Annotated in this window: 95 protein-coding genes, 2 tRNA genes and 1 pseudogene (2 of these 98 cut by a window edge); 47 read left to right on the forward strand and 51 right to left on the reverse strand. The window is 36.6% G+C overall.

The window, feature by feature from the left end; translation table 11 throughout:
* Together gap and JM84_RS14585 are read left to right on the forward strand one after the other, a co-directional pair.
* Nucleotides 1-557 carry the 3' portion of a type I glyceraldehyde-3-phosphate dehydrogenase gene (gene gap, locus JM84_RS14580; protein WP_013751266.1) on the forward strand. It extends 445 nt beyond the left edge of the window, so only the last 557 of its 1,002 coding nucleotides appear in the window; its start codon lies off the left edge, out of view; the stop codon is at nucleotides 555-557.
* Between the two features lie 32 nt (nucleotides 558-589).
* Nucleotides 590-2,812 (forward strand): response regulator, encoded by a 2,223-nt coding sequence (locus JM84_RS14585; RefSeq protein WP_013751265.1) that lies wholly within the window; start codon nucleotides 590-592, stop codon nucleotides 2,810-2,812.
* 26 nt (nucleotides 2,813-2,838) lie between these two features.
* Here the strand turns inward: JM84_RS14585 and lpxK are convergent, their stop codons facing one another.
* Nucleotides 2,839-3,849, reverse strand: a complete 1,011-nt coding sequence (gene lpxK, locus JM84_RS14590) for a tetraacyldisaccharide 4'-kinase (protein ID WP_013751264.1) — start codon at nucleotides 3,847-3,849, stop codon at nucleotides 2,839-2,841.
* A 33-nt stretch (nucleotides 3,850-3,882) separates the two neighbouring features.
* Between lpxK and JM84_RS14595 the strand changes: the two genes are divergently transcribed.
* The 3 genes from JM84_RS14595 to msrA all read left to right on the forward strand — a co-directional run bounded on the left by JM84_RS14595 (nucleotide 3,883) and on the right by msrA (nucleotide 6,628).
* Nucleotides 3,883-4,977: a Nif3-like dinuclear metal center hexameric protein gene (locus JM84_RS14595; protein ID WP_013751263.1), complete on the forward strand. Its 1,095-nt coding sequence runs from the start codon at nucleotides 3,883-3,885 to the stop codon at nucleotides 4,975-4,977.
* A 3-nt stretch (nucleotides 4,978-4,980) separates the two neighbouring features.
* Entirely contained in the window at nucleotides 4,981-5,760 is a 780-nt protein-coding gene (locus JM84_RS14600) for a zinc ribbon domain-containing protein (RefSeq protein WP_013751262.1), read from the forward strand.
* 211 nt (nucleotides 5,761-5,971) lie between these two features.
* Nucleotides 5,972-6,628: a peptide-methionine (S)-S-oxide reductase MsrA gene (gene msrA / locus JM84_RS14605; RefSeq protein WP_013751261.1), complete on the forward strand. Its 657-nt coding sequence runs from the start codon at nucleotides 5,972-5,974 to the stop codon at nucleotides 6,626-6,628.
* On the opposite strand, the pseudogene JM84_RS14610 reads toward msrA, so the two are convergent.
* A pseudogene (locus tag JM84_RS14610) lies at nucleotides 6,625-7,428 on the reverse strand (class I SAM-dependent methyltransferase). The gene msrA and the pseudogene JM84_RS14610 sit on opposite strands and share 4 nt — an antisense overlap.
* Nucleotides 7,429-7,448: 20 nt before the next feature.
* Between JM84_RS14610 and JM84_RS14615 the strand changes: the two are divergent.
* From JM84_RS14615 to JM84_RS14630, 4 genes are all read left to right on the forward strand, one after another.
* Entirely contained in the window at nucleotides 7,449-8,096 is a 648-nt protein-coding gene (locus JM84_RS14615; protein WP_013751259.1) for a flavin reductase family protein, read from the forward strand.
* Between the two features lie 82 nt (nucleotides 8,097-8,178).
* Nucleotides 8,179-8,997: a 3-deoxy-8-phosphooctulonate synthase gene (gene kdsA, locus JM84_RS14620; protein WP_013751258.1), complete on the forward strand. Its 819-nt coding sequence runs from the start codon at nucleotides 8,179-8,181 to the stop codon at nucleotides 8,995-8,997.
* Nucleotides 8,998-9,131: 134 nt separating this feature from the next.
* Nucleotides 9,132-10,577, forward strand: a complete 1,446-nt coding sequence (gene rpoN / locus JM84_RS14625; RefSeq protein WP_013751257.1) for an RNA polymerase factor sigma-54 — start codon at nucleotides 9,132-9,134, stop codon at nucleotides 10,575-10,577.
* The gene (locus JM84_RS14630) at nucleotides 10,577-11,182 is read left to right on the forward strand and encodes a hypothetical protein (RefSeq protein ID WP_013751256.1); all 606 of its coding nucleotides are present in this window, start codon (nucleotides 10,577-10,579) and stop codon (nucleotides 11,180-11,182) included. Before rpoN ends, JM84_RS14630 begins: the two co-directional genes overlap by 1 nt.
* Nucleotides 11,183-11,232: 50 nt before the next feature.
* On the opposite strand, the gene JM84_RS14635 is transcribed toward JM84_RS14630, so the two are convergent.
* The 12 genes from JM84_RS14635 to JM84_RS14690 form a co-directional block, all read right to left on the reverse strand.
* Nucleotides 11,233-11,934 (reverse strand): porin family protein, encoded by a 702-nt coding sequence (locus JM84_RS14635; RefSeq protein WP_013751255.1) that lies wholly within the window; start codon nucleotides 11,932-11,934, stop codon nucleotides 11,233-11,235.
* Nucleotides 11,935-12,038: 104 nt separating this feature from the next.
* The gene (locus JM84_RS14640) at nucleotides 12,039-12,512 is read right to left on the reverse strand and encodes an ExbD/TolR family protein (protein ID WP_013751254.1); all 474 of its coding nucleotides are present in this window, start codon (nucleotides 12,510-12,512) and stop codon (nucleotides 12,039-12,041) included.
* An 18-nt stretch (nucleotides 12,513-12,530) separates the two neighbouring features.
* Complete coding sequence (locus JM84_RS14645) at nucleotides 12,531-13,145, reverse strand: ExbD/TolR family protein (RefSeq protein WP_013751253.1); 615 nt, start codon at nucleotides 13,143-13,145, stop codon at nucleotides 12,531-12,533.
* Nucleotides 13,146-13,147: 2 nt separating this feature from the next.
* A complete protein-coding gene (locus tag JM84_RS14650) occupies nucleotides 13,148-13,582 on the reverse strand; it encodes a hypothetical protein (RefSeq protein ID WP_013751252.1) in 435 nt (144 codons plus the stop codon).
* Between the two features lie 31 nt (nucleotides 13,583-13,613).
* Nucleotides 13,614-14,408, reverse strand: coding sequence for a MotA/TolQ/ExbB proton channel family protein (locus tag JM84_RS14655; RefSeq protein ID WP_041295665.1), 795 nt, complete (start codon nucleotides 14,406-14,408; stop codon nucleotides 13,614-13,616).
* A gap of 442 nt (nucleotides 14,409-14,850) precedes the next feature.
* Nucleotides 14,851-16,809, reverse strand: a complete 1,959-nt coding sequence (locus tag JM84_RS14660) for an OmpA family protein (protein WP_013751250.1) — start codon at nucleotides 16,807-16,809, stop codon at nucleotides 14,851-14,853.
* A gap of 10 nt (nucleotides 16,810-16,819) precedes the next feature.
* Nucleotides 16,820-17,734, reverse strand: coding sequence for a type IX secretion system membrane protein PorP/SprF (locus JM84_RS14665; protein ID WP_013751249.1), 915 nt, complete (start codon nucleotides 17,732-17,734; stop codon nucleotides 16,820-16,822).
* Between the two features lie 32 nt (nucleotides 17,735-17,766).
* Nucleotides 17,767-33,423 (reverse strand): gliding motility-associated C-terminal domain-containing protein, encoded by a 15,657-nt coding sequence (locus JM84_RS14670; RefSeq protein ID WP_144784954.1) that lies wholly within the window; start codon nucleotides 33,421-33,423, stop codon nucleotides 17,767-17,769.
* 445 nt (nucleotides 33,424-33,868) lie between these two features.
* Nucleotides 33,869-33,953, reverse strand: a tRNA-Ser gene (locus JM84_RS14675).
* 166 nt (nucleotides 33,954-34,119) lie between these two features.
* Nucleotides 34,120-35,142 (reverse strand): asparaginase, encoded by a 1,023-nt coding sequence (locus tag JM84_RS14680; RefSeq protein WP_144784956.1) that lies wholly within the window; start codon nucleotides 35,140-35,142, stop codon nucleotides 34,120-34,122.
* Nucleotides 35,139-36,260 carry a 1-acyl-sn-glycerol-3-phosphate acyltransferase gene (locus JM84_RS14685; protein WP_144784958.1) on the reverse strand — a complete coding sequence of 374 codons (1,122 nt, stop codon included), beginning with the start codon at nucleotides 36,258-36,260 and terminating at the stop codon, nucleotides 35,139-35,141. The genes JM84_RS14680 and JM84_RS14685 overlap by 4 nt, the downstream gene beginning before the upstream one ends.
* Nucleotides 36,261-36,330: 70 nt before the next feature.
* The gene (locus tag JM84_RS14690; protein ID WP_144784960.1) at nucleotides 36,331-37,107 is read right to left on the reverse strand and encodes a TatD family hydrolase; all 777 of its coding nucleotides are present in this window, start codon (nucleotides 37,105-37,107) and stop codon (nucleotides 36,331-36,333) included.
* 121 nt (nucleotides 37,108-37,228) lie between these two features.
* Here JM84_RS14690 and JM84_RS14695 point away from each other — a divergent pair, with 121 nt between their 5' ends.
* The 3 genes from JM84_RS14695 (at nucleotide 37,229) to JM84_RS14705 (ending at nucleotide 40,758) form a co-directional block, all read left to right on the forward strand.
* Nucleotides 37,229-37,666, forward strand: coding sequence for a retropepsin-like aspartic protease (locus JM84_RS14695; protein ID WP_144784962.1), 438 nt, complete (start codon nucleotides 37,229-37,231; stop codon nucleotides 37,664-37,666).
* A 260-nt stretch (nucleotides 37,667-37,926) separates the two neighbouring features.
* On the forward strand, nucleotides 37,927-39,087 hold the full coding sequence (locus tag JM84_RS14700; protein ID WP_144784964.1) for a M12 family metallopeptidase: 1,161 nt from the start codon (nucleotides 37,927-37,929) through the stop codon (nucleotides 39,085-39,087).
* A gap of 150 nt (nucleotides 39,088-39,237) precedes the next feature.
* Entirely contained in the window at nucleotides 39,238-40,758 is a 1,521-nt protein-coding gene (locus JM84_RS14705) for a GH3 auxin-responsive promoter family protein (RefSeq protein ID WP_144785230.1), read from the forward strand.
* A gap of 68 nt (nucleotides 40,759-40,826) precedes the next feature.
* Here JM84_RS14705 and JM84_RS14710 read toward each other — a convergent pair whose 3' ends face one another.
* A complete protein-coding gene (locus JM84_RS14710; protein WP_013751241.1) occupies nucleotides 40,827-41,501 on the reverse strand; it encodes a hypothetical protein in 675 nt (224 codons plus the stop codon).
* A 15-nt stretch (nucleotides 41,502-41,516) separates the two neighbouring features.
* Here JM84_RS14710 and JM84_RS14715 point away from each other — a divergent pair, with 15 nt between their 5' ends.
* On the forward strand, nucleotides 41,517-42,239 hold the full coding sequence (locus JM84_RS14715; RefSeq protein WP_144784966.1) for a DUF6503 family protein: 723 nt from the start codon (nucleotides 41,517-41,519) through the stop codon (nucleotides 42,237-42,239).
* Between the two features lie 3 nt (nucleotides 42,240-42,242).
* On the opposite strand, the gene JM84_RS14720 is transcribed toward JM84_RS14715, so the two are convergent.
* The 3 genes from JM84_RS14720 to rplU form a co-directional block, all read right to left on the reverse strand.
* The gene (locus JM84_RS14720; RefSeq protein WP_013751239.1) at nucleotides 42,243-42,794 is read right to left on the reverse strand and encodes a hypothetical protein; all 552 of its coding nucleotides are present in this window, start codon (nucleotides 42,792-42,794) and stop codon (nucleotides 42,243-42,245) included.
* A gap of 134 nt (nucleotides 42,795-42,928) precedes the next feature.
* Nucleotides 42,929-43,189: a 50S ribosomal protein L27 gene (gene rpmA / locus JM84_RS14725; protein WP_013751238.1), complete on the reverse strand. Its 261-nt coding sequence runs from the start codon at nucleotides 43,187-43,189 to the stop codon at nucleotides 42,929-42,931.
* Between the two features lie 40 nt (nucleotides 43,190-43,229).
* On the reverse strand, nucleotides 43,230-43,892 hold the full coding sequence (gene rplU, locus JM84_RS14730; RefSeq protein ID WP_013751237.1) for a 50S ribosomal protein L21: 663 nt from the start codon (nucleotides 43,890-43,892) through the stop codon (nucleotides 43,230-43,232).
* 348 nt (nucleotides 43,893-44,240) lie between these two features.
* Between rplU and JM84_RS14735 the strand changes: the two genes are divergently transcribed.
* Nucleotides 44,241-44,810 (forward strand): hypothetical protein, encoded by a 570-nt coding sequence (locus tag JM84_RS14735; protein ID WP_013751236.1) that lies wholly within the window; start codon nucleotides 44,241-44,243, stop codon nucleotides 44,808-44,810.
* Nucleotides 44,811-44,878: 68 nt separating this feature from the next.
* Here JM84_RS14735 and JM84_RS14740 read toward each other — a convergent pair whose 3' ends face one another.
* The 10 genes from JM84_RS14740 to JM84_RS14785 all read right to left on the reverse strand — a co-directional run bounded on the left by JM84_RS14740 (nucleotide 44,879) and on the right by JM84_RS14785 (nucleotide 55,034).
* Complete coding sequence (locus JM84_RS14740; protein WP_013751235.1) at nucleotides 44,879-45,367, reverse strand: DUF4199 domain-containing protein; 489 nt, start codon at nucleotides 45,365-45,367, stop codon at nucleotides 44,879-44,881.
* A gap of 84 nt (nucleotides 45,368-45,451) precedes the next feature.
* Complete coding sequence (locus JM84_RS14745) at nucleotides 45,452-45,988, reverse strand: RNA methyltransferase (protein WP_013751234.1); 537 nt, start codon at nucleotides 45,986-45,988, stop codon at nucleotides 45,452-45,454.
* 62 nt (nucleotides 45,989-46,050) lie between these two features.
* A complete protein-coding gene (era, locus tag JM84_RS14750; protein WP_013751233.1) occupies nucleotides 46,051-46,935 on the reverse strand; it encodes a GTPase Era in 885 nt (294 codons plus the stop codon).
* A gap of 138 nt (nucleotides 46,936-47,073) precedes the next feature.
* A complete protein-coding gene (locus JM84_RS14755) occupies nucleotides 47,074-47,535 on the reverse strand; it encodes an RNA methyltransferase (RefSeq protein WP_013751232.1) in 462 nt (153 codons plus the stop codon).
* Between the two features lie 63 nt (nucleotides 47,536-47,598).
* Nucleotides 47,599-47,823 (reverse strand): hypothetical protein, encoded by a 225-nt coding sequence (locus tag JM84_RS14760; protein ID WP_013751231.1) that lies wholly within the window; start codon nucleotides 47,821-47,823, stop codon nucleotides 47,599-47,601.
* A gap of 159 nt (nucleotides 47,824-47,982) precedes the next feature.
* Complete coding sequence (locus JM84_RS14765; protein ID WP_013751230.1) at nucleotides 47,983-48,201, reverse strand: YgjV family protein; 219 nt, start codon at nucleotides 48,199-48,201, stop codon at nucleotides 47,983-47,985.
* Nucleotides 48,202-48,380: 179 nt separating this feature from the next.
* Nucleotides 48,381-49,076 (reverse strand): VIT family protein, encoded by a 696-nt coding sequence (locus JM84_RS14770; protein WP_144784968.1) that lies wholly within the window; start codon nucleotides 49,074-49,076, stop codon nucleotides 48,381-48,383.
* A 2-nt stretch (nucleotides 49,077-49,078) separates the two neighbouring features.
* The gene (locus tag JM84_RS14775) at nucleotides 49,079-50,215 is read right to left on the reverse strand and encodes an efflux RND transporter periplasmic adaptor subunit (protein ID WP_144784970.1); all 1,137 of its coding nucleotides are present in this window, start codon (nucleotides 50,213-50,215) and stop codon (nucleotides 49,079-49,081) included.
* Between the two features lie 10 nt (nucleotides 50,216-50,225).
* Entirely contained in the window at nucleotides 50,226-54,557 is a 4,332-nt protein-coding gene (locus tag JM84_RS14780) for a CusA/CzcA family heavy metal efflux RND transporter (protein WP_144784972.1), read from the reverse strand.
* A 78-nt stretch (nucleotides 54,558-54,635) separates the two neighbouring features.
* Nucleotides 54,636-55,034: a hypothetical protein gene (locus JM84_RS14785; protein ID WP_013751226.1), complete on the reverse strand. Its 399-nt coding sequence runs from the start codon at nucleotides 55,032-55,034 to the stop codon at nucleotides 54,636-54,638.
* 196 nt (nucleotides 55,035-55,230) lie between these two features.
* Here JM84_RS14785 and JM84_RS14790 point away from each other — a divergent pair, with 196 nt between their 5' ends.
* The 18 genes from JM84_RS14790 to JM84_RS14875 all read left to right on the forward strand — a co-directional run bounded on the left by JM84_RS14790 (nucleotide 55,231) and on the right by JM84_RS14875 (nucleotide 70,274).
* Nucleotides 55,231-55,518, forward strand: coding sequence for a DUF983 domain-containing protein (locus JM84_RS14790; RefSeq protein WP_237699361.1), 288 nt, complete (start codon nucleotides 55,231-55,233; stop codon nucleotides 55,516-55,518).
* Nucleotides 55,518-56,150 (forward strand): Crp/Fnr family transcriptional regulator, encoded by a 633-nt coding sequence (locus JM84_RS14795; RefSeq protein ID WP_144784973.1) that lies wholly within the window; start codon nucleotides 55,518-55,520, stop codon nucleotides 56,148-56,150. The genes JM84_RS14790 and JM84_RS14795 overlap by 1 nt, the downstream gene beginning before the upstream one ends.
* A 75-nt stretch (nucleotides 56,151-56,225) precedes the next feature.
* Nucleotides 56,226-57,038 (forward strand): sulfite exporter TauE/SafE family protein, encoded by an 813-nt coding sequence (locus tag JM84_RS14800; RefSeq protein ID WP_144784975.1) that lies wholly within the window; start codon nucleotides 56,226-56,228, stop codon nucleotides 57,036-57,038.
* A 200-nt stretch (nucleotides 57,039-57,238) separates the two neighbouring features.
* The gene (locus tag JM84_RS14805; RefSeq protein ID WP_144784977.1) at nucleotides 57,239-58,651 is read left to right on the forward strand and encodes an MBL fold metallo-hydrolase; all 1,413 of its coding nucleotides are present in this window, start codon (nucleotides 57,239-57,241) and stop codon (nucleotides 58,649-58,651) included.
* A gap of 160 nt (nucleotides 58,652-58,811) precedes the next feature.
* Nucleotides 58,812-60,218, forward strand: a complete 1,407-nt coding sequence (locus JM84_RS14810) for an MBL fold metallo-hydrolase (RefSeq protein WP_013751221.1) — start codon at nucleotides 58,812-58,814, stop codon at nucleotides 60,216-60,218.
* 6 nt (nucleotides 60,219-60,224) lie between these two features.
* A complete protein-coding gene (locus JM84_RS14815; RefSeq protein WP_013751220.1) occupies nucleotides 60,225-60,542 on the forward strand; it encodes a rhodanese-like domain-containing protein in 318 nt (105 codons plus the stop codon).
* Between the two features lie 156 nt (nucleotides 60,543-60,698).
* Complete coding sequence (locus JM84_RS14820) at nucleotides 60,699-61,064, forward strand: rhodanese-like domain-containing protein (protein WP_237699360.1); 366 nt, start codon at nucleotides 60,699-60,701, stop codon at nucleotides 61,062-61,064.
* Nucleotides 61,065-61,202: 138 nt separating this feature from the next.
* The gene (locus tag JM84_RS14825; protein WP_013751218.1) at nucleotides 61,203-61,469 is read left to right on the forward strand and encodes a heavy-metal-associated domain-containing protein; all 267 of its coding nucleotides are present in this window, start codon (nucleotides 61,203-61,205) and stop codon (nucleotides 61,467-61,469) included.
* Nucleotides 61,470-61,472: 3 nt separating this feature from the next.
* On the forward strand, nucleotides 61,473-61,733 hold the full coding sequence (locus JM84_RS14830; RefSeq protein ID WP_013751217.1) for a DUF202 domain-containing protein: 261 nt from the start codon (nucleotides 61,473-61,475) through the stop codon (nucleotides 61,731-61,733).
* A gap of 107 nt (nucleotides 61,734-61,840) precedes the next feature.
* Entirely contained in the window at nucleotides 61,841-62,773 is a 933-nt protein-coding gene (locus tag JM84_RS14835) for a DUF3365 domain-containing protein (protein WP_261375771.1), read from the forward strand.
* Nucleotide 62,774: 1 nt separating this feature from the next.
* Complete coding sequence (locus tag JM84_RS14840) at nucleotides 62,775-63,500, forward strand: DUF2490 domain-containing protein (protein WP_261375772.1); 726 nt, start codon at nucleotides 62,775-62,777, stop codon at nucleotides 63,498-63,500.
* A gap of 3 nt (nucleotides 63,501-63,503) precedes the next feature.
* Complete coding sequence (locus JM84_RS14845; protein WP_144784983.1) at nucleotides 63,504-64,289, forward strand: carbonic anhydrase; 786 nt, start codon at nucleotides 63,504-63,506, stop codon at nucleotides 64,287-64,289.
* A gap of 192 nt (nucleotides 64,290-64,481) precedes the next feature.
* Entirely contained in the window at nucleotides 64,482-65,789 is a 1,308-nt protein-coding gene (locus JM84_RS14850) for an FAD/NAD(P)-binding oxidoreductase (protein WP_144784985.1), read from the forward strand.
* Nucleotides 65,790-65,880: 91 nt separating this feature from the next.
* The gene (epsC, locus tag JM84_RS14855) at nucleotides 65,881-66,666 is read left to right on the forward strand and encodes a serine O-acetyltransferase EpsC (RefSeq protein ID WP_013751212.1); all 786 of its coding nucleotides are present in this window, start codon (nucleotides 65,881-65,883) and stop codon (nucleotides 66,664-66,666) included.
* Nucleotides 66,667-66,673: 7 nt separating this feature from the next.
* A complete protein-coding gene (cysM, locus tag JM84_RS14860) occupies nucleotides 66,674-67,552 on the forward strand; it encodes a cysteine synthase CysM (RefSeq protein ID WP_144784987.1) in 879 nt (292 codons plus the stop codon).
* Between the two features lie 183 nt (nucleotides 67,553-67,735).
* Nucleotides 67,736-68,401, forward strand: a complete 666-nt coding sequence (locus JM84_RS14865; RefSeq protein ID WP_108876973.1) for a peroxiredoxin — start codon at nucleotides 67,736-67,738, stop codon at nucleotides 68,399-68,401.
* Between the two features lie 64 nt (nucleotides 68,402-68,465).
* Entirely contained in the window at nucleotides 68,466-69,794 is a 1,329-nt protein-coding gene (locus tag JM84_RS14870) for an MBL fold metallo-hydrolase (RefSeq protein ID WP_144784989.1), read from the forward strand.
* Nucleotides 69,795-69,800: 6 nt separating this feature from the next.
* Nucleotides 69,801-70,274, forward strand: a complete 474-nt coding sequence (locus tag JM84_RS14875; protein ID WP_144784991.1) for a Dps family protein — start codon at nucleotides 69,801-69,803, stop codon at nucleotides 70,272-70,274.
* Between the two features lie 67 nt (nucleotides 70,275-70,341).
* Here JM84_RS14875 and JM84_RS14880 read toward each other — a convergent pair whose 3' ends face one another.
* Together JM84_RS14880 and JM84_RS14885 are read right to left on the reverse strand one after the other, a co-directional pair.
* Nucleotides 70,342-72,447 (reverse strand): TonB-dependent receptor domain-containing protein, encoded by a 2,106-nt coding sequence (locus JM84_RS14880; RefSeq protein ID WP_261375774.1) that lies wholly within the window; start codon nucleotides 72,445-72,447, stop codon nucleotides 70,342-70,344.
* A gap of 69 nt (nucleotides 72,448-72,516) precedes the next feature.
* Complete coding sequence (locus JM84_RS14885; RefSeq protein WP_144784996.1) at nucleotides 72,517-72,882, reverse strand: hypothetical protein; 366 nt, start codon at nucleotides 72,880-72,882, stop codon at nucleotides 72,517-72,519.
* A gap of 215 nt (nucleotides 72,883-73,097) precedes the next feature.
* Here JM84_RS14885 and JM84_RS14890 point away from each other — a divergent pair, with 215 nt between their 5' ends.
* The 4 genes from JM84_RS14890 (at nucleotide 73,098) to JM84_RS14905 (ending at nucleotide 76,651) form a co-directional block, all read left to right on the forward strand.
* Nucleotides 73,098-74,492 (forward strand): cytochrome ubiquinol oxidase subunit I, encoded by a 1,395-nt coding sequence (locus JM84_RS14890; RefSeq protein ID WP_144784998.1) that lies wholly within the window; start codon nucleotides 73,098-73,100, stop codon nucleotides 74,490-74,492.
* 2 nt (nucleotides 74,493-74,494) lie between these two features.
* The gene (gene cydB / locus JM84_RS14895; RefSeq protein WP_144785000.1) at nucleotides 74,495-75,532 is read left to right on the forward strand and encodes a cytochrome d ubiquinol oxidase subunit II; all 1,038 of its coding nucleotides are present in this window, start codon (nucleotides 74,495-74,497) and stop codon (nucleotides 75,530-75,532) included.
* Nucleotides 75,533-75,676: 144 nt separating this feature from the next.
* Nucleotides 75,677-76,234, forward strand: coding sequence for a YeeE/YedE family protein (locus JM84_RS14900; protein ID WP_144785002.1), 558 nt, complete (start codon nucleotides 75,677-75,679; stop codon nucleotides 76,232-76,234).
* A 3-nt stretch (nucleotides 76,235-76,237) separates the two neighbouring features.
* Nucleotides 76,238-76,651, forward strand: a complete 414-nt coding sequence (locus tag JM84_RS14905; protein WP_144785004.1) for a YeeE/YedE family protein — start codon at nucleotides 76,238-76,240, stop codon at nucleotides 76,649-76,651.
* Nucleotides 76,652-76,726: 75 nt separating this feature from the next.
* On the opposite strand, the gene JM84_RS14910 is transcribed toward JM84_RS14905, so the two are convergent.
* Nucleotides 76,727-77,689: a succinylglutamate desuccinylase/aspartoacylase family protein gene (locus JM84_RS14910; RefSeq protein WP_144785006.1), complete on the reverse strand. Its 963-nt coding sequence runs from the start codon at nucleotides 77,687-77,689 to the stop codon at nucleotides 76,727-76,729.
* Complete coding sequence (gene rimK, locus JM84_RS14915) at nucleotides 77,682-78,554, reverse strand: 30S ribosomal protein S6--L-glutamate ligase (protein WP_144785008.1); 873 nt, start codon at nucleotides 78,552-78,554, stop codon at nucleotides 77,682-77,684. Before rimK ends, JM84_RS14910 begins: the two co-directional genes overlap by 8 nt.
* A gap of 387 nt (nucleotides 78,555-78,941) precedes the next feature.
* On the opposite strand from rimK, the gene JM84_RS14920 reads away from it, so the two are divergent.
* From JM84_RS14920 to JM84_RS14935, 4 genes are read left to right on the forward strand one after another with little or no spacing between them, the layout of a single operon-like run.
* Nucleotides 78,942-79,694, forward strand: coding sequence for a LytR/AlgR family response regulator transcription factor (locus JM84_RS14920; RefSeq protein WP_144785010.1), 753 nt, complete (start codon nucleotides 78,942-78,944; stop codon nucleotides 79,692-79,694).
* Nucleotides 79,666-82,617, forward strand: a complete 2,952-nt coding sequence (locus JM84_RS14925; RefSeq protein WP_144785012.1) for a histidine kinase — start codon at nucleotides 79,666-79,668, stop codon at nucleotides 82,615-82,617. Before JM84_RS14920 ends, JM84_RS14925 begins: the two co-directional genes overlap by 29 nt.
* A 52-nt stretch (nucleotides 82,618-82,669) precedes the next feature.
* Nucleotides 82,670-83,092 (forward strand): hypothetical protein, encoded by a 423-nt coding sequence (locus tag JM84_RS14930; protein ID WP_144785014.1) that lies wholly within the window; start codon nucleotides 82,670-82,672, stop codon nucleotides 83,090-83,092.
* Between the two features lie 14 nt (nucleotides 83,093-83,106).
* Nucleotides 83,107-83,406 (forward strand): hypothetical protein, encoded by a 300-nt coding sequence (locus JM84_RS14935; RefSeq protein ID WP_144785016.1) that lies wholly within the window; start codon nucleotides 83,107-83,109, stop codon nucleotides 83,404-83,406.
* Between the two features lie 122 nt (nucleotides 83,407-83,528).
* Here JM84_RS14935 and JM84_RS14940 read toward each other — a convergent pair whose 3' ends face one another.
* The 9 genes from JM84_RS14940 to JM84_RS14980 all read right to left on the reverse strand — a co-directional run bounded on the left by JM84_RS14940 (nucleotide 83,529) and on the right by JM84_RS14980 (nucleotide 97,964).
* Complete coding sequence (locus JM84_RS14940) at nucleotides 83,529-84,242, reverse strand: recombinase family protein (RefSeq protein WP_144785018.1); 714 nt, start codon at nucleotides 84,240-84,242, stop codon at nucleotides 83,529-83,531.
* Entirely contained in the window at nucleotides 84,242-84,541 is a 300-nt protein-coding gene (locus JM84_RS14945; RefSeq protein WP_144785020.1) for a hypothetical protein, read from the reverse strand. Before JM84_RS14945 ends, JM84_RS14940 begins: the two co-directional genes overlap by 1 nt.
* An 85-nt stretch (nucleotides 84,542-84,626) precedes the next feature.
* Nucleotides 84,627-85,670 carry a hypothetical protein gene (locus JM84_RS14950; RefSeq protein WP_144785022.1) on the reverse strand — a complete coding sequence of 348 codons (1,044 nt, stop codon included), beginning with the start codon at nucleotides 85,668-85,670 and terminating at the stop codon, nucleotides 84,627-84,629.
* 18 nt (nucleotides 85,671-85,688) lie between these two features.
* Complete coding sequence (drmB, locus tag JM84_RS14955) at nucleotides 85,689-87,791, reverse strand: DUF1998 domain-containing protein (RefSeq protein WP_144785024.1); 2,103 nt, start codon at nucleotides 87,789-87,791, stop codon at nucleotides 85,689-85,691.
* Entirely contained in the window at nucleotides 87,791-91,699 is a 3,909-nt protein-coding gene (locus tag JM84_RS14960; protein ID WP_186439136.1) for a helicase-related protein, read from the reverse strand. Before JM84_RS14960 ends, drmB begins: the two co-directional genes overlap by 1 nt.
* A gap of 2 nt (nucleotides 91,700-91,701) precedes the next feature.
* On the reverse strand, nucleotides 91,702-93,468 hold the full coding sequence (locus JM84_RS14965; RefSeq protein ID WP_144785026.1) for a nuclease-related domain-containing DEAD/DEAH box helicase: 1,767 nt from the start codon (nucleotides 93,466-93,468) through the stop codon (nucleotides 91,702-91,704).
* Nucleotides 93,469-96,219 (reverse strand): hypothetical protein, encoded by a 2,751-nt coding sequence (locus JM84_RS14970; RefSeq protein ID WP_144785028.1) that lies wholly within the window; start codon nucleotides 96,217-96,219, stop codon nucleotides 93,469-93,471.
* Nucleotides 96,212-97,768 carry a DNA cytosine methyltransferase gene (locus JM84_RS14975; RefSeq protein WP_144785030.1) on the reverse strand — a complete coding sequence of 519 codons (1,557 nt, stop codon included), beginning with the start codon at nucleotides 97,766-97,768 and terminating at the stop codon, nucleotides 96,212-96,214. The genes JM84_RS14970 and JM84_RS14975 overlap by 8 nt, the downstream gene beginning before the upstream one ends.
* The gene (locus JM84_RS14980; RefSeq protein WP_144785033.1) at nucleotides 97,761-97,964 is read right to left on the reverse strand and encodes a helix-turn-helix transcriptional regulator; all 204 of its coding nucleotides are present in this window, start codon (nucleotides 97,962-97,964) and stop codon (nucleotides 97,761-97,763) included. Before JM84_RS14980 ends, JM84_RS14975 begins: the two co-directional genes overlap by 8 nt.
* Nucleotides 97,965-98,090: 126 nt before the next feature.
* Here JM84_RS14980 and JM84_RS15530 point away from each other — a divergent pair, with 126 nt between their 5' ends.
* The 5 genes from JM84_RS15530 to JM84_RS15535 all read left to right on the forward strand — a co-directional run bounded on the left by JM84_RS15530 (nucleotide 98,091) and on the right by JM84_RS15535 (nucleotide 102,325).
* Complete coding sequence (locus JM84_RS15530) at nucleotides 98,091-98,294, forward strand: DeoR family transcriptional regulator (protein ID WP_144785034.1); 204 nt, start codon at nucleotides 98,091-98,093, stop codon at nucleotides 98,292-98,294.
* Nucleotides 98,295-98,304: 10 nt separating this feature from the next.
* Nucleotides 98,305-98,523 carry a hypothetical protein gene (locus tag JM84_RS14990; protein WP_144785036.1) on the forward strand — a complete coding sequence of 73 codons (219 nt, stop codon included), beginning with the start codon at nucleotides 98,305-98,307 and terminating at the stop codon, nucleotides 98,521-98,523.
* 254 nt (nucleotides 98,524-98,777) lie between these two features.
* Nucleotides 98,778-100,157 carry a hypothetical protein gene (locus JM84_RS14995; RefSeq protein WP_144785038.1) on the forward strand — a complete coding sequence of 460 codons (1,380 nt, stop codon included), beginning with the start codon at nucleotides 98,778-98,780 and terminating at the stop codon, nucleotides 100,155-100,157.
* A gap of 350 nt (nucleotides 100,158-100,507) precedes the next feature.
* Entirely contained in the window at nucleotides 100,508-100,675 is a 168-nt protein-coding gene (locus JM84_RS15420) for a hypothetical protein (RefSeq protein WP_186439137.1), read from the forward strand.
* A gap of 30 nt (nucleotides 100,676-100,705) precedes the next feature.
* Nucleotides 100,706-102,325 (forward strand): recombinase family protein, encoded by a 1,620-nt coding sequence (locus JM84_RS15535; RefSeq protein ID WP_409994610.1) that lies wholly within the window; start codon nucleotides 100,706-100,708, stop codon nucleotides 102,323-102,325.
* Here the strand turns inward: JM84_RS15535 and JM84_RS15005 are convergent.
* Nucleotides 102,285-102,357: transfer RNA gene (locus JM84_RS15005), tRNA-Met, on the reverse strand. The two genes, JM84_RS15535 and JM84_RS15005, sit on opposite strands and share 41 nt — an antisense overlap.
* Nucleotides 102,358-102,520: 163 nt before the next feature.
* On the opposite strand from JM84_RS15005, the gene JM84_RS15010 reads away from it, so the two are divergent.
* On the forward strand, nucleotides 102,521-104,077 hold the full coding sequence (locus JM84_RS15010) for a hypothetical protein (RefSeq protein WP_144785040.1): 1,557 nt from the start codon (nucleotides 102,521-102,523) through the stop codon (nucleotides 104,075-104,077).
* A 4-nt stretch (nucleotides 104,078-104,081) separates the two neighbouring features.
* Here JM84_RS15010 and JM84_RS15015 read toward each other — a convergent pair whose 3' ends face one another.
* From JM84_RS15015 to JM84_RS15045, 7 genes are all read right to left on the reverse strand, one after another.
* Complete coding sequence (locus tag JM84_RS15015) at nucleotides 104,082-104,438, reverse strand: STAS/SEC14 domain-containing protein (protein ID WP_144785042.1); 357 nt, start codon at nucleotides 104,436-104,438, stop codon at nucleotides 104,082-104,084.
* A 69-nt stretch (nucleotides 104,439-104,507) separates the two neighbouring features.
* Complete coding sequence (locus JM84_RS15020) at nucleotides 104,508-104,687, reverse strand: CPXCG motif-containing cysteine-rich protein (protein WP_013751183.1); 180 nt, start codon at nucleotides 104,685-104,687, stop codon at nucleotides 104,508-104,510.
* Nucleotides 104,688-104,738: 51 nt separating this feature from the next.
* Complete coding sequence (locus JM84_RS15025; RefSeq protein WP_144785044.1) at nucleotides 104,739-106,073, reverse strand: TolC family protein; 1,335 nt, start codon at nucleotides 106,071-106,073, stop codon at nucleotides 104,739-104,741.
* Nucleotides 106,073-106,756 (reverse strand): hypothetical protein, encoded by a 684-nt coding sequence (locus JM84_RS15030; protein WP_144785046.1) that lies wholly within the window; start codon nucleotides 106,754-106,756, stop codon nucleotides 106,073-106,075. The genes JM84_RS15025 and JM84_RS15030 overlap by 1 nt, the downstream gene beginning before the upstream one ends.
* Nucleotide 106,757: 1 nt before the next feature.
* On the reverse strand, nucleotides 106,758-110,006 hold the full coding sequence (locus tag JM84_RS15035; RefSeq protein ID WP_144785048.1) for an efflux RND transporter permease subunit: 3,249 nt from the start codon (nucleotides 110,004-110,006) through the stop codon (nucleotides 106,758-106,760).
* Between the two features lies 1 nt (nucleotide 110,007).
* Nucleotides 110,008-111,144, reverse strand: a complete 1,137-nt coding sequence (locus JM84_RS15040; protein WP_144785050.1) for an efflux RND transporter periplasmic adaptor subunit — start codon at nucleotides 111,142-111,144, stop codon at nucleotides 110,008-110,010.
* 336 nt (nucleotides 111,145-111,480) lie between these two features.
* On the reverse strand, nucleotides 111,481-113,391 hold the full coding sequence (locus JM84_RS15045) for an ABC-F family ATP-binding cassette domain-containing protein (protein WP_144785052.1): 1,911 nt from the start codon (nucleotides 113,389-113,391) through the stop codon (nucleotides 111,481-111,483).
* Between the two features lie 82 nt (nucleotides 113,392-113,473).
* Here JM84_RS15045 and JM84_RS15050 point away from each other — a divergent pair, with 82 nt between their 5' ends.
* A complete protein-coding gene (locus JM84_RS15050; RefSeq protein WP_013751178.1) occupies nucleotides 113,474-113,866 on the forward strand; it encodes a DUF983 domain-containing protein in 393 nt (130 codons plus the stop codon).
* A gap of 13 nt (nucleotides 113,867-113,879) precedes the next feature.
* Here the strand turns inward: JM84_RS15050 and JM84_RS15055 are convergent, their stop codons facing one another.
* Complete coding sequence (locus JM84_RS15055) at nucleotides 113,880-114,935, reverse strand: NAD(P)/FAD-dependent oxidoreductase (RefSeq protein ID WP_261375776.1); 1,056 nt, start codon at nucleotides 114,933-114,935, stop codon at nucleotides 113,880-113,882.
* Between the two features lie 132 nt (nucleotides 114,936-115,067).
* Nucleotides 115,068-115,343, reverse strand: partial view of a gliding motility protein GldN gene (gene gldN / locus JM84_RS15060; RefSeq protein ID WP_013751176.1) — the 3' end only. Its footprint extends 615 nt past the window's final position; the window shows 276 of its 891 coding nt (coding positions 616-891); its start codon lies off the right edge, out of view; its stop codon occupies nucleotides 115,068-115,070.

Below are 115,343 nucleotides of genomic sequence, written 5' to 3' on the forward strand. Positions count from 1 at the left end.
CAAACGCATCATGTACTACAAATAATGCTGCACCTATGGTGCAAATTATAGACGAATTGTGTGGTGTGGAGCAAGCCTACATAACTACAATACACTCTTACACAACAGATCAAAGTTTACATGATCAACCGCACCGCGATTTAAGAAGAGCACGGGCGGCAGGACAAAGTATTGTACCTACTACCACTGGAGCAGCCAAAGCCTTAACAAGTATCTTTCCTCATCTCTCTGATGTAATAGGTGGTTGTGGAATACGAGTACCAGTTCCAAATGGATCTCTCACGGATATTACATTCAATGTAAAAAGAGACACCTCAATTATCAAAATTAATGAAGCTATGCGCAAAGCATCATTAGGAAGATTTAAAGGTATTATATCTTATACAGAAGATCCCATAGTATCAATAGACATTGTAGGAAATCCCTACTCATGCACTTTTGATTCACAAATGACATCTGTTATAGGTAAGATGGTGAAAATTATAGGCTGGTATGATAACGAAATGGGATATTCTAGCAGAATAGTTGACTTAATACTACGGATTTCTACAAAATAATATATATTGCAGTTGAATAATCAGAATTTCTTATGAATTTGCTATTAGTACGTTTTCTTATAGCGCTTTTTCTTTCTTATCCTGTGATAAGTATTGCCCAAGAAAGAGAGAATATAGAGGAAACGCTTACCAATGATAAAATAGACTCGCTTCTTAAGCGAGCTGTAATTGCAGTTTCTGATCGCAATTACAATCAAGCCATTGATATACTAAAGTATTCTAGAGACCTTGCAACTGGCATAGGCCACACAAAGCGCATAGGTCTTGCATCTGGAACTCTTGCAAAACTTTATTTCCAACTTAATGATTACGAAAAAGCTCTTGTTGAAAACGAACGCGCAATAGCTTTACAGAAAGAAACTAAAAGCCTCGATCTCTTAGGACAGAGTTACATCACAGCCACTCAACTCGCTCTTATAAAAAAAGATACAACAACCGCTCTAACCTATATTGCAAATGGTATTGTAACTCTAGAAAACAGTAATCGAGACGACCTTAAAGCCCAACTACACACGTTAAAAGGTGACATTTTAAGAGATAGCGAAAGTCACCTAGACGCCATTTCATCTTACAATAAGAGTATTGAATACGCAAAAAATGAAAAAAGTGACTATCTAAAAACTCAAGCCCTGACTAATAAGGCATTAAGCCTTGCTCAATTGAGAAGACTTGAAGAAGCAGATGAGACATTATTAGAAGTTGAATCTTTGTTAAGTTCTAATAATTATCCCAGCATAAATAGTACACTTTTTAAAGTTAAGCACCTTGTTGCGCAAGGACGAGGCAACTACAGAGAGGCTAATGATTATTTAACATCATATTATCAGGCAACAGATCAAAATACACTAAGCACAGTGTCAAGCGTTCCATTACCTACATCAGAGAGCCCAGAACTTGATGAAATGGTAAAACGACTAGAAAAAACTATTGAAATCGAAGAGGATAGAAACTCTAGAGCAATGAGACTTACACTTGTACTCAGTATTGCCCTCTGCTCTATCCTTGCCTTGCTTACCTTATCATTATACAAGAATAACAACCTTAGAGCAAAAGCTAATGAGCTTTTGCAAGCTAAAAACGTAGAGCTTGTAATTGCAAGAGATAATGCAGAAAAAGCGTCCATGGTAAAAGCCCAGTTCTTGTCCACAATAACGCATGAGCTACGAACACCTATGTATGCTGTTACAGGATTAACACACTTACTCCTTTCTGAAAACCCAACAGAAGATCAGAAAAAGCACCTTGACTCTCTCAAATTTTCTGGAGAGTATCTACTTTCCCTTATAAATAACATACTTGACCTCAATAAACTAGAGGCAAATAAAGTAGAGGTAGAAGAAACAGCATTTAACATTAAAAAACGTATTGAAGATGTGTTATTTGCCTTAGGTAAATCTGCTAGAGATAAAGGAAATAAATTACATATTGACTTTGATCCAAATATCCCTACAGAACTTCTGGGAGATCCATTAATGATTTCTCAAGTACTAATCAACCTAGTAGGAAACGCGATAAAATTCACTCGAGATGGTGACGTATGGGTTCGCGTACAGAAGATTAGCCAAGGCGAATCAGACATTAAACTACACTTTGAAATTGAAGATAATGGCGAAGGAATTTCAAAAAAGAAACAAAAGACAATTTTCCAAAACTTCACTCAAGGCTCTGTAGCTATTAATAGAAAATTTGGCGGTACAGGCTTAGGGCTATCTATTGTTAAGAATCTACTAGACCTACTTAATAGCGAGATATTATTAGAAAGCACCTTAGGCAAGGGAACTACTTTTAAATTTGATCTTAATTACAACTTGATCAAGACACTACCAGGTGAAGCAAATGCAAATGAAATCGTGTACGAAATAGATTATAATGCCCTTGAGAATCGTCACATACTTGTAGTAGAAGACAATAAGATTAACCAGATGATTACTCGGAAGATTCTTGAAAAGAACAAAATCACCTGCGAAACAGCTGATAACGGGGAGATTGCTGTTGAAAAAGCACGCACAGAAAAATTTGACCTTATTCTAATGGATATACATATGCCTGGAATAAGTGGCATAGAAGCTACAGAACAAATTCGTTTGTTTGATAAAGACATCCCTATACTAGCACTTACCGCTGTTACGATAGACGAAAACATTGATGAATTCCATGCTGTTGGATTTAATGACATTATCCCTAAACCATATAAGGTAGAAGAGTTTTTCCAAAAAATCTACAACGGACTTAGAAATAGCAAAGTACTTAGCTAAAACGCTCTGTTGAAATTTACTTGCTTTTAAAAACCTGAGACAAAGTTTTTAATCTCTCCAGATAACAACTCTTCACCATCCAGAAATTGCGCCTTTATAGGCAAATAGAACAAGTCCCTCATCTTAAGCAAAGGACGAAGTCTTACATAATCTTTTTCTGTAGTAAGGATACAATCTAATGTTTCAAGCATTTCGATCTCAGAGCTTGTAAAATTATGATGATCTCCATACGCCTCATGAGAAAATGACAACCCTTGACTAGCTAAATACGCCGACAGCGGTTTAGGGTTTGCAATTCCCGTTACTAGCGTAACCTTTTTAACCTTAAGACGGTTTAACGGTACGGGCCCTAGAGCAGAATATACCTTCTCATCATATGAGATTGTTGAAAAATATACTTGCTGAGTTTTATTTACATTTAAAGAATCAACAATAGATAGTTGTTCTTGTGAACTTAAATTCTCTGGACATTTAGTTACAACTACGACCTCTGCCCTACTTGCGCCAGCTCGAGGTTCTCTTAAGTTTCCAGCAGGCAGCAAGAAGTCGTTGCTATACAAATCACTATATGCTGTTAATAGCATATAAAACCCAGCCCCTACCTTTCTATGCTGGTAAGCATCGTCTAAAACTACAACTTCAGGTGGATCAACTTTTGACAACAAGGTTTCGATTCCTGTTTGACGATCTTCACAGACTGCAACTTGGATATTATTAAATTTTTGAGCAAACTGCAATGGCTCATCACCTACCATAGTTGCTTGATTTTCTGGATTAACATCCAGATATCCTTTCGTTTTTCGTCCGTAGCCCCTACTTAGCGTAGCTACTCGGTAATCATCCTGTAAAAGCCGAACTACAAACTCAGTCATTGGGGATTTCCCAGTTCCTCCCACACTTAAATTACCCACACATATCACTGGAACATCATATTTTTTTGACTTAAATATTCCGGTGTCATAGAGCTTATTTCGCGTAAGCGTAACTAAATAATAAATTCCCGCAACGGGAAATAACAAGAGACGTAGTTTTCTCATAAAACGAAGGTATCATTTTTTATCTTTACGCTTATGAAGGTACAAGATGTAAGTAATTTAATTAATGAATGGGCACCACTTGCTTATGCAGAAGATTTTGACAATGTCGGTCTTCTTGTAGGTGACCCTTACCAAGAAGTGAGCAATATTCTTGTCTCACACGATGCACTTGTAAATGTAGTTGATGAGGCAATTGCAAAAAAATGTAATCTCATTGTTTGCTTTCATCCTATAATTTTCTCAGGATTAAAAAGGCTTACATCAAGCAACTATGTACAAAGAGTAGTTCAAAAGGCCATTAAAAATGATGTTGCCATTTTTGCAATTCACACAGCATTAGATAACGTAGAACACGGTGTTAACTTTGGGATGTGCAAAGCCCTCAATCTATCAAATACTAGGATTCTAAGCCCTAAACAACATCATATTTACAAACTCACCACTTATGTTCCCCACGCTTCTGTAAAGAGCGTTACTGATTCATTATTTCAAGCTGGAGCTGGAAGTATAGGCAATTATGAAGAGTGTAGCTTTGAAGTAAAAGGTCAAGGCTCTTTTAAAGGAAATGAAAACTCTACCCCTGTGATAGGGAGTAGAGGCACAAAACATATTGAACCAGAGACACAAATACATCTTACGTTTGAAAAACACCTTAAGTCTAAAATTTTACAAACGCTTTTTGAAAATCATCCTTATGAAGAAGTTGCATATGAGATTACCTCACTAGAAAATACGCTACAAAGTGTAGGCATGGGTATGTTAGGTGAGCTTGATAAAGAAATGAGTGAAATGGATTTTTTAGCTTTCGCGAAAGCGCAATTTAAAACAGGTGGTATACGTCATTCACAATTGTTGGGTAAGCCTGTAAAGAAAATAGCCGTACTAGGAGGCAGCGGAGCCTTTGCCATCAAAAGTGCAAAAGCTCAAGGAGCCGATGTACTAGTTACTTCAGATTTAAAATATCACGACTATTATCAAGCTGAAAGCCGCATCCTTTTGTGCGATGTGGGACATTATGAAAGTGAGCGATATACGAAAAACCTAATATGCGATTATCTTACAGAAAAAATTAGTACTTTTGCAATCATTTTATCTGAGGAAAATACCAATCCTATCAACTATTTTTAACGTATGGCAAAGAAGAAAGAAGCAACAGTAGAAGAAAAACTACGCTCGCTTTACGATTTACAACTTATAGATTCACGTGTGGACGAGATCCGCAATGTACGTGGAGAGCTTCCACTGGAAGTTGAAGACCTTGAAGATGAAGTAGCTGGTCTTAACAAGCGCATCGAGAAGTTAGAAAACGATTTAAAATTGGTAGACGACTCTATCAAGGCTAAAAAAATCCAGATAGATGACTCAAAAGCATCTATTAAAAAATACTCTGAGCAGCAAAAAAACGTACGTAACAACCGTGAGTTTAATGCTTTGAGCAAAGAAGTAGAGTTCCAAGAACTTGAAATTCAACTTGCAGAGAAAAATATCCGTGAGTATAAAGCACAGATTGAGCAAAAAGGAGAAGTTATCACGCAAACTAAGCAACGCCTTGGAGAACGTGAGAATCACCTTAAGCACAAGAAAAACGAGCTAGATGCTATTCTTTCTGAAACAGAGAAAGAAGAACAAGCACTTCTAGCTAAAAGTGCAGAATATGAAACTAACATTGAAGACCGTTTAGTTAAAGCCTACAAGAGAATTCGTTCTAGTGTACGTAACGGCCTTGCTATTGTACCTATAGAGCGTGGAGCATCTGGGGGATCTTACTTTACAATCCCACCACAAGTACAGGTTGAGATTGCTGGACGTAAGAAAATTATCACAGATGAGCATTCTGGTCGTATCTTAATAGATAGCGAACTAGCAAACGAGCAACATGAGAAAATGGTAAAGCTTTTTAAGAAGCTCTAACCACTTTTCCTTACAACATTAAAAAGTCTTCTATTTATAGAGGGCTTTTTTTTGCCTATTAGTTATAATAAGGATATTTTATAATTACAGAATAGGACAATCATAGATTAAATGACGAGTGCTTATAACATATGACCCATTTTGATTAACAAAACCATAACAACAATCTCAACTCTTATGGTGTACTTTTATAGACTTTAAATAAACATTTATGAAATTACTTGCCTCCCTTGCTACACTCATTACTTTTATGGCTTGCAACCATGATCCTAAACCTATGACTGAGCCTACAGCTATGCTTAACCCAGTAGAAACGACGTTTCAAGATGGGATGAGTAGAGCATATTTTGCTAGTGGATGTTTCTGGTGTGTAGAGGCAGTTTTTGAAAGGGTAAAAGGTGTTGACGAGGCAGTAAGTGGCTACAGTGGCGGCAAAGAAGACAATCCAACTTACAAACAAGTGAGCTACGGAAATACAACTCATGCTGAAGCTGTGGAAGTAATTTATGACCCAAAGGTAATCTCTTTTCAACAGCTGGTAGATGTGTTTTTTGGATCACAAGACCCTACTACAAAAAATCGTCAAGGCCCAGATGCTGGACCTCAATATCGTTCTATCGCTTTCTATCAAAACGATAGCGAGAAAAAAATAATAGATGAAACTATTGCTGCCTTAAATGAATCTACATACAATGGTCGCATAAGCACTCAAGTGCTACCGTTTCAAAAATTTTGGATTGCCGAAGACTACCACCAAGATTACGAGAAAAACAATCCAAATAACCCATATATTCAAAATGTTTCTATCCCAAGATATAGACGTTTTGCACAGAAATTTCCAGAACTACTTAAAGAGGATGCGCACTAAACTTTAGTAGCTTTTATCTCAAAAATTAATGGATATAAATGGTCTTTACTTTCGTAAAGGCCATTTTCATTTATAACCAAATCCGGAAGAACATCATAAGGAGAAGCATGGTGCTCTCTTAAAAATTCTACTTTGAGACCGGCATCTATAAGAGCTGTAACCACTTCACCTAAACCGTGATTCCATCCGTACTCCTTACTTATCATCGTCGCATGTGGCTGAGCATAAGTGCCCTGATATTCTTCGTAAATTGGCTCATCTTGGTTGTAGCCATATTTCATTACAGGCCTATCTCCTGTATAATCAAACATCCACACGATGGGGTGAAACTCTACCATATAGAACGTTCCTCCACTCTTTAATCGTTCTGCAATCACAAGCGCCCAAGGTTTTAAATCTGGCAACCACCCTATCACACCATAACTTGTAAAAACAACATCAAACTGCTCTTTAATATGTATTGAAGTATCGAGAACATTTCAACACACAAATTCGGCAGACAAACCTAGTTGTTTGTTTAGCTTTCGCGAAAGCGTAATTGCCTCCTCACTAATATCTACTCCTGTTGCCAGAGCACCCATCCTTGCCCAACTCAACGTATCTTGTCCAAAATGACACTGAAGATGGAGTAAACTTTTACCATTTACATCTCCCAAAGCATCAAGCTCATAGCTATTAAGAGAATTTTTACCATCTAAAAATGATGGCATATCATAGAAGCTACTCTCTGCATGTATAGGGACTTTCTTTTCCCAAGTTTCCTTGTTTGTGCCAAAGTAATCCTGAAACTGCTCTTTCATAATCCGTATTTTTGGAAATAATGAAAAAGATACTACATTTTGACGACGACGCAATTAGCGCAATGGATAAGCGTTACCGTGCGAACTTTATTAATAGTGTTACGGGATATAAAAGCGCCAACCTGATAGGTACTATATCTAAGGATGACCATGAAAATCTAGCTGTTTTTAGTTCTGTCACACACATAGGAAGTAGCCCTGCTATGTTAAGCTTTATCATGAGACCTACTACGGTCCCTAGACATACATATAAAAACATTAAAGAGACGGGAGTTTTTACAGTGAACCACATTAATACTGAAATCATCTCACAATCACACCAAACAGCTGCAGCTTACGAGGAAAACGTTTCAGAGTTTAACGCTACCGGATTACAAACTGAATATTTAAATAACTCGAAAGCACCATTTGTAAAACAAGCACATATTAAAATTGCCTGCGAATACGTAAATGAATACAAAATTGAGGAAAATGGGACTATTTTAATGATAGGAGCTATTAAGGAAATCTTTATACCAGATAACTGCCTAGATGAAGATGGATGGATTGATCTAGAAGCATCTATGGGAGTAACCATAAACGGACTTGACGCTTATGCTTCTCCAAAACTTATAGACAGATTTTCTTATGCAAAACCTGATAAGCAAACCACTTCTATCAAGAAGTAACAATGCTCATCTGTTTTAATACTATCTTTGTAACACCCATTTATTCCTAAGAAAAATCCAGGAAACAATTAAAAACTAAACGATGAAACTTTCTAACATACCTAAAATAAAACATACAGATTCCAATAACTTTTTCCTACTATGTGGCCCATGCGCTATAGAAGGAGAAGATATGGCAAAGCGCATTGCAGAGAAGGTGGTAAAAATTACCGACACTCTAAAAATACCATATGTTTTTAAAGGAAGTTTTAGAAAAGCAAATCGTAGTAGAGTAGATAGTTTTACGGGTATAGGAGATGAAAAAGCTCTTGAGATTCTAGCAAAGGTTTCTGCAGAATTTGATGTACCTACTGTAACAGACATTCACGAAAGTTCTGATGCTGCTCTCGCAGCACAATATGTAGATGTATTACAAATTCCTGCATTTTTAGTAAGACAAACTTCTCTTGTAGTCGCTGCTGCCGAAACAGGAAAAGTAGTAAACCTAAAAAAGGGACAATTCATGTCTCCAGAATCTATGAAGCATGCTGTACAAAAAGTGCATGACACAGGTAATGAAAATGCTTGGATTACAGATCGCGGGACTATGTTTGGTTATCAAGATATGATTGTAGATTTTAGAGGAATTCCTACGATGAGACAGTATGCCCCTACGGTACTTGATGTTACACATTCTTTACAACAACCTAATCAATCAAGTGGAGTTACTGGTGGAAGACCAGATATGATTGAAACTATAGCAAGAGCCGGAATTGTAAATAATGTAGACGGACTGTTTATTGAAACGCACTTTGACCCTGCAAATGCAAAAAGTGATGGCGCAAATATGCTTGACCTTGCATATCTTGAGCAATTATTAAGCAATCTCGTAGCGATTAGAAAAGTCGTAAACACACTTTAAATTTAAGACAAACCCAAACCCTCAAATACGCTTTAAAATCTCAAATATAAGAGAGCATAACTTCTATTAATTAAAAGTTTGCTTAACATATATTTCTCATCACTGTCTACTGCTTTTTCGTAACTTCGTTTTATATGTTAAAACAGCAACTTAATTTTAAACTTTCGCAAAAGCTTTCTCCTCAGCAAATCCAGCTGATGAAGCTTATCCAACTTCCTACGCAGGCGTTTGAACAAAAAATCAAACAAGAGCTGGAAGAAAATCCCGCGCTCGATAGCGGCAAGGAGGAAGTACAAGATGATTTTGAAGAGTTTGACAATACTGATGACTTCGATGAAGCGCCAGAAGTTGAAATTAATGTGGATGATTACCTAAGTGATGATGAAATCCCAGAGTATCGCCTGAGCGCAAATAATTATAGTGCAGATGATGAGGACAAACAAGTCCCTTATGCTTCTGGAACATCATTTAATCAATATCTAAAAACACAACTCAATACCGTAAGAATATCTTCTGAAGAGCGCGAGGTGGCCGAATTTATCATAGGCTCTCTAGATGAAGCAGGATACCTGAGACGTCCGCTAGCAGATCTTATGGACGATCTAGCTTTTACTCAAAACATCTACACATCTGAAGAGGTTATAGAAAAAATGCTTTTTAAAGTGCAAGATCTTGATCCTGCAGGTGTCGGCGCACGTAATTTACAAGAATGTCTGGTGCTACAACTAGATAGAAAACCAGCTACAAAATCTGTATCGCTAGCTGTTGACATTCTTGAAAAGTCTTTTGACCATTTTAGCAAGAAGCATTACAAAAAGCTTATGGCTAAGTTCCACATAACCGAAGAGGAACTTAAAGATGCTATTAATGAGATAGAGCATCTTAATCCAAGACCAGGAGGATCATACTCTAGTAACACAAAAATAGTAGAGCACGTTGTTCCAGACTTCACCATACGCATAGTAGATGGCGAGCTAGAACTCTCACTAAATGGTCGTAACGCCCCAGAACTTAAGGTCTCTCGAGATTATAGTAACATGCTTAAAGGTTACAAAGAATCTAAGGAGCGCACCAAAGCACAGAAAGATGCGGTAATGTTCATTAAGCAAAAACTTGATGCAGCCAAATGGTTTATAGAAGCCATTATACAGCGACAGCAAACACTTTTTGTCACTATGAGTAGCATCATGCATTATCAAGAAAAATACTTCTTGACTGGCGATGAGCGCAACCTAAGGCCTATGATATTGAAAGATATCGCTACAGAAATTGGAATGGATGTATCCACCGTTTCTCGAGTAGCAAATAGTAAATATGTAGACACACCTTACGGAACAAAACTTATTAAAGAGTTCTTTTCTGAGAGCATGACAAATGATCAAGGTGAAGAAGTATCTACACGTGAGATCAAAAAAATCTTAGAAATGGTTATCGAGGAAGAAGATAAGCGCAAGCCTCTTACAGATGATAAACTTGCGGGCATTTTAAAAGAAAAAGGATACCCTATAGCACGTAGAACGGTAGCTAAATATCGCGAACAACTAGATCTTCCAGTAGCGAGATTACGTAAACAGATTTAATGAAATTTTTAATACGTAGCTTTTCCTATATTTTTCACCCTCTATTTATGCCGCTGAGTGGTGTTTTGTATTACTTCTACATTTCACCTAGATATTTTAATAATGAGTTCATGTACTCTAAAGTTTTTGCGGCGGCTATAATGACCACTGTAATACCCATTTTAAGCTTCTACATGCTTAAAAACCTACAACTCGTCTCAAGTATACACCTCAAGGATGTAAGGGAGCGCAAATGGCCGCTACTTATGCAGATGGTATTCATCTTTCTATTAATAAGATTAATATTTGACGGTTATGAGATTCCCGCACTTTATTTTTTCTTTGTCGGAATTTTAGGAGCTAGTTCTGGAGCATTCTTACTATCTCTTTTTAAGTTTAAAGCAAGTCTTCACATGATAGGACTCTCGGGAGTTTTATTCTTTATTATAGGACTCAGTCTTCACTATGGCTCAAACATGCTTCCCTGGATTGCAGTCGGGATTTTTGCTTGTGGCGCAACAGCTACATCGAGACTCGATGCAAAAGCCCACACTCCTATTGAACTTATTTTAGGATTTATAATAGGTGCCGCTTCGCAGTTTCTAGTTTACCCCTATTGGCTATAATAATAATAGTAGTAGTAGTAGTAGTGTCACGCTTTCGCGAAAGCGTACACTTATAAGAAGTAAAAAATTAATCCCAAACGAATCACCTGAAGGTTGACGTTATCGCCATCTATTTGCGCGCCGTCATTAAATAGGGTGCTTAAACCATAATACCCTTGAAAATTAAAAGCTCCGTAGCCAAAAGAGAATGATGGTCCGTACTGAAAGTTATTTATCTCAGGTAAATCTGTACGAACAACATCAGAACTCGCATCTTGAAAAGTAGATTTGAACCTGAATAAATAACCTAATTTTACTCCAGTATGTATACGCCAAAAACTGTACTTGGTCGTTGTAGATGTGCGCCATCTATATTCAAGTGGAAACTCAAGAGTATATGTAGTAAATCTATTTACATCTTCGTTTATCTGATCATCAAGGATTTCATAATTTGTCACATTACCCGCGACTTCGTCGCGTATAAATAAGTTTTGATTATACGTATCTAGCGCAAGACCTATTCCCACACCAATAGCTTTATTCCGGCGCTTATTGATTGGAAAATCCCTAATAATTCCAGCCTGTATTCCGGCACTAAGACCATTTTGACTAAAGTCTGCTGGCTTATTACTTAATAAATTAAATGTAACACCTACATAGACTTGATCTTCTCTATACAAGGAATCAACCTCCTCCTCATACGAAATAGCTTCCTCTTGAGCCATAAGACCAATAGTGAGAAATAAAATGGTTAAAAATAGGTAGTATTTCAAGTGGAAGAATTTGTAACAAATATAAGAGAAATGACAATGAGTATTGAAAATAAAAAAACGCCTTGAGTTACCTCAAGACGTTTTTTTACTAATTTAATATAGGACTATTGCGTTACAGCATCATCCGTTTGTGTGGTAATATAAATTACCTTAAGCATGTTTGCTTGTCTAAGCTCCTGCTTTACGTCATATACCAAACCTGAATTAGTTTCCTTATCTACTTTAAAGGCAACCATTACACGGTCTTTAAGCTCATCTCTAAGCTTTTCACGCTCTTCGAGTATTGCTGGTTGTACTTCGTTTATGTTTACAAACTTGTCTCCAATTTGTATTTTCCCTTCTGTACCAAGGTTCTTATATCCCTCTCCTGGAGTACCAGCAAAGATGTATACACTTCGATCCTTTTTAAGCTTCTCAGTTTGATCTGCTGAAGGTAAAATTTGAGCTACTTTAACGTCATTTTTACGTAACACCGTAGCTACCATAAAGAAGAATAATAACATAAATACAATATCTGGTAAGGAAGCAGTATTAACCGCTGGTAATTCCTTAGCACCGCCTTTTCTAAATTTTGACATATTGTTATTGTTTTTATATTAGTTATTAGGGTCTACTTCAGAAAGCTTCTGAGGATACATGTTCTTGATAATATCAAGTTTTTTCTCAGTTGCATCTTCGTTACCCTTAAAAACACCTTCATCTATCGCTTTACTTACTTCGGTGTACTTCCACCCGTATAAACGTTGCGATTCTCTATCACGTAAGAAATTATATGCTCCTACTAGCTCATTTTGAACTGTAATAAAAGACTCGTAAGATGACTCACGAAGACTCTTTACAGTAACAATAGCCTTATCAGGATAATCCGATGAACTCGGATTACGTTCTCCCTGACAATAGTCACAATACCCTTCTTGTCCTTTTGGTACTCCCCCATTATCTAGGAAAGCAATGGCTGCTGCTTGAAGATCTTTCATCTCCATAGGCTCATTTTCAACCAAAAGCTGTTCTTCATTGTTTACAATAACAACAAAAAGGTTCTTTTCTTTTATGATAGGAGGCTCCACATTCTCAGGTTGCTCTGGCGGTAACGCTCTTACTAGACCTCTATCTTTTTCAATGGTAGTAGTTACCAAGAAGAAGATAAGTAGTAAGAATGCGATGTCTGCCATAGACCCTGCATTAATTTCTGGTGCATTTCTCCTAGCCATAATTATTTATTTACAAGTTTCTTAGCTCCAGAAATAACCATTAATACAATTGCGACAGCCGCAAGAATAAAGAATGCATTAATACCAGCGCTTACCCATTGTGAACCACTAGCAGATAGAATTTCTCCGTCTTTCATTGCAACTTCTTCTGCTCCGCTTGCAGCGAAGTAAGATATAGCAACTACTAACAAGAATGCTCCAGCACCTATTAGTGTATTCTTTGCGTTACCCGAAAATAGACCTTTGATAACAAAAATCGCTACGAGTATTACTGCGATACCTATAACTATCCATGCAAGGAGAATCATGATATCAACAAGGTTCTGTGAGTCACCACCTACGATGGCTTCATTGTTTGCCCATACCATACCAGCAACAACAAGTGCTACGATACCTACGATACCAACAATGAGTTTTAAAATTTTATGTAATCCCATAATATGTATGAATTTTTAAGATTACTATATATTACTTCTTGTAACGTACAAGCATGTCCATCAATGTGATTGATGCATCTTCCATATCGTTTACGATACTGTCAATTTTTGCAATAATATAGTTATAGAATATTTGAAGAATAATAGCCACAATCAGTCCAAATACTGTTGTAAGAAGTGCTACTTTAATACCTCCTGCTACAAGAGCTGGATTCATATCACCCGCTGCTTCAATTCTATCAAAGGCTTGAATCATACCGATTACCGTACCCATGAAACCAAGCATTGGTGCAAGAGCGATAAATAATGAAATCCAAGATACGTTCTTTTCAAGTTGTCCCATTTGAACACCACCATAAGCTACAACAGCTTTTTCAGCAGCTTCTACTCCTTCATCTACACGGTCAAGACCTTGGTAGTAGATAGAAGCAACAGGCCCCTTAGTGTTACGACATACTTCTTTTGCAGCTTCAACACCACCACTATTTAATGCATCTTCAACATCTTGAGCTAACTTCTTAGTGTTAGTAGATGCTAGGTTAAGATATATAATACGCTCAATAGCAATTGCAAGTCCTAAAATAAGACATAAAAGTACAATCCCCATGAATCCAGGACCTCCTTCAATGAATCGTTTTTTCAAATCTTGCGTAAAAGAAAGCTCTTCTGCTACGGCTTCATCTTGAAAAGATGCACCAGAATCTACATTCGCAACGATTTGTTGGATTTGTACTGGAAGGGTTGTTTGTGCGTTACTGGCGTTTGCTGTGAATGTGCTTAACACTACTACAGCGGCAATTGCCATGATAGAGAATAATTTTTTCATTGCTCTTGATCTTAAAGTTTAAATTAGTAAAGGGTTAAATATAGTAATTAATTAGATTAACTGTAACAAATATAGAAAAGCATCGTCTTATTTTAATTACAATTATTTTAGTATGTAATCTCTAAAGTAGCGTGCTTTCGCTAAAATTCGCATGAAATACTTCTAATTCTATCACAAAATAATTACTTCACGTTATTGTGAAATCTTTTGAGAAAGCAAGTATATGAAAGTATGCTGTAATTTCTTACTACCTTGATACTTTTTTAATAGAAACACCTCATTATTGTGAAAAAATAAATAGTCTTTTCTATATCTTGAGTTTTTTACTAAGAAAAAACACCTGTAAAATTGGAAAATACTAGTTCTTGACAAAGCAAAAAAAAGCTCTCAATTTTATTTGAGAGCTTTTCTTTAAAATAACTAATAGTATGTTGCTGAATACTTACATTTTCTCTATAATAAACTCTGACCTTCTATTAATTTGATGCTGCACTTCATCGCATTGCACTCCATTAGAACAATCATTAAGCAATTGCGTTTCTCCAAAGCCTTGAGCAGACAATATTCTCTCCTTTGCTATTCCTTGTCTTATTAAGTAATTTTTGGTTGATATAGCCCTTCTTTGCGAGAGCTCCATATTATAATTATCATCTGCGCGGGCATCCGTATGAGATTCTATTCTAATCTCTATAGATGGTTGTTGAGACAACAGTGTTACAATCTTATTGAGCTCCATAGCAGCGTCTGGACGTATGTAGTCCTTATTGAGATCAAAGAATATAATTCCAACCTTAATTTTAAGTAGACCTCCATCTTCCACAATAAGTTCACTTAGCGTTTCAAGATCTAAGGGAACTACAGTTTCTGATGAGATACTAGAAGTAACAATATTTTTTGAATTAGGAGTGTACCCTAATTTATTCACTTTTATATCATATTGCTCAGCACAGTCAAGGTCAAAATTAAAAACATAATCTCCATTCCTTTTACTTACGGTTTCAGAAAGCTTAACTCCATTCTCCCCAAATAAAGAAACTGTAGCATCCGCTATACGCTCTTGCGTACGTGCGTTAATCACATACCCTTTAACAAGTTGCTTACAATCGTTTACAACATCTTCAGGAGCAATACGCTGTATTGCATAAATATCATCATCGCCTACTCCTCCTTCTCTGTTTGAACATACAAAACCTTGCTCTCCTTCTTCGTTAATAATGAAACCAAAATCATCCAACTTACTGTTAAGTGGCTTACCTAGGTTACGAGGGTCCGAGAATAAATCATTATCCATATTACTTTCAAAAACATCTAATCCACCAACACCTAAATGTCCATCCGAAGCAAAGTACATCACTCCCTTTGCAATAAAAGGAAACATTTCTCTTCCTGATGTATTCACTTTTGGCCCTAGATTTCGAGGTGTAGAATATGTATTATCCCCCAATATATCTACTACAAATATATCTGTAGCGCCTATTGTTCCTGGCATGTCTGACACAAAATAAAGTTTACTACCATCTTCACTAAGCGTAGGATGACCCGTAGAGTAATCCTTACTATTAAATGGCAGTTCACGCACATCACTCCAGTCGTCCTTTCTATCTAGACTGTCATTCCTAACCGCAGTATATAATTTAAGATGGCTAATTCCATCCTCTCCTCTTTTTAAATCTCCATCATAGTTATTTCTAGTAAAGTAAATACGATTACCATCATTAGTAAAAGCAATTGTAGCCTCGTGATATTTTGTATTTATAATCTTAGAAAATATTTTTTCTCTTTTTACTTCATTCTCGGCAGCGTTTATTTGTCCTATATAAAAATCTAAAAATGGCTGATCGTTCCAATGATACCTTCTTTTGATATAATAAGACGTATCCACAGCAGATGAGTACACAAGTTTATTTCCATAATATGCAGGTCCAAAATCTGAATACGCTGTATTTATTGACAAGTTTTTAAGCTCAAATTGCGCAGGAATCGCTAGCACATCTGCCAGAGTGCGTTCTTTCTGAGCATAATCATCAATACGTTTATCATTTTTAGTTGACGCTTTCGCGAAAGCTTTCATCCACTTTTTTGCCGCTTTATAATCCCCAATACCTTGAAGTGAGTGTGCAAATCGAAATAAATACTCAGCATCGACTTCATCTCTATATTGACTCACAAGCAGATCATACCACTTATAAGCCTCCTCCATATTAGTATTGAAGTAATATGAATCTCCAGCCTTCTGCAGAAGAACCATAAAATTATCTCCTCTATCTATTGCTTTCTCATAGACAGCTGCCGCTTCAACATAGCGCATTTGTTCAAATAACTTATCTGCGTTTTTATATGTTTTCTGTGCAAAGAGAGAGACAGAAAAAAGTAGCAGAAGTATCGTAATATTCTTTGTCATTATTTATAATTTAAAAGAAACGAGGTGATTTAATTTTCTTTGTTTTTGAGATAAGATCAAATCTCATTGTAATCTCATGGCTTCCAGTATTAAATCGCTGTAGTTCTGTAGTAGTATAATCATAAGAATACCCTACCAGTAGCTGTGGTGTTATCTGGAATCCTGCAAGACCACTTACAGAATCATCCCATCTATAAGAAAGCCCTAATCTCAGCTTTTCATAAAACATAAAATTTGCAGATAAATCCACAATAAGCGGAGCTCCCGTAACACTCTTTACAAGGAAAGCTGGTTTAAATTTTGTCGTACTACTAAGATCTGTAACAATACCTCCTATTATAAATAAGTGAAGTCTTTCGGCAGCTACAGTTTGCTGTATATCATCATAGGTTTGATCTGTAAATAAATTTGGGATTGAAAACCCAAGATAGTTACGATCATTATGCCAATAGACACCTGCTCCTAGAGTAGGTAAAAATTCACTCACATTATTTTGAAAAAGTACATCTTGACTTTGAGCATTACCCTTAGAAAAATCAATATCTAAGAAACGCCCACCTCCTTTTAACCCAAACGAAAGCTTACGAGTGTCTGAAGTCATTATCGTATATGAAAAATTAAGATCTAGATACGTTTCCTTAGAGGGACCAAGTTCATCGTTTGCTATTGCCAAACCAAGACCTACATGTTCACCAATTGGAGTGTCTAAGGAAAAAGTCTGTGTTCTAGGAGCTCCATCAAGACCAACCCATTGCGATCTCAACACCCCAATCGCAGAAGCGTGACCTCTAGATCCAGCATATGCTGGATTTACACTCAATGTATTGTACATATATTGTGTAAACTGGGGATCTTGCTGCGCAAATAGCGTTTGGAAGGATAGACCTAATAAACCTACTATTAATACTCTAAGCTTTACATTCATACTTTTTATTTTTAGTGCTTATACACCTTAAATTATCTGTTTATATATAACCATCCTGCACGACCTGAACTTCCATCATTAAGGTCTAAAAGATAATAATATGTTCCTACTGGCAGTTTCTCACCTCTTTCAACTGTTGCTCGACCATTTGAAGTACCATCAAAGTTATTTTGATAGTTTGCTTCTTCAAAAACAACATTACCCCATCTGTTATAAATGCGAAGAACATTGTTAGGATAATTTTGTAATCCTTGAATAACAAAGGTTTCATTTACACCATCGCCATTTGGAGAAATTTCATTGAATATTTCCAAATCTTGCTCTACATCCAATACTGTAATAGTAGGATCATCTGGTTCACCATCATTATTCTCATCATTATCTGTAGGGTTTGTAGGATCATCTGAAACATCTGTTACAATGGCTCCATTTGCAGTTCTTGCAGTTACAGTAGCTGTGTTTAAAACACTTCCGTTGGCCACATCCTCATTAGTAAGAATATAACTAGCGCTGAATGTAGAACTGTCAGTCTCCCCTATTGCGAGATCAATTGGACCTCCATCTACCTCTACTAAGCTATCGTCGACACTTACATCAAACAATGGTGTGTTACCAGTATTTGTCACAGTAAACATGTATTCAATACGGTCACCTTGATCTACTATATTATTGAGGTTAGTATCAATGTATTCTCCCATTTTCTGTAAAGAAATATTAGCTACTTCAAACATTGTTACCGTAGGGTCATCTCCTGCTCCAGTATCGTCTGCAGGATTAGCACTATCCGACACATCCATAAGCGGCTGCCCCATTGCATCTATCGCACTTGCTTCTGCCGAGTTTATAATCATTCCTACCATGACATCATCTAGTGTAAGGACATATGCATCTACTGCAATTCCACTTTCTCCAGGCTGCAATGTACTAGGCACAATAGGTAGGTTACTTACTCCGATTGTACTATCGTTTATTTCAACATTAGTGACTGTTACATTCCCAGTATTAGTAACTGTAAACATATATAAGATTTCATCTCCCACATCTACGGTGTTACTATTGTTCGTGTCTTGTAGCTGGGCTGCTTTTACTAAATCAATACCTCCCATATCATCTATATCAAATACAACTGTATCTGCAGAGGTAACATCGTTATCAAATGGATCATTACCAATAGCCGTGGCTGTATTAGTAACACTTCCTGTATCAATATCCGCCTGTGTTAAGTTATAAGTAGCAGTTACATTACCTGTATCAGAAGGTGTGAGTACATCAATCACTCCAACAATACCACCTAATAATGGATCATTTACAACAACATCTGTAATAGTAACATTTCCGTTATTAACTACGACAAAGTTATATTGTAATTGATCACCCAAGTCTATAGAGCCATTACCATTTGTATCTAAATAAACGAACGTTTTAGTTATAACAATCACTGGATTTTGCTGCAAGAACACTTCCGTATCGTTATCAGGATCTCCATCTCCATCAGAATCTACTAGAACATCATTAGAAGGATCACCATCTCCATCAGAATCAACTCCACTTGTTGCAAAGTCTCTATCATGAGAAACATCTCTTACTTCATCACAATCTGCTCCCACAGGGTCTGCAACAATAAATGCAGTATTGAGCACGTAACCCGTATCAATATCATCTTGTGTGATAGTATATGTTTGTGTGGTTGTTAGAGATTGTCCAACTAATATTTCTTCAAATTCACCAACAAATCCTCCAAGAAGTGCGTCAAATATCTCTGCATTTAATAACGTAATGTTACCCGTATTTACAGCTGTAAATTGCCAAGTAATAATATCACCTGGGACTGGGTTTGTAACGTCACCACTAAATGCGATATCTTCTTTAAACAGAGATATATTAGGCATACATCCGAAATCAACAATTGTTGGGTCATCAGGATTACCATCTGTATTAGGATCAACGTTAGTGTTATCGTTCGGATCATCAGATGTGTCTACCACAGGTTCTCCGTTAGGTGCGCTTCCAGCAATAGTTGCTGTATTCACGACCATTCCAGCATCTACATCATCTTGTGTTAATGCGTAGGTCGCTGTGTAAATCCACACTTCATCTACATCAAGAACAGACACGTTACTTACATCTCCCGAATCAGGACCTGCAATAACACCTCCAAGTAATTGATCTGTTAGTACCGGATTTGCAACTGTTGTTGTTCCAGTATTTGTTAGAGTAAATGTGTATGTAATAATATCACCAGCTTGTAATCCATCACCTCCATCCTCAAGAACTCCAATCTTATCAAGATTCATACTTGCATCTTGAGGTATAAATGTATTAGTAGGATCATTATCATTACCAGTATTATCACCATCGTTGCCAGAATCAGACTCATCAGATACTGTCGCTCCATTTGGAGATGTACCGTTTACTTCAGCTTGATTTGTAACTACTCCAGCATCAATATCAATTTGCGTTAGCAAGTAGCTAGCTGCAAAGAAGAGCATATCTCCTGGGCTTGCATCAAAAGCATCTGCATCGCCATCTAAATCAACTCCGCCTCCTGTATATACAGGTACAGGCGTAGTACCAGTTCCTGAGAAGGCCGTTTCAACAAGTACTATATCAAATACTGCTACATTCCCAGTATTCTCTACAGTGTATGTGTAAGTAATTGTATTTGACGCAATGTCTATACTTGAACTCTTAACAAGAGTAAGCTCTGAAGAAGATGGTAGCGGAGTTACCGTATCATCATCACCAGCTCCAGAATCATCTGCTGGGTTACCAGAATCAGAATCATCACTTACCGTATTTCCGTTAGGATCCTCACCAGAAGCAACCGCTTCATTGATCACCTCTCCTGCGTTTACATCTGCCTGAGTAATGGTATAACTAGCCGTTAGTGTTTGATTGGCCATTGGAGCTAGACTCGCAATCGTACCTACTAAACTTGGCGTCAAATTAGTATCTGTCACATCAATCGATGTTACCGTTACATTACCTGTGTTAGTTACCACAAAAGTGTAAGCAATCATATCTCCAGGACTTACCACACCATCACCATTGGTATCTGCATAAGCACTAGTCTTTACAAGAGCTAAAGCAGGTGTTGCAGGTATTGGTAAGTTCGTTGGATCATTCGTATCATCTGCATCTGCATCTGAGTTTCCTGGTTGACCTTCGTCATCATTAGGATTTGCACTATCAGACACATCGGTTACAGCAACTCCATTTGGATCTGTTCCTGTTGCCGTTGCTGTGTTTTCTACATTCCCAGCATTTACATCGGCCTGAGTTAAGATATAGTTGGCTGTTACACTTCCCATCTCCGTAGGTTGTAACGTAGATGGAGTTACCACTGCATTACTAAGTCCTATCGTTGCATCGTTTACTGTAAGATTACTAACTGTTGTACTTCCAGTATTTGTTACTGTAAAGGTATAAGTCACTTGATCTCCTGCTCCTAATAAACCATCGCCGTTGGTATCTGTAAGTGCCGATACCGATTTCGCGAAAGCAATCTCACTCACCACAGGAAGTGGCGTTACAGTAGCATCATCATCAGCTCCAGTATCGTCAGCAGCGTTACCAGAATCAGAAGCATCTGTTACTGGGTTACCACTTGGATCTGTTGCCGAAGCTGTTGCTTCGTTCACTACCGTTCCAGCATTGATATCATCTTGTGTTAAAATATAGCTCGCAGTAAATGTAAGTACATCGCCAGGTGCTGCATCAAATGCGTCACCATTACCGTCAAGATCTCCGCCACCCATTTGGTATAATGGTGTAGGTGTTGTTCCAGTTCCCGAGAAGCTAGTCTCAGCTACCGTCACATCACTGGCAGTTACATTTCCGGTGTTTTCAACCGTGTAGATATAATCGATTTGATCTCCTACTGTAAGTCCGGCAGGAGCATTATCTACATACGTACTTGATTTTACAAGCTCAATCATTGGCATTGCAGGGATTGGAGTACTCGTCGTATCATCTCCAGCTCCAGTATCATCTGCAGCATTACCAGAATCAGAAGCATCTGTTACTGTCGCTCCTGCTGGATCTGTTCCGCTAGCAAGCGCTTCATTGTCTACAACTCCAGCATCAATATCTGCTTGAGTTAATACATAAGTAGCAGTAAACTGTAGCACATCTCCAGGACTTGCATCAAAAGCATCTGCATCACCATCCAAATCAAAACCTCCAGCTGAATAAACTGGCGTTGGTGTTGTTCCTGTACCTGTAAATGTAGTTTCTGCTATCGTAATGTCATTTACAGTAGTGTTACCAGTATTCTCAACGATATAGGTATAAGTAATACTATTAGTAGCCGCATCAAAAGAAGAACTCTTAACAAGAGTAAGCCCTGAAGAAGATGGCAGCGGAGTTACCGTATCATCATCACCAGCTCCAGAATCATCTGCTGGGTTACCAGAATCAGAATCATCACTTACCGTATTTCCGTTAGGATCCTCACCAGAAGCAACTGCTTCATTGATTACCTGCCCAGCATTTACATCTGCCTGAGTAATGGTGTAACTAGCCGTTAGTGTTTGGTTGGCCATTGGAGCTAGACTCGCAATTGTACCTACTAAACTTGGCGTCAAATTAGTATCTGTTACATCAATCGATGTTACCGTTACATTACCTGTGTTAGTCACCACAAAGGTATAAGCAATCATATCTCCAGGACTTACCACTCCATCACCATTGGTATCTGCATAAGCACTTGTCTTTACAAGAGCGAGTGCAGGTGTTGCAGGTATTGGTAAGTTCGTTGGATCATTCGTATCATCTGCATCTGCATCTGAGTTTCCTGGTTGACCTTCGTCATCATTAGGATTTGTACTATCAGACACATCGGTTACAGCAGCTCCATTTGGATCTGTTCCTGTTGCCGTTGCTGTGTTTTCTACATTCCCAGCATTTACATCGGCCTGAGTTAAGATATAGTTGGCTGTTACACTTCCCATCTCCGTAGGTTGTAATGTAGATGGCGTTACCACTGCATTACTAAGTCCTATCGTTGCATCGTTTACAGTAAGATTACTAACTGTTGTACTTCCAGTATTTGTTACTGTGAAGGTATAAATCACTTGATCTCCTGCTCCTAAAAGACCGTCGCCGTTGGTATCTGTAAGTGCCGATACCGCTTTCGCGAAAGCTATCTCACTCACCACAGGAAGTAGCGTCACAGTAGCATCATCATCAGCTCCAGTATCGTCAGCAGCGTTACCAGAATCAGAAGCATCTGTTACTGGGTTTCCACTTGGATCTGTTGCCGAAGCTGTTGCTTCGTTTACTACCGTTCCAGCGTTGATGTCATCTTGTGTTAAGATGTAGCTCGCAGTAAATGTAAGTACATCACCAGGTGCTGCATCAAATGCATCACCGTCACCATCAAGATCACCACCACCCATTTGGTATAATGGTGTAGGTGTTGTTCCAGTTCCCGAGAAGCTAGTCTCAGCTACCGTCACATCACTGGCAGTTACATTTCCGGTGTTTTCAACCGTGTAGATATAATCGATTTGATCTCCTACTGTAAGTCCGGCAGGAGCATTATCTACATACGTACTTGATTTTACAAGCTCAATCATTGGCATTGCAGGGATTGGAGTACTCGTCGTATCATCTCCAGCTCCAGTATCATCTGCAGCATTACCAGAATCAGAAGCATCTGTTACTGTCGCTCCTGCTGGATCTGTTCCGCTAGCAAGCGCTTCATTGTCGACAACTCCAGAATCAATATCTGCTTGAGTTAATACATAAGTAGCAGTAAACTGTAACACATCTCCAGGACTTGCATCAAAAGCATCTGAATCACCATCTAGATCAAAACCTCCAGCCGAATAAACTGGCGTTGGTGTTGTTCCTGTACCTGTAAATGTAGTCTCTGCAATCGTAATGTCATTTACTGTAGTGTTACCAGTATTCTCAACGATATACGTATAGGTAATACTATTAGAAGCCGCATCAAAAGAAGAACTCTTAACAAGAGTAAGCTCTGAAGAAGATGGTAGCGGAGTTACCGTATCATCATCACCAGCTCCAGAATCATCTGCTGGGTTACCAGAATCAGAATCATCACTTACCGTATTTCCATTTGGATCCTCACCAGAAGCAACCGCTTCATTGATTACCTCTCCTGCATTTACATCTTCCTGAGTAATGGTATAACTAGCCGTTAGTGTTTGGTTGGCCATTGGAGCTAGACTCGCAATCGTACCTACTAAACTTGGCGTCAAATTAGTATCTGTCACATCAATCGATGTTACTGTTACATTACCCGTGTTTGTTACCACAAAAGTGTAAGCAATCATATCTCCAGGACTTACCACACCATCTCCATTGGTATCTGCATAAGCACTTGTTTTTACAAGGTCGAGTGATGGAGCACAAGCAATAATCGTAGTTGTAACGGAATTTGTACATCCAGTAACAGGGTCTACGAAAGTATATTCTATTGTGTGTGGTCCAGGAGTTTCAACCGCTGGATCAAAGGTTGTATTTACTACACCATCTATAGTAATAGTTGTTCCTGCACCTCCAGTTGCAAAAGCAGGTGAAACTGCAGTAGTCAGATCTAGTGCTGGCTCTCCTGTACAAACATTACTAGGTGCTGTAATTGTTGGTGTTGGCAGTAAATTAATTGTAAGCACTGTAGTATCAAAAACTATTGAAGAAGAACAAGCACCTAATCCCGTAAGAGTTTTCGTAAGCGTTACTGATCCCGAATTAATATCTAAAGTACTTGGAGTATAGATTGGATTATCAACTGTTGTACTTGAAAAATTACCAGTTCCACTTGTAGTCCAAGCAATTGTTCCGTTGGTAGACAAACCTCCTACAACTGTATACATTTCATCATCACAAATTTCAGCTGTAGCTGGTCCTGCGTCAACTGTTGGCTCATCTTCCACGGTAATGGTCACCGTATCTGTTGCAGCAACACAAGGTGCTGTAAAGTCACTTGATAATGTCAATACATAATCTCCAGGCACCGTAGCTGTAAATGTTACTGTTTCAGGGTTAGCTGTCGCAGCAGTTGAGCTTAATGCTCCGTCACCACCTGCAGGACTGGTCATTAGTGACCAAGTTCCCATTGTCGCTCCACCACCGATGGTAGCATCACTTAAAGTATATGCGCCATTATCAGAACATAAAGAAGCAGTTGCTCCAGCTTCCACCGTTGGCTCTTCACTGATTGTTAATGCTATTGAAGCAGATACTGTACTCGAAGCACAAGCTCCTGTTCCAGTTACTGTTTTGGTAAGTGTTATTACTCCTGCGCTTACATCTTCTGTACTCGCAGTGTATATTGGATTCTCTGCCGTAGCATTGTCATAAGTTCCTGTTCCACTAGTAGTCCAAGCAATTGTTCCGTTGGTAGATGTACTTCCAGCGACCGTAAACATATCATCAAAACAGATAGTTGCCGTTGGTGATGCTACTGCTACTGTTGGCTCATCTTCCACAGTAATGGTTACCGTATCTGTTGCAGCAACACAAGGTGCTGTAAAGTCACTTGTTAATGTCAGTATGTAATCTCCAGGTACCGTAGCTATAAAAGTTACTGTCTCAGGAGTAGCTGTTGCAGCAGTTGAGCTTAATGCTCCATCACCACCTGCAGGACTTGTCGTTAGTGACCAAGTTCCCGTAGTAGCTCCACCACCGATGGTAGCATCACTTAAAATATATGCGCCATTATCAGAACATAAAGAAGCAGCTGCTCCAGCTTCAACTGTTGGCTCTTCGCTAATCGTTAAGGCTATTGAAGCAGATACTGTACTCGAAGCACAAGCGCCTGTTCCAGTTACTGTCTTTGTTAGTGTTACTACTCCAGCGCTTACATCTTGTGTACTCGCTGTATATATTGGGTTTTCTGCCGTAGCATTGTCATAGGTACCTGTTCCACTAGTAGTCCAAGCAATCGTTCCGTTGGTCGATGTGCTTCCAGCAACTGTAAACATATTATCAAAACAAATAGTTGCCGTTGGTGATGCCACTGTTACTGTTGGCTCATCTTCTATAGTTATTGTTACCGTATCTGTTGCTGCAACGCAAGGTGCAGTAAAGTCACTTGTCAATGTCAGTATGTAATCTCCAGGTACCGTAGCTGTAAAAGTTACCGTTTCTGGATTAGCTGTTGCAGTAGTAGAGCTTAATGCTCCATCCCCTGTTGCAGGACTGGTCGTAAGCGACCAAGTTCCCATCGTAGCTCCGCCACCAATTGTAGCATCACTTAAAGTATATGCGCCATTATCAGAACATAAAGAAGCAGCTGCTCCAGCTTCAACTGTTGGCTCTTCACTGATTGTTAATGCTATTGAAGCAGATACTGTACTCGAAGTACAAGCTCCTGTTCCAGTTACTGTTTTGGTAAGTGTTATTACTCCTGCATCCACGTCAAGTGCGCTTGCTGTGTACACAGGATTGTCAATCGTGTTATCTGTAAAAGATCCAGATCCACTAGTCGTCCAAGCAATCGTTCCGTTGGTAGAAGTACTTCCAGCGACCGTAAACATATCATCAAAACAAATCGTTGCCGTTGGTGATGCCACTGCTACTGTTGGCTCATCTTCCACAGTAATCGTTACCGTATCTGTTGCAGCAACGCAAGGTGCTGTAAAGTCAGATGTTAATGTTAATACATAATTTCCAGGTACCGTAGCTGTAAATGTTACTGTTTCAGGAGTAGCTGTAGAAACCGTTGAGCTTAATACTCCATCTCCACCTGCAGGACTTGTCGTTAGTGACCAAGTTCCCATCGTAGCTCCGCCACCGATGGTAGCATCACTTAAGGTATAAGGACCAGCATCAGAACATAAGGAAGCAGCGGCTCCAGCTTCCACTGTTGGCTCTTCGCTGATTGTTAATGCTATTGAAGCTGACACTGTACTTGAAGCACAAGCGCCTGTTCCAGTTACTGTCTTTGTTAGCGTCACCGAACCTCCGTCTACATCTAATTGACTTGCAGTATACACAGGATTATCAATAGTATTATCTGAAAAGAATCCGGACCCACTAGTAGTCCAAGCAATCGTTCCGTTGGTAGAAGTACTTCCAGCAACCGTAAACATATCATCAAAACAAATCGTTGCCGTTGGTGATGCTACTGCTACTGTTGGCTCATCTTCCACAGTAATCGTTACCGTATCTGTGGCAGCAACACAAGGTGCTGTAAAGTCACTTGTTAATGTAAGTATGTAATCTCCAGGTACCGTAGCTGTAAAAGTTACTGTTTCAGGATTAGCTGTTGCAGCAGTAGAGCTTAATGCTCCATCACCACCTGCAGGACTTGCCGTTAGTGACCAAGTTCCCATAGTCGCTCCGCCACTGATAGTAGCATCACTTAATGTATAAGGACTAGCATCAGAACATAAGGAAGCAGCGGCTCCAGCTTCAACTGTTGGCTCTTCACTGATGGTTAAGGCTATTGAGGCAGATACTGTACTCGAAGCACAAGCTCCTGTTCCTGTTACTGTTTTGGTAAGTGTTATTACTCCTGCGCTTACATCTTGTGTACTCGCAGTGTATATTGGATTCTCTGCCGTAGCATTGTCATAAGTTCCTGTTCCACTAGTAGTCCAAGCAATTGTTCCGTTGGTAGAAGTACTTCCAGCAACAGTAAACATATCATCAAAACAAATCGTTGCCGTTGGTGAGGTTACTGCTACTGTTGGCTCATCTTCCACAGTAATGGTTACCGTATCTGTTGCAGCAGCACAAGGTGCCGTAAAGTCACTTGTCAATGTAAGTACGTAATCCCCTGGGACAACAGCCGTAAATGTTACCGCTTCTGGACTAGCCGTAGGTGTATCATCACTGAGTATGCTTTCGGCAGGTTGAGAAATCACTTCCCAAACTCCTGTTGTTGCACCACCTCCTATCGAAGCATTGCCTAAAACATATGGTCCATTATCTGAACATAATACTATATTTGGACCCGCATCTACTGTAGGCTCTTCGGTAATAGTAAGTATTGTATTATCTGAAACTTTATTAGTTGAGCAAGCTCCAGAACCCGATATTGTTTTCGTTAACGTGACTTCTCCTGAATTAATATCAAGCTCACTAGGTGTGTAAATAGGATTTTCTGCGAAAGCGTCATTAAAAATTCCAGATCCGCTTGTTGTCCACTCTATAGTTCCGTTTGAAGAAGTACCACCCGATACGTTATACATTGCATCAGAACAAATACTTGCTGTTGCTGCACCTGCATCTACCATAGGAGCTGGCTCAACAGTTACTGTAATTGTTTCTTGAGGTCCCACACAACCTGCTAATGATGTTGCTTCTACAACGTAATCTACAGTTAATGAGGCGCCTGTATTATTTGTAAAGACATCATTTTCTATTGCATTTGCATCTAGCCCTGAAGTACTTACAGCATTAGCCACGCCAGGAACAAGTCCACTTTCCGCCGTTGTGCTTACGAGCCTGTAAGAAGTAGCCTCTGTACTAGTTGTCAGAACTCCTAACCTGATACCCGTAGGACTGTCACTACAAATGGTCGTATTCAGTAAATTTGACACAACTGGCTCTGGTGAGACAGTTACTATAACATCAAACACTTCCCCCTCACAAGCCATTGGATTACTGACCGTTAATGTATATGTTATTGTAACAATGTCTGCTGTTCTGTTAACATAAGTATCTGTAATATTTGTTGCAGAAGGTGTTGGTCGAGCAGGTCCCGCTGGAACATTTAGCTCATCTGAAGATACTACCGTATAGGATGGTGTAACAGAAGAAACACCTATATTTAATGCTGTTCCTGAGCAGACCGCTTCCGCGAAATTTGGAAATGGCGGATCTACTAATGTTAGAACAACTTCTTCTCTTACAGGGTTAGTACACGGAATACTAGAATCTGAAATTTCAGCAAAATAAGATATTGATCCTGCAGCAGTAAGTTCAGGCTCACCAGCTATTGGTGTTCCCCCAGTCGCTGTAGTATACCAATCAACCGATATGTTTGCATCAGAAGTTATAGCATCATTTGCATTAAGTTCTGCTCCTGCTACTGCACAACCTATTAAATCTTGTATAGAATTTAACTGTGGTTCAACAACAATTATGGTTACCGTATCTGAAGCAGGCACACAAGGAGCAGCTGCATCTGTAGTTAATGTTAACACATAAGTACCTGGTGTAGTTGCCATAAAATTGGCAGTATCAGGAGAAGAAGTAGCTGTATTAGGTGTAACAGCTCCATCCCCAGGATTTGTACTTACTGTCCAAGTACCCGTTGTCGCTCCTCCACTTATACTAGCATCTGCTAATTGATATGTACCAAAATCAATACATAATGTTACCGCACTTCCTGCCTCTACTGTTGGCTCCTCATTAATTGTGAGAATAGTACTATCCGACACTGAACTTGAAGCACAAGCTCCAGATCCCGATACTGTTTTAGTAAGGGTGATTGTACCTGCGCTAATATCCAAAGCACTTGCCGTATATACCGGATTATCGATGGTAGCATTAGAAAAAGAACCAGATCCACTAGTAGTCCAAACAATTGTACCATTTGAGGATGTGCTCCCAGATACTGGATACATTCCGTCTGAACAAATAGTTGCTGTTGCAGGGCCGGCATCTACAGTAGGCTCATCTTCTACTACAATTGTCACCATATCTGTAGCAGCCTCACAAGGCGCTACAAAATCTGTTGTTAAAGTTAAAATATAATTTCCCGGCACTGTAGCAGTAAACGTTACGGATTCAGGAGTGGCAGACGCAGTGACTGAACTTAAAACACCATCACCTCCAGCTGGACTTGTAGTAATTGACCAGATACCAGTAGTAGCTCCACCACCTATTGTGGCATCGCTAAGTGTATAGGGTCCAAAATCTGAACATAGAGCAGCATCTATTCCTGCATTTACAGTTGGCTCCTCACTAATTGTAAGAACAGTATCATCAGACACAGAACTTGAAGCACAAGCTCCAGTTCCGGTAACAGTTTTTGTTAGTGTAACCTCACCTGCAGTTATGTCTTGCACACTAGCAGTATAGATTGGATTTTCGGCACTAGTGTTATTAAAAGTTCCAGTTCCACTTGTGCTCCAAGTAATTGTACCATTAGTAGAGGTACTACCCATAACATTGTACATCTCATCAGAGCATATAATTGCTGTTTCAGGACCGGCTTCAACAGTTGGTTCATCTTCTACCGTTATTGATATACTATCAGACGCTTCTAAGCAGGGGGTGGTAAAATCTGTAGTTAAGGTTAAGATGTATACCCCTGGAGTGGTAGCTGTTAAGCTTACCGTTTCTGGATCTACTGTAGGTGTATCATCACTTAGTATTCCATCTGTTCCAGGCTGAGATGTTATGGTCCATACTCCTGTTGTAGCTCCTCCTCCAATTGATGCTCCACTTAATACAAATGGACTATTATCTGAACATAGAACCTGATTGATACCTGCGTCTACAATAGGAAGTTCACTTATAGTAAGAACCGTATTATCAGAAGCTGAATTTAACATACAAACACCAGTTCCCGTAACTGTTTTTGTTAAGGTCACCTCTCCTGCAGAAATATCTTGGCCACTTACTGTATAAATTGGATTATCTATAGAGTTGTTATTAAATGTACCTGTACCACTAGTGCTCCAGACTATCGTTCCGTTTGCAGAAGTACTACCTACCACAGTATAGGTCTCGTCAGAGCATATACTAGCCGCGTCAGGTCCTGCATCTACTGTGGGAGATGGCTCTATAGTTACTATTATGGTTTCAGGCTCACCAACACAACCTGCTGAAGATGTAGGCTCTACAACATATTCAACATTTAAAGAAGTACCTGTATTGTTTGAAAAAATGTCATTTTGAATAGCATCTGCCGCTAAGCCATTTGCAGTTGCAGCATTTGAACCACTAGCAATTAATCCAGCATCTGGTGTAACACTTGCGAGTCTGTATGTAGCGGCAGCCGTACTTGTACTTAATACATCTAAAACTACTCCAATAGGATTATCGCTACATACAGCCGTATCCAACGTATTTGAAATTACAGGTTCTGGAGAGACAGTTACAACGACATCAAAAATTTCCCCTTGACAAGCTACGGGATCACTTACCGTTAACGTATAAGTAATTATTACATCATTTGCTGTCCTATTTACGTAAGTGTCAGTAATATTTTGTGAGGATGGAGTTGGTCGATCGGGACCCGCTGGCACGTTTAATTGATCAGAAGATACAACTGTGTAAGAAGGAGATACAGATGCAACTCCAATATTTAATACTTCTCCAGAACAAACCGCTTCAATGAAGTTTGGGAATGGTGGATCTACAAGCGTTAATACAACTTCTTCTCGTTCTGGATTTGTACAAGAAATAGAAGTGTCTGTAATTTCAGCAAAATACGAAATCGTTCCTGCTGTATTTAATTCAGGTTGACCTGTAATAGGACTTCCTCCCGTAAGTGAAGTATACCAAGTAACAGATATATTCGAATCAAAAGTGATTCCATCATTAGCGTTTAGCACAGCACCCGGCACTGCGCACCCTATAAGGTCTTGAATACTGTTAAGCTCCGGTTCTACTACAGTAATTACTAGAGTATCTTCAACAGGAGTACAAGGTGAAGCAGCATCTGTAGTTAAAGTTAGTATATATGTTCCAGCTGTAGTTGCCGTAAAGTTTGCTGTTTCTGGTGAAGTAGTAGCAGTAGTTGGACTAACAGCTCCATCTCCTGCATTTGTAGTTACAGCCCATATTCCCGTTGTAGCACCCCCACCTATGGAAGCACCTGAGAGTTGATAAGTACCAAAATCAATACACAATGTAACTGGATTTCCTGCTTCAACAGTAGGCTCTTCACTTATGGAAAGGGTAAAGGTATCTGATGCGGTATTTGTAAGACAACCGCCAGTTCCTGTCACTGTCTTAGTTAGGGTTATTGTTGTCGCCGTAATATCATCAGTACTTGGTGTATACGCTGGATTTTCAGCGGTGAGACTACTAAAAACTCCATTTCCACTAGTTGACCAGCTGATTACATCTGATGGAGTTCCTCCTATTGAAGAAGTACCATCTGTAAATTGATACATCTCATTTGAGCAAATTGTAGCTGCTTTCTCTGTACCCACGCTTGCAGTTGGAGCTTCATCTACCGTAATGGTAACGGTATCAAAAATCACAGGGCATGGAGTATCCGTGTTTGTCGTTAATGTCAATATATAATCACCTGGTACTGTTGCAGAAAAACTAGCACTTTCCGGATTTGATGTCGCTGTTGCTGGATTAACTACTCCATCACCACCGCTTGGTTGTGTAATGGTCCATAGACCAGTAGTTGCCCCACCACCTATAGAAGCACTTGAAAGTATATAACTACCAAAATCATTACATAATTCAATATCATTTCCTGCCTCAACCGTTGCTTCTTCTATTCTAGTTAATATAAGACTATCTGTCGTAGGGTCACAAATCATATCTGTATTAGATACTGTAACAGAAAGCTGTATCGAAGTGGCACTTTGATCTGCAGATCCTAACGTATAAATTGGATTAGTCGCAGAAACATCATTAAAAGCACCGTCTCCAGTAGTTTCCCATAATACGATATCTGCAACTATGTTTGCTCCCGTAAGACTATATGTAGACGCTGTTTCACAAATCTCTTCATCTGGACCCGCTTCTCCTATAGGAGCACCTACTACATTAAGAGTAGTGCATCGTTGTTCTGCGCACCCGCCTGGATCGATTACATTACATATTACATAGGTTCCAGGGGAAGCAAATGTATAATTAACATCTTGGCCACCTCCACCAATCACCTGTGCAGGACCTCCATCTACAGAAACAGTAAACTGCTGTCCAGCTCCAGATGCTGATGGTATAAATACAGACTCACCTACACAATAATCTTCGCCATCAAGAGCTATAGAATCTGTACCATCAATTGTGAACCCTAGACCCCCTGTCGGAAATATAAAATAATCAATAAATGCACAGTTTGCAGCTACAGCCACAGCGTTTACCATAGGCCCTCCATTTGCTTGGTTATTAAAAACCCTGCCACCTCCAGATGGAACGGACTGACTATAGGTAAGACAATCTCCAGTACATCCGGCTGGCGTTATATCTTGTTGAGGACCCGGAGGGACATTACAAAAATCACCTACTGTATTTCCAGAAGCTGCTCCATCTGTATATAATGTCAAACTAAAAACACCATCTGCAGTTTGTGCATTAAATGCACAAGATGTTATTGTAATTACTTCACAAACAGGGCCCGATGTACAATCAAAAGATATATTACCTTGACCAGGTATTATACCTACTTGATTTAAATCCTCATCTAAAATAAAAACAGCTTCAGCGGTTTGACCAAAATCTCCACGCCTACACACTCTAATTTCTATATCCTCAGAAACTGGCAATATGTTACCTGGATCTGCTAGAACTACATCAAATCGCCATTCTGGATCTTCACCTGGACTACCATTATTGCCTCCTCCACCCGTAATACAGGCTTCTGCTCCTTGCACTTGAAAAGTAACTCCATCTGCCCCAAGAACCGCATTTACAGCTATAATAGCATCTGGGTTTCCTGGGGGACCTGCAGGATCAGGGTTTGGTCTATTAGTACCTGCAATAATTTGAGCCTCTAATTGAAAGGAACAAAATAGAAGCGTTACAAAAAAAATGAAAGCAGTAAATTGAGTTTTGGTAGTTTTATGAATCATACGTGATGATTTTAAAAGGATTTTGGTCAGTTAGTATTGATGAAAGTGTTTACTATTTAAACACTAGATACTTTAAGAGGAAAAGATAGACAACTTCTAAATCATTACAAAATTTTATTAGAAGTTATCAACAATTAACATGACACTTACGACAAAGAGGGTTTAAATATCGACAAAATGCACAACTCATTAAGCTGTCAAAAAAAACACTCACAATATCACTCATATTTATGATAAATTTTTGCTAAAAAGTTTTAGGGAGGTATCCTCAATTAAAGTGAGCGGCTTGACAACTCAACTTCTGTCAAAATATTTTACTATGTATTTGCTATATCAGATTATAAAGAGGAATTATATGGGTAAGTTGTATTTGTAAGAAGTATGCCTCTATTTATGCCCCTATAAATAAAAAAGCCCGCTATTGTTGAGATAGCGAGCTTTACAGCAGAGAGGAAGGGATTCGAACCCTCGATACGTTGCCGTATACACGCTTTCCAGGCGTGCGCCTTAAGCCACTCGGCCACCTCTCTATTTTGTTGTAAAGCGAGTGCTCTACAGGTATTTATTCTTAACGACATCTGATTACAACTCACTGTTGTAGGTGTTTCAAATTTTCGCGAAAGCGTATAATTCATACTCTTTCTAAAGGATTGCGAAATAACAAAAAAATAATAACTCATTCAAGAGTTACACACTTTATGTGAGCTCTCCTCGTAAAGAAGTTTCAAAGACTGTTTTAAACACTTTAGGCCCCAGCTCCTGCCCTAGTAAATACATCATTTTTGTAGTAGCGGCTTCTGTAGTCATATCGCCTCCATTAATGACGCCCATTTTCTTTAAAGCGACACTAGTTTCATAATTACCCATGTGCACGCTGCCAGAGATACACTGCGTGATATTTACGATAGGAACTCCTCGCTTGATAGTTGCTTTAAGCGCATCTACAAACCACGGTTGCGTAGAGGTGTTTCCTGCCCCGAAGGTTTCTAGCACCACGCCACGCGTACAAGGAATATTAAGCATGGCTTCTACTAAGCACTGCGAAATGCCAGGATATATTTTAAGTAGTAGAATCTCTGTAACTAATTTTCTGTGAACTTTAAGCACCTTTTTATTCGGTTTCCAGAGTGCGTCTTCGTTTATGGTGAGATGTACTCCTGAGGTGAGGAGTTCTGGATAATTAGGGGAGGTAAACGCTTCAAAATTTTCGGCACTTATTTTTGAGGTGCGATTTGCTCTGTATAGCTTGTACTCAAAATAGAGACACACTTCCGTTATAAGTGGTTTATTACGTTTTCTCAAAGCAGCTACTTGAACCGCAGTAATTAAATTCTCCTTTGCATCTGTGCGTAAATCTCCAATAGGTAGTTGTGACCCAGTAAACACCACAGGCTTAGAAAGATTTTCTAGCATAAAGCTTATGGCAGATGCGCTATAACTCATGGTATCGCTACCGTGCAGCACTACAAAACCATCATAGATATCGTAACCCTTTTTAATAAAATCACAAAGCTCGTTCCAATAGGTAGGATTCATGTTTGACGAATCAATCACGGTATCAAATGAGGCGGTGCTTATCTCACAATCTAGCAACCTTAATTCAGGGATTTTTTCAAGTAGTTCATCAAAGTTGAAAGCTTTTAAAGCTCCCGTTTCATAATCTTTGATCATACCTATAGTACCTCCTGTATATATTAAGAGAATCTTAGCCTTGCTCATACTTTTTCTGATTGTACTACTGGATTTGCATACATTAATAAGAAACTGTCTACTTCTATCTGCTTTTCTTTATCTACTCGCACTTCTAACCTACGTTCAAAATGACGTAATTCTTTCTCATCATAATGAGCGCTGTACTTATTGCTTTTATGGTATAGATCATATGCAATATAATTAGACGGCCACAACTTATAATGCTTCCAGATTATAGTATCTAAGGCACTGGCAAATGCTTGTAGCTTATCATTATCACTTGCATAATCCTGAGCAATTTGATCATAAATTTCTTCTGGCATAGGTGCAGCTGCTATATGGATATTGCGTTTATTACCTAGCGCACCTTTTAGAATGCTATTAAAATCTTCGTTTGCTGTTTTTATGTAAGGTACATTTTCTTGTTTTGCCACAATTTCGGGTACCTTCAAAATATCTGTAGGGTCATACTCATAAGAGATTGCGACTCCTACTATGTTAAGTTCTTTGAGATATTGCATTAGTGGTGTTTTACCACGAGCAATGGTGATCATCTTGAGTACGCCTTGCTGCGTTTTATCAAGTCCGTCTTTTGTTCGTCCTTCTCGCTGGGCTACCCACACAGATCTATTTTCTACTAGCAAGTGCTTAATATATTGAGACAAGAGTTTAGAACTCATAAGCATCTCACGTGGTGACTGCCCTCTTAACACCAAGAAGTTTCTATTGAGCTTAGACAGCTCCATTAAAAAGTCTTTTTGCACAAGGTTATCTCCTATCGCAGAGGCCGTTGTTATAAGACCATGATCTATAAGCGTCATATTAAGCAATGACGTATCAAGCACGATATCACGATGGTTTGACAGGTATAGATAAGACCGCTTTCGCGAAAGCGTATCAAACCCACTACACGTAAAATCCTCAGCACTTTTATCAAGTAGATTTGTTACTGATTTATAGATAACTTTTTCTTGAAAATCGGCTATTGAAAAGCAGGTACTGAGTACTTCGACAATTTCTTCTTGTGTTTTATTTGGAAATGTAAATTGCAGTAAAATCCTAAACATAGGATGTCTTGCTGCGTGAAGTAAAGCCTGATTTACTTCATTATCATTATAAGGTCGTATATGGTCGTATCTATTCAAAATAGTCTGGATTGTTTGTCACAAAAGAACAAAATATTTTGAGTCTTCATCTACTATTTACAAGAAGATGCTATGCACGCTTTGTAAAAAACACTTCATCTGCATTACTACTTGTTATTGCAGCGATTTCATCTAAAGGTTTTTGATAAATTGTCGCCAACTTTTCGGCTACTAAAACCACGTAGCTACTTTCATTACGTTTACCACGATACGGCACAGGACTCAAATACGGCGCATCTGTTTCTAGTACAATATGTGATAACGGTATCTCCGCTAGAAATTGATCGATTTTACCATTTTTAAAGGTTGCTACACCACCTATCCCAAGTTTCATGTTGTAATTAATGGCCTGCTCTGCTTGTTCTTTAGTTCCAGAAAAGCAGTGAAATATCCCAAAGAGATCATGTCCTTTCTCACTTTCTAGCACTTCAAAAACTTCGTCAAAAGCCTCTCTACAGTGTATAACGATAGGTTTTTTATACTTTTTGGCTAGTTGTATTTGTCGTTTGAAAGCATCTCGCTGAATTTCTAAAGTAGACGTATCCCAATACAAATCTATCCCTATCTCCCCTACTGCATAAAAATCACGAGCGGCAAATTGTGCCTCCACATGCGCCAGCTCTTCTTCGTAATTCTCCTTAACATGCGTAGGATGTAGACCCGCCATTAAAAACATATGATCTGGATAGTTTTTTTCTAACGCATACATACGCTCTGTATACTCAGAGTCTATCGCAGGAATAAAAAATCTGTTTACTCCAGCGTCAATCGCTCGTTGTATCATCACGTCCTGATCTTCATCAAAAGACTCGCTGTATAAATGGGTGTGGGTATCTGTAAAATTCATAGACCACAAAAATAGCTAGTGTGTCGAAAAGAGAGAAGGGAAAACAGATAAACCTGAGCTATGGTTTACAAAGCTGTAAGTCTATAGGATTGTAGTATTTTTGAGTAATACATTAATAATTATGCCTTCATTACGTGAGTTTCTACTTTCAAAAAAATATTGCCGTTCACGCCTTTTTCCTACCGTGACTAATCATCTTGAAATGAAAGCAAAAATTAATGGAGTAGAAGGTTCCTTTATACTCGATACGGGAGCTTCTAGTTCGTGCATAGATTTTGAGTTTGCAGATTTGTTTGGGCTACTTTCAGAAGATAGTGAGATTCTCGCTGCGGGTGCTGGTGCAACAGATATGATTACTAAGCTTTCGCGAAAAAACACCATTACCATTCAAAAATGGGAATATAAAAAACTAGACATCGTCCTCTTTGATATGTCACATGTAAATACAGCACTGAAAAATCACGATGCTGCTCCTGTTCATGGAATTCTAGGAGCAGATGTACTCAATGCAGGAAAAGGGATTATTGATTATCAATATAATTGCTTGTATTTAAAATAAGCGTAAGTTTTAACCACCATATCTTCTTATAAACTTAAGCTAAATGTTAAAATTTTAACGATTATTCAATTTAAACACCTATCAATCAGTAATCTATATTTTTTAACAAAATTCATATAATCCAATAAGAATTTTCTCACGTTTAAATATTTGTAACCATTACAGTATTTTTTTACTGTATTCATACAAACATTCAAGACAACTTTCTGCGGCCGCGATAAGTGATTTTGGAATTAACCTTTTTAATTTAAAATCCAATTATGAAAAATTTTCATCTAGCAGTCGCCTGCGCCTTATCATTATGTCTTTTTAATTCTTGTGAGAAAGAAGACATTAATGAAAATAGCGAAGCAGAAAACACCACTGTAGAAATCCAATCAAATGACATCGAGAAAGCAGAAGAAGCTTTCCCAGGTCAAAAAGGAAAATCACAAAACCTCTTTTACGGCTTACATAGTCTAGAAGTCGCGACTATAAACGACACCTATGTCTTTGAAGGAGATATAATCTTCTCAAAAAATCAACTACAAGAAAGCACGGATGCTACTCGCAGCACTGGACGTACTGGAGGTAGATGGGCAAACAATACCGTGTATTATGCTATAAATCCTAGTCTTCCTAATCAAGCTCGTGTTACAAATGCCATAGCAAACTGGGAAGCGAGCACTTCTGTACGTTTTGTACAACGCACAAACCAAGCTGACTATGTCTACTTCACTCCTGGTAGTGGTTGTTCTTCATATGTAGGAAGAATAGGTGGCCGCCAAGACATCACACTTGCAAGCGGTTGCTCTACAGGTAGCACCATTCATGAAATAGGCCATGCCGTAGGTTTATGGCACGAACAAAGTCGCGCAGATCGTGATGACTACCTCACCATCAACCTAAACAATGTACAAGATGGAGTGGATTATAACTTTCTAACATATGTTGCACAAGGACAAGATGGAACAGAATATACAGCCCAGCTTGATTTTAATTCTGTAATGCTCTATAGCTCTTTTGCTTTTAGCAAAAATGGCCAACCTACCATCACAAAAAAAGATGGTTCCACATATACTACAAACCGCACAGCACTCTCTAATGGAGATATTACTGGCATCAATATCATGTACCCAGGTGATGGTGGCGACGGAGGTAATAGTGGAGACATTTGTGATGGTGTAGCTGCATACAACAGCAACACAAACTACACTATTGGCAATCAAGTGACTTACCAAGGCAATCTTTATGAACGTGTAAATGGCGGTTGGACAAACCTAGGTCCTTGCGGAAGCAATCAACCACCTGCAGATATATGCGAAGGTGTGCCAGCATACAATGGTAATCAAAGTTATAGTGTAGGTGATTTTGTGACCTACCAAGGCGGGCTTTATGAACGTTTATCATCTAGCTGGGATCGTATAGGCGATTGTGGTTAGTCTTTTATAAATATCTAGCAATATCAATAGCCACTCTGCAAAGAGTGGCTATTTCTTTTCACAATTCTTCCTTAACATCGGGTTAAACTTGCTACAATCTATATTAACTTTATAGTGAGATTTAACATATTTGTAAAAACAATCACAACCATGGCTATTCTAGGATCTATAATAAAAAGTGCAATTGACTTAAAGGATACATTATCCTCAGACATTAATCCTATTCAAGAGCAGGAACAGGTTCTAGCAGATATGCTGAATACTGCAAAGGATACTGCCTTTGGAAAGTATTATGGGTTTTCTCAACTACTAGAAGAAGAAGATCAAGCAGCTGCCTTTTCAAAAATGGTTCCTTACCACGATTATAACCAGATGGACAGTATGTGGTGGGATCGCATAAAACATGGATTAGAAGATATAACATGGCCTGGAAAACCTCACTATTTTGCACTTTCTAGTGGTACCACTGGAAAAACGAGCAAAAGAATTCCAGTCACGGAGGAAATGGTTGCTGCCATAAGAAGCACCAGTCTTGCCCAAGTATCTGCACTTGCTCATTATGACTTACCAACAGATTTTTTTGATAAAGAAGTAATGGCTCTAGGTAGCTCCACAGATCTTATCGAACATGACGAATTTCTTGAGGGTGAAATAAGTGGTATTACAGCGAGTAATATTCCTTTTTGGTTTAAAGGATTTTACAAGCCTGGAGAAGATATCGCCAAAATTGAAAACTGGGATGAACGCGTAAAAACAATTGCAGAAAGAGCCAAAAATTGGGACATAGGCGCACTGAGCGGGATTCCATCATGGATAGAGCTTATGCTTAAAGAAGTAATTGCTTATCATAATGTAGAAAATATTCATGAAATCTGGCCCAATCTACAAGTTTTTACAAGTGGAGGCGTAGCCTTTAAACCTTACGAAAAGAGCTTTAGACAACTACTAGGAAGAGATATTACTGTTATTGACACATATCTAGCATCTGAGGGGTTCATGGCTTACCAGAGCAGACCTGAGACTTCCTCTATGAAGCTTTCTACTAATGCTGGTATTTACTTTGAATTTGTACCCTTCACTCCAGAGTATATCAATAATGACGGCTCGCTATCACAAGATGCTCCATCTCTTACTTTAAAAGAAGTAGAAACAGATGTAGACTACGTCCTTATAATAAGTACGGTTTCTGGCGCATGGAGATATCTTATAGGTGACACGGTTGCTTTTACGGATGTAGAGAGAGCAGAAATTAAAATAACAGGACGGACTAAGTTTTTCTTAAACGTAGTAGGCTCTCAACTTTCTGTAAATAAAATGGAAGTAGCCTTGAGAGAACTTGAAGAACAATTTGATATTGAAATTCCTGAATTTACATTGAGTGCAAAAAAGATAGATGGAGAGTTTTACCACTGCTGGTATCTAGGTACAACGGCAACTACAAATGAAAGCGAACTTGCAGAGGCTCTAGATAAAAGTTTAAAAGAAGCAAACAAGAATTATAAAGTGGCAAGAGGAAAATCTCTCAAAGGAGTAAAAGTCACCACTATTGACCCTAATATTTTTCACGAATGGAGTGGTCAAAACAAGAAAAAAGGAGGACAAGTAAAAATGGAGAAAGTGATGGATGAAGAGAAATTTGAAACCTTTGAAGACTTTGTTGCTAAGCAATAGTTTATAAAAAATCAACTATAAAAAAACGGGTATCATAATAGTGATACCCGTTTTTTATAAATATCTGGCTAGTTATGCTCTAGCAGGTGCATGACTTCTTCTGGCGACATATATAAACTGCGCAGGCGTTCTTTATAAGCCTCAGAGATATTTGCATGGTCGAGTATAAAGTTTTTAGTTTTTAAAATATAGGTTCCCATTCCATGCGTAATGGCATATACATCTGCGGTACGTTCTACTTCTTTAATATGAGCGCCAGAATATAAATACTTTACCCCAAAAACTAACATCCCAAACCCAGAACGTTCCCTATAATCCATTACATGACCTAGCTCATGCCCTAACCATCCCGTAACCACATCACTTGGCACTTCAGAGAAACTGAGCTCGTCTTGATCTATTTGTATCGTTCTCGAAATAAGAATTATATATTCACGTTTTTTACGAGACTTTAAAAAACTAGCCCAACGTGGTTGTGCCTGCATTGTTGACTTTTTTATATTGTCTTTAAACTGAAAAGTTATTGCAGTATTCCACAACTCTGGGTAATGCTCTAAAGCAAGTATAGCTTCATCATAAATTTCTTTAGGAATTACTTTATTCTCAAGGTTGAGCACTGCATCCTCAGTAGGTATTACATCTTTCTCTGTCATACTTTCAAAGTAGGGTTTATCTGCTTGCTGTGCTGTTAAGAGCATACTAAAGTTAGTTAGGATAATCCAAAAAGCAATGTGTATCTTCATCTTCAAAACATAGGTATGAAAAAATTATTAATAACGAGTATTGTTTATTGTCTCGCTTTCGCGAAAGCGGACTTTGCAACTGCACAATCTTTGAGACCTGTTACAGGTGCAGAGATTATTAAAAAATCAATAGCATTTCATGACCCTAATGGTAATTGGTCAACTTTTCAAGGGGAATTTACCCTAGCACTTGATATGCCAGAAAAAGCCTCTAGAAAAAGCGCAATCACACTAGACATCCCGAATGAATATTTTAATCTCACCACAGAACAAGAAGAGACAACTTCGTTTAGGGAGATAAGCAGTGACACTTGTAAATATACAGATGAGACTGGAGAAGTAACCACCACAACTACTAATAGCAAAGAGTGCGAGAGAACAAGAATGTATCGCGATTACTATTCCTATTTGTACGGACTTCCTATGAAGTTACATGATCCAGGAACTCAAATAGATCCCATGGTAAAAAATGTCACTTTCAAAGGAAAAAAATTTATCATGGTAAAGATAACTTATGACGAAGCTGTAGGTTCAGATGTTTGGCAATTTTACTTTAACCCCTCTACGTATGCCCTGGAAGTATATCAATTCTTTAAAGGCACCGATGAGACTACAGGCGAGTATATTCTTCTTGATGACATAGCTCTCATCGAAGGTATTAAAATGCCTAAAAACCGCGCTTGGTATTATAACAAGGATGATGGATACTTAAGAACAGATAGCATTGTACAAGATTAATCGCTAATCCCTTTTTACGGTTAAAATCGCTTGCTTATAATTACGCATACTGTAATACTCTGCATGCAAAGAAGAGGCAAACTCTTCTACCCTTGCAAAATTTACATATGATGGATTAAGACCATCATTAAAGTCCTCATCTGTGATAAGAAGCGCGATATACCATGTGTCGCCATAAATTCTAACAGGATCGTCATTAAATACAGGACCTATCCCATTTTCTTCCAACATTTTATTTGCTAAGGGTCTTAGTAAATTGACAGTTTTTGTATTCTTACTCACTTCATAAAACGAGACATAATAATTATTTCCATCAAGTACTACTGGCACATTATCTTCTACATAGTTGTGCTGTAGGTCATACTTTGTATTTACGTAAGTATAAAACTCATCTGCATCTTTTGGGTCTGTAAAGATGTATGAATACCTCTTTGGCAGCTTTTTATTAAACTTCTTAGCATTTTTAATAGAACCATTACTGAGGTCAGGAGCTATTGCCACTGGAAAACATGATTGTAAAACAACTACACAGAATAAACTTAGTATACATCTCATTTAATGTGTTTTACACAACGCATCAAACAACATACCAAAACCATAAGCACTTATTGAACTGAGTATAATCAAGAAAACCCTTACCGCATTGCGGTAAGGGTTTTATATGATAATTGAGAAACTATCCTCGTTTATTATGCCTCAAAAGGCACGATAGAAACGTAAGATTTGTTGTCTCTTTTCTTTTGGAATTTTACAACACCATCTACTCTTGCGTGTAGTGTGTGATCTTTTCCTCCGTATACGTTCTCACCTGGGTGATGCGTATTACCTCTTTGACGTACGATGATGTTCCCTGCGATTGCAGCTTGTCCTCCAAAGATCTTAACACCTAAGCGTTTCGATTCTGATTCGCGACCGTTTTTAGAACTACCAACTCCTTTTTTGTGAGCCATCTTGTTTCGGTTTTATAAGTTATACTTGATAGTATAGCAATTAAGCTTTACCACCGTCTAATTCGTCTTGCCATTTCTTAAGCTCATCCCACTTACCATCAGCAGCCATTTGTGCTTGTGCTGGCCATGTGTCAGTTACGTGATTTCCACGTACACCTGCGATAATTTCAGAAATCTTAGCAGCATCAGTTTTTGCAAGTTCTGCAAAAGTTGAAATTCCTGCCTCTACAAGAGTTTCAGCAATTTTAGGTCCGATACCTTCTACTTTTTTAAGATCGTCTGCTTTAGAAGATTTTTTTGCAGTAGCCTTAGGTGCAGTTTCCTTTGCAGGAGCAGCAGCTTTAGGTTCAGCTTTTTTCTCTTCTTTCTTAGGAGCAGCTTTCTTAGCTCCAGAAGTAGCGATACTTTCAATTACGATTTCAGTAAGAGACTGGCGGTGTCCGTTTTTCACACGGTATCCTTTACGTCTTTTCTTCTTGAAAACGATTACTTTGTCACCTTTAAGGTGTCTTAAGACTTTTGCTCCTACTAGAGCTCCGTCTATAGCTGGGGCGCCTAAAGTGATGTTAGATCCGTCTCCTACCAAAAGTACTTTGTCGAAATCGACAGTTTTTCCTTCTTCGGTAGATAGGCGGTTAACAAAGACTTTTTGGTCTTTTGCAACTTTAAATTGCTGCCCTGCTATCTCTACAATTGCGTACATAGCGATTAATTAAATATTGTTATTACACTAATAATAGCCCAAACCTCTCAGTTTAAGCGGGTGCAAATATACTATTTATCTTAAGATTTACAATAAGCATCATTTGTTTTTATATAATAATATCACTCTACAAATACATTCTTACAGAAATTCTAAAATGAACTTACAATAATCACCCGGCACCACGTCTCATTCTTACAAAGCTGAAACAACAAACTCCTATTTAACAGCACAGTAATACTATTAATAAGAAACATAACCCTATGAAAAAAATATTTTAACGTTTTTATTTGCACTTTAACGATTGTAGATATATTTTCGCTCACTTAACTAATCAATCAATTAACAATGAAACATTTAAAATCAATCATCACATTAATCATTTTAACATTTACACTTACATCTTGCTCTACAGATGACGCTCCAGATGTTGACACAAATCTTATTGTAGGAACATGGTCAATCCAAGATTTAAACTTCAGCAGCGATCTTACATATGCTTTTGCTGGTCAAACTATCTCATCTACCTCAAACGGTAGCGGATCAAACTTTGATTACACAGTAACTTTTAATGAAGACAACACACTGGTTGCAAATGGATCTTATGACTACATAGTAACCTCAACAACAGATGGCGAAGAATTCACCCAAACAATTACTATCGAAGACGTTGACACTAATGGAACTTGGAGCATCGATGGAAACCAACTAACTTTTACAGGATTTACAACTGCCCAAGTTGACAATGATTTTATTAGCGGAGGTCAAGATGCAGGAAGCTCGACAATAGAAATTCTCAACGCAACTACCCTTCTTATAACTAGCGATCTTGAAGATGCTGTACCTTTAGATTTACCAGAAGGAATAGATATAAACATAGAAGGATCTAGCGACGTAACGCTAACTAGAGTAAATTAAAACGTAACTCACAAGATCAAAAAAAACCGCCAATTGGCGGTTTTTTTTGTGTTTCTATTTTTAAGTAATTACCCTCTCACAGAGTCACCTCTATCTTTTAATACTTTCTTTGTTCCTTCTGTGTTCCAACTTGGCTTAAATAATTGCATAAAGCAAAGAGATAAGCATACCGCAGTTGCAAAACCTGCAATCGCTACTGTAAACACCACAGAACCTATACTTGTATTATACGTTTGCTCCCAAGGACCTATTAATCCATCTAAAAATTCTGGATTTACGTTTCCTGCATATAATGCAAAAAACCCTGTAAAAATGATAGTTGCTACAAATCCCGAGACAACTCCATTTACCATACCGTCGGTATAGCTATATGTAGCTCCGTTTTTGATTTGTGTGTACTTGATAACCTCGTATATACCAAAGCCTACGATCACTCCATTAAAGAGTGAGAATAGCACATTAGTATGCAAATTAAATAGAGAAAGTACTAAGAAGTACGCTATGAGGCCACCGCTCATTGCAAAAGCAAATCTGATAGGCATTGTGAATTTTGACATGTTGTTTAGTTTTTGTTAGATAAAGATAAACAAAAAATGCGATCACATTCTTAACCCACTGTTAAATAACAGCTTAACAAATCATTAAGAAACTCCTAACTTGCTGAATAGGTCCCAGATAACTACCCCAGCGCTCACAGAAATATTAAGAGAATGCTTTGTACCCACCTGTGGGATTTCAATAACAGTATTACTTAGAGACACAATTTCTTGCTGAACACCCTTTACTTCGTTTCCAAAAACAACAGCATACTTCTCACCAGTAGTGGGCACAAACTTATCAAGCATCACTGCTCCTTCTGCTTGCTCTATTGCACACACATGAACACCATCCTCTTTTAATTTTCTCACTAGAGCAATACTGTCTTCTACATATTCCCAAGTTACAGCATCTGTCGCTCCTAAGGCTGTCTTTTGTATATCGCGATGCGGTGGCGTTGCAGTAATGCCACAGAGATAGATTTTCTCTACTAAAAAAGCATCTGAAGTTCGGAAAACGGACCCTACATTATTAAGGCTACGTATATTATCCAGTACGATAATTATAGGCGTCTTCTCTGCCTCTTTAAAATCAGAAACAGATTTTCGGTTGAGTTCGCTATTTTTAAGTTTTCTATTCATGAATCAGTCGGTCTGGCCGTAATGCTTTGTAAACTTACGCTTTCGCGAAAGCGTACTCATAATTACTTCTGGTTGTATCCAAAACGCTTAAGCTGGTTAGAATTACTTCTCCAGTTCTTATTCACCTTTACATAAAGCTCAATATGTACTTGCTTACCAAAGAATTTCTGCAAATCCTTTCTAGCCTCTACACCTACTCTTTTTAGAGCAGTTCCTTTATGTCCAATTATAATTCCTTTCTGGCTATCACGCTCCACCATAATGACTGATCGCATGCGGATAATCTCATCCTCTTCAAAGAAATCTTCTGTATCAATCTCTACAGCATAAGGAATTTCCTTCTTGTAGTGCATCAAGATTTTCTCACGGATAATCTCATTTACAAAAAAGCGCTCTGGTTTGTCTGTAAGTTGGTCCTTAGGATAAAAAGCTGGTGACTCTGGCAAGAGTTCTATAATTCTATTGAATACCTGTGGCACACCAAAGCTCTCGAGTGCAGATATAGCAAACACCTCAGCATTTGGTACTTTTTCAGACCATAATTTTAAAGCCTCTGCTAGTGTATCTTCGTTACCTTTATCTATTTTATTTATAAGTAATAAAACAGGGATTTTTGAACCGCGTATTTTATTAAAAAATGCCTCATCTTTAAGCTCTTTCTCACCTAGCTCTACAATGTATAAAAGTACATCTGCATCTTCAAAAGCACTTTTTACAAAGTCCATCATAGACGCCTGTAACTCATATGCCGGCTTTATAATACCAGGCGTATCACTCAATAGCATCTGGAAATCCTCCCCATTTACAATACCTAAAATACGGTGACGCGTAGTCTGCGCTTTTGAGGTGATGATACTAAGACGCTCGCCCACAAAGGCATTCATAAGCGTACTTTTACCCACATTAGGGTTACCGATGATGTTTACAAATCCTGCTTTATGAGACATAATAATTTATTTTAGGCAAAGATACTTTAATTTGCCACGTTGCGCTTGCTCCTCAGCGAGAACTGAGGTAATAGATGAATAAATATATAATTGGAGTTTACAAATTCTATAAGTACGCTTTAGCGAAAGCGTAACTCATCAAGATCTAGGCTTTACCCTAGTCCTATCGTAAAGCACAATACTTCCCGCCACCGAAACATTGAGACTTAATGTAGATGGGAATTTTATAAGAAAATGCGACTTTTCTATAGCCTCATTAGTAAGACCATGATCTTCTGCACCCAATAAGTAAACGCAACGACGCGGGTGATGAAAGGTTTCTAGCGTCTCTGCGCGATCATCAAGCTCTACACCTACAATGCGTACACCTTTAGGCAAGTGCTTAAAAAAGTCATCAAAGGTATCATAATGGTAATACGGCATTGCCTTTACCGCATTATGCGTATCACTAGATTGCTTTGCATATCTATTACCGATGGTAAAAATAAAACTGGCTCCTAGGTTTTGAGCAGAGCGCCATAAAACACCTAGATTTTCTGGTGTTTTACCATTCTGTATCCCAATGCCAAAAAATTCGTTTGTAAAGTTGTCTGGTTGCATAGCCACACGCTTAAAAAGGGGTTCAATAAAAAAGAGACCGTCACAAGTGAGGCCTCTTTTATTTTACATACTATCAGGTCTACCCTTCAAGCGTTTTTCTATCTTTTTTTTCTTTTCGGTGAGACGCTTCATAGCATCCATTATTTCAGAGTCTTTTGTCTCTTTAAAAATCTCATTCAGTGCAAGAATGAGTCGTTTTGCCTCTCTTGAAGCAGCAACGCGATCACTGGTGGACATATTGCTCATTGAAGCATTTTCAAAAGCCACCGCTTCTTCCATTAATTTCATACAGTATTTCAAATTTTGGCGAATATAAGCGAACTCATACTAATTTACAAGGATTTATACAAATTTATGTTTAGCAATATTCATTTGTAGAATCAAAAAGCATAAATAAAACTATTGCTCTTCTCACTCACGATAAGCACTGTAAAACAGAGAGATACATTAATCCTTCTTTACAAAGAGATAATATCCGTTTACAAATAGTATTGCAAGATTAGTAATAATGATAGGAATACTACCTAATAACACTCCATACGTTACAAATAATGCACAACCTATAGAGTTTACAATACGCAACTTTCGTAGATCTTTATTTAAAAATGATAACAATACAAAAAGACTTGCTAAGTAACCGACAATTTCTGTAGGATTGATTTCCATTATTTTTTATTGTTTTAGTACGCAACGCGCACTGACATGAACGCGCGAAGATACTTTACAATCTAATCCATCACAAACTTTAAACCTATGGTAATGATACTAGCGACCTATCCTACTGCGCACAGTCTTTTGCGCAGTCATTCTTAAATACACTAACACCCTCGATAATTAACTCACAATTAGATACTCACATTAAAGAACTGACCTATAAGTGCAGTTAATCCCATAGCCAGCGTACCCCAGAAAGTAATTCTAAGCACAGCCTTTATAGGGCTCGACCCTCCAGCCTTTGCTGACACGACACCTAAAATGATTAAAAATAAAATGGCAGCTATATATTGCACATATTCCATCATCTCTAAAGGCGCCATAAAAGCAACCAGTACAGGTAAAAAACCACCCACTGTAAAAGCCACACCAGAAGAAAGTGCTGCTTGCAATGGTTTTGCCTCCGTCATTTCATGTATTCCTAGTTCATCTCTTGCGTGCGCTTCTAAGGCATTATGAGCTGTTAATTGGGTGGCAACTTCTAGCGCAGTCGCTGGACTGAGACCACGACGCTCATATATTCTTGCTAGCTCTAGGAGCTCCTCATGTGGTGTTTCTATAAGTTCGCGCTGCTCACGAGCAAGATCAGACTTCTCAACATCTGTTTGCGAACTAACAGATACATACTCTCCAGCTGCCATAGATAATGCGCCAGCCACTAAGCCGGCAACACCTGCAAGTAATACAGGTTCTCTAGTAGTACTTGCAGCCGCAACTCCTATAACGATACTCGCTGTAGACAGAATCCCGTCGTTTGCACCAAGTACTGCCGCCCTAAGCCACCCACTTCTATAGATGTAATGCTTTTCTGGTATCCTTGCCTCCATGATTACTCTCCTAATAAATTAAACACTCCTTTAGTTAAAAACTGCGTATCGGCCGCCATGTCAGTATTGAATTGCACTAATGAAAATCCTTCACTTTCTTGAACTACCTCAACTTCGGCTTGACGGAAATAATAGGTATCACCCTGCTTCTCATCTAGCACTAAGATATAAGAATTCTCATCTACCGTCACTATGGAGGATGAAGGTAACGCTTTCGCGAAAGCGGAATTTGTTACAATACTAGCATCTACAAACATTCCCGTTAAGAAATTAACACCAGACTCATCTTCTAGATGTCCATGCACTTTAATCGTTCTATTTGCTTCAATCGAAGTGCCTACAAGATGCACCTCAGCCTTATAAATCGCTGAAGAAGCTTCTGGGATTTTAAAATCTATTGCCTGACCTTTCTTTACTTTTAAGATGTCTTTTTCAAAAACCGAAAGTTCTAGATGTATATGATCATTGTCTATAATTTCTAAAATTTCGGTAGCTGGTGAAACGTATGATCCTTTTGAAACGTTTACCTTAGTAATGCTTCCCGAAATAGGCGCGTTAATGCTTACCACAGAACTTATCTTTCCAGCTCGAACACTCGCTGGAGAAATATTAATCATTCTAAGTTGTCTATCTAATCCCGTGTGTCTAGCAACTGCTGTTTTGTACTCACTTTCTGCTTTTAGAAAACTTTTTTGAGAGGTAATATTTTCGGCTCTCATTGTCACCTGTCTGTCGTATTCCGCTTTGAGATAAGTGAGTTGCTCATTTACCTCCATATATTGTTGTTGCAGGGCTACAAACTCAGGATTTTCAATAGTTACAAGCAGCTGACCTTTGCGTACGATATCACCTATAAGCAATGGAGTCGTTTTTATATAACCACCCATAGAAGCAGTTACAACGGCTCTGTTTTCTGGCGGTACATCAATCATTCCATTTACAATAACTACCGTAGGAAATGATTTTTCTTCCAGTCCTCCTAAAGACATTTTACTTTGATCAAACTGCGCCTGAGTTACTTGAATGCGATCATCCATCGCTTCTGTTTGAGAAGATGACTCGATTTGGTCTGTGGTTTTTTCTCCACAGCTTACTAGTATAAAACCTAGAAATGCTATAATATATAAGTTACGTATCATATGGTCTTATTTATAAGGTTAGGTAATTAATGGCAATTACAGTTTGATTGTATACATGGAGTTTCTCAAGGTGGCTTAGTCTTATCTCATAAGCGCTCTCAAGACTCTGGATATACTGGTAAAAATTAATCTCACCATTTCTAAAACTACCGTTTGCTGTTTTTAAAATTTCTTGAGAAAGTGATGCTCCTTCATTTTCATAATAATCTAGTGCTTCTTGAAGTTGCGACAACTTTTCTGTTAGGGCATTATATTTTGCATCGAGTAGTATCTCATACTCACTAGATTGTGTGACTGCGATATCTTCGGCGATTTTTGCTGCTTTTATTTTAGCAGATTGACCGCCAAATAATATTGGGATCTTCACTCCTAATTGATATCCATAAAGACTACCATTAAGCCCAGAATTTGTTCCTTGAAAATAATTAAGACTTAGATCTGGCAGGAGCTGTTGTTTTTCAAAACGACCCTTTTCCTGAAGCAGGGATACTCTGTTTTGATAATATGCTACTTCTGCACTACTGCTTGTATCTAAAGTTGCTAGCGCTACTTTAAACGAAGGCTCACTAGCGACTACAATAGCTTCGTCTACCTGCACCACTTTTAGTAAATCCCCATAGGCAAGTGCTACTTCGCTCTGCGCTTGTTTATAATTAAGCTCTACCTGTTTTTGCTTAGAAGCCGCAGTAATCTTCTCTAGGTAATTAGTCTCTCCTAGTTCAAAACGCCTTGACGCCATTCTAGAAAAATCTGTATACAAACTATCTAGTGCACTATACACTCGTTCCTTTTCTCTAGCAATTTGATAGTCATAATAGCCAGCCGTCACTTTGCGTTCAACTTCCTTTTTCTTTATTTCAAATGCACTAGAAGCCACCTTAACGCTTGCTTTATGCACACTCTTTTCTGAGAAATAAACCGTGGGGAATTTAAAGTCCTGCTGTATCCCAAAAACCCGTAGTGGTCGATCGTTTATGGCCAGATTATTCTCGTCAAACTCATAATACACCTGCGTTTTATCAAAGCTAAAAGCACTATTAATCAAGGCTTCAGACTGTACTACCTCTAGACTACTTGCTTTTAACCCAAGATTATTTTCAATAGCTAACGGGATTAAATCTTGTAACGATTTAGCCCCTTCTTGCGCTCCTAGGTTTACAGAAAACAGTAATACCACTATACTTATGGTGGTGACCTTGCCTTTAGACAATCCTCCGTTAGTTTTCTTAGGAGTATTTAAGTAAGCATACAGAACTGGCAATACGACGAGTGTAAGTAAGGTTGCTGTAATCAATCCTCCTATTACCACAGTAGCTAGCGGTCGCTGTACCTCTGCTCCAGCATTTGTAGAGATAGCCATAGGTAAAAACCCTAAAGCCGCAGCAGATGCTGTGAGCAACACAGCCCTCAATCTATCTTTTGTTCCTTGCTTTATTAAAGCTTCTATACTTTCAAAACCTCCTTTTTGCAGCTCTTTAAAATGCTCTATCAATACAATTCCATTTAAAACTGCAATCCCAAACAAAGCAATAAAACCTACGCCAGCCGAAATACTGAATGGCAGATCACGCAGCCATAATAAAAGAACACCTCCTACCGCAGCCAGCGGTATTGCAGAATAAATCATCAGTGCTTCCTTGACAGATTTAAAGGCAAAATAAAGAAGAATAAATATGAGAATAAGTGCAATAGGCACCGCAATCATTAATCGCGCCTTTGCACTTTGTAAGTTTTCAAACTGTCCTCCATAAGTAATAGAATACCCTACAGGTAATTTCACATTCTCGTTAATCAACTTCTGGACGTCATCCACCACAGATTGTAAATCACGATTACGCACATTAACACCCACTACAATTCTTCTTCTTGTATCGTCACGAGATATTTTGGCAGCTCCTGTTTTATAGCTTATAGTTGCTAGTTCGCTTAATGGTATTTTTCCACCAGCAGGGAGATCAATGTATAGATTTTTAAGGTTATCGATATCTTGACGCTTCTCTTTGTCTAGTCGTACTACTAGGTCAAAACGCTTTTCTCCTTCAAAAACGCTTCCTGCAGTTTTACCCGCAAATCCCATGGAAACCATATCATTGAGATCCTGAATATTGAGACCATACCTGGCTATTTTTGCTCTATGGTATTGCACACTCATCTCTGGCAAACCTGCCACTTTCTCAACAGAAACATCTGCTGCGCCAGCTACGTTTTCGATAAGAGCTCCTATCTCACTTCCTTTCTTTGCAAGGATTTCAAGATCATCGCCAAAAATCTTAATCGCAATATCTGCACGTACACCGGTAATCAATTCATTAAAACGCATCTCTATAGGTTGTGTAAACTCTACTTCCATTCCTGGGATGACAGCAAGTGCCTCCTTAAATTTATCTGCCAGCTCATCTTTTGACGAGGCAGACGTCCACTCTCCTTTAGGTTTGAGTACAATAATCACATCGCTTTCCTCCATAGACATGGGATCTGTAGGCACCTCTGCAGCACCTATACGAGTTACCACTTGCTTTACTTCTGGAAATTGACTTAATAGTATTTTCTCAATTTCGGTGGTGATTTCTACCGTGTTGCTTAGGGAAGTTCCTGTCTTTAATACTGGCTGGATTACAAAGTCGCCTTCATCTAGTGTGGGAACAAACTCTCCACCCATAGCACTATATAAATAGATAGCTATTGCCAGTAAAGCTACTGCGATTCCTAATACTAATCTCTTGCTCTGTAATGCCCAGTCTATAACTGGCTCATATATTTTATTGAGCCATTTCATGAGTCTCACAGAGATGTTTTTATCTGTCGCATTAGATGGTTTTAAAAACATAGATGCCGCTACAGGTACATACGTAAAACAAAAAATCATCGCTCCTATTAATGCAAAGCTAAAGGTGAGCGCCATAGGCTTAAACATTTTTCCTTCTACACCGCTCAGTGAGAGAATAGGAATAAAAACTATCAAAATAATAAGCTGACCAAAGATGGCCGAATTCATCATTTTTGATGCTCCAGAGAATGTAATCTTATCTTTTAATTGTTGTTGTTCCGCTTTCGCGAAAGCGTAAATCTCATCTTTCTTTCTCGTTATTTCAAATGCTATAAATTCTACAATTATGACCGCGCCGTCTATAATAATCCCAAAATCTATAGCGCCAAGACTCATCAAGTTTGCATCTACCCCAAAGATGTTCATAAGTGACAATGCAAATAACAAACACAGTGGAATTACCGAAGCCACTACCAGCCCAGATCTAAAATTACCTAGCAATAAAACCACCACAAAAATCACGATCAGACATCCTAAAATTAGATTTTCGGCAACGGTAAAGGTGGTTTTTGCGATAAGGTCACTACGGTCTAAAAATGCGTTGATATACACACCTTCTGGAAGCGATTTTGAAATCTCGGCAACACGTGCCTTCACAGCTTCTATCACTTTTTTAGAATTTGCATCTTTAAGCATCATCACTTGACCAAGCACCTTCTCGCCCTCACCGTTTCCGGTAATTGCTCCAAAACGTGTGGCGCTCCCATAACCTACTTTGGCCACGTCTTTTATATACACAGGTACTCCATCGTCATTCTTAACCACGATGTTACTTATATCATCTAATGATGAAATGAGACCCTCGCCACGTATAAAAAACGCCTGATTTACCTTTTCTATATAGCCACCTCCAGAGACACTATTATTCATTTCTAAAGCTGTAAAAACCTCGCGCGCACTCACATCCATCGCGTTAAGTTTTTCTGTATTGATAGCAACTTCGTACTGCTTTAAGAATCCGCCCCAGGTATTTACCTCAACTACTCCCGGAATTCCTGAGAGCTGGCGCTTTACTATCCAATCTTGGATGGTTCTTAAATCTTCGGCATTATACCTGTCTTTAAATTCTGGTTCTACATCAAGTATGTATTGGTAAATCTCACCTAGTCCGGTTGTGATAGGCCCCATCTCTGGTGTGCCAAAACCCTTAGGGATTTTTTCTGATGCAGATTTGATTTTCTCAGCAATGAGCTGCCTAGGCAAATAGGTTCCCATATCGTCCTCAAATACAATGGTGACGACAGATAATCCAAATTTTGAAACAGAGCGTATCTCTATCACGCCTGGTAAGTTTGCCATTTCTAACTCTACAGGGTAGGTTATGAATTGCTCCATATCCTGCGTAGAGAGATTACGTGAAGTAGTAATAACCTGCACCTGATTGTTTGTTACATCTGGCACGGCACCTATAGGAATTTGCGACAAGGAATACAGCCCACAACCTATAATAAAGGCCGTAAATAAGAGAACAACAAACTTGTTTCTTATGCTGAAATTGATAATATGTGATAGCATTTTGTCATAAAATAATCAATGTGAAGAGCCCCAAATCTTTACAAGACTAGGTGCTAAAAATAAATTAGATCTGATTATTTATGAAAGCCGTGGTGGCTGGAATAGTCCATCTAGGTGTAACGAAGATGATGGAGCTTGGTAGTGAAAGTTATGAGTTCTAAAATCTACAAATTCAAGTGTTTTGAATTCCTCTTTAATAGTATTCAAAATAAAATCTGCTACAGCCGTATGATGTGTTTGATGCTGGAAAGGTAATTGCTCGTGGTCTTTCTGTTCTTCTTGATGTTCTTTTTCGTGCTCTGCTTTTAGTTCGCCATAATGCTTTGCAACAAATACGAATATATTATCTCCATACTGCTCTTTATGGAACTCTGCATGCTCAAAAAAATCGCCTAGTTGCACCATATCATTAATGTGCATCCCAAAGCTTTGCAATAGGAAAACAAGTGACAACGATATGGATATAAGTTTACTCAAGGGTATAAAGATAACTAATTTTAAATATTACAATATGTAACATAAGTTACCGTGAGCATATTTTAATACGTTTAATTTTACATAAAAAACTGAATTGTCCATGGGTAAATCGATAATATATAGCATCTTATTTTTAAAATGTCCTCAATGCAGAGAAGGTGAATTTCTTGAGGCGCATCCTTATAAGCTTTCTAACATGAATAAGGTTAAAAAGAACTGTCCTAAATGCCAATTAAAATATAGTATAGAACCTAGCTTTTATACGGGCTCTATGTACGTATCTTATGGTGTGGGAATCGCAGTTGCCGTGGCCGTTTATGTTTTATCCTTTATTTTTGGTTTAGATTTTGGACCTACAGGTATTCTAACGAGTATCGTCATTGCATTAATCATCACAATGCCATACATAGGTGCCGTATCAAAATCTATTTGGGCTCATTTCTTTTTTAAATATGACCCTAGCATTCTTAAAAAAGCCGCATAATGATTCAAGAACTAAAAGCCAGTTACGGTCATCTCTTTGAAGATGAACTTATCAATGAAATACTCCAAGTAGGCACTTACAAGGAGGTTCCTGAAGGTTTTAAACTCATGGAAATAGGCGGCTATGTAAAAGGAATGCCGCTACTGGTCTCTGGAGTAATTAAGGTATTAAGAGAAGATAAAAATGGAGATGAGCTTCTCCTCTACTATCTAGAAAAAGGAGATACCTGCTCTATGACAATGACCTGCTGCATGGGGCAAACTAAAAGTGAAATACGAGCAATTGCAGAGACAGACACCAAGCTCATTATGGTACCTGTACAGAAAATGGAAGAATGGACGGCTAAGTACAAATCTTGGAGAAATTTTGTTTTTGAGAGTTACCACAACCGCCTCAACGAGCTATTACAAACTCTTGACAGTATCGCATTTGACAACATGGATGAACGCCTTTTAAACTACTTGAAAGAAAAGGCTAGAGTAAACGATGAGCAAATTATTCATAACACGCATCAAGAAATTGCTTATGAATTGCACACCTCAAGAGTAGTGGTATCAAGACTTCTTAAGAAATTAGAGAACTTAGGAAAAATTGAATTACACAGAAATAATATCCAAATTATAGATTTATAGACCTTAAGTAACTTGGGTTACACCTAGGTCGTTTTAGCAAGTCTATTTTTGTCTCTCAATACAAAGAAGTTTATAATGGAGATACTAGAAATACTTGGATATATAAGTGCCTTGATCATCGGCATTTCTTTAGGTTTAATAGGTGGAGGTGGTTCTATACTCGCTGTACCAGTACTAGCTTACTTATTTTCTGTAAATGAAAAAGTTGCCACTGCATATTCTTTATTCATTGTAGGAGCAAGTGCGCTCGTAGGTGGTTTTAAACAACATCTTAAAGGCTATGTAGACTGGAGAACAGCAATTGTTTTTGGACTACCCGCTATTGTAGGAGTTACCGTTGTGAGACACTATGTAGTACCTGCATTACCAGATATTTTACTTACCACAGGTGATTTTGAATTTACACGTAGGATGGCAATGTTTGGCCTCTTTGCGGTACTCATGATTCCTGCTGCCTTTTCTATGCTCAAAAAAAGAAAGGATAATAAACAAAAAGGAGACGGCACTGTCACTTACAATTACCCACTTATTTTAATAGAAGGCCTCATCGTAGGAGGTATTACTGGAATGATAGGCGCTGGAGGAGGTTTTCTCATCATTCCCGCTCTTGTTATACTAGCAAATGTAGAAATGAAAGTTGCCGTAGGTACTTCTTTAATCATTATCGCTTTTAAATCATTGATGGGCTTCTTTCTAGGAGATGCATTAACCATGGATATAGATTGGATATTTCTTTCCATATTTACAGGCATATCATTTGTAGGGATTTTTATAGGCAGTTACCTCAGTAATTTTATAGATGGAGATAAATTAAAAAGAGGTTTTGGCTACTTCATATTTGTAATGGCCATATTTATTTTTTACATGGAGTTTTTTGTAAAACATTAAAGAGAATAAAAAACATAAAAAAGGCTATTTCTAATTATTAGAAATAGCCTTTTTTTTGTGTGAACACTTGTCGCTACCACGACATAACATGATAAATATCATAGTTTATAAACTATCTACGTTTGTGTAACTTAAGTAACCTACACACTTGAAATGACTGCTTACTTTTATGTTGTTATAATTTTAAAAATCCACATAAAATGAAAGTAGAACAAATTTATACAGGATGCATTGCTCATGCAGCATATTATATCGAAAGTAACGGAGAAGCTGTAGTCTTTGACCCTTTAAGAGAGGTGCAACCATACATAGAACGTGCACAAATAGATAATGCTACAATCAAGTATGTTTTTGAAACACACTTTCATGCAGACTTTGTAAGTGGCCACCTTGATTTACGTAAAAAAACAGGAGCTGATATTGTTTTTGGTCCAGAAGCAAAACCCGCTTATGATGCTATTACAGCAACAGATGGTCAAATTTTTGAGGTAGGTAATTATAAAGTTAAAGTCATCCATACTCCTGGTCATACCATGGAAAGCACAACATTTCTTCTCATAGACCAACTAGGAAATGAGCACGGTATTATCACTGGAGACACATTATTTATAGGTGATGTAGGTCGCCCAGATCTTGCACAGCATGTAGTATCAGATCTCACAGAAGAAAAACTTGCTGGACACTTATACGACTCTTTAAGAAACAAAATAATTCCATTAGATGATCATCTCATTGTATATCCTAATCACGGAGCTGGATCTGCGTGTGGTAAAATGATGAGTAAGGAAACTACAGATACCTTAGGTAATCAGAAAAAATTCAATTATGCGCTTCAAGAAATGACTAAAGATGAGTTTATTAAAGCTGTACTTACTGGACTTACGGCACCTCCTGGATACTTCCCTCAAAATGTCTTGATGAATATTAAAGGATATGAAAGCTTAGATACTATTATGGATCGTGCTACTAAACCGCTTAGTCCAGAAGCCTTTGAAATTATAGCAAATGAGACCGGTGCTCTTATGCTTGACACTCGCGATGCCGAAGTTTTTGCAAAAGGTTTTATACCTAGTAGTATAAACATAGGCTTAGACGGTAATTTTGCACAATGGGTAGGAGAAATGATTCCTGATGTAAAACAAGAAATATTGCTAATTACAGATCCTGGTAAAGAAGAAGAAACAATTACTAGACTTTCTCGTGTGGGTTATGATTTTACGATTGGGTTTTTAAAAAATAGTTTTTCCTCGTGGAAAGAGAGCGGTAAAGATTTTGAAACAGTCACTCGTATCTCACCTCAACAACTAGAAGCCGAATATAAAATGGGTCAACCTCTCATTTTTGACGTACGCAAAAAGAGTGAATTCCTATCAGAACATATACTAGGGGCTATTAACGTGCCTCTCAATGAGATTAACCAGCATCTGGCACAATTTCCAAAAAATAAGCCTTTCTTCCTTCACTGCGCTGGAGGGTATAGAAGTATGATTGCTGCTTCTATTTTAAAACAACGCGGCTGGCAAGATTTCAGCGATGTACGAGGTGGTTTTGCTCAAATTACAGAAACTACGGTTCCTAGGTCTGAGTATGTATGCCCTACCACTTTGCTGTAACCAGCTATTACTTTGTAGAGCTCTTACCCTATTAAGGATAAGGGCTCTATTTATTTTTCTCCTTTGTAACCTATGTTACTGTAGCAACTACTTCTATTAGCTAATTTTACGTTATTAATAGTTGAGTCCGCTTTCGCGAAAGCGTAAAAAAAATACACTTATGAACGTTGAACAAATATATACTGGTTGTCTAGCTCAAGGAGCTTATTACATTGAAAGTAATGGTGAAGTAGCTATCATTGACCCTTTAAGAGAGGTAACGCCATATTTAAATAGGGCCAAACAAGATGATGCAAAAATCAAATATATTTTTGAAACTCATTTTCATGCAGACTTTGTAAGTGGTCACGTAACCTTATCAAAGGCGACAGGTGCTCCTATTGTTTTTGGACCAAATGCAAACCCAAGTTTTGATGCTATTATCGCAACAGATAGGCAAGAATTTCCTCTAGGTGACATTACAATTATAGCGTTACACACGCCTGGTCATACGATGGAAAGCACCACATATCTTCTTAGAGATAAAGACGGGAAGGATCATGCGATATTTAGTGGAGACACATTATTTCTAGGCGACGTGGGAAGACCAGATCTTGCTCAAAAAATGGGCGAACTCACAGAAAAAGATCTCGCAGGTTTTCTTTATGATAGCTTACGTAATAAAATTATGCCCCTAGCAGATGACGTTACAGTATACCCTGCTCACGGAGCTGGATCTGCTTGCGGAAAGAACATGATGAAAGAAACAGTAGACACACTAGGGAATCAAAAGCAAATGAATTATGCACTACGTGCAGATATGACTAAGGAAGAATTTATAGCAGAAGTGATAGATGGTTTATTACCTCCACCTCAGTACTTCCCTCTTAATGTCAAAATGAATAAAGAAGGTTATGAAGATATTGAAGACGTACTCAAAAGAGGTACGCATGCACTATCTCCAGAAGCTTTTGAAGCTGTTGCAAATGAGACAGGAGCTATCGTACTAGACGTGCGTCATCAAGATAAATTTGCCAAAGGGCATATCCCTAGATCTATATTTATAGGCCTAGATGGGAGTTTCGCTCCATGGGTAGGCGCCTTAATTGCAGATGTAAAACAACCCTTATTGCTAGTTACAGAGCCAGGTAGAGAGAAAGAAACCATCACTAGGTTATCTCGTGTAGGGTTTGACAACACAATAGGATATCTGGAAGGAGGATTTGATGCTTGGAAAGACGCTGCCATGGAATACGATACCGTAAGTTCTATCACAGCAGATGGTTTTAAAAGCGAATTAGAAAAAGGTAACAAACCTGTTTTTGATGTGCGCAAAGAAAGTGAGTACCTATCAGAACATGTACTTGGAGCAAACAACACACCACTAGATTTCTTAAATGATCATCTAGCTGAATTTCCAGACAAACCTTTTTATGTGCATTGTGCCGGAGGTTATAGAAGTATGATAGCCTCATCTATATTAAAAAGTAGAGGAATCCATAACTTAATAGATGTACAAGGCGGCTTTAAAGATATTAAAGAAGCTGGCATTCCGGTGTCTGCCTTTGTTTGTCCTTCAACACTTTAAAAGACTATGAAAAATATATCACAAGTAGATTGGGAGTCGGCAATTGAGAATGACAGCAATGCTATAATTCTTGATGTTAGAACTCCTGGAGAATGCAGTGAGGGTATCATTGAAAATGCAGTAATGATTGATTTTCTAAATAGCGCTAAGTTTCAAGAAGAAATAAAAAAACTTGATCAAACAAAGAATTACTACGTGTACTGTAGAAGTGGTAATCGTAGTGGTCAAGCATGCCGAGCATTAGATAATCTAGCGATAAAAAACACGTTTAATCTAGTAGGTGGAATGCTAGACTGGAATGGTAAAACCGTAATTCCAGCTTAAACAAAGATATTCCATAGAGTGATGACTATGGTCTTATTGATTGGTTAGTAAAAAACGAGGTTATCAGTAATGATAATCTCGTTTTTAATTTAACATGATATGTAACTTAAGTTACTGGCAGTGGGTAACTAGAGGACTATCTTTAATAAAAAAATAATGAAATTAATAATCCTTATTATGTCCATATTATCATTTCTCTTTGGAGGTAAGCCTCAACAAAATAGCAATATCACTGTTCTAAGCACAGCCGACTTTAAAACCGCTATCACAGATAAAAAAGTGCAGTTAGTAGATGTTAGAACTAAGAATGAGTTTGATAGCGGTCATATAAAGAAAGCTGTAAACATTGATGTTTTTGATAAAGAAAATTTTATTTCTGCTTTCAACTCTTACAGTAAAGAAGAGCCTATTTATATCTACTGTAGATCTGGAAACAGAAGTAAGAAAGCCTCACAGACCTTAGATAGTTTAGGGTTCAAGCAGATTTTTGATTTAAAAGGAGGATTTATGGCTTGGCAGTAATGCTTATTCATCTGTTTAAAAACAGGTTTATTCTATTACATTTAATTAATTACGCTTTCGCAAAAGCATAACACAGACCTCTCAAGGCTACTAAATCAAGCGGCCTCTTTAGATAATTATTTACTCAATACATATCTCATGAAAACATCAATTATAGTACAGAACCTAAAATGTAGTGGTTGTGCAATAACAATCACATCAAAAATATCTGAACTTGATAATATATCAACCGTACAAGTGAACACCGAAACTGCTACTGTTTCCTTTATTGCTCAAGGTACAGAAGACGCATTAAGTGTAAAAGAAAAGCTCAAGTCATTAGGCTACCCATCTATTGAAGATGAAAATGGAGTGCTCTCTAAGGCAAAATCTTTTGTAAGTTGCGCTACCGGAAAAATGAAATGACTTATGAAAAAATTATCACTATCACTCACAGACAAACTAGCGATAGACAGAACAAAACTTGCAAATGAGCGTACTTTTCTAGCATACTTTAGAACTTTTATTGTGTTTTTGAGTTCTGGTCTAGCTATTATAAAACTCGACATTCTCACCGAAATAAAGTGGATAGGATCTATGCTTAACATCATAGCCCCCGTAGTGTTTTTAATAGGCCTGATACGTTTCTTATATGTGAAAAGAAAAATTAGGAAATACTACGCAGCTTAAATCAAATTTACACTCATAACATTATGAAACCATCGCTTTTTTACCTGCCCCTTGTATTCACACTAATACTTCTTACTAGTTGTAACGAGTCACAAAAGACTACATATGTGAGCCAGTCAGGTGTGGCACCAGAACTAGATAAGATCACTACTGCTGTAAACCACCCAGGAAAGAAGTTAATGGAATCAAAGTGCTACGCTTGCCACAATCCCTCTACGGGTCACGAAGGAAGGATAGCACCTCCTATGGTTGCAGTAAAATCTCATTATATGAACGATGATACTACTAAGGAAGAGTTTATAGCAGCAGTCTGGAACTTTGTACAAAAACCATCTAAGGAAACATCAAAAATGAGAGGAGCCGTAAAGCGTTTTGGCCTTATGCCCTACCAACCATTCCCTCAAGAGGAAATTGAGCTCATTGCAGATTATATGTATGACTACAAAATAGATGAGCCAGCATGGTTTAAAGAACACGTAGAGGAAGAGAGCAAAGGCAAGATGCAATATAGAAATGATGGTAAAATAGAAGACACCTTAGCCTCTTTTCAAACTGAATACAAGGCAGATATAGGTTTGCGCTACGCACTACAAACAAAACAAGAGTTAGGAAAAAACCTAATGGGTACTATACAGAAAAAAGGCACTCTTGAAGCTGTCTCTTTCTGCAATAAAAAAGCCTACCCTATTACTGATAGTATGGCTGTGGTTCAAAATGCGAGAATAAGGCGAGTGTCTGACAAGCCTCGCAATCCAGCAAATCAAGCTTCTCAAAAAGAATTAAGCATCATAACACATTTCAAAAAACTAATAGCAAGTGATGAAGATTATGAGCCAGTAACAGAATTAGTGGAAGATAAAGTAAACTTTTATTACCCTATTACTACAAATTCTATGTGTTTACAATGTCATGGCACTCCTACAATAGATATTGAACCTGCTGTTCTTTCTTCCATTAAAAATCTTTACCCTACAGATAAAGCAGTGGGTTATAGCGTGAATGAAGTACGCGGTATTTGGAGTATCTCATATGAGAATTAGCATGAGGTTTTTTATCACGCTAGTTTTTACAATTACCACTTTATACAATGCTCACGCACAAGATGAAAACAAAACACATTACAGCAGCTGGAACACCATAAATGTTGTAAAAAAGTTCAATGATCAATGGGTAGTAAATGTAGAGCTTAACGCAAGACGCACTAACTTCTTAAGAGATTGGGAGCAAATTGTGATTCGTCCTTTTGTGCATTATATGTTTGAAAATGATTTAGATATTGCCATTGGGTATAGTTATATAAAAAATTACAACTACGCTTCTTATAGCACACCCATTGATGCTACTGAAAATAATGTATTTCAACAACATACGATAAAGCGTAAGTTTTCAAAATTCTCATTTGATCACAGGCTACGTTTTGAGGAGCGCTTTATTGATAAAATAACAGAGAATGATGGCGGTACATTCTTAATAGATGGTACTACTTACAGAAATCGATTCCGTTATAAATTTCAGATTACGGTTCCTGTAAAAACTTTTACATCAAATCAATCTCTAAGTTTAGTGATATATGATGAGGCTTTTTTAGCCTTTGGCAATGGTTTACGACCAGAAAAACTTGATCAGAACTGGATGTTTATAGGAGTAGGCTTTCGCGCAAGCGAACATATACACATTCGATCTGGCTATCATGACATCTATGCAAAAAGAGGAAGCATCTTTAGAAATAACCGAATCTGGGAAACTACATTAACTTATAAAATATAACAGATGAAATTGCTTATCGCCGGAATATCTATACTTATAGCGGTTACTAGTTGTCAAAATAAAGCAACTACGCATACTGATAACAACCAAAACAACAACGCACACACAGAGAAGCACTGGAGCTATAATGGCGAGACAGGTCCTTCACACTGGAAAGAACTTGAAGTAAATTCTGACTGTGGCGGCAAGTATCAATCTCCTATAAATATTGTGAATTATCAACTAGATGAAACACTTGCTCCATTAAACATCACTTATTCTGATAGCACACACATACATGATGTAGTAAACAATGGACATAGTATTCAATATAATTTTGATACGGGAGATTATATAACATTAGATAACAAAAGGTATGAGCTAAAACAGTTTCACTTTCATGAGCCCGCAGAGCATTTGATAGATGGAGTGCGTTACCCTATGGTTTTACACCTTGTGCATATAAGTGATGCTGGAGAATATGCTGTGTTTGCTGTAATGGCAAAAGAAGGTGTAAGTAGCTCTCCTTTTGATTTTTTAGAAAGTTATCTTCCTTTGAATGTAGAAGAAACCAAGGTTGTTGACACTGCTTTTGATATGAATTTAAACCTACCCGAGAACAAAACATATTTTAACTACACGGGATCTCTTACCACACCACCTTGCACGGAGCGTGTAGAATGGTTTATTTTTAAGGAGCCTATAACGGTATCTTTAGAACAAGTTGAAAAATTAAAAGCCTTAATGCCACTCAACAATTATAGAGATGAGCAACCACAAAATGGTAGGGTAATTAGAGTGTCAAAGTAACACTGCATATTATTTTATAGCATTTCGAGATACAAGTTTATCTCAAAAATCCAAGTATACTTCTATTTGAAATTCTTCTATAGAAGTTCCTTTAGCACACTAGTTTACCTTTTTTACGTCTATGTAACTTGAGTTACAGTAATTCCTTAAGTATTCGACTATTTTTAAATCATAAACACTTAAATGACATCTATGGCTTTACATTTTCAAGTTTTAATAATAGGAGGAGGTACCGCTGGTATCATGACTGCCGCCCAACTTCTTAAAAACAAAAAAACGAATAGCGTAGCTATCATTGAACCTGCAGACACACATTACTACCAGCCAGCATGGACGCTTGTAGGTGCAGGAACATATGACTTTAAAAAGACAGGTAAACCCATGTCTGCTGTGATTCCTAAGGAAGCAAAGTGGATCAAAGATAAAGTAGCTGCTTTTGATGCAGATAATAATACGGTACACACCGCTAGCTCTGGAAACATCACTTATGACTATCTCGTAGTTGCTCCTGGTCTTGCTTATGATTTTAGTCTTGTCCCTGGATTAGGTCAAGCAATGGATAAAGGTGTTGTGTGTAGTAATTATACAGATCCTCAACATACATGGGATGTAATAAAGAACTTTAAAGGTGGTGTTGCATTATTTACACAACCTGCAACCCCAATAAAATGTGGAGGAGCGCCTCAAAAAATCATGTATCTAGCAGAGAATCACTGGAGAAAAAGTGACACTGCATCAAAAACTGACATTGTATTTGCTACTGCAGGAACCATCATTTTTGGCGTTAAGGAAATTGCAAAAACACTCATGGAAGTTGTAGATCGCAAGGACATTAATTTACGATTTAATCATAGACTCGTTGAAGTAGATAGTGAAAATAAGATTGCATGGTACGAGCTCACTAAAGACATCTCTGCTGGAGGCTGTGTTGTAATGTCTGGTGATGATGAAGGAAAATATCTAGACGAGACTTTCCAATATAATTACAAGAATGTCAAGGTGACTAAGAAAGGTGATAAGTACGGAATACATTATGACATGCTACATACTGCACCTCCATCTGTTGCGCCTCAATTTATACGAGATTCTAAGCTCGTGAATGATGCTGGCTGGCTTGATGTAGATATACGCAGTATGCAACATAAAAGATATAGTAACATCTTTGGCTTAGGTGATGTAGCCGCACTGCCTACTGCAAAAACTGGTGCCGCAATCCGTAAGCAAGTACCTATCGTAGTTGATAATTTATCTAAACTCATGCAGAGCAATACAATAGGTAAGCAATCTTATGGAGGCTACTCTTCTTGCCCACTAGTAACAGATTATGGCAAGATGGTGCTAGCAGAGTTTGATTATCATAACAACTTTACACCAGATCCAAAACTCAAGCAACTATTAATAAAAGATAGTTCTAAGGAACACTGGAGACTTTGGATGCTTAAAAAATACATGCTACCCTACTTATACTGGAATAAAATGATGAAGGGAGACAACGTATAACCCCTACTATCGCGTTAAAAAAGAGACAAAATATCAATTTTGTCTCTTTTTCATTAACTAATGTTTTATAATTACCTACAGAGATATAAAAATGAATTATACCGATTTAATTACATCTATCAATAAACAGAAAAAGGAAATCAAAGTTTCCATTCTGTTGAAGCAAGAATCGCAACGATTTACACAGTTGTTATTTAACACACTGTTTGATAATGGAACAGATACAGAAAAGACTCTTGAGACTCTTGAAGCCTTATTTATTACCATAAGAGATCTTGCTTGTCCAGAGATTAAAGGTAGTCCGTGTAAAAAATGGGATGACTTCACACTTGTAATACCTACGCTCTTTTGTAGTTTAAAAAAGGATGCAGAGGCTATTTATAGCAATGATCCCGCTGCACAATCTCTAGAAGAAGTGTACCTAGCCTACCCTGGTTTTTTTGCTATTGCGATTTATAGAATGGCAAGAGAATTTTATGAGTTAGGTTTACCACTCATACCACGACTAATGACAGAATATGCACACCAGCTTACGGGTATAGATATTCATCCAGGAGCGCAGATAGGAGAATCCTTTTTTATTGACCACGGAACCGGAGTGGTGATAGGAGAGACTGCCGAAATACATAATAATGTAAAACTATATCAAGGAGTTACCCTAGGTGCACTTACGGTAAACAAGGATTTAAAGAGCATAAAAAGACACCCTACCATTGAGGATAATGTTACGATTTATGCAAATGCAACAATACTAGGTGGAATTACAGTTATAGGAAAAGATAGTATCATAGGAGGTAATACTTGGGTGACAAAGACAGTACCTCAAAACTCTATAGTACTCCACAATCCTAAAGTAGAAATTCGCAATAAAAAATAAATAAGCAATGAATAAGACACTCTTAGATCAAATAGGAAACACTCCCATAGTCAAGTCTATAGCATTAAATACAAACCCAAATGTGAGTTTATATTTTAAACTAGAAGGTGATAATCCTGGAGGTAGTGTAAAAGACAGAGCTGCTTATAATATGATTAAAAGCGCGCTAGATAGCGGCGCTATAGATAAAAGCACAAAGCTTATTGAGGCTACAAGTGGTAATACAGGTATAGCACTTGCCATGATTGCTGCTATTTATGGGCTAGAAATAGAACTCGTAATGCCTTCAAAGGCAACTAAGGAACGTGTGCAAACCATGAGAGCTTACGGAGCAAAAGTTACACTTCATCCTGACGGGATAGAAGGCGCTAGAGATTATGCTATTGATAAGGTTGAAAATGAAGGGTACTTCTCTTTTAACCAGTTTTCAAATGTTCATAACTGGCAGGCTCACTACAAAACCACAGGTCCAGAAATATGGAGAGATACTCAAGGTGAGGTAACGCACTTTGTATCTTCTATGGGAACCACAGGTACCATCATGGGAACCTCAACATTTTTAAAAGAACAAAACAGCGATATCCAGATTGTAGGAGTACAACCTACAGATGGATCTAGCATTCCGGGCATACGTAAATGGCCACAAGAATATTTACCAAAAATCTTTAATGCATCAAAAGTAGATAGAACCATCGAAGTAAGTCGTGATGAGTCTATTGCCATGGCTAGAAGGCTAGCACAAGAAGAAGGAATACTAGCAGGTATGAGTAGCGGTGGCGCAACTACGGCGGCTCTAAAACTAGCTAGCGAACTAGAAAGCGGAGTTATAGTAAGCATCATTTGTGATCGCGGAGATAGATATCTTTCGTCAGAGTTATTTGAATAGTCATTGCTTACATCATAATATAGTATAAATAGAATGAGGGTAGTTACGCTTTCGCGAAAGCATAGTTACCCTCATTTGTTAAAGTTATTTTAAAAAAACTAAGTATGTAACATAGGTTACTAAGCCACCTATATCTATAACGTATCTTTATATTGTAAAACATAACGATAAACATATACTATTATGGATAAAGAAAACCTATTGCCAGAACAAGTAATCTCAATGCCTAGAATAGGTGATACAGCTCCAGATTTTGAGGCAGTTACGACTAAGGGAACTATAAAAATGTCTGAGTTTGCAAAAGATAAGTGGACAGTAATGTTCTCTCACCCTGCAGATTTCACTCCAGTGTGTACCACAGAAATGAGTGGTTTCGCTATTAGAAAACCAGAATTTGACGCCTTAAATACAGAACTACTAGGTCTTAGTATAGACAGTATACACGCTCACTTAGGATGGGTTCAAAATGTAAGAGAAAACACAGGTGTTTACTTTGATTTTCCTATCATCGCAGATATTGATATGAAGGTATCAAAGCTATACGGGATGTTACAGCCTAACGAGAGTGAGACTGCAGCAGTAAGAGCTGTTTTCTTTATCGATCCTGCCAAAAAAATTCGTCTTATTATGTATTACCCGCTTAATGTAGGTCGTAATATGGATGAAATTCTAAGAGCGCTAGATGCACTGCAAATGTCAGATAAGCATAAGGTATCTATGCCGCTAGACTGGAAAAGAGGTGATCAAGTGATTTGCTCTCCACCTAAAACACTAGACGCATTGAACGAGAGACTTGCAGATGATTCTGTAGAAAAAGTTACTTGGTATCTCGCAAAAAAGAGTATCTAAAAGTTATAAAAAAAGGGCTTAAGAGCATTCACTTAAGCCCTTTTGTTTTCTTAAACCTAAGATTATGAAAGTACAACAATTTGAATATAAACCATTAGCACATTACTCATACGCATTAGTGAGTAATGGAGAGATAGCCATTATAGATCCAGAGCGTGACCCTAAGGAGTATTACGCTTTCGCGAAAGCGAATAATGCAAAAATCATAGCTATCATAGAAACACATCCACATGCAGATTTTGTGAGTTCGCACTTGCAAATTCAAAAGGAAACTGGAGCAACAATTTACAATAGTGCAAAGCTAGGAGCAGATTATCCACATACAGCATTTGATGAAGGTGATAGCATTACGATAGGAAAAGCAACACTAAAAGCTATAAATACTCCAGGCCACTCACCAGATAGCATTACTATTGTTGCAAGTCAAGGTAGCGATACTATCTTATTTACAGGAGACACCCTATTTATAGGAGATGTAGGCCGTCCTGACTTACGTGAAAAAGCGGGGAATATGAAAGCTAAGCGTGAGGAACTCGCAGAAATGATGTACCAGACTATAACTACTAAGTTTACAGATCTACCTGATGACGCTATAGTATATCCAGCACATGGAGCAGGATCTTTATGTGGTAAAAATCTGAGTGATGCAAATAGCAGCACGCTGGGTAATGAACTTATGGGTAACTGGGCGTTTAAAGCACAATCCAAAAAAGAATTTATGGATACCATCCTTGATGGACAGCCATTTATACCATCTTATTTTGGGTTTAATGTTGCCATCAATAAAACTGGCGCAGAAAGCTTAGAGCCTGCTATAGAACGAGTTCCTTTTAAGAAGGATGTCGCAGCGACTGGCTTAATTGTAGACATGAGAGATGAAGCCATATTTAAAGAAGGCCATCTTGCAGGAAGTATAAACATACAGGCAGTTTCAGAAAATGCAAAGTTTGAAACTTGGCTAGGTGCAATCGTACAACCTGAAGAAGAGTTTACACTAGTTATAACTTCTGAAGAAGATAAAAACTATATGCTGAACAGAGTTGCCAAAATAGGCTACGAAAAGCAGCTAAAAGAAATAATAACACTGGGAACTGAAGGTCTAGTTAAATCAGCAGATTTAGATGTGCAAGATTTTAAAAACAATCCCGACAACTATACCATTATAGACATCCGTAATATAAGCGAAGTTCAAGAAGAGCAATTCTTTAAGAACGCACTGTCACATCCACTTAATGAATTGAGAGAAACAGCAAGTAACATCTCTAAGGACAAACCTATTGTAGTACATTGTGCTGGTGGATATAGAAGTGCTGCAGGAAGTAGTATTCTAGAAAGAGAATTAACCGGAGCAACTATTTTTGACCTCAGTGAGAATATTAATAATTTTAAATAATCAATTATGAGCAATACAAACAACATAGGTTTAGACATTTCAACATCTCAAACCACAGCAACCCAACTTAACGACTTACTTTCTAACTACCAGATCTTTTATATGAACCTAAGGGGTTTTCACTGGAATATTACGGGAAAGAAATTTTTTGAACTACATGTAAAATTTGAAGAGTTATATAATGATGCACTCATCAAAGTAGATGAAATCGCAGAGCGTGTACTTACTTTAAGTGCTACTCCTACTCATTCATTTAAGGACTACTTAAACAGCTCAGACATTGAAGCTGCCAAAAATGTAACTGATGGCGAAGAGGCAATAGATAACATCCTTGAATCTTTAAAGGTGTTGTTACAAAAGGAAAGAACAATACTTACAACTGCTGGAGACGGTGGTGATGAAGGTACTGTTGCTTTAATGAGTGATTACATTACACAACAAGAAAAGCTAGTGTGGATGCTCTCTGCATACCGTAACTAGTATATCTAATCAATAAAAAGTAAAGCCCTTTTGATTTTATCAAAAGGGCTTTTTCTATAGCTACCATCTAAAATCCATACTGTACAAATACAGAGAAATTTCTACCTGGGTCGTTTATAGGTACTCTTGTAAAATCTGCCTGATTTACAAAAGAGAAGTTGAGGTGATTATTATAAGTCTCATCAAATGCATTTAAAACTGCTAGACCTACATTAAAGTCTTTAATAACTTCCATACCAAAACGCACGTCTAAGGTTTCATAACCTGCTGTTTCTTGCTCTCTAAAGCTTGATGCTATCTCATCCTGTTTTGATGTCACTGTATAATCTATACTAGCCCAGTATCTATCTTTTTCAAAACCTACTCCTAGTCTTGTAATCAAAGGAGGTGTTAATGGCAGCGACTCATCTAGATCTTTATTTCTAGTATAAACATAAGACAGACTTGTATTAACGTTGAAATAACGAGCAAAATCGATTGCTACATCGGCTTCAAAACCTGTTTTGTAAGCGTTATCAAGATTTACAAATCGTTTTACTTCTTGTGGTTGTGCCGTAGGCATAAATTTACGGTCTAGTGCAGGGTCTACTACAGCTACAATATAGTTTTCATAAAATGAGTAATACCCCGACAGGCCATACCTAATTGCATCAATTTCCGTAATAAAAACTTTTTTCCCTTTTATTCCTATTTCAAACTGGTTATTTACCTCAGCTTCTAGAAAAGGATTTCCCACATATTCAAAGGGATCTAGACCTACAGAAAAGTGATTTATATAACGTTCTATCATATTTGCAGATCTAACACCACGTCCATAAGCTGCCTCTAAAGTTGCATTGTCTGACACTTTATGCTTAACAGAGACTGTTGCTGAGATATTATGTTCCTCTCGCTGCTCTAAGTTATTATATAACGCTTGAAAATCTGCTTCTGGATCTTGAATGTCTGAGACTACAAGGTCATATCTCACTCCTGCAGTAAGCATTGTCTTATCTGAGAATGCATATTTATTTTCTACAAATAACCCAAAGTCATTTACATTAGAGTCTTGCCAGACTTTATCCTGAAAGACCAAAGGTTCTGCAAGCTCCATACCCATCATATTACGTTTTACAACTCTCGTCCTACCACCATCTCTTGCAATAAGCATGGCATCAAGACCTCCATAGAGAATCCAATTATCTGTTGGCTTCATTTTTAACTCTAGCTTCCCTCCTGCCGTAGTAGCATCTATAGCAGATAGCGCCTCTATAGTCATGAATGAAGGTCTGTTTTCGTTAGACATGATATGATCTACATAAGAGTAATATGCTTTTGCATTAAGCTCTTTTATAAAACCATTTTCCTTAGTCTTCTTATAGTCTATGGATAAAATTGAACTATTATCCTCTTCTGTATCCATTGGTAATCCAGCGTGTAATACATCTCTGCCAAATGATTGTCTCCAGTGCGCTTGAATTCTTTGGTTATTGTTTATGTTATACCCTAACCTCAAACCATAATCTAGACTTCTAAAGTAGGAAGGAATCTCAACACCATCCCCATCTTCATAATTACCAAAATCACGATAACCAGCGTTTGCAGTGATATCATATTTCTCAGTTACTTGATTTAGCGATAAAGAAGATACGAGAGAATTACCATTAGATTCATATCCAGTATTTACACGACCATGCAAGCCGTTGTCCATAGATTGAGGTTTCTGAGTCACGAGATTAATTACTCCGCCAAAAGTGGCTCCATACCTCACGGTATAGGGCCCTTTTATTACCTCAATACGTTCTATCTCTTCAGGTACCACATGAGTGGTAATAGGATCCATTCTGTTAGGGCAAGCGTGTACTGCTTTTGTACCGCCATCAAATTGAATATTAAGCTGTTCATACTGACTAGCTCTAAATGACGGATCTATGGCATAGTTACCTCGTTTAATTAATGAAAACCCGTTGAAATCATTAAATAAGTCGGCTACATTTTTGGGTTGCACTACTTTCTTAAGAAGATCTGTTTTAACTGTAGTTAGTACTGGGTCTGTATTTCCTTGTCCAGTGACAAGTACTGTATTTAATAGAATAGATTTTGAAGTTATTGTGTCTTGTTTTTCCCCTATTTCTTGAGCTATCATTGATACAGGTATAAGTGCGCACAGAAGCGCAGTTCTTTTTATATTCATTGTTTCTTTTTTCCAAATTACATCACAGTGATATGGAGGAAATAGCATACATCTATTTCCTCTCCTTTTTTAAATAAAAAAAGGACACACCTTTGGAGGATGGAAAATTGCGTAAGAAAATATATCACTATACAAAGCCGTGTAGTGATGATTATTGCCTTTTGTGGCTGGCATAAATGCTATTTCTTGGAAGCTCACCTCTAGCTGACAAAAAACCAATTGATCCCACTCTAGAATTGGAGTCTTTTGTTCATCTTGAGATGATGTATTGGCTGCTACTTTAGTTAGAAAACATTTACCGTCACACTTTAGTTCTGGCTTATCTGTGTTCTCACATAATTGTGCTACAAAACTTTCTATATCCAGAGAGTACCATCCATAAACAGCAGATACTCTTAAGCTATTGCTCAAGAGTAACAATGATAGTATAGACATGGCAAATAGCTTCACTAAATAAACTTATAGATGATAGGTACGCTTTCGCGAAAGCGTAATTAAAAAAGTTAACTAGTCAAAAATATTGAGAAATCTACCTTCTATAAGCTACCTAGGTTACACAAGAAAAATAAATTAAAACTACACTTGTGTAACCATTGTTACCCAACCAAAAATGTTTAATTTTTATTTTTGTTTACAAAATCTTCAAAACTATGGATACAGAAATTCTTGCTAGAATCCAGTTTGCTTTTACTATCTCTTTTCACTACATCTACCCACCATTGAGCATAGGCCTAGGTCTTATTATGGTGATTATGGAAAGCTTATGGATACGCACAAAAAATGAACAATATCACATCCTTGCCAAGTTTTGGACTAAGATTTTTGCACTCACCTTTGGGATAGGAGTGGTTACGGGAATCGTAATGGAGTTTGAGTTTGGGACAAACTGGGCAACATATTCTCGCTATGTAGGTGACATATTCGGCAGTGCGCTAGCCGCCGAAGGTATTTTTGCCTTTGCTCTAGAAAGCGGATTTCTAGGTATCTTACTCTTTGGATGGAACCGTGTAAAACCTTGGGTACACCTCGTTGCAACCATAGGCGTATTTTTAGGCTCTATGTTTTCTGCCGTTTGGATTGTGGTAGCAAATAGCTGGCAGCAAACGCCTGCTGGTTATCATATTGTAGGAGAAGGAATGAATGCGCGTGCAGAGATTACAGACTTCTGGGCGATGGTTTTTAATCCATCAAGTGTAGATAGACTTACGCATACGTGGTTTGCAGCATTTCTCGCTGGAGCATTCTTAGTGCTTAGTGTACATGCATATTACCTTATTAAAGGTCGTTATATTGTGATTTCTAAAATGGCTTTTAAAATTGCGCTAGGAGTTGCCACTATCTTTTCATTAATGCAATTAGTCACTGGTCACAGTTCGGCAGAGGGCGTTGCTGTTAATCAGCCAGCAAAGCTAGCTGCTTTAGAAGGACATTATGACGCAAGTGGCCCAGCAGATTTATATCTTTTTGGCTGGGTTGATAATGAGACACAAGAAGTCACAGGGATTAAATTACCAGGAGGATTATCTTTCTTACTGCATCAAGATGTTGATGCTCCAGTAACTGGTCTTAATGCTTTTCCAGAAGAAGACAGACCTGGACAAGTGAATGCGGTCTTCCAGTTTTATCATATTATGATTGCAATCGGTATGTTCTTCATTGGGCTTACGCTTTTTGCTTGCTCTTTATGGTGGCGAGGTACGCTGTTTGAAACAAAATGGTTGCTCAAGATATTTGTGCCATCTGTAATATTAGCCCAATTAGGTAATCAAGTAGGATGGTTTGCTGCAGAGATGGGAAGACAGCCTTGGGTAGTATACGGTCATTTGAGAACTTCTGAGGCCTTCTCACAAGCTGTTACTGCAAATCAAATTGTATTTTCACTCGTACTATTTTTTGTAGTTTATGCTTTATTACTTTTCTTATTTCTTTACTTGTTAACTAAAAAGATCAAACACGGCCCTTATAAAGAAGACGACGATGATATGGAAGAAAGAACCTTTACTAAGGAGATTACAGAACAAGTTGCAAACACTCTAAACTCATAACTATGGAAACTTTATTAGGTATAAATTACCCTACACTTTGGTTTCTTGTGGTAGGAGGTGTTTTTTCTGGATATGCCATACTAGATGGTTTTGATTTTGGGGCTGGTGCCTGGCATTTATTTTTTAGAAAGGAATTAAGTAGACGTGTTGCTCTCAATGCGGTAGGACCTGTATGGGACGGAAACGAAGTATGGCTAGTAATAGGTGGAGGTGCTCTCTTTGCTGGATTCCCAGTAATGTATGCCACTTTCTTTTCTGGCTTGTATATCCCTTTTATGCTCTTTTTAATGTTTATTATTTTTAGAGCAATTGCTATAGAATTTAGAAGTAAAGAAGAATGGCTATGGTGGCGCAAAATGTGGGATATATGCTACAGTGTGAGTAGTATCATGCTAGCGTTTTTACTAGGTGTCGTAATGGGCAACGTACTTCAAGGAATTCCTATAGGTCCAGATCTAGAGTATGACGGAAGTCCATTTCTTGGCTTTTTAAATCCGTATGCAATCATTACAGGATTTACTACCTTATTCTTGTTTATGACCCACGGAGCTATCTATTTACTGCTCAAAACAGAAGGAAAGCTTTTTGATAAACTAGAAGGACTTCTTAAAAAGGCTATTATTCTTTTTATAGTGTTCTTTCTGATCACATCTTTATACACGCTTATTTACATACCTCATCTATCTGATGATTTTAAGGCAACTCCAGCTTTATTTATCATACCAATACTTACATTTTTAAGTATCGCAAACATCCCGAGACTGGCTCACAAAAAGCGTTTTAAGATAGCCTTTTTCTTCTCTGCACTTACCATTTCTTTAATGATGGTTCTTGTAGCTATAGAGTTATACCCTACGCTTCTATACTCAACAATTGATCCGGCAAATAGTATTACTATTTACAATGCCGCATCTTCAGATAAGTCCTTAGGCATAAGCCTGACAATGGTAGCTATAGGAACACCGCTCGTTTTAGGATATACTTTCTTTGTGTATAAAACCTTTGCAGGTAAAGTAAAACTAGATGACCACAGTTATTAAACGAGTGTTTTAAAAAAGTATAATCCTCACATTGAAAGCACACTAGATATCCTAGTGTGCTTTCTTTATTACAATCATCTATTTGAGTAACCTAGGTTACAAATAAACTTGCTTTAAAAGTTGATATTTGCATAAAATAATAACATGGATTGGATTTTCTCCCCCTGGCCTTGGTATGTATCAGGACCCATCATTGCTTTCATCATGTTTTTACTTATTATGGTAGGTAAGAATTTTGGAATGTCTTCTAACTTAAGAACAATGTGCACCATCTGCGGCGCAGGAAACAAAGTAGATTTCTTCAAATTTGACTGGAAACATCAACGATGGAATCTCACTGTGGTTCTAGGTGCGATTATAGGCGGTTATATAGGATCCCAATGGCTATCTACAGACATCGCAGTAGCTATTAATCCAGACACAATAACAGACCTGAACAACCTTGGTTTTAATAGTGCGGGAAAAGCCTATTTACCTACAGAGTTATTTGACACAAGCGCATTACTTAGTTTTAAAAACTTGGCCTTATTAACTATAGGTGGATTTTTAGTGGGCTTCGGTGCTAGATATGCGGGTGGATGTACTTCCGGTCACGCCATTTCTGGTTTAAGTAATTTACAACTACCATCACTTATCGCCGTTATAGGATTTTTTATAGGCGGCCTGTTTATGATTCACGTGCTATTCCCCTTTATATTTTAAAAAATGAGAACACTTATATATTTATTAATCGGTATTCTTTTTGGAATAACTATGTTTAAATCTGAAGCTGCTTCGTGGTTTCGTATTTATGAAATGTTCAAGTTTGAGGCATTTCACATGTATGGAATTATAGGATCTGCGCTAGTGATAGGTATTATAGTAGTACAACTTATTAAACGTCTCAACATCAAATCATTTTATGGCGAGACAATTCATTTTCACCCTAAGGCAAAAAGTTTTAGTCGTTACATGATAGGTGGCGTTTTATTTGGTTTAGGCTGGGCACTAGCAGGAGCTTGTCCAGGACCTATGTTTACCTTAATAGGAGCAGGTTACATTCCTATTCTTGTAGTTATCGGTGCATCGCTGTTGGGTACATTCGTATATGGATTATTAAAGGATAAACTACCTCACTAGAGGCTGTTTATCCTTTATGTATTTTGAGTGTTGCTGCTACGCTTTCGCGTAAGCGTAATTACTTAAAAAGAATTATTATTTTGTAATATGTACAATAGCGTCTCCTTGATTTACGATAGGAGCATGATTAATACAGATAATATATCCTGAATTAGGTGCCTTTATATTTTTTTCAAAATCACCAAAAGGTCCAGAAACACTCGCAATTACATCTCCTTTTTCTACAAAAGTTCCAGCCTTTACATGAGGCCTATACATTCCAGAATATCGCGCTCTAATCCAAAATGACTTCTCGATAATAATAGACTCTGTCTCTAATCTCCAGCTATAATCATCTGCAAGCTCTTTTGTAAAGTCGCGCACACCAAGGTGCTGCATTACTTTTAATGCGCCTGCCACACCAGCATCTGTAATATCACTATTGATAGCAAGGGATTTTCCACCTTCAAAAAGCAAGACTTTCTTCCCCTTTTTTACACAAGAATCTCTAAAGGATTTCTCTCTATTTTGTGATTTGAGTATAAATGGTGTGCCAAAGGCTTTTGCAAGCTCTAGCGTTTCATCATCCTCATTAATCCTTATCTGTGGAGCGTTAAATCGCTCTCTACCACCTGTATGAAAATCCATACAGTAATCAACGTGTGGTATAATCTCTGTCATTAAATTATAAGCATACCTACTGGCTAGCGATCCCCTTATACTTCCTGGGAACACTCTATTGAGATCTCTACCATCTGGAAACTCTCGCGTCTGATTAAGAAACCCAAAAACATTTACCACAGGGATACATATAATCGTCCCGTGCGTTGGCTTATTATATTTTTTTGAAACAATCTGCCTTACAATCTCTACTCCATTGACCTCATCACCGTGAATACCGCCAGTAATAAGAATACATGGACCGGGCTTTGGTGCTCGCTCAATAATGATAGGCACTTCAATCTTTGTTCTAGTGTGAAGCTTTGCAATGTCTAGGTTTACTTGTAATCCTTTTCCTAAAGAAACAGCGTTCCCTAGTATTTCAATATCATTAGGCATTTCTCTCTACGTACTTGATAATATAGTTTGCAATATTTTTTCCTGTTGCAGTCTCAATCCCTTCGAGACCTGGAGACGAGTTTACTTCTAGTATTAATGGACCACGAGCAGATTGTAAGAGATCTACTCCTGCAATTCCTAATCCCATTGCTTTTGCGGCTTTAAGTGCTGCATTTTCCTCTTCGTCTGTGAGTTCGATTACGTTTGCACTTCCTCCTCTGTGTAAGTTAGATCTAAACTCTCCTTCTTTACCTTGTCTTTTCATAGCTCCCACTACTACTCCATCTACAATAAACACACGTATATCTGCTCCTCCAGCTTCTTTAATAAATTCTTGAGCAATTACTCTTGCTTGTAATCCATTAAAAGCTTCTAGTATAGACTCTGCAGAGTTCTTATTATCTGCTAGTACTACACCTAGACCCTGGGTTCCTTCAAGTAATTTAATTACAAGTGGCGCTCCTCCTACTCCATCTACAACCTGACCAACATCCTTAGAGTAGTTAGTAAAAACTGTTTTAGGAAGTCCTAAACCAGCTCTTGATAATATCTGTAAACTTCTTAACTTATCACGTGATCTTACTAGTGCTTGAGATTCTGTTGCAGAGAAGACCTTCATCATCTCAAATTGTCTCACTACAGCTGTACCAAAAAATGTTACAGAAGCCCCTATTCTCGGGATTACCCCATCAATATTCTTTATCTCCTTACCCTTATAGACAATAGTTGGGTTTTTCTTTTCAATAACGAGGTTACACTTAGTATGGTCGATAATGATCATCTCGTGACCTTTTTTCTCCCCCGCTTCGATAAGACGCTTTGTTGAATATAAATTTGGATTCTGTGATAGCACTACAATTCTCATAATGTGGATTTAGTTTCTTTTGCCGAGAAGATAATCTAATAAGTGGTTATTTAATATTATTTGAGGCAAATATTTTGTCTTCAACCGTGATAATACTAATGTTTTTATAGAATAGCAACGATATGAGATACTTAAACTCTATTCATCTCATAAAATACAATGCATAAAAAAAGCTCCACATTGTTGTGAAGCTTTTTTCTTAGTAGCGGGTAAAATTATAATATCTAACCAACTAATACAAGATATTATTAAGGTTTATAAGCTATCAAAACAAATGTCTCAAAAGAACTAAAACGTTTACTTATCACTTCAGTACAAAAATCTTTAGATTGACCACGTTGACTAAAAAATATCGATGTGCAAACTATATTATGTTAATTTTGACATGTGATTAAAACAATTATAATAGACGACGAGGTAAATGCTAGGGATTTTTTGGGAAAATTATTAGCAAGATACTTTCCAGATAAATTTGCTATTTGTGCAAAATGTGGTTCGGTAGATGAAGCCGTTAAAGAAATAGATGAACATAACCCAGACCTCATCTTTTTGGATATTCAAATGCCAGATAAAAATGGTTTTGAACTTCTAAAATGTTTATATACTATAAATTTTGAAGTTGTTTTTACTACCGCATTTAGTGAATATGCTATAAAGGCTATAAAGCATAGTGCATTTGACTACTTGCTAAAACCCATAAACTACATTGACCTACTATCTACCGTAAAAAGGTTTGAAGCCAACAGTAGCCAGAACCAAAAGCAAAAACGTATTGAATTACTACTTAATAATGTGGGAAATTCCTCGTCAAGTTTCAATAAATTAACAATACCTACCGAAAATGGTTTTACACTTGTAAATAAGTCTAATATTTTACACGCTCAGGCAGATGATAATTATTGTTTGATACATCTTGTCGATGGTAATACAATTACAGCTTCAAAAACACTTAAAAGCGTTGAGGAGCTTGTTATAGCACCTAATTTCTTTAGGGTTCATAAAAGTTATTTGGTCAATCTCAATTATGTGAAGCATTTCCACAAAGCTACTATGGAAATTGAAATGGTAAATACTACAAGATTACCCGTATCACATCGTAAACAATCATCATTTGTCAAAGCAATTACAAATAACAGTTAGGCTATTTATACTTGTACTATTTCTAAGTAGTTCAGTATTTGGTCAGAAATACCCATCCACCCATTTTGATATTTCAAATGGGCTACCTAACAATGCTATTAGGTCTATTTTGAAGACATCTGACGGCAGTATTTGGATTGGGACTGATAATGGAATAGCGGTACTAAAAAACGGCGAAATAGAACGTTATAATCATCCAGACATACCCAATGGAATGGTATGGGATATGCGACAAGATGCAGATAGTGCAATTTGGGTAGGTACTTACGGCAAAGGATTATTTAAAATAGATGGAAATAGTATAAATCGCTACCATACAGACAATGGTTTAGCAAACAATCACATTAGAAAAATTTGGATAAAGAGAAGTACCGTCTATGTAGGAATGGAAGATGGACTTGCTATGATACAAAATGATAGTATCACAAACTTTACACGTTTCGACCCAGATGTAAAGTTGCAGGTACAAGATTTCTTTGAGTATAAAAATGAGTTGTACATCGTAACATTCCGTTCAGGATTATTGAAGCTAATTACTACCGAAAATCAAAATAAACTAAAAAAAGTACGTGAGTACAAGCACGCATTTGCAGTTGAGTTATTAAAAGACACCGTATATCTCAGTAACGATGGTGTAACAAAACTGTTTACAATCGATGGATTTATAAATGGTGCCGAACCATTTAAACAAATTACTTCGTCTATTTCTTGGGATTATGCTGATGTAAATGCTACTACCGCCTATACGGCGATGTGGGGTGTTCATACAGATGATGGCGGTGTTTATAAGATTAAAAATGAGAGCCTAATATTTCAAAATGAGGCGTTTGGGATAAAAAGCAGGTCTATATGGAGTATCAAGTATGACGCTGAGAATCAGTTATTGTATGTGGGTACTTTGGACAATGGACTTTACAGGATAGACATATCAAATAAAATACTTTCTAATCTGACAGACAGCAAAGTAAAAGATGTTTTACAAGTGGAAGATTTGCAAGTAGTACTGACAGAAAAAAATGTATTTATCCAAAACTCCACAGGTGTAATTAGTATTAACCCAGAGAACTTTTTGAACTATAAACAACAAAAGATTAGAAATAACCCTGAACTGAAAAACACAAGAAATTTTGGATTTATAAATAAACATAACAACCAGAGCTTGATTTTTCATCGTGTACAACAGCATAGAAACTTATTGTGGATTTCCACCAATGCAGGACTTTATAAATTAAGTAAATCTGGTATTCTTTTAGATTACGTGCCAGTTCACAACGAAGTCTTTGATTTTGCTTGTAACGGTGATTTGATTGTTGCAATACCTTATCACGGTGTTCAGATTTTTTCAGAAAATAATCCTATTGAAAAAACATATTTTGAACCAAAAAAAACATCAACACCTAAAGATGTTAATGAGTTTATAACACTTGGTAGTAAGCAATATCTAATATCACGCACCAGAGGATTATTTGAATATGACGGTAATAGGTTTGACAACGTTTTATATACTGATGGTCTTGTTTCTGCTTCAAACGGTAATGATAGAAATTTATATTTAGCCTTTACGGATGGCACAATAAGAACCTACGACGTACAACAACGTAAAATTATTGATACGCTTTCGCAAAATCGATACAAAGGTCAATCCATCCAGTTTATAAAATATGATGACCATAGGTTAATTATTGGCACAGAACGAGGTATAAACATCCTTACAGACAGTACAGAAATACTAGTTGATAGTGACCAAGGACTTACTGATATATTTATTCAAAATGCTAGTATTTCTGGCGATACGCTTTTAGTTGGAACAAATAGTGGGTATTATTCAATAGACCTCAACAGCTTTGCACCTAATAAAAATATTGAACCCTTAGAAATAAAAAGTTTAGAAATAAATTTTGCGCCCTTAGAATCTTTACCTAGTGATAGTGTTTTAGAACTAACCCACGACCAAAATAACCTTTCTGTTCAATTTAGTGTCCCACATCATCCATACCCTAACAAATTAGAATACAGTTATAAGATAGATAACGATGCTAAATGGACATCTCTCAGAACACCAAAGGTTTTTTTACCTTTTGTCCCTTCTGGAACTCATAGCATTTATATTAAAGTAAAGGATTGGCATAATGGCACAACCCACACTCAACTATTACTAAATTTTACTATTGCAACACCCATCTGGAAATCTTGGTGGTTATGGATTGGCTCAGTTTCTTTAGTATGTATATTAATTTTTATAGGATTTTACTTTCGCTTAAAGCGAAAAAACAAACACCAACAGCACATAGCAAGTATTGAACAACGTTTAACAACTACAAAATTGGAAGCCCTACAAAGCCAAATGAACCCACATTTTACCTTTAATGCAATGAATAGCATCCAGAACTATATCATTGATAACGATGTGGATAATGCGTTGTTTTTTATGGGAGAATTTTCAAAATTAATGCGTGCCACTTTAGATTACTCATCACAAGCTAAAATAACGTTAGAGCAAGAACTAAATTACATAAAACGGTATGTGTTGGTAGAAAATATGCGTTTTGGTAATAAGGTTAGTTTTGTTATTATAATACAAAAGAGTATTGACCCAGATGAGGTGTATATATTACCCATGCTATTACAACCGTTTGTAGAAAATTGTTTTGAACACGCATTTACACCACAAACCACTGCACCACAAATAAACCTCAACATTAGGGAAACCAGTACAGAAATAGTACTGACTATTACAGATAATGGTAAAGGGTTGAGCAATAGTAAAACTGTATCACTTCACAAAGCTAAAGGTATTGCACTTATTACAGAACGCCTTAATCTAATACAGGATATTACCAATCCAGTTGTTATGAAATCGCTCGACAATGGCACAATAGTAACGGTAACTTTAAAAAAAGCTACGGTAACTAACTCTACCTAAATCACTTGTTAATTCTTAGTTTCTTTGTGGTATATAACACAAACCAAAAACTATGAAACAATTTTATGTATTACTAGCTGTTTTTCTCGTTGGGTGTAGTTCTGATGATGGTAATGATGATACTTCTACTGAATCTGACTTTGCATTAGGGGAATGGAAAAGTTATCAAACTATAAACCAAAACGGAACATTTCCAACTGATGAGTGTAATTTTGAGACATTTTTCTTCTTTGACGATTTATCTGGAAGTTATTCATTAACTACTGGAATGTTAGTAAACGGAGATTGTCAAACTGGTTCAGGCGGATTTGGATTTGATTATGAATACAGCTCAAATTCAACATTTAAAATTTTTATATCTGTAATTGATGTGTATCAAGGTAGAATTGAAAATAACGAATTAATTCTCAATCCGATTGATGGTGATACCCAAGAAGTTGATAATTCGACCAGTATATTTTTACAAAAGCAGTAAAAGTCAGTATAGTTATGAAATCATTTGGTAAAATAGTATTGTTGGTAGTGATTGCTTTTGTTTTTTACATGGCAAAAAGTTTTATTTCTTTTCGAAATAATGAAAACGAGCAAAATAAATCTACAATTTACAGCCCAGAAGGTAAAAAGTGCGCCTACATTACATCAGAAAAAGCATACAGCTATAAAGTTGAAATTTGCCGTTCAGAGTTTATAACTGAGACAGCTTGGTTAAATAGAATACGAGAAGTTGAAAAGGCTAAAAAATATGATGAGTTTGGAAACTCTTATTACGTTTCAATTACCTACAAGTAGTCTTAATATTCTCTAAGTCATTGCCGTCTTTACTTTCTGGACAGTACGTGTACTTTTAGACACCATGATTGCAGTTTATCTAAAACTATGTCCTTTTTTATAACATTCAGGTTTTTAAAAATTCAACATTTTCTATAGAACCTTTGCACCTGTATAGCGTGAAACTGCTTACCATTTCTGGTAGTATACTGTAGTGTATTGAGTTTGTCTGCTATTTGCTGGAAAGTAAGTCCTTCTTTACGAGCAGAGCAAATAATATCTTTAGCTTGGATGTTTGCTTTATTGGTTCTGGCGTTTTCCTTAATCTTTTCAACTCCTAATTTTTGGTATTCACCAAAACCATTGGGGTTACCCAAACGAACTTTACCATCTATCATCTTCATCTGAGAACCATCTTTATTTGTATAATCACCTTTGGCTATTTTTTCCTTCTTGACTCTGAGCGCATCTTTAATCCTAGTGGAGATGACCGATGCCTCGTGTTCTGCAATGACTGACAGCAATTGGATGGTAAGTTTGTTAGCTTCTGGATTATCGCAACATACAAAATCGATACCACCGTTAAAGAGAGCTGAAGTAAATTCTACATCTCTTGAAAGTCTATCCAACTTTGCAACAACCAGAGTAGCTTTTTCTTTTTTAGCTAACTCAATAGCTTTGTATATTTCTTTACGCTTCTTTTTACGGGTTCCTGTTTCAACTTCAGTGAACTCACCTATGATTTCACCTTTGTTTCCAGTATGATTGAGTACAGCATTTTTCTGAGCTTGAAGACCAAGCCCAGATTTTCCTTGCTTTTGAGTACTTACTCTATAGTATGCTACAAATTTCTTCATTAAGCAGCTTCCTTACCCTCTATATAGTCTATTATATCTACTAGCATATCACAGTAAACACCGTGACGAACTTTTACCACCTCAACATCTTCATTTATAAAAGTAACCGTGTACTCATCTAAATATGTAAGTTCTATAGTAACCCAACCTTGATGCTTAAGCCCATTTACTTTAAATCGTAAACCACCTTGAAATTCTTTTGACTTTGGGAGTGCCACAAAGTTTCTAGCTCCCCAAGCCATAAGTGCCATTCTATCTAGATATTTAATTTGTCCTAAAATAATTTTTGCGATTTCCATAATTCTGATTTTTTGCCTTTCAAATTTTATAAAGTACAAATAACCAGGTTTTTATAACAAATTGCAAACATTAGTTAGCGAATTGTTATAAAACCTCTTTTCTGTATAAAATGATTAAATCACTGTAATGTTTCAGAATTATTTCTTTCTGGGAATTTAAATTCGAAGCAACTTCATCCATACGCCTATGGCATTCAGTCCAAGTTTCACTTGGATAAGGCTCCTTCATAATAAAATACCTTTCATTTTGAAGAGTATCAATTCTCAATTCTTCTGTAATTGTAACACCATTACTCTCTAATTCGAATAAAGATGGTCCTGAACAAATATTGTTAGGCACATTAATATCTCGGTAGCACAATGATGGAAATAAATCTAGTTCATGAACCAGCTCTCTCGTTTTATTATTCAAATTTTGATTTAAAAAATGATTAATAGATTCTTTATAGTAATTGACTAACTTAACCCATTTACTATGCATATGGTTATTGTAATACAAGTTAGTAACTACGGTGTTTAAACTTTCAGTCAATTGGCTCTCTGAGATTATTTCTTCTATTTTACTAAAAACTATTCTATCCTTCTTTTTAAATTCATCTGAAGCGTGCCTCTCTAAAATACCTTCATAGTCTTCAAAAATAGAGGTGATACCAATCTGTAAAATTTTAACTAGCGAATTCTTAGATTTTTCTTCTTTTCTATTGAAACTTGTAATTCTATGCGCCCTAATATCAAATGGCAACATTTCATTTGTTCCGAATTCAGTGTTATTTACACAAATAATTCTTTCCCAGCCAAGGCAATGAATCGCATAACCTAGCTCAATCAATACATTTGGATTTGAAGCAACTCTTCTATTTAGACTAGGGTTTATGTAAGAATTATTTATTAAACTAACGTCACATATAAAAATATCACACTGAGAAATTTTATCAAATATTGTTTGGGCTATTTGAGGACTACCACTTGTATTTCTTGTATCTCTATCAAAGTTTATTTCCAAAGAAATCTCCTCTGATAAACTCCTTTTAACTTTTTTTATAGCTTTCTCAATAGAACTAGATATGGAATTACTACTCTTTTTCTTATCAGATTGCCAAGAATAAAATACCGTGTAGTGCTTACTCATTTAATAATTGTATTTATTTTATTGCGAAAAAAGACCAATTTTAGGGTTACTCAGCGTACCAATTAGCATTCCTCTATCCAAAAACTTGTTCATATTACAACAACTAGTTTCTGGTAGTAGGCAACAAGAATGACAAGCTCCTAAATTTACTCCCATAAAACCTTTCCCACTGGAATTGTCCAAGCACAAAGGGTCTGAACTACACCAAGATGCTTTACCCAGTGCTTTTTCAAATACATTACTTAAAAATGTAGGCTCTCCTTTTTCTACTAATCCTCCAAGTGTTCCTTCCGAATCTGAAGTACTGGTATAAATTAATATACCATTCATATTCGGTTCTTCTAGATTACCAGAATATATTATCTCAGATAAAGAAGAACTACCATATCCACATTCAATTGATAATTCATTTATCAAAATATGACTAAGTGTATGAAGTAATATATACCTAGCAGTTAAAACCTCATCTGCTTCTAAACCAAATGAAGTCCTATATTCATTATTATTTCTCTCTATAACTCTAAACCTTTCCTTAACCTCTGGTTTATTTTCCCATTCATTAAGAATTGAATCATTAAATTTGATAAATATTCCTTCTCCACGAACTTCAGTACAGGGTAACGTATTTGTAGTTGATTCACTTCTAGGGTCCTGTATTCTATCCAATTCAGCTCTTCGCCTTCCAGTAACATTTTCTGGGTTATCGAAGATTAAGTCTTCAAACATTAATGGCTTAATCCTAGTAAAACCCCTAAATATCTTTAACTCCTTTATTTTATCAAGTAATACTACTTTTTCAATTAAGTTAGGCAAACCTAGTTTATAACTTGAACCATCTACAATTCTCGAATCGTACCATTCGTTCTTTTTTGAGAGTACGTTTTCATTTAAAAAACAATCAAACTCTTGCTTTCTAAGTTCCTGAGCCGTTAACTGAACTTTTTCTTGTTCGGAATCTTCAAAATACTTTCTGACAACTAATTCAGCTTCTTCCAATGAATAAGGCAAACCTTCAAAATTTTTCTCAAAACTCATTCTGAAGTATTTTAAAAAATCTTCAACATCATTAGGCTCTAAAATGTCATCCAATTTCTCTTTTATTCTTATAATTTTTAAGACTATATCTTCAGGTAAATTGGGAGAATAGCCATCTTTAGGAAGACTAATTCCTTTGTATACAATAGGGAAATAAAGATTTCCAGCACCTCTCAGAAGGGTTCTAGGGTACTTTGCTAATTGTACTTTTTTTACTTCATCGCTGTCTTCTAATGAATATGGTGGATAAATTAAATTTTTAATTTGATACCTTTTGTAGTCTTTAATTCGTTTTCCAGATGAGGTAGTTATAGTTGAGTTTCTTCCATACCAAGGCTTAGGCAACTTGTTTTTCACATATTGCATATAATCACCAAAAGGCTCTTTTAAGTCTACAAATGTATTTTCTTGGTCAAATATTTTTTCGAGAGTCACAGAGCCAAGAATTTCGTTAGTGTCTCTATGCCTGGTCTCTAGTTTAATATTTTTTAATGTTGCTGAATTTCCAGAACTTTTAAGGTAGAGTTTGTTTCCTTTACCAATTTCATCATACAACTTGAGTCTTGTGTGTATGTACCAATCAAATGGAAAATCATCAAGATGACCACCTTCTGAAGCTATTATAAACCTTACTGGTATTAACTTTCTCTTACTGAAATTTGGAGAGTCGAAACCAGTAAAAGTTTCGTCGACATTTTTACCAGCTCGATTTCTTCTATCTAAATAATTATCTTCATTTTGTTCTAATTCTCTTGCATCAAATAATTGTCCAGTTGCTGGACATTGTAAAATTGAAGGGAATCGAATTGATTGAATTTTTGCTTTATTTATAGAATCTGTTGTTGGAGCACTAACAAAGCATTCTACACTAAAAGCTATTGCAAGTCTATCATCATCTATTCGGTTTGCTGGAGACTCAAAATTCTCTCCCCAATACACTGCATTATTATAATGTTCATCTCTTCCCATAACTCCTTTTTGAGGTATATCATGAGATAAAATCAACACTGATAATTCAGGAAAATCAGCTATAGCTCCTGGTCCATAAGTATGTATCGTTTGAGAAGTTCTAATTTCTTGTTCCATTAGTCTAAGTAGCTTTTTATTTTGATTTTAGCTGAAGTATCAACATCTCTAAGTGATGTCATTGCAAATAACATTTTACCTCTAGTCATGTGATGGTCTCGGTATTTTGCATCAAGGAAAAGTCTATTATTTAAATTCTCTTCAGATAAAGAATTGTTCATTATGTCTTTAAATTCAGTGAAATTAACTGAACCTAAATTTTTCCATCTTTCTTCAAGTTCCTTAAATAAATCCTTAATCTCATTAACTTTTTTTTCCGTTAGTTTTTTATTATCAATGTCAAGAACCTTTATTATACTTAGATATCTATCGATTAACTTTTGTTGAATCTCAAATAGGCACTTCTCTGCATCTGTATCGAAGTAAGCTGTGTTTTCATTTTTGAAATAAAAACCTCTCATTAAGGCAATGACAACAGAATCTAGGGTTTTTTCAAGTGCAGGCAATGAGAAAGGTGTCACACTTGTAGCTTCGACATACTTATAATAAGCTTGGTGGTAATCTTTAAAGTTTTCATAATGTGACCTATCTCGATTTTTAGCTTGGTTATAAAGTGTTAATACTATCCCTGGTGATTGCCTTCCAACACGTGAACTTGCTTGAATGTATTCAGCTGTAGTTTTAGGCTGACCAGATATAGACATAACATTTAGTCTTGGTATGTCAACACCAACAGCAATCATATTAGTCGCTAAAGCAACCTTCACAGGGTCATCATTAGTGGCTTGACTGCCACCTAAAACCTTCTCAAATAATGGATAGCATTTGTTGTATACAATATCAACTTTCTCTTCTTCATATGGATGAGGTCCAATTTTTTCACTATCAGAGAACTTAACCAACTCTTTTATTTTCTCCCAATGGTTGTTAAAAACAGAAATCCAATTCCATTTATATTTTGCTTGCTCTAAATCATTTTTTGTATTTATTCCTATTGAGCTAAGAAAATTTACAATCTCATTATTCAAATCAGTTAACTGTAACCTTGTATTCTCTAATCTATCTAAACCAAAATTAATTTCATCAGAAGTCATCTGACTTGATAATTCAACTATTCTATTTGGATTATAGGAAAGTTGCATATTCTTAAAATGTTTACTTAAAAACTTTCTGTAAGCATTCATATCATCTTCTAATAGTGTTCGATATTTGCCAAGCTCTTTTACAGTATTAAAATATGCTAGTAAAGTATAATAATTATCTAGCTCACTATTTTTACTGTCATTCATAATATTCACTCCTTCATACAAAAGGCTATCAAGCCTTAATTTTGCAGTCGTAGAGGTATTTCCGCTTGCCATGACCCCTAAATAAAGTCTTCCATTCTTATCTTCTGTCTTTTTTCTAGAGTAAAAAGAATCATCAATATGCACTCCAACTGGTGGAAATTGTGAATAATGCTTTCTATCATAAATTTTGATACATTGTTGTTTAGCGTTTCGAACAGTAGCAGTTGCGCCAACAATCTTTGGTTTTGAACCTTGGAATGAGGTTAATTCATCAATAGCAAATTCGAACAGGCTGTAAATTGTTCCCAATGAAGAACTAATTAAATGAAGTTCATCTTGGACAATTAACGATGGAGGAGGACAGTATCGTGAAAAATCATTATTAAAATTGAATAAACGAAAAACCTCTTTTTTCCACGATAACTGAGCATACTTATCAACTGTCGAAAACAAAAGGGTTGGCCTATGCCTATAAACATCTTCATCAACATAATATATGGGTAATGAAAATTCATCTATTTTTTGTGATTCTAACTTATTTAATAGAAAGTCTTTATCAGATAAATAAAAGTGACATTTAGAGTTTGTGCAGTGCGTGACAAAAGGGTTAAAACTATCTTTACTGTGTGTGAAAGGCTTTCTTTTTAACCTGTTCTTTTTTTGATTATACCCCCATTTTCCTGAGATTTCTTGCATATTTCCATCTACAGAACGTAACTCTTTCACTAATTTGTTACCACAACATGGACAATTAAATACTGGAGGCGCATAGTCATGTGTGAAGCTATTGTTTTTATTTTCAACATTGGCTTTATAAGCTTCAAGTAACTCATTATTTCCAGGAAAGTCTCTTGAACCAGAATGCTTATTGGGAAAAAAAGACCCTCCAACCCATAATCCATTTGATACCCTTTCAGTTCCATACAAATCGGAGTTTTTGTACCTAATAAGCTCGCAAGCACAAATTAATATATTAGCTCTATCAAATTGTTGCTTATTCAACATTCGAAGAGTATATCGCATCATTACACTAACACCACTTACTTTACTCTGGGATTTAAGACGCTCAAGAAAAATAGTAAAAGATATTAGACCTAAGTATGCTTCTGTTTTACCCCCTCCAGTCGGAAACCATAATAAGTCAATAGTTTCTCTATCCTCAGATTCTGTATCAACAATTCCTTCTATTTGAGATAAAATAAAAGCCAATTGGAAAGGTCTCCATTTTGCTAAAAACCAACTACTAGATGGTTTTTCTTTTGGTATAGATAATTTTCCTTTTTGCCATATTGAGCTAGAAATAGAATCGTAAGGTATTTTCTCAAAATCAGGAAGTAAATCATCTAATTCATTTGAATTGCTAGAAGGAATAGTTCTTTTTTCAGCACTTCTATGTTTAGCAAAATCTGACATGACTCGTTGCATAAACATTGCCCTATTAGCGTCCAAAAACGCCCTTAAAACGTTTTTATCCTCTAATAAATCAATACCTCTGTTCATTCGAGATAATAACTTAGAACATTTCTCAATTATTGAAGATGAGGTTTTTGAATACTCTTTGCTAATAGATTCTTTAGTTAGAGAATCGTTTTGTTCAAGAATCCATTTTTCATAGATTTTCGTAAAACTTTTTAAGTTAGATATTAAATCCGATGGACTAAATGAAGAGTCCAAATCTGATAAATTCTTCATAAACAACACATCATCCCAGCCGTCAAGTTCCACTGGATTAAAGTCTACTCCATTAATTTTTTCACTAGGTATAATTGAGCTTTCAACCCTGCTAACAATATCTTTATCGTTTGACCAATTACTACCACACCCATGACCCAAACAATAATTTTTATAGTTTCGGTATAAAAACTTGAGTTCAATTTCCTCTTCACTTAAAAACTCTAGCTTCGTATTATCTGGAAATGGCACGAAACCTAAAGATGAATCAATTATTATTTTTGGCTGAAATAGACAACCCTCTCTTGATTTAACAGAGCCATTAGTAACTTCTTTTGTATTAATTAAAGATACTGTAACTATTGTTTGATTTTCATCAAGCCCATGTTGCTTACGTTTTATTATTTTTATACTTACGTTTTCTTCTTTACTAGTAACACCTAATAAACTACCTTGACTACTAACCTCCCAAATAATTTCGGAATTTAGGTCACCAATAATTGAAAAATCAGAGACGTTAATTTCTAATAATAAAGAGATAGGCTTTCTAGTAAACTTAGAATCCGAATTTGATTTTACTTCATTACTGCTTGTGAAATATTTTCCAAAATCAACATTTATTTTTATTGTAGCCTTTTCATCAACTATAGATGAGATAGCCAGTGAGGAGGGATAAAATTCAGTAGTCAATCTTAAATCTTCTTCATCGTCATCTTCAATGTTCTTTCTCGACTTTCTCTTAATTTTAACCTCATCGGTAATATCACTTTCCATAGAACCCTCTTCTTTTGAGTCGTCTCCATCTTCAATTCCCTCAGGATTAAACAGTGAAGCTTCCTCTTTTGATTGAGGAAAAAGAATACCTGTAGAGTACATATCCAAAGGTGAGAATGAGATATTTTCATTTTTATCAGGCTCTCCGTTCTCATCAATATGAAAAGGTCCCAAATACGTTCGATTAACCCATTCTGATATTTCGTCTCTTATTTCTAAATTCGTTTTGCTCATGTCTAATTCATTGCTTGTATTGCAAGTCTTGTTTTATTATCCTCTTGAAAGAGTATAGTTAAGCCCAGTTTTGCTCTAGTGTAAGCTACATATAGCAAAGACATATTCTCTATTATTTCTGGAGAATAATTGAGTACTCCTGCTACCAAAATAAAATCGTTTTCTAACCCCTTATAACTATGTATAGTCGAGATTGACACCTTATTTTTTACTTTATGACTATTTTCATTTACCTGATTGTAATTTAACTTTGAAAGCTCTATAATTTCTTTTAAAATAGAATTATTAGGTGTTAAAACTGTAACCTTAGAAAAGTCAACACCATCTTTCTTCCAATTATCAATTAGCCCTTCTATTTCAGAGACCAAATCTTCTGTAGTCTTATAAAATTTTGTTTTTGTTTTGAAAGGAATATCTTTTCTACGGCAAGGAATGCTGTCCAAACCGCTATGCCTAGATGCGACATTGATTATATCTTGGTGATTTCTGCAATTAAGAGGCAGTGTATTCATTGTAGTAGGATATTGTGAAACAAAAAGTTTAAAAAACTCCTCATCAAAGCCATCATAAAATCCTTGAAATTTATAATCAATAAAAATGCTCCAATTTCCAGATTCAATACCACCTTCTAAACTTAAGAAAATTGAATCTAAAATGTTCTCTTTAAAAATATCTTGTCCCTCATCAATAACAATAAAATCATACATAGAAACATTTAGAGAACTAAACCAGTACTTGAATTGGTTTGGAAGTAGTTCCGTCCAGTACTCTGTTAATGAACGATTACCTTCAGGTAATAATGATGCACTTTCTAAGTAGTCAAAAAGATATTTATGAACATTAAAAACAGTAATATCTAGGTTTTCGAAGGAACTAAAATATTTTTTTATTTCAGCAGATAGATTCTTATTGAAACAGAAGAATGCTACTTTCTTTTTTTGATTAGCTTTTCTTAAAATTAATTCTTTCGCTAGAAGTGTTTTTCCTGTTCCTGGACCTCCAGAAATAATAAAGCCTCTATTCGAAAAAAAGTCTACAGAGTCCAAAACTTGATATTGCTCCTCCGTGTATTCTATTATTTTATCATTCTGGTCATCTAAAACTTTATTCAAAGGAATTTCAAATATTAAATCCTTCCGAAACATTTTCCTAATGTTATCAACTCCCTTAAGACCAATCCCCGAATAAGTTCTATTATTATATTTATCATGAGACTTCCAATATGATTTTAATCTTTCAATATATTTTACAAAGTTCTTTGGAGAGCTATGGTCTGCTGAGGTGTAAATAATCTCAGGGTCATATTCTATTGTCTCGTAGTTGAAATTATCAGATTTTCCTGTTTTTTTACTCAGGTCAAAACTTTTCACATCTGGAAACATAACTCCATAACCAAATATTAACTTGGACCTATACTTTTCGTTCGGGTAAAATTCATTAATTAGATTATCTCTAAAATGAAATAAATAGTCTGTTACCTGCTTGAAAGGCTCTCCTCTTTTTGTACCCCCTAAAACCCACCATTCATCTTTTTCACTATCATACCTTACAGGTCCTCCTTTAGATTCCAAAAAGAAAATAAAATTCTCATCTAGATAGACAAAATCTACTTCTCCAACCAATTTCCTTTTTACATTGTGACTTCTTAATGAATGAAATAGATACCGCTTTAAGTTATTGTCGAAATACCCAGACTTATTTGCAAGACTATATATTTCTTTTTCTCCTTTGTTAGTGAAATCGGTTCTATATTTAGGCAGTATTGGCATCTATTCTTGTTGTATCATTAGAATTTCTTTTACACTTACAACTTCGTTCAATCTTTCGATTATGTTCTTGAGCTCTAATTCATCTATTTGATGAGTCATACCATGATTTTTATAAACATGATAGAGGTAAATTTGCTTATGAAGTTTTGTTCGAAACTTAGCCACCCAATCTGTTGCTTTTAATATTTCCTCTTTTTCAAACCCACTAGTTTGAGAAAACTCATCTTTTTTAAACAAATCAATAAGTTTTTCAAGGCAGTCTGGATAAATTGTTAACCCTGTTACCCATCTGTCAACCGTAGGATTAGTAACATGAATATCATTTGAACTTAAAAATCTATTTAGTGACGTGATATAACCACCAAGCTCCTCGTATTTACTTATCAAATCAGTCCTCCAAGAAGAAGAAGCCTCATGATACTTATTTAATTTTTTATACTTGTCCTTTAGATAATTAAGTAACTCATTAAAATCATCATTAAAACGACTCATAACGAATATCTTGTCATTTAGTTTTAATTCAGAGGCACGCTTCTTTATATCAGAACCAGTTTCGCTACCATCATTTAATAAGTAAAAGAATTTTGTTTGGGGCACTCTTAAATAGCCGTCTTCAAAAAGCAACAGTGTATTTGCAGAATTTCCTGAAATTGATGAACCTTCGTTTAGTTTGAAATTATTATTCCTAATTATTTTATTGATAACAAACGAAAAATCGAACTCATTCTCATCAATAGAATCGACATCTTCAACATTGGATTCTTCTACGATTTCATCTTTGTCAACTTCAGTTTCTTCATCAAAATTGGCTATATCATAGGTATGGTCGATATAATCATCTACATTGAATTCAATTTTGTTATTATCTACTAAGTATTCTTGATTTTCTAAATTTAGCAACAACAATTTATTGTCGAAGTCAGACAAGTCAGATATTACTGGGGTAAACTTGGAAAAGCAATATTTAAAATACCCCAACTCCATTTTAGAATTAAGTATTACAAATTGCTTTTTGCAATATTTTGTCAAGAAGAGGGATTTAGTAATTTTTCCAGAATAAGTAAGAAAAAAAACATACTTATATTTTCTAGTATTAAGGTATGCTGTATCATCAAGATGCAAAAAAATACTGTCTAACCCAGTTTCATTTAAAATAGTTTCTTTAGCATTTTTAGCATCTGATTTGTTATCATTTTTACTTATAATTAAAATCTCTCCTTTTAGTTCTAATCTCTTAATCACATTAATTATTACAGAAACTTTACTTTGAAAGAAAAACCTATTATCTATTAACTTAGATAAATCTTCCACCTTGTTTTTGTATGAAGTATAGTTAATACGACTAACAAGTTCTGTTAACTTCTCTATATAATTACCATAATCAATTTTAATTAAACTACTGTCAAAAAAACTATTTAACCTATCAAATATTTGATAACCAGTTTTTACAACATTTAGAAGTTCACTACTATAATTTATATCATTTGTAGAACTAATTTCTTCTGTTAATTGCCTTGATAACATTTTAAATATAGACCAATAATCATGGTGACAACTATTAGTTACAGGTAAGGTTGTAAAACTTGATTTTTCAATAACCCCTCTAGAATTCAAACTAACCCTCTCTTTGTGATTAATTAACCACGGATAAGTCTCCAATCCAAAATTTTCTAAGATACTATTATAGTTAAAGTGATAATCCTTCTGCAAAAAGTATACATCCTTTATTACTGAATTTGACTGAGCAACTTTTAGTTCTTCTGTAAAATCTTTAAAATCTGCAAAATCATTTCTCGATTCCTTTTTTATAATAAAGTCGAAATCGTCAAAGATTAAAGTATTTACATGGTTCAAATTTAACTCTTCAAGAATGACTTCCCATCCCAGATAATATTCCGAAGAGCAATAATAAATTATTGGCTCTACGTTGTCAACTCCTTCAGATTTGATTGAGAATAGATTATCCCTTGAAATTTTAATTTCTACTATAGGAAATTGCTCAGTAATAGCTAAATCTCCTATTTGAATGTCTTTTAGTAGCTGACGATATTTAGCCTTACTGGTAAACAACAATACACCAGAAGAAGGTTTAACATTTAATTTAGTTCCAAGTTTTACTATGTCCTTAATGTCAACTTCAGAATTAGACTCTCCTTTAATCTTGTCTAACTCAAAGAACTTCTTATTTGAATTAATGAACTCATTTAAATACAATTGTAGTCCATCTACCTTAACTAAGATTTCTTTTGTATTTATAGATTTGGCTCTCGATAGAGTACTAAGTATATTCTGAAGTGTTGGTGCTATTTTATTGGGATGTCTTTCGATTGACTCAAGAGACAAGTGTATTTTATTATTTCTATCAAGTTTTACTTTTAACCCGTTAAATCGCCAATCTTTATTTAAGTATTTAAAGCTCTTAGGAAACATCTTCTCAACTTCAGAAAGCATTGAATCAAGTTTCGAAGTATCCATAGATTCTTCTGAATAATCTTCTTTTATTTCATTGTAGACTTTATAATAATTTGATATACCAATATAAAAAGGTAAGAGCTTTTGCTGTTTACTTCCTTCACGAGTATAGAAGGAAATAATTCTATTATGTGTGTCTAAAGTATTAGTAAATGCAAGAAATGGAGTAAGAAGATTATATAAAGTGCCTTTTAAGGGCTTATCATCTATTGACACCCTTAAACTATCAATTTCCTTGTAGGAATTCCTAATATATGCTATTAAATCTCTATTAAACATCTAAAATTTTTAATACTATTTTACCTATTTGATAAGCGAGATATGGAGGAACAGCATTTCCTACCTGATGATATTGCATTGTCCTACTTCCTCTAAAAAGATAATTATCAGGAAATGTCTGTATTCTAGCAGCTTCACGAACAGTCAAACTTCTGACTTGTGTTTTGTCGTAATGAATAAAATAATGACCATCCTTCGATATATGACTAGTAATCGTTGTTGCTGGCACTCCTTTTTTCTGAACCCTAAATCTATCAGCAAAATTTCCTGATTCAGCACTACTATGGTCAGGCAAAAGCTTATTTCCATATTCTTTAAAGTCTCGCATCCTCGGGAATTTTTTATATCTGTCCGTGAACATTGTAGAAAACATGTATCTTTTTAAATCTTCAGTTAGATGACTTCTGGATTTGTGGTTTAAAACACCTTTAAGCTGCTTATCTATGTACCAAGATTGATGGGCTATTTCTTTTCGCTCTTGATTTAGGTATTCCAAATATTCACCACCAGTACCGTAATTTGAATTGTTTAATTCGAAATTATCATCGCCATTAAAACCATTTAACTTTACTAACTCATTGAGGTTACTATTCATCAAAGTCCTCCAATTAACTTCTGAATCTTTGACTTTTTTATACTTTCTTACACTTTTACCTTTTTGATTAATTTCATACCGATAAAAACTTCTATTTAATCCACTCCTAATTTTAGGTAAATCGGATATTACATCTTCTATATTTATGCTTGGAGAATGCTTCTTTAACACAGTTGGTTTAACTTTAATATCTTCTCTGACACCAAGCAAAATAACTCTGTGTCGTTTTTGAGGAACTCCATAGTCTTCAGAGTTAATTGTATAATCTTTAGGCTCTTTTACATTTTCTTTCACCAAAGAATATATTCTATAATTATTGACACCAGTACCCTTAATTATTTTATACGGAGCTGATAAATCTTCAAGAATCATATCAAAAACACTCGCTCCTTCAACTTTAGCTGACAATAATCCTTTGACATTTTCCATTACAAAGACAGATGGAGAATGCTTAGCAATAACCTTTAAATATTCTTTATACAAATACACCCTATGGTCTTCGCTCGAAATACCACCAACTCTAGACCTTCCTGCCATAGAGTATGCTTGACAAGGAGGACCACCTATAAGAACCCATTCATCATCATTTTCAACAATGCTTTTTATTTTTGAATCAAGGATTTCTTCAGAATCTTTACCTAATTCAAATTTCAGTGCTTCTTCTGATGCAACCTTATACTGTTTTGGATAAGTTCTGAACAACTCTTCAATTTTCACTTCTCTTTCATCAATACTATTCAGTGATATTGCGTCATAATATTGCTTTGGCAAGCTATTCCTTGCAAATTGCCTACAAAAACTTCTCAGCAGAAGAGTTTTATGTGCGGATTCATCTTTTTCTATTGACAAACCAATTGAATACCTTCTTTTATTGTTCTTTGTTATAGATGAGAATCCCTCAGCTAAACCGCCTGGTCCCGCAAATAGGTCTACAATTTTTATAGTTTTACTCATTAGCATTACCTCTCTCTTCTAATAAATCTTTAACACTGACTTCCAATATTTCTGCTATCTGATACAACACCTCAACACTAGGCTGTCTTCTGTTTGCTACATAGCTGTTTACCATATTGTAGCTTTTATGAAGCTTTTCAGCCAGCCACGTTTGTTTGATGCCTTTTTCTTCTAAAACAAGTTTAATCCGATTCATTGGGTATCACTTTATAAGTCACTAAAGATAAAATTTATATCTCATTAAATGAGGTATGTGAAATTATTTTCGATTAAAAGTGACTTTTCTGTTTCACGTGCATATTTATTATAAACAGTAATAATTATGAGAAAATTTAAAACCTATTACAGCACCACAGATATTATGGAGCTGTATAACATTAGCGAAAGAACTATAAGGTATCGCTTGGTTGAACTAGTAGATAAGTACAAGGGTAGACCAAGCATTTTATCTAAAAACAATAAAAAATGGAGAATCCACAATAGTATAATCGAGCAATTTGCTCCGAAAAGAAATAACAAAAATTAAAACTAAAACTATGTACGAAGTAACAATAGAAACAATCGACTTTATGCCTTTGCTAAAACAGCAATTAATAAATTATAAAGGCGTAACCTATGGTAATGATGCTGATTATTCAAACTATTCATTGGTTGAAGAGTATCATTACCTAGATAGAAATAATCTACTAAATGAATTACACAAAACTGAATGTATGACCTCACCTTTGAGATTAGAATTAAAATATGGGGTCTGATAAGTCTACATCACCGCTCTTACCATAGTGGTGCATAAAAGCTCTATTGCACGCCTTCAGTGTTCCAAATAAAATTTATATAGAATTTTACGTACGGGCACATAGGACGTGCAATAATGACTTTATATTAGCTACAGGTAGTAAAATCCATATTTTGACCAATTACAGTCAGAGAGAAAAATATTTTGAAAAAAATAAATTTGCTTAAATAGTTAGGTTACCTGCAATTGAGATTTTATTATTTTGCAATACCAATGACCAAGAAAAAGTACAAGAAATATAAAACACTATATCTTCCACAAGTTATAGTTGAGGCAGTTATCGCTAGTCATCAAGTTAGGCTAAAAGAATTTGAAGAAGTTCGAATAGACACTTGTCTTGACATAATAAACAACATTTTGGAGAAATCTAGTTTCAATAGAACAGCAGACAAATCCAAAGATTTATTTGCAATGATGTCATCAAGATATTTGAAATTGAGATATAAGAATAGCTACAAGATTCATAAAGACTTCTTATTCTTAAATAATTTAATTTATCTAGATGAAGCTTTTAAGGATAATCCTTCTAATTTCTATTTACAGGATAATGAAACTTATTTGAGAATCATAAATAATATTTCTAATAATATAGAATATATATCCTATTGTATCAGAAATAATATAGAATTATCATTATTAGATACTGTAAATACTAGTGTTACAGAAATTCAAAAAAATAGGATTTTTAAAAGTTGGTATCGTATAAAAGTATTAATAGATAACAAGAATAAAAGTTTTTTTTCAGGTGATTATAAAGCAGATTCTAATTTTATAAACAATGCTCCAACTCGAATTAAAAAAATGGGTAGCCACTTCAAAAACAACTTTAAACTAGATTCTAAAAAAGCAATTGAACACACGTTAAAACAATATCGGTCAGAGCTAAAAAAGGCTTCATCAGATGAAGAGGAAAGAAAGGCATACAATCGTTCACTAGCTCGTATGAGCTCAATTTTTGCTATTAGTAATGGAAAAATAAATAAGTCTCTTAGATTTAATAGAAATCCAACTAACAAAAGACTAGATACTAATCTAACGAATATGGCATCCGACCTAAAACCCTTCATAATTGGTTGGGAGAATATGGTTTACTTGGATTTAAAGAACTCACAACCTGTTTTATTCAACGTAGAGTTAAACAAACGATATGAAAGAGGTTCAGATACTTTAAAAGCAGAAATTGATAAATACCGAAGAGCAACTTTTGCTGGAAAGTGGTATGAAGAACTAATGCGAATCTATAAAGCGGATAGAGACAGTTGTAAGGATATTTGGATGTGCATTGCATACTCAAAGAACAAATCTTACACGGGCTATAAGAAGCCATTTAAAAAGGATTATCCTGAAATATATAAAATTATTGAAACCTCAAAAGTCACAAACTACCAAGACTTTGCTATTAAACTACAGAAATTAGAAAGTAAAATTTTTATTGATAAGATATGCAAAGAGCTTGTAGATGTTGGGATAATACCTTTTACAGTACACGATGCTTTGATTGTCCAAAAGTCTGAACAGCAAGAAGCTCTTAAGATTATGACTAAAGTTTTGACCGAGCACCTTGGTGACACACCTAAAATTGCGGTTGAATAATTATTTTTTGGAGAAATATCAATTTTAGGTTGGCACTCTATTCTTTTTTTTACTACAATTGCCTTAGATACAACAGAAAAGCTTTTTTCTGGACTTTATCTCAACTGATAGCTCATCGGTTGCTCAGATGCTTATAGGGTTAAAAACCTATTTCATCTCTAGTTTATAAATTAATCTATTATTATTTAGAACCACCCATTCCTACTGAATATGTGGACAGGATTTCTTTTGTCAGATTTCAAATAGATTTCCAAAGTCGAGCCCGCATCGCATAAGTGTTTAGCATCGCTGGAGACTATAAAAGAATAACCTTGCTCACAAGTAGCAAGGCTTTATTAATCTTTTAAGTAATGTTTAATGAGAATTGTGCTTACGATGACAGTATTGCCAACAAACTCACTATTGAAGGACTAAGAAAATATGATGGTTTAGAAAAATTAAGTGACGAAGAGGCCCTTGAAATCATAGACGGGCTTTATAAATTAGCTATGATAAATGTAGAATTTTATAATAATTAAAAAATGGGATTAGAATATTTCAATCAATATATGGGAACCAATCCCATCGACAAAAAAATTAATCATAATGTATGGTCATATACTAGAGTTTCTAGCAAAGACCAAGAATTAAATAAAAGCTTAGCATATCAAAATGATGATGCAATAAGATTAGCAGAAGAGAGAGAGTTTATTATTACTGAAGATTTTGGAAATACTTACGAAAGTGCCAAAGGAGACTTTACGAGAAAAGAGTTCTCGAAACTGATAGATAGAGTTAAAAAAGCAAGAAAGAAGCCTCACGCTATTTTAATATATAAGATGAATAGATTTTCGAGAAGTGGTGGTAATGGTATTGCTGTAGCCCAAGAATTGGTGCATAAATACGGTGTACATTTAATAGAAACTAGCTCTGGCATATCAACTGAGACAGAACAAGGAGAATATCAAATTTGGCAAAAATTATTGAGAGCTAGAAAAGAAAATATGGAAAGACTCGAGCACACCATACCTGGTCTCAAAAAGTTTGTCAAGGAGGGGCTTTATTTAGGAAAACCACCTGTTGGGTATACACTTTATGGAACTAAAGTTAAAGACTTTAGCAATAGAGCTACCGAACAAAGAATGGAGATAAATGAAGATGGTAAACTTTTAATAAAAGCTTGGAAAATGAAGGCTAATGGAGAACGTGATTATATCATTCGTGCATTTCTTGAAAAGAGAGGTTTAAAAATGTCTAAACAAAAGATGAGTGCAATGTGGACTAAACCAACCTATTGCGGAATATCTACGAACAAGTTCCTAGACGAACCTATAAGAGGCAATTGGAAACCAATTGTTTGCCAATCAGATTTCAAAAAAGTACAAGAAGTATTAGCTAGTAGCTCGAGAAGCAGTGGTTACAAAGTAGAAAAAACTAATGTAGATAGACCTTTAACTGGATTTATATTTTGTAGTGAATGTAATAGGAAGCTAACTAGCTATAGCGTCAAGAAAAAGGGATTACACTATTATAAATGTCAATCTTGTAAAGGAGTAACATTGAATGCCAACAGCTCTAAAAAATCTATTAAAGTTGGCGCACATAATATGCTTACTGACTTGATGCTTACTTACAAGTTAGAAGACAAGCTTATCGCTCCATTTAAAGAGCAATTGAAGCGAGTAATCAAGAACAATAGTAATGAAGAGTATGAACTCCAAGAAGCTCTTTTAAAACGTCAGAAAAGTGTTCAAACCAAAATTGATAAGTTAACCGATATGTTAATAGACGAGTTGATAGATTCAGGAACTTTCAGACGTAAAAAAGACACCCTAGAACAAGAATTAGAGGAGATAAATAGCGAACTTAACATTGACGCTAAAAAAATATCTAACCTCGAAAAAATGATTGATGATTCTGTAGAATTATCTCAAAACATCAATGTTTACTGGGAGTCTGGAGCGTATGAAGTAAAAAGAAAGGTACAAGAACTAGTGTTTCCAGAGGGTTTGGTCGTGAACTCCGAAAAAAGGCAATATCTAACCAAGAAAGTAAATCGTTTATTTGAGCTAAAAGCAAGTATAACAAGGGATACGAAGGGTGCTAAAACGAAGAAAGTCAGCAAAAATGCTGACTTGTCTTCTCTAGTAGCGGGAACTGGACTCGAACCAGTGACCTTCGGGTTATGAGCCCGACGAGCTGCCTACTGCTCTATCCCGCGATATATGTTCCAGTAACACGTTTCTTGATTAGGCCATCAGTACTGCGTTAATTGGAGTGCAAATATACAACAAACTTTTCCTTATTACCAAATCACAAGGCGCATATTTAACAAGAAATCACAAACTTTTTTCTCAGCGAATACTGCATACTATATTTAACCTATGAATAAAAAAACAAGAACAATTCTCATCTCGCTGGTAATCTTAATACTAGCAATACTTACAGCTCAAATTCTTATAAATCGAGCTGTAAAAAATAAAGCAGAATTCTTTTTAAAAAATAGGCTGCCAGAGCATTTTACTGTCTCATATAGTGATATAAATCTAGAAAGCTTCTCTGGAACTATCACTATTGTAGATCCAGAAGTGCTTATTCAGAACAAAACGGATACCATAACGCACACAATCGTTAAAGCAAACTCATTTACAATTGAAGATGTAAGCTATTGGAGTTATCTAGTGAATAAAGAAATCAACATAGAAGATATTAAACTTAATGGCGCAGCAATTACATACAGCAAGCATAAATTCAAAAAATCAACAGACACGGTAAGAAAACCTCTTGCAAAAGTTTTTAAACCTATCCTGGTTGAAGAGTTAAGTATAGATAATGCCTCATTGACAATTTATGATGGAACAAAAGACTCAATATCCGTTAGCGTAGGAGATATCACCTTAGAAATAGACGACATCTATATAGATAGCAAAACTCTTTCAAGAAAGATACCTCTAGATTACTCGGACTACAATGCTAATGTTTCTGATATATCTCTAAAAGTAGGCAACTACGAACGACTCACTCTTGAAAATTTTACCATAACTGATAGAAAAGGACGTTTCAACAATATCACACTGAATACAAAATATAGTAAGTCTGACCTCTCAAATATAATCCCAGTAGAAAGAGATCACTTTAATCTAGCAATAGCAGCGATTGAAATAGACAATCCCACTTTTGGATTTGAAAATAGTGAGTTATTTGCAGGAGCTAACTCAATTACCATTAGCAAGCCTACTTTAGAGGTTTATAGAGACAAGCTAGTTACTGACGATAATAGTTACAAGCCTCTTTATAGTAAAATGCTCAGGGATGCTCCTATTAACCTCCTAGTAGATGATATTACTATTAAAGATGGCAGTATTGTTTATCAAGAAAAATTAAAAGATGATAATCAAGGAGGGCGCATTGAATTTTCTGCTCTTAATGCATCTATAAACAAACTAGGAAACACATATCCCGCTGGAGATAAAACAGCCTTAAAACTCACCGCTACTTTTATGGATAACACTCCTATTGAAGTAGATTGGTCTTTTGATGTAAATGATAAAAATGATCTTTTTCTATTTAAAGGAAGTATGGGCAAATTACCAGGAGAACAGATGAATCAATTTACTGCTCCCAATCTAAATATTAAACTTACAGGTGAAACTTATCAAACCTACTTTACTATAGAAGGTAATGTTAGCAAGTCTACCATAGATATGCGCATGCAATATGACGATTTTGAGATTGAAATAATGCGTAAAAGAGGGAAAGGCATTAATAAGTTACTATCTAAAGTTGTAAACCTGTTTATTAAGGAAGATAGTGATGACAAACCTACAGATTTTAGAGAAGGCTCTGGTGAAACAGAAAGAGACACAACAAAGTCATTCTTCAATTATCTTTGGCTTAACCTCAAGTCTGGTTTAATCGCAACACTAGCAGGTAAAGGGTAAACTCTTATTTTTTCATAACCCAGCATAAAGCATCTACACGTTTTTTTGACGGGAAAGCCTTTACGTCTGAGGTCATTAGTAGGTCCTTGAGACGCACTACTCGGCGTATCCACGATCTGTTAGATACAATCACTAATCTATTGATACGCTTAGCATAAGAGATATCAAAAAATGTATGGTCAATAAATGCTCTTATCTCAATCTCATCCACATCATCATCTTCAAGGTAGATATTGATTTTATCGTGACTTTCAAGCTTTTTCTCTATCGCCGCCTTAACTTGATTAACACCATCTTGAGCTATTTTGTTTTCATAAACAAAGCCTAGGGTGTCATCTGCGATATTAAGTTCTATTATCATAAATTATTTATTGATAGAAAGATAAATATTTAATAAATAAAATATAACGCCCAAATGTAAGAAAATGGGCTATTGTTCAATGTCTATAGCAGAGAATGAAGTTAAAGTTCCATCCTCAAAACCTACTTGTAATTCAATAGGGTTACAACAAACCTCACAATCTTCTACATACACACTACTTATGGATGGATCTAAGAGCATAGAAATCTCTTCCCAACAGTAAGGGCATTGAAAGAAATGTTCGTACATGACGATCTAATTTATAGAGAATTACGCTTTCGCGAAAGCGCTACCTACGTTTTAAAAATCTACATTAAGCAATTGACCTGTAAGCTGTAATAATTGTATCTCTGCAAGCTTTGCTGTATACTTTGCAGCGTTCTTGGTAGTCTGCGCATTAAGAAGATTTAATTGTGCTTGACGGAATTCAATACTAGTAATTTGACCTAACTTAAAACGCTCCTCAGACCTATCAAAGTTTGCTTTACTCGTAATTACATTCTGTTCTTGTAAGTTATAAATTGCAAGTGCATTATAATAGTTACCCTTTGCATTTGAAATATCACGTTCTACTTGTTGCTTGAGTTGCTCTTTGATATACTCTTGGCTGTCAAGTGCTATTTTAGCATTCTTAATGCCTACTATAGAACTACCTCCATCAAATAAATTCCATCGTAAGGTTGCCCCCGTTTGAAAACCAGTAGATGTACTCGACGCAAGAAAGTTAGTCGCAGGAAAATTCCCTTCATTCCACCCATAACTACCTGTGATTCCCACAGTGGGAAGTAAAAGTGATTTAGCCTGCTTTATCTGGTAATCACTAATGATTATATTTTGTTCTGATTGCAAAAGCGAAATGTTATTTACAGTCCCTTCATTAATATACTCTTCTATGCTTATAGGGTTTATAAAAGCAATTGTAGTATCTGCCACCTTCAGGTCTTCTAGCTCTCTTGCAAGCACCACATTAAGATCACGCTGTGCATTGCGCAGCTGCTGTCTTGCGTTAAGGATATTTGTACTATCGGTTACGATATCTACTTGTGCATTGAGGACCTCAAGCTTATTTACTTGCCCGTAATCAAATTGATATTGCGCTCTAAGCTCACGTTCTTTTGAAATTTCAAGTGCATTTTCTAGCACGCCCAGATTTTCTTCAACGCGTGCAACTTCATAATACACTGTAAAGAGTTGCACCATCACATTCTCAATTGTCTCTCTAGCCTGCAGCTTAGATAAGCCATATTGTTCCTTAAGACTCTTGTAGTTATAATACCTCCCTAAGCCATCAAAAAGTGTATAATCTAGATTTACAGATGCGTTGTACCTTGTCGTCTCTGCTCCATTTACAGATCTTGATGTACCATCTTGAAAAGTAGCTTCTTGATTATCTACATTATAATTTATACCCGCTGTAGTGCTTATTGTAGGTAAATACCCTGTATTTAAAATCCCTGTATTATTTTCGGCAACTGCCACTTGATTGTTAGCAAGTAGAATCCCAAAATTATTCTCAAGCATAGTACGTATCGCCTCTTCCTTAGTAAGTAAAGAAGTTGGAGTTTCTTGAGAGTACGCTTTTGCGAAAGCGAACAACAAAAAAAATACTGCTATATTTTGTACTGAAAGTTTCATTATTGATTCCTTAAAATGTTATGCAATAGCGCTTCCATCGTGAGTTTTTGAACTAAATTGTGTGGTGAAGTACGCATAATCTCAATCTCGCCAGCACTTAAAATAAGCTCATCTTCACCCTCTTCTTCTAGTTTTAAATCGGCTGTATTAAATGTTTGCTCATCCTTAATATCACCTTTTTTGATGGTTACAGTGTCTCGCTGTTGTACAAATAAAAATGAGTTATAATCTAAGAAACGATTAATACCTCCTAGCATTTTAAATCCAATGAGACCCAAACTTATCATGAATACATACGTGAATAATTTTGTGAGCGTAAATTCATTACTTCCAGTAAAAATAGCAAGTAACAACCAGCAATGAATGAGCCCTACAAGTGATAAAATCACTCCTACAACAATAGCTGCTATGTCCATTAACTTTGCTCCAGAAGCTCTGCGTAAGGTGATGGCGCCTGTATTTTCGTCCATAGTATACATGAAACCAATATCCTTTAAGTAGTCAAGGTTATTTATTGCAACCTCTTTTTGATTGATTTGTGACTGTAGCTCATCTGTAGGTACGGCTATAGAACGCTTGTCTATCTCGTTAAGTAAGTTGAGCTTTGCCTCGTACGTAAGTTTATCGCTTTGCTCTAGCACAGCTAGTATCTCACGGTGGGTATGATTTTTATACAAATTCATATTAAACGATGTCTGTATTATGTGGTAAAGCTGCATGATCTTCTTGAGCATCATTCTCCGCCTCTTCTTCCATCTCTTTTACTGCTCGCTCTTGATTTTCTCTAGGAGTTTTACGTCCCATAATTAATCTATCTGTTGTAGTCTTTGCCCAGTTACTAAAGGAAAGAAAGATAGGTAACATCACAAGGGTAAGTATCGTGGCAAAACCAATTCCATAAGCAATAGAAATCGCCATTGGTATTAAGAATTGTGCTTGTCTACTTTCTTCAAAAATAAGCGGTGCAAGTCCTGCTATCGTTGTTATAGATGTCAAGAATATTGCTCTAAAACGAGAACGTCCAGCGTCAAAAATAGCATCATCAAATGTCATCCCTTCTCTAAGGTTTGTATTAAACTTACCTATCAATACGAGGCCATCATTCACCATAATCCCAACGAGCGCAATAATACCTAACATAGATAAAATATTAAGTGGGAAATCGTGTATCCAGTGTCCCCACGCTACTGCAGGAAGACTTAAAGGAATCAAGAGCAATAACATTAATGGCTGACTATAACTTCTAAAAGTAAATGCAATCACAATGTAAATAAGCGCGAGTACAGTGAGTCCTACAGGCTTTAAAGAACCTGTTAATTTACCTGCTTCTCTATTCTGACCTTCATAAGATGGTGTTACCGTAGGATACTTTGATAAGATGTCTGGCATTACGTTAGACTGTAAATCTGCCATAACATCTGTAGCACTTACCTCTTTCGGATTCTTAAGATCTGCAAGTATTTGTATCTCTCTCCTTCCCTCTAGGTGGTTAACCGCGACATCACCTCTTTCAATAGTATAACTTGCAATCTCATTGAGTGGCACTTTTGATCCGCTAGGAGTAAGTATACGCATATCATCAAGATTTAAAATAGAAGATCTATTATCACGATCATAGCGTACCCACACTCTTATTTCATCTTGCCCTCTTTGAAAACGCTGCGCTTGTGATCCAAAGAATCCTGCGCGCACTTGCGTCATTACTGTTTGTAAGTTGAGACCAAGCGCATAAGCAGACTCGTTAAGCTGAAGTCTTATTTCCTTAATTCCTGCTGGATCATTATCTGTAATATCCTTGAGTACAGGATTGGACTCAAGAGATTGTTTTAATTCTGCCTTTGCTGCTTTAAGCTCTGCAATATTGTTTCCAAGTAAAGAAACTGCTACTGGACTTCCTCCAAAGTTTCCTCCACCACCATACACGAGACTTTCATTTCCTATTACTGGACCTACTTTCTCACGAATCATATTACCCACTAGAATGGAAGTAATATCGTTAGGCCTTTCCTCACCAGGTAGTAAGTTTACACTCAATGTTGCTGTAGAAGTTCCAGGACCTAAAGTTTTGATAATATTCTCAAATAATGGTCCGTCTATCTCGCTTTTATATTTTTCTGAAAGCTCTTTGTTTACCTCGACAGCTCTCATTTCAATCATAGAGATAATACTATCTGTAACACCCGCATTTGTACCGTTAGGCATGTTGAGTGTTATACGCACATTATCACTTGCAACGTTAGGAAAGAATGCTCCTCTTATGATCCCAGCTTGAAAACTCCCTGAAGTCAATAAGATAAAAACAATGAAGAAGGAGAACATCAAAAACTTATAATCAAGTGCAAAACGCAATGTAGGGCTATACACTTTATCACGTAACCATACCATTATACGATCACCAAACTCATTGACATATCGCAGCTTTGAAAATAAATTTGCAATACCTTTTTTAGGGCGGTTATCTTGCTTTTTCAAAGCCTTAGAGTGCGCAAGGTGCGCTGGAAGGATAATAAGAGCCTCTACTAATGACACCGCTAGGGTAAGCATAACTATTACAGAAACCTCTCCAAAAAACTCCCCTATTCTACCATCTAAGAACAAGAAAATACCAAAAGCAAGAATAGTCGTTAATATCGCCGAAATAATAGGAGGCAATACTTCCATGGTACCATCTACCGCAGCTTGCACTGGTGATTTGCCACGTTCATAATGCTGATAGATATTTTCGGCAATTACAATACCATCATCTACCAGAATACCAATAACGATAATCATCCCAAATAATGACAGCACGTTTATGGTTACATTAAAATATCCCGCAAGCATAAACATTCCCAAGAATGCTACTGGGAGTCCAAAGGCTACCCAAAATGCAAGACGTGTGTTTAAGAATAAAGAGAGAAATATAAGTACTAGTATCATCCCTACTACCGCATTCTCTGTAAGTAAGGCAGTACGCTGTACAAGTGTTATAGATAAGTCATTTACAACGGCAAGTTGCACGTTGTTGTATTTGTCATTAAAATCTGCGATGTACTCTTTTGCTTTCTCTGCAGCACCTATAAGGTCTTCTGTGTTTGTAGAGGTAATAGATACATTTACAGCAAGATTTCCATTGAAGTAATTTGCATTAGGTGTTTCAGAAAAGCGGTCTCTTACGGTTGCAACATCTTTAAGACGTATCGTTCTTCCGCTAGGGTCAGATCTTACAATCACATTAGAGAGTTCGTCGCCATAATAAGCTCTATTATTTGCTCTTATGAGATACTCCTCTGCTTCTGTTTTTATAGATCCTCCCGTAGTAAGGATATTTGATCTACTGACTGCTTGAGAAACATCTGCAAACGACAGATTGTAAGCTAGCAAGCTATTTTCGTTTACGGCGATTTCGATTTCCTCATCAGGATAACCTGATACGTTTATTTGTGAGATACCCTCAATTGCTCTTAGGTCATTCTCAACCTGCCTCCCTATCTGCTTAAGCGTAGCTAGGGTCACATCTTCTCCACTTATAGAAAAAGATATAGTCTGGCGTATTGCTTCTTGTTTTGCCACTACTAGTGGCTCCATACCAGAAGGAAATGATGGCACTCGATCTACAGCATTCTTAACTTCAAGAAGCATAAAATCGATATCCTTCCCTTTTTCAATCTCTACATTTATATTTCCGCTATTCTCTCTTGAAGTAGAAGTTACACGCTCTACACCGTCTAAGCCTTTAAGGTTATCTTCTATTTTAAGTACAATACCTTCTTCAACTTCCTGAGGAGATGCTCCAGGGTAAACAACGGTAATGTTTATATTTTTTGAATCTACAAGTGGAAAGAATGAAGACTTTAATGACAAGGCTCCAAATATTCCAAAAACCACAAACATTAAGACCACTACGTTTACGGCTACGTGGTACTTTATGAAGTACTCTATAATTTTACGCATCTTACTCTGCTGGTGCTTGTGATGAATCTTTCTCTTGGTATATTTTTACAAGCATACCTGCATATGCTCCTGGAACTGGCTTGCTTACTAGCTTAGTCCCATTAGGCACTCCTTTTACAACGACTTCTTTATCTGAGAAGTATACTGGTTTTACATCGATAATATCAAGAATTGAATCTCTTACAGTAAAGACTTGATTATTTGGCTGTAACAATCCTCTTGCTATTGCAATCGCATCTGTCTCCTCTTTAGCTTGGAGCACAGCCTCAAGATAAACACCTTCTCTAAGCGCACTGTCCTTTACTTCTATGTATGCATTTATAGTTTGTGAAGCTTGATCTATATTACCGTTTACTCTTGTTACCTTCCCTGTATAAGATTGATCTCCATCTATCGTTGTAAGGGCTACTTCATTGCCTACTTTGAGCAAGTCTGCATAATTCTTACTTATTGCAACTTCAAGCTCATAAACACTTGTGTCAATAAATTCACCTAGTTTTTGACCTGGACGTACTAAAGTTCCCTCAGTAACCAATGCCTCGGTTAGTATTCCTGTAAAAGGTGCTACTATATTGTACTTCCCAAGTCGTTGCTCGAGGTTCTTCACATTATAGTAAGAAGTCTGAATGTTACGCCCTGAGATAAAATAACCTTCCTTTTCTGAAGTAATTTCTGGAAGTGCAGGAGTAGATTTATTTACATCGAAGTTATTAATATACTTCTGCCACTTAGGGTAAGCCTCTGGATAGTCTAATCTCAAATCTGGCATGATAGCCGTTATTTGATTAAACAAGGCACTTTTTTGTGATTGCACAGACGCATAATATTCTGCACTATTTAAACGTAATATGGTTTCTCCTCTTCTATAGGTTTGACCAGGCTTAAAAAGTTTGCTGCCCTTTTGCAATATACCTTGCACCTCTGAGAACACCTCTAACCTGCGCTGTGCTACAAGATTACCATTTGCCGAAATCTCTATAGGCACAACACCATTAACAACATCTTCTACAAAGACTGTTTTAACGACCTTTTCTGGTTTTGGTCGTGTACGTTGGTTACTAGCAACAATTGCCTCAGAAGCAAAGAAAGCGCCTATTATGAGTACTACTCCTAATAGAGAAAGGATGATTTTACGCATCGTATTTTTTTTGGTTGAAAATGACCTAATGATCAATACGCAAAGCTAACTATGTCAAGGCGCGACAGTTGTTAACGATGTCTTAAAAAATCTCATAGCTCGTTAAACGACAAAAAGCACTAGCTACACCTAAAATACTGATTTCATTGCGGATACAACATGAAGAGTCTAGAAGCGACTTCTCAACCCTAACGCTCTCATTCTTAACAAAAACCAAATAACACCAGACAACATCTTTAAAAAAATGCTCTTTAAAAACAAAACCCCACATAAATAGTGGGGTTTATGAGTTATGTAGTGTTATAAGTACGCTTTCGCGAAAGCGCAACTAAAATTTTAATTCAAAGCATCTAGCTCTTCTGTAATTTTGCCCCAGTCTTCCATATACCCATCTAGCTTCTTTTTTTTGCCGTTATAATTATCAAAAAAATCTGGCTTCGCAACGGTCTCATCATAATTAGTTGCAAGCTCAGCATCAAGTTGCTTAACTTCTCTTTCAAGTTTGTTGATATTAGATTCCACCTTACTCAACCTATTATTAAGTGATTTAAGCTTCTTCTGATCTTCGTATGATTTTTTAGAGCTTTTTGCTGGCGCCTCTTTTTTGATGACATCTCTCTTTTCTATCTCGCGTAAGTTTGACACCTCGCGCTGTTCAAGATAATAATCTACATCACCTAGAAATTCACGTATACGGTGGTCTTTAAATTCATAAACGCGATCTGTAAGTCCTTGTAAGAAATCACGATCGTGAGATACTACAATAAGGGTTCCTTCAAACTGCTTAAGACTATCCTTTAAAACATTCTTAGATTTTATGTCGAGGTGGTTAGTAGGCTCATCCATCACAAGCACATTAAAAGGCTGCAACATCAATTTTGCCAGTGCAAGTCTGTTACGCTCACCTCCAGAAAGTACACGCACATATTTATCTACTTCTTCACCCCTAAAAAGAAAAGAACCTAAAATATTACGCACAAGCGGTCTAGTGCGTTCATCTGCCGCATCGATCATTGTTTCCTCAACGGTTTTTGAGCCGTCTAGGTATTCTGCTTGATTTTGAGCGAAGTATCCTATTTGCACATTGTGTCCTAACTTTACATCACCTTGGTGCGCTAGTTCTCCTACTATAATTTTAGCAAGTGTAGATTTGCCTTGACCATTTTGCCCTACAAAGGCAGTCTTTGTATTTCTTTCTACAAGTAAATCTATCCCTTGTAGTACTGTCTTATCCCCATAACTTTTCTCAACATCGTTTGCCTCTACCACCACTTTTCCTGGAGTAACGGATACTGGAAATTTTAATGTCATCACACTATTATCATCCTCATCTACTTCAATGCGATCTATCTTATCAAGCTTCTTAATAAGAGATTGTGCCATAGTTGCCTTAGATGCTTTTGCACGGAATTTCTCAATGAGTTTCTCCGTTTGCTCTATTTGCTTTTGCTGGTTTTTCTGAGAAGCAAGTTGCTGCTCTCTTAATTCTTTACGTAAGACTAGGTACTCTGTGTATGGTTTGGGGTAATCATAAATACGTCCTAAAGAAATCTCAATAGTACGATTTGTAACATTGTCTAAGAACATTTTATCGTGCGACACAATTGCTACAGCTCCAGAATATCCTTTTAAGAAGGTCTCAAGCCAAATAATAGATTCTATATCTAAGTGGTTTGTAGGCTCATCCAGTAATAGGATGTCATGGTTTTGAAGTAATAGCTTTGCAAGCTCAATACGCATGCGCCATCCTCCAGAAAAAGTATCTGTAAGCTTATCAAAATCTTCACGTTTAAAACCTAGTCCCTGAAGGATACGTTCTGTCTCTCCTTTATAGTTATAACCTCCATGCACCTCATATTGATGTTGCACATCGTTTATGTCAATCATTAACTGGTTATATCCCTCACTCTCATAATCTGTACGAGTAGCTAGCTGACTATTAATCTCCTCAAGTTTGCCTTCTAGCTCCTTAATTTCTTTAAAAGCTTCATAAGACTCTTGAAGAACGGTTCTTCCTTCTACAAAGTCAATATCCTGCTTAAGAAAACCAATACTTATCTCTTTTTCAATAGCTATAGATCCAGTATCATAAGGTTGCTCGCCAGAAATAATGCGCAACATAGTAGACTTACCTGCACCATTTTTACCTACAAGCCCCACGCGATCTCCTCCATTAAGACGGAAAGTGATTTCTTCAAAAAGATATTCGCCTTGAAAAGAGACAGAAAGGTTATGAATATTAAGCATAAGGAGATAAGTAAAAAATATGATTTATAAAGTATGAGGACTGCAAAGATGCTTAAATTTGTACTCATAAACCAAAGAGATTATGGGAATTCTAAAAGGCAGCAAAATTAACAGTATTATTAAAGGAAAATGCCCTGTTTGTCAAAATGAATCCATGTATAAAAACCCAAATCCGTACATACTTTCCCAAACGCTCAAAATGCATGAACGCTGCTCTCATTGCAATACAAAATACAAAATAGAACCTTCCTTCTTTTATGGGGCAATGTATGTAAGTTACCCTGTTGGGATTGCTTTTGCGACAGCAGCATTTGTAATTACCTACTTCTTTTTTGAGGCAACTCTAGTTAATACATTTATCGCAATTGTAGGAACCATGATTGTATTCATGCCTGTCATTATGCGACTTGCTCGAAATATATGGATCAATTTTTTCATGAAGTACGACCCAGCAAAAGATCAACTGTCAAGCTAATTACCAAAACCGACTACTTGAATTTTTTAGGAAAACGCATCACATCCACTTCAGCAGGGAGTGCTTCTTGATGCTCTAAAAAATTATAGAGATACTTCGCTAGCAGAGGACCTGCCATGATTCCTCTTGTGCCTAATCCATTTAATATGGCTAGCTGATTGTAGATAGGGTGAACACCAAGGAGTGGTCTTCTATCCCCCGTCGTAGGACGCACGCCCGCCTCTTGATCGACGACTGCATAAGAAACATTAATTAGTGCGTCAAGCTTTTCTAAAAGCTCTTCACGAGCTTCTGTTGTAGCTTCCCAATCCTTATCTGTCCAATTATAAGTTGCACCTACTTTATAAAGATCGTTTCCTAATGGAACGATAAAGAATGAAGATTTAATTGCTGCATTTAATTGTAATTGTGGAGAACTGATAATTATGTATTCTCCCTTATTACCAACTAATGGCAATTTCCCGAAGTAAGGGTTTTGCTTCACTCCATAACCTTCGGCAAATACAATTCTAGAGGCCTTATGACCATCATAGATTACAGATGACTCTTGTAATTGCAATAAGTCGTAATTAAATACCGCTTTCGCGAAAGCGGACTTACCTACAAGATATCGTTCATACGAGGCTTGTAGTTTTGTAATTGCCACTCTCCCTGTTTCTAGCACTTCTCCATAGTGAAATGGCGCCAAAATCTCGTTACGCTCTTCCTTTACTATCTGCGTTTTTACAAAGCGGTCCAGCCCAGGCTTGTCACTTGCCGTAAACCAATTATTCTGATCTTCGATAGAATAGAATACTTTGCGCACGGGCAATTCATACATGAACGACTCGCCGAGTTTCTCTTCTAAATTTCTGAAATATGGTATTGCAAGGTCAAATTGCTCAATAGCCTTCCAAGGCAGTGAGTATCGCTTTAAAATTACTGGGTTATACAAACCAGCTGCTACACGGCTTGCGCCTTCTGTTCCTTTATCTATGACAATAAAAGACTTACCATTGCGCTCACACTCTTCACAAAATGCGATGCCTGCCAGTCCAAGACCTACGATAATATAATCTACTTCTTTCACCGTACAAAAATACAAGAATAGTAGGCTCACAAAGTGCGCATCGCCTTCCTATTTATAAATCTGAAATTTATAAAATAAAAAAGCCACCTAAACGTATTGCTTAGGTGGCTTATATCATAATTGGAAATTAATCTAGTAATTCCAAAGATCTTGTTCAATATCTCTAATACGTTCTTTAATACGATCTGACTCTAGTAATTGCATCATTGAGTTATCATTAATGTACTCCTTAACCTTACGGTCACCTTGTACATTATCCTCTTTATAAATAGTCGCGTTAAAACGCCTACTATTTAACAAGTGGTCAAATGATATAGGCATCGATGTATTCTTGCGGTTAAATGCTTTTGCATTGTGCAATACTTCACGCGCTCCTGGAAACCATATCCAGAAAAGTTCAATATCTGC

The organism is Dokdonia sp. Hel_I_63, from assembly GCF_007827285.1.
GTDB lineage: Bacteria > Bacteroidota > Bacteroidia > Flavobacteriales > Flavobacteriaceae > Dokdonia.

Bases quoted from the DNA above. Each gene is read 5' to 3' on its own strand.
- JM84_RS14595 (WP_013751263.1), top strand. From the start codon at position 3,883: ATGAAGGTACAAGATGTAAGTAATTTAATTAATGAATGGGCACCACTT.
- JM84_RS14945 (WP_144785020.1), bottom strand. From the start codon at position 84,541: ATGGAAATCGCAAAAATTATTTTAGGACAAATTAAATATCTAGATAGA.
- JM84_RS14910 (WP_144785006.1), bottom strand. From the start codon at position 77,689: ATGCCTAATGATATTGAAATACTAGGGAACGCTGTTTCTTTAGGAAAA.
- JM84_RS14880 (WP_261375774.1), bottom strand. From the start codon at position 72,447: ATGAATATAAAAAGAACTGCGCTTCTGTGCGCACTTATACCTGTATCA.
- JM84_RS14995 (WP_144785038.1), top strand. From the start codon at position 98,778: ATGACCAAGAAAAAGTACAAGAAATATAAAACACTATATCTTCCACAA.
- JM84_RS14820 (WP_237699360.1), top strand. From the start codon at position 60,699: ATGAAATTAATAATCCTTATTATGTCCATATTATCATTTCTCTTTGGA.
- JM84_RS14630 (WP_013751256.1), top strand. From the start codon at position 10,577: ATGAAATTTTTAATACGTAGCTTTTCCTATATTTTTCACCCTCTATTT.
- JM84_RS15420 (WP_186439137.1), top strand. From the start codon at position 100,508: ATGTTTAATGAGAATTGTGCTTACGATGACAGTATTGCCAACAAACTC.
- JM84_RS14745 (WP_013751234.1), bottom strand. From the start codon at position 45,988: ATGAATAGAAAACTTAAAAATAGCGAACTCAACCGAAAATCTGTTTCT.
- JM84_RS15010 (WP_144785040.1), top strand. From the start codon at position 102,521: ATGAATAAAAAAACAAGAACAATTCTCATCTCGCTGGTAATCTTAATA.
- rimK (WP_144785008.1), bottom strand. From the start codon at position 78,554: ATGAGAATTGTAGTGCTATCACAGAATCCAAATTTATATTCAACAAAG.
- JM84_RS14645 (WP_013751253.1), bottom strand. From the start codon at position 13,145: ATGGCTAGGAGAAATGCACCAGAAATTAATGCAGGGTCTATGGCAGAC.
- JM84_RS15025 (WP_144785044.1), bottom strand. From the start codon at position 106,073: ATGAAACTTTCAGTACAAAATATAGCAGTATTTTTTTTGTTGTTCGCT.
- JM84_RS14960 (WP_186439136.1), bottom strand. From the start codon at position 91,699: ATGAGCAAAACGAATTTAGAAATAAGAGACGAAATATCAGAATGGGTT.
- JM84_RS14975 (WP_144785030.1), bottom strand. From the start codon at position 97,768: ATGAGTAAAACTATAAAAATTGTAGACCTATTTGCGGGACCAGGCGGT.
- JM84_RS14800 (WP_144784975.1), top strand. From the start codon at position 56,226: ATGGAGATACTAGAAATACTTGGATATATAAGTGCCTTGATCATCGGC.
- kdsA (WP_013751258.1), top strand. From the start codon at position 8,179: ATGAAACTTTCTAACATACCTAAAATAAAACATACAGATTCCAATAAC.
- JM84_RS14840 (WP_261375772.1), top strand. From the start codon at position 62,775: ATGAGGTTTTTTATCACGCTAGTTTTTACAATTACCACTTTATACAAT.
- JM84_RS15535 (WP_409994610.1), top strand. From the start codon at position 100,706: ATGGGAACCAATCCCATCGACAAAAAAATTAATCATAATGTATGGTCA.
- JM84_RS14875 (WP_144784991.1), top strand. From the start codon at position 69,801: ATGAGCAATACAAACAACATAGGTTTAGACATTTCAACATCTCAAACC.
- JM84_RS14940 (WP_144785018.1), bottom strand. From the start codon at position 84,242: ATGAAGAAATTTGTAGCATACTATAGAGTAAGTACTCAAAAGCAAGGA.
- JM84_RS14705 (WP_144785230.1), top strand. From the start codon at position 39,238: ATGGCTATTCTAGGATCTATAATAAAAAGTGCAATTGACTTAAAGGAT.
- JM84_RS14770 (WP_144784968.1), bottom strand. From the start codon at position 49,076: ATGGAGGCAAGGATACCAGAAAAGCATTACATCTATAGAAGTGGGTGG.
- JM84_RS14780 (WP_144784972.1), bottom strand. From the start codon at position 54,557: ATGCTATCACATATTATCAATTTCAGCATAAGAAACAAGTTTGTTGTT.
- JM84_RS14735 (WP_013751236.1), top strand. From the start codon at position 44,241: ATGAAACATTTAAAATCAATCATCACATTAATCATTTTAACATTTACA.
- JM84_RS15020 (WP_013751183.1), bottom strand. From the start codon at position 104,687: ATGTACGAACATTTCTTTCAATGCCCTTACTGTTGGGAAGAGATTTCT.
- lpxK (WP_013751264.1), bottom strand. From the start codon at position 3,849: ATGAGAAAACTACGTCTCTTGTTATTTCCCGTTGCGGGAATTTATTAT.
- JM84_RS14790 (WP_237699361.1), top strand. From the start codon at position 55,231: ATGAATAAGGTTAAAAAGAACTGTCCTAAATGCCAATTAAAATATAGT.
- rpmA (WP_013751238.1), bottom strand. From the start codon at position 43,189: ATGGCTCACAAAAAAGGAGTTGGTAGTTCTAAAAACGGTCGCGAATCA.
- JM84_RS14905 (WP_144785004.1), top strand. From the start codon at position 76,238: ATGAGAACACTTATATATTTATTAATCGGTATTCTTTTTGGAATAACT.
- JM84_RS14615 (WP_013751259.1), top strand. From the start codon at position 7,449: ATGAAAAAGATACTACATTTTGACGACGACGCAATTAGCGCAATGGAT.
- JM84_RS14850 (WP_144784985.1), top strand. From the start codon at position 64,482: ATGGCTTTACATTTTCAAGTTTTAATAATAGGAGGAGGTACCGCTGGT.
- JM84_RS14640 (WP_013751254.1), bottom strand. From the start codon at position 12,512: ATGTCAAAATTTAGAAAAGGCGGTGCTAAGGAATTACCAGCGGTTAAT.
- JM84_RS14600 (WP_013751262.1), top strand. From the start codon at position 4,981: ATGGCAAAGAAGAAAGAAGCAACAGTAGAAGAAAAACTACGCTCGCTT.
- JM84_RS14825 (WP_013751218.1), top strand. From the start codon at position 61,203: ATGAAAACATCAATTATAGTACAGAACCTAAAATGTAGTGGTTGTGCA.
- JM84_RS14950 (WP_144785022.1), bottom strand. From the start codon at position 85,670: ATGAGTAAGCACTACACGGTATTTTATTCTTGGCAATCTGATAAGAAA.
- JM84_RS14865 (WP_108876973.1), top strand. From the start codon at position 67,736: ATGGATAAAGAAAACCTATTGCCAGAACAAGTAATCTCAATGCCTAGA.
- cysM (WP_144784987.1), top strand. From the start codon at position 66,674: ATGAATAAGACACTCTTAGATCAAATAGGAAACACTCCCATAGTCAAG.
- JM84_RS14700 (WP_144784964.1), top strand. From the start codon at position 37,927: ATGAAAAATTTTCATCTAGCAGTCGCCTGCGCCTTATCATTATGTCTT.
- JM84_RS14665 (WP_013751249.1), bottom strand. From the start codon at position 17,734: ATGAATGTAAAGCTTAGAGTATTAATAGTAGGTTTATTAGGTCTATCC.
- JM84_RS14810 (WP_013751221.1), top strand. From the start codon at position 58,812: ATGAACGTTGAACAAATATATACTGGTTGTCTAGCTCAAGGAGCTTAT.
- JM84_RS14740 (WP_013751235.1), bottom strand. From the start codon at position 45,367: ATGTCAAAATTCACAATGCCTATCAGATTTGCTTTTGCAATGAGCGGT.
- JM84_RS14695 (WP_144784962.1), top strand. From the start codon at position 37,229: ATGCCTTCATTACGTGAGTTTCTACTTTCAAAAAAATATTGCCGTTCA.
- era (WP_013751233.1), bottom strand. From the start codon at position 46,935: ATGTCTCATAAAGCAGGATTTGTAAACATCATCGGTAACCCTAATGTG.
- JM84_RS14965 (WP_144785026.1), bottom strand. From the start codon at position 93,468: ATGCCAATACTGCCTAAATATAGAACCGATTTCACTAACAAAGGAGAA.
- JM84_RS15035 (WP_144785048.1), bottom strand. From the start codon at position 110,006: ATGCGTAAAATTATAGAGTACTTCATAAAGTACCACGTAGCCGTAAAC.
- JM84_RS15050 (WP_013751178.1), top strand. From the start codon at position 113,474: ATGGGAATTCTAAAAGGCAGCAAAATTAACAGTATTATTAAAGGAAAA.
- JM84_RS14990 (WP_144785036.1), top strand. From the start codon at position 98,305: ATGTACGAAGTAACAATAGAAACAATCGACTTTATGCCTTTGCTAAAA.
- JM84_RS14760 (WP_013751231.1), bottom strand. From the start codon at position 47,823: ATGAAATTAATGGAAGAAGCGGTGGCTTTTGAAAATGCTTCAATGAGC.
- JM84_RS14870 (WP_144784989.1), top strand. From the start codon at position 68,466: ATGAAAGTACAACAATTTGAATATAAACCATTAGCACATTACTCATAC.
- rpoN (WP_013751257.1), top strand. From the start codon at position 9,132: ATGTTAAAACAGCAACTTAATTTTAAACTTTCGCAAAAGCTTTCTCCT.
- msrA (WP_013751261.1), top strand. From the start codon at position 5,972: ATGAAATTACTTGCCTCCCTTGCTACACTCATTACTTTTATGGCTTGC.
- JM84_RS14765 (WP_013751230.1), bottom strand. From the start codon at position 48,201: ATGGAAATCAATCCTACAGAAATTGTCGGTTACTTAGCAAGTCTTTTT.
- JM84_RS14680 (WP_144784956.1), bottom strand. From the start codon at position 35,142: ATGAGCAAGGCTAAGATTCTCTTAATATATACAGGAGGTACTATAGGT.
- drmB (WP_144785024.1), bottom strand. From the start codon at position 87,791: ATGGAACAAGAAATTAGAACTTCTCAAACGATACATACTTATGGACCA.
- JM84_RS14655 (WP_041295665.1), bottom strand. From the start codon at position 14,408: ATGAAAAAATTATTCTCTATCATGGCAATTGCCGCTGTAGTAGTGTTA.
- JM84_RS14795 (WP_144784973.1), top strand. From the start codon at position 55,518: ATGATTCAAGAACTAAAAGCCAGTTACGGTCATCTCTTTGAAGATGAA.
- JM84_RS14890 (WP_144784998.1), top strand. From the start codon at position 73,098: ATGGATACAGAAATTCTTGCTAGAATCCAGTTTGCTTTTACTATCTCT.
- JM84_RS14720 (WP_013751239.1), bottom strand. From the start codon at position 42,794: ATGAGATGTATACTAAGTTTATTCTGTGTAGTTGTTTTACAATCATGT.
- JM84_RS14815 (WP_013751220.1), top strand. From the start codon at position 60,225: ATGAAAAATATATCACAAGTAGATTGGGAGTCGGCAATTGAGAATGAC.
- JM84_RS15530 (WP_144785034.1), top strand. From the start codon at position 98,091: ATGAGAAAATTTAAAACCTATTACAGCACCACAGATATTATGGAGCTG.
- JM84_RS14935 (WP_144785016.1), top strand. From the start codon at position 83,107: ATGAAATCATTTGGTAAAATAGTATTGTTGGTAGTGATTGCTTTTGTT.
- cydB (WP_144785000.1), top strand. From the start codon at position 74,495: ATGGAAACTTTATTAGGTATAAATTACCCTACACTTTGGTTTCTTGTG.
- JM84_RS14670 (WP_144784954.1), bottom strand. From the start codon at position 33,423: ATGATTCATAAAACTACCAAAACTCAATTTACTGCTTTCATTTTTTTT.
- JM84_RS14715 (WP_144784966.1), top strand. From the start codon at position 41,517: ATGAAAAAATTATTAATAACGAGTATTGTTTATTGTCTCGCTTTCGCG.
- JM84_RS15045 (WP_144785052.1), bottom strand. From the start codon at position 113,391: ATGCTTAATATTCATAACCTTTCTGTCTCTTTTCAAGGCGAATATCTT.
- JM84_RS14755 (WP_013751232.1), bottom strand. From the start codon at position 47,535: ATGCAACCAGACAACTTTACAAACGAATTTTTTGGCATTGGGATACAG.
- JM84_RS14970 (WP_144785028.1), bottom strand. From the start codon at position 96,219: ATGTTTAATAGAGATTTAATAGCATATATTAGGAATTCCTACAAGGAA.
- JM84_RS14885 (WP_144784996.1), bottom strand. From the start codon at position 72,882: ATGTCTATACTATCATTGTTACTCTTGAGCAATAGCTTAAGAGTATCT.
- JM84_RS14980 (WP_144785033.1), bottom strand. From the start codon at position 97,964: ATGAATCGGATTAAACTTGTTTTAGAAGAAAAAGGCATCAAACAAACG.
- JM84_RS14690 (WP_144784960.1), bottom strand. From the start codon at position 37,107: ATGAATTTTACAGATACCCACACCCATTTATACAGCGAGTCTTTTGAT.
- epsC (WP_013751212.1), top strand. From the start codon at position 65,881: ATGAATTATACCGATTTAATTACATCTATCAATAAACAGAAAAAGGAA.
- JM84_RS15030 (WP_144785046.1), bottom strand. From the start codon at position 106,756: ATGAATTTGTATAAAAATCATACCCACCGTGAGATACTAGCTGTGCTA.
- JM84_RS15040 (WP_144785050.1), bottom strand. From the start codon at position 111,144: ATGCGTAAAATCATCCTTTCTCTATTAGGAGTAGTACTCATAATAGGC.
- JM84_RS14845 (WP_144784983.1), top strand. From the start codon at position 63,504: ATGAAATTGCTTATCGCCGGAATATCTATACTTATAGCGGTTACTAGT.
- JM84_RS14650 (WP_013751252.1), bottom strand. From the start codon at position 13,582: ATGGGATTACATAAAATTTTAAAACTCATTGTTGGTATCGTAGGTATC.
- JM84_RS14830 (WP_013751217.1), top strand. From the start codon at position 61,473: ATGAAAAAATTATCACTATCACTCACAGACAAACTAGCGATAGACAGA.
- JM84_RS14710 (WP_013751241.1), bottom strand. From the start codon at position 41,501: ATGAAGATACACATTGCTTTTTGGATTATCCTAACTAACTTTAGTATG.
- JM84_RS14930 (WP_144785014.1), top strand. From the start codon at position 82,670: ATGAAACAATTTTATGTATTACTAGCTGTTTTTCTCGTTGGGTGTAGT.
- JM84_RS14775 (WP_144784970.1), bottom strand. From the start codon at position 50,215: ATGATACGTAACTTATATATTATAGCATTTCTAGGTTTTATACTAGTA.
- JM84_RS14585 (WP_013751265.1), top strand. From the start codon at position 590: ATGAATTTGCTATTAGTACGTTTTCTTATAGCGCTTTTTCTTTCTTAT.
- JM84_RS15015 (WP_144785042.1), bottom strand. From the start codon at position 104,438: ATGATAATAGAACTTAATATCGCAGATGACACCCTAGGCTTTGTTTAT.
- JM84_RS14900 (WP_144785002.1), top strand. From the start codon at position 75,677: ATGGATTGGATTTTCTCCCCCTGGCCTTGGTATGTATCAGGACCCATC.
- rplU (WP_013751237.1), bottom strand. From the start codon at position 43,892: ATGTACGCAATTGTAGAGATAGCAGGGCAGCAATTTAAAGTTGCAAAA.
- JM84_RS14660 (WP_013751250.1), bottom strand. From the start codon at position 16,809: ATGACAAAGAATATTACGATACTTCTGCTACTTTTTTCTGTCTCTCTC.
- JM84_RS14805 (WP_144784977.1), top strand. From the start codon at position 57,239: ATGAAAGTAGAACAAATTTATACAGGATGCATTGCTCATGCAGCATAT.